The sequence below is a fragment of the Bacteroides sp. 51 genome (genome assembly GCF_010500965.1).
Classification (GTDB): Bacteria; Bacteroidota; Bacteroidia; order Bacteroidales; family Bacteroidaceae; genus Bacteroides.
In genome coordinates this window covers 1-115343 of sequence record NZ_QVMI01000018.1, presented here as the reverse complement: position 1 = coordinate 115343, position 115343 = coordinate 1, and the positions used below count along the sequence as shown (strand labels likewise).

The 115343-nt window shown below is 47.0% G+C and carries 82 protein-coding genes and 1 pseudogene (1 of these 83 running past the window's edge); 50 read left to right on the top strand and 33 right to left on the bottom strand.

Features of this window, described 5'->3' with window-relative positions; translation table 11 throughout:
- The 7 genes from D0T87_RS14570 to D0T87_RS14540 all read right to left on the bottom strand — a co-directional run.
- On the bottom strand, nt 1–797 hold the beginning of the coding sequence (locus tag D0T87_RS14570) for a TonB-dependent receptor (RefSeq protein ID WP_163175873.1). The gene continues 2320 nt to the left of window position 1, outside the view; only the first 797 of its 3117 coding nucleotides appear in the window; it begins with the start codon at nt 795–797; the stop codon falls past the left edge of the window.
- A 180-nt stretch (nt 798–977) separates the two neighbouring features.
- Nucleotides 978–1892, bottom strand: coding sequence for a ThuA domain-containing protein (locus D0T87_RS14565; protein WP_163175872.1), 915 nt, complete (start codon nt 1890–1892; stop codon nt 978–980).
- A gap of 117 nt (nt 1893–2009) precedes the next feature.
- Nucleotides 2010–2456, bottom strand: a complete 447-nt coding sequence (locus D0T87_RS14560; protein ID WP_163175871.1) for a hypothetical protein — start codon at nt 2454–2456, stop codon at nt 2010–2012.
- A 3-nt stretch (nt 2457–2459) separates the two neighbouring features.
- Nucleotides 2460–3785, bottom strand: a complete 1326-nt coding sequence (locus D0T87_RS14555; RefSeq protein ID WP_163175870.1) for an MFS transporter — start codon at nt 3783–3785, stop codon at nt 2460–2462.
- Nucleotides 3786–3889: 104 nt separating this feature from the next.
- The gene (locus D0T87_RS14550) at nt 3890–4621 is read right to left on the bottom strand and encodes a 6-phosphogluconolactonase (RefSeq protein WP_163175869.1); all 732 of its coding nucleotides are present in this window, start codon (nt 4619–4621) and stop codon (nt 3890–3892) included.
- 15 nt (nt 4622–4636) lie between these two features.
- Complete coding sequence (locus D0T87_RS14545; protein ID WP_163175868.1) at nt 4637–5578, bottom strand: ROK family protein; 942 nt, start codon at nt 5576–5578, stop codon at nt 4637–4639.
- Nucleotides 5579–5693: 115 nt separating this feature from the next.
- Nucleotides 5694–9671, bottom strand: a complete 3978-nt coding sequence (locus tag D0T87_RS14540; protein WP_163175867.1) for a response regulator — start codon at nt 9669–9671, stop codon at nt 5694–5696.
- A gap of 754 nt (nt 9672–10425) precedes the next feature.
- Between D0T87_RS14540 and D0T87_RS14535 the strand changes: the two genes are divergently transcribed.
- The 9 genes from D0T87_RS14535 to D0T87_RS14495 all read left to right on the top strand — a co-directional run bounded on the left by D0T87_RS14535 (nt 10426) and on the right by D0T87_RS14495 (nt 26182).
- A complete protein-coding gene (locus D0T87_RS14535; RefSeq protein WP_163175866.1) occupies nt 10426–13227 on the top strand; it encodes a glycosyl hydrolase in 2802 nt (933 codons plus the stop codon).
- Nucleotides 13228–13365: 138 nt separating this feature from the next.
- A complete protein-coding gene (rhaB, locus tag D0T87_RS14530) occupies nt 13366–14835 on the top strand; it encodes a rhamnulokinase (protein ID WP_163175865.1) in 1470 nt (489 codons plus the stop codon).
- Entirely contained in the window at nt 14832–16085 is a 1254-nt protein-coding gene (locus D0T87_RS14525; protein ID WP_163175864.1) for an L-rhamnose isomerase, read from the top strand. Before rhaB ends, D0T87_RS14525 begins: the two co-directional genes overlap by 4 nt.
- A gap of 4 nt (nt 16086–16089) precedes the next feature.
- Nucleotides 16090–17424 carry an MFS transporter gene (locus D0T87_RS14520; RefSeq protein WP_163175863.1) on the top strand — a complete coding sequence of 445 codons (1335 nt, stop codon included), beginning with the start codon at nt 16090–16092 and terminating at the stop codon, nt 17422–17424.
- A gap of 193 nt (nt 17425–17617) precedes the next feature.
- Complete coding sequence (rhaD, locus tag D0T87_RS14515; protein WP_163175862.1) at nt 17618–18427, top strand: rhamnulose-1-phosphate aldolase; 810 nt, start codon at nt 17618–17620, stop codon at nt 18425–18427.
- 39 nt (nt 18428–18466) lie between these two features.
- The gene (locus D0T87_RS14510) at nt 18467–19372 is read left to right on the top strand and encodes an AraC family transcriptional regulator (protein WP_163175861.1); all 906 of its coding nucleotides are present in this window, start codon (nt 18467–18469) and stop codon (nt 19370–19372) included.
- A gap of 110 nt (nt 19373–19482) precedes the next feature.
- Nucleotides 19483–20907 carry a hypothetical protein gene (locus D0T87_RS14505; protein WP_163175860.1) on the top strand — a complete coding sequence of 475 codons (1425 nt, stop codon included), beginning with the start codon at nt 19483–19485 and terminating at the stop codon, nt 20905–20907.
- Nucleotides 20856–22598 carry a DUF6298 domain-containing protein gene (locus D0T87_RS14500; protein WP_163175859.1) on the top strand — a complete coding sequence of 581 codons (1743 nt, stop codon included), beginning with the start codon at nt 20856–20858 and terminating at the stop codon, nt 22596–22598. Before D0T87_RS14505 ends, D0T87_RS14500 begins: the two co-directional genes overlap by 52 nt.
- A 338-nt stretch (nt 22599–22936) precedes the next feature.
- Nucleotides 22937–26182 carry a DUF4450 domain-containing protein gene (locus tag D0T87_RS14495; protein WP_163175858.1) on the top strand — a complete coding sequence of 1082 codons (3246 nt, stop codon included), beginning with the start codon at nt 22937–22939 and terminating at the stop codon, nt 26180–26182.
- Nucleotides 26183–26215: 33 nt separating this feature from the next.
- On the opposite strand, the gene D0T87_RS14490 is transcribed toward D0T87_RS14495, so the two are convergent.
- Both D0T87_RS14490 and D0T87_RS14485 read right to left on the bottom strand, forming a co-directional pair.
- Complete coding sequence (locus D0T87_RS14490) at nt 26216–26716, bottom strand: VOC family protein (RefSeq protein WP_163175857.1); 501 nt, start codon at nt 26714–26716, stop codon at nt 26216–26218.
- 178 nt (nt 26717–26894) lie between these two features.
- Nucleotides 26895–27356: an Lrp/AsnC family transcriptional regulator gene (locus D0T87_RS14485; RefSeq protein ID WP_163175856.1), complete on the bottom strand. Its 462-nt coding sequence runs from the start codon at nt 27354–27356 to the stop codon at nt 26895–26897.
- Between the two features lie 270 nt (nt 27357–27626).
- On the opposite strand from D0T87_RS14485, the gene D0T87_RS14480 reads away from it, so the two are divergent.
- Entirely contained in the window at nt 27627–28913 is a 1287-nt protein-coding gene (locus D0T87_RS14480; protein ID WP_163175855.1) for an O-acetylhomoserine aminocarboxypropyltransferase/cysteine synthase family protein, read from the top strand.
- Between the two features lie 145 nt (nt 28914–29058).
- Here the strand turns inward: D0T87_RS14480 and D0T87_RS14475 are convergent, their stop codons facing one another.
- The 3 genes from D0T87_RS14475 to D0T87_RS14465 form a co-directional block, all read right to left on the bottom strand.
- Nucleotides 29059–30795 (bottom strand): ABC transporter ATP-binding protein, encoded by a 1737-nt coding sequence (locus D0T87_RS14475; RefSeq protein WP_163175854.1) that lies wholly within the window; start codon nt 30793–30795, stop codon nt 29059–29061.
- Nucleotides 30788–32560, bottom strand: a complete 1773-nt coding sequence (locus D0T87_RS14470) for an ABC transporter ATP-binding protein (protein ID WP_163175853.1) — start codon at nt 32558–32560, stop codon at nt 30788–30790. Before D0T87_RS14470 ends, D0T87_RS14475 begins: the two co-directional genes overlap by 8 nt.
- Before the next feature lie 197 nt (nt 32561–32757).
- Complete coding sequence (locus tag D0T87_RS14465; RefSeq protein WP_163175852.1) at nt 32758–33366, bottom strand: TetR/AcrR family transcriptional regulator; 609 nt, start codon at nt 33364–33366, stop codon at nt 32758–32760.
- A 172-nt stretch (nt 33367–33538) separates the two neighbouring features.
- Between D0T87_RS14465 and D0T87_RS14460 the strand changes: the two genes are divergently transcribed.
- From D0T87_RS14460 to D0T87_RS14445, 4 genes are all read left to right on the top strand, one after another.
- Nucleotides 33539–34108, top strand: coding sequence for a 5'-methylthioadenosine/S-adenosylhomocysteine nucleosidase (locus D0T87_RS14460; protein WP_163175851.1), 570 nt, complete (start codon nt 33539–33541; stop codon nt 34106–34108).
- 108 nt (nt 34109–34216) lie between these two features.
- The gene (locus tag D0T87_RS14455; protein WP_370526852.1) at nt 34217–36907 is read left to right on the top strand and encodes a prolyl oligopeptidase family serine peptidase; all 2691 of its coding nucleotides are present in this window, start codon (nt 34217–34219) and stop codon (nt 36905–36907) included.
- Between the two features lie 54 nt (nt 36908–36961).
- Nucleotides 36962–38107 (top strand): PCMD domain-containing protein, encoded by a 1146-nt coding sequence (locus tag D0T87_RS14450; protein WP_163175850.1) that lies wholly within the window; start codon nt 36962–36964, stop codon nt 38105–38107.
- Entirely contained in the window at nt 38104–38853 is a 750-nt protein-coding gene (locus D0T87_RS14445; protein WP_163175849.1) for a porin family protein, read from the top strand. The genes D0T87_RS14450 and D0T87_RS14445 overlap by 4 nt, the downstream gene beginning before the upstream one ends.
- A gap of 100 nt (nt 38854–38953) precedes the next feature.
- Here the strand turns inward: D0T87_RS14445 and D0T87_RS14440 are convergent, their stop codons facing one another.
- The 5 genes from D0T87_RS14440 to D0T87_RS14420 all read right to left on the bottom strand — a co-directional run bounded on the left by D0T87_RS14440 (nt 38954) and on the right by D0T87_RS14420 (nt 48063).
- Nucleotides 38954–43897, bottom strand: coding sequence for a SusC/RagA family TonB-linked outer membrane protein (locus tag D0T87_RS14440; RefSeq protein ID WP_163175848.1), 4944 nt, complete (start codon nt 43895–43897; stop codon nt 38954–38956).
- Between the two features lie 57 nt (nt 43898–43954).
- Complete coding sequence (locus D0T87_RS14435; RefSeq protein ID WP_163175847.1) at nt 43955–44971, bottom strand: GldM family protein; 1017 nt, start codon at nt 44969–44971, stop codon at nt 43955–43957.
- A gap of 78 nt (nt 44972–45049) precedes the next feature.
- Nucleotides 45050–46261 carry a carboxypeptidase-like regulatory domain-containing protein gene (locus D0T87_RS14430; protein ID WP_163175846.1) on the bottom strand — a complete coding sequence of 404 codons (1212 nt, stop codon included), beginning with the start codon at nt 46259–46261 and terminating at the stop codon, nt 45050–45052.
- A 218-nt stretch (nt 46262–46479) separates the two neighbouring features.
- Entirely contained in the window at nt 46480–47379 is a 900-nt protein-coding gene (locus tag D0T87_RS14425) for a FecR family protein (RefSeq protein ID WP_163175845.1), read from the bottom strand.
- Between the two features lie 66 nt (nt 47380–47445).
- Entirely contained in the window at nt 47446–48063 is a 618-nt protein-coding gene (locus D0T87_RS14420; RefSeq protein WP_163175844.1) for an RNA polymerase sigma factor, read from the bottom strand.
- A gap of 674 nt (nt 48064–48737) precedes the next feature.
- Between D0T87_RS14420 and D0T87_RS14415 the strand changes: the two genes are divergently transcribed.
- Both D0T87_RS14415 and D0T87_RS14410 read left to right on the top strand, forming a co-directional pair.
- On the top strand, nt 48738–49673 hold the full coding sequence (locus D0T87_RS14415) for a YafY family protein (RefSeq protein WP_163175843.1): 936 nt from the start codon (nt 48738–48740) through the stop codon (nt 49671–49673).
- A 115-nt stretch (nt 49674–49788) separates the two neighbouring features.
- Nucleotides 49789–50256: an HU family DNA-binding protein gene (locus tag D0T87_RS14410; RefSeq protein WP_163175842.1), complete on the top strand. Its 468-nt coding sequence runs from the start codon at nt 49789–49791 to the stop codon at nt 50254–50256.
- A gap of 99 nt (nt 50257–50355) precedes the next feature.
- On the opposite strand, the gene ccsA is transcribed toward D0T87_RS14410, so the two are convergent.
- The 4 genes from ccsA to nrfH are packed head-to-tail and all read right to left on the bottom strand — an operon-like array spanning nt 50356 to nt 54510.
- The gene (gene ccsA, locus D0T87_RS14405) at nt 50356–51144 is read right to left on the bottom strand and encodes a cytochrome c biogenesis protein CcsA (RefSeq protein ID WP_163175890.1); all 789 of its coding nucleotides are present in this window, start codon (nt 51142–51144) and stop codon (nt 50356–50358) included.
- The gene (locus tag D0T87_RS14400; RefSeq protein ID WP_163175841.1) at nt 51141–52382 is read right to left on the bottom strand and encodes a cytochrome c biogenesis protein ResB; all 1242 of its coding nucleotides are present in this window, start codon (nt 52380–52382) and stop codon (nt 51141–51143) included. Before D0T87_RS14400 ends, ccsA begins: the two co-directional genes overlap by 4 nt.
- 13 nt (nt 52383–52395) lie before the next feature.
- Nucleotides 52396–53901: an ammonia-forming cytochrome c nitrite reductase gene (gene nrfA / locus D0T87_RS14395; RefSeq protein WP_163175840.1), complete on the bottom strand. Its 1506-nt coding sequence runs from the start codon at nt 53899–53901 to the stop codon at nt 52396–52398.
- Nucleotides 53902–53916: 15 nt separating this feature from the next.
- The gene (gene nrfH / locus D0T87_RS14390; protein ID WP_163175839.1) at nt 53917–54510 is read right to left on the bottom strand and encodes a cytochrome c nitrite reductase small subunit; all 594 of its coding nucleotides are present in this window, start codon (nt 54508–54510) and stop codon (nt 53917–53919) included.
- Between the two features lie 106 nt (nt 54511–54616).
- Here nrfH and D0T87_RS14385 point away from each other — a divergent pair, with 106 nt between their 5' ends.
- Nucleotides 54617–55309 (top strand): Crp/Fnr family transcriptional regulator, encoded by a 693-nt coding sequence (locus tag D0T87_RS14385; RefSeq protein ID WP_163175838.1) that lies wholly within the window; start codon nt 54617–54619, stop codon nt 55307–55309.
- Between the two features lie 72 nt (nt 55310–55381).
- On the opposite strand, the gene D0T87_RS14380 is transcribed toward D0T87_RS14385, so the two are convergent.
- Nucleotides 55382–55561, bottom strand: coding sequence for a LytTR family transcriptional regulator (locus D0T87_RS14380; protein ID WP_203558693.1), 180 nt, complete (start codon nt 55559–55561; stop codon nt 55382–55384).
- 133 nt (nt 55562–55694) lie between these two features.
- Here D0T87_RS14380 and D0T87_RS14375 point away from each other — a divergent pair, with 133 nt between their 5' ends.
- From D0T87_RS14375 to D0T87_RS14350, 6 genes are all read left to right on the top strand, one after another.
- On the top strand, nt 55695–56195 hold the full coding sequence (locus tag D0T87_RS14375) for a DUF937 domain-containing protein (RefSeq protein ID WP_163175837.1): 501 nt from the start codon (nt 55695–55697) through the stop codon (nt 56193–56195).
- Between the two features lie 56 nt (nt 56196–56251).
- Nucleotides 56252–57001, top strand: a complete 750-nt coding sequence (locus D0T87_RS14370; RefSeq protein ID WP_163175836.1) for an SDR family NAD(P)-dependent oxidoreductase — start codon at nt 56252–56254, stop codon at nt 56999–57001.
- A 198-nt stretch (nt 57002–57199) separates the two neighbouring features.
- Complete coding sequence (locus tag D0T87_RS14365; protein ID WP_163175835.1) at nt 57200–58450, top strand: carboxypeptidase-like regulatory domain-containing protein; 1251 nt, start codon at nt 57200–57202, stop codon at nt 58448–58450.
- A gap of 365 nt (nt 58451–58815) precedes the next feature.
- Complete coding sequence (locus D0T87_RS14360; RefSeq protein ID WP_163175834.1) at nt 58816–59358, top strand: RNA polymerase sigma-70 factor; 543 nt, start codon at nt 58816–58818, stop codon at nt 59356–59358.
- Between the two features lie 4 nt (nt 59359–59362).
- Nucleotides 59363–60223 (top strand): FecR family protein, encoded by an 861-nt coding sequence (locus D0T87_RS14355; RefSeq protein WP_163175833.1) that lies wholly within the window; start codon nt 59363–59365, stop codon nt 60221–60223.
- Between the two features lie 20 nt (nt 60224–60243).
- Entirely contained in the window at nt 60244–61806 is a 1563-nt protein-coding gene (locus D0T87_RS14350) for a carboxypeptidase-like regulatory domain-containing protein (RefSeq protein ID WP_163175832.1), read from the top strand.
- Between the two features lie 8 nt (nt 61807–61814).
- Here the strand turns inward: D0T87_RS14350 and D0T87_RS14345 are convergent, their stop codons facing one another.
- From D0T87_RS14345 to D0T87_RS14330, 4 genes are all read right to left on the bottom strand, one after another.
- Entirely contained in the window at nt 61815–63005 is a 1191-nt protein-coding gene (locus tag D0T87_RS14345) for an MFS transporter (protein WP_163175831.1), read from the bottom strand.
- Entirely contained in the window at nt 62995–63447 is a 453-nt protein-coding gene (locus tag D0T87_RS14340; protein ID WP_163175830.1) for a MarR family winged helix-turn-helix transcriptional regulator, read from the bottom strand. Before D0T87_RS14340 ends, D0T87_RS14345 begins: the two co-directional genes overlap by 11 nt.
- Nucleotides 63448–63860: 413 nt before the next feature.
- Nucleotides 63861–64664 (bottom strand): TerC family protein, encoded by an 804-nt coding sequence (locus D0T87_RS14335; protein WP_163175829.1) that lies wholly within the window; start codon nt 64662–64664, stop codon nt 63861–63863.
- A gap of 89 nt (nt 64665–64753) precedes the next feature.
- The gene (locus tag D0T87_RS14330; protein ID WP_163175828.1) at nt 64754–65629 is read right to left on the bottom strand and encodes an AraC family transcriptional regulator; all 876 of its coding nucleotides are present in this window, start codon (nt 65627–65629) and stop codon (nt 64754–64756) included.
- A 183-nt stretch (nt 65630–65812) separates the two neighbouring features.
- Between D0T87_RS14330 and fucI the strand changes: the two genes are divergently transcribed.
- The 3 genes from fucI to fucP all read left to right on the top strand — a co-directional run bounded on the left by fucI (nt 65813) and on the right by fucP (nt 69468).
- A complete protein-coding gene (fucI, locus tag D0T87_RS14325) occupies nt 65813–67600 on the top strand; it encodes an L-fucose isomerase (protein ID WP_163175827.1) in 1788 nt (595 codons plus the stop codon).
- Between the two features lie 148 nt (nt 67601–67748).
- Entirely contained in the window at nt 67749–68129 is a 381-nt protein-coding gene (locus tag D0T87_RS14320; protein ID WP_163175826.1) for an L-rhamnose mutarotase, read from the top strand.
- Between the two features lie 19 nt (nt 68130–68148).
- Nucleotides 68149–69468 (top strand): L-fucose:H+ symporter permease, encoded by a 1320-nt coding sequence (fucP, locus tag D0T87_RS14315; RefSeq protein ID WP_163175825.1) that lies wholly within the window; start codon nt 68149–68151, stop codon nt 69466–69468.
- On the opposite strand, the gene D0T87_RS14310 is transcribed toward fucP, so the two are convergent.
- Entirely contained in the window at nt 69452–70672 is a 1221-nt protein-coding gene (locus D0T87_RS14310; RefSeq protein WP_163175824.1) for a DUF763 domain-containing protein, read from the bottom strand. The genes fucP and D0T87_RS14310 overlap by 17 nt on opposite strands.
- A gap of 116 nt (nt 70673–70788) precedes the next feature.
- Between D0T87_RS14310 and D0T87_RS14305 the strand changes: the two genes are divergently transcribed.
- Entirely contained in the window at nt 70789–72573 is a 1785-nt protein-coding gene (locus D0T87_RS14305; RefSeq protein ID WP_163175823.1) for an ABC transporter ATP-binding protein, read from the top strand.
- Between the two features lie 132 nt (nt 72574–72705).
- On the opposite strand, the gene D0T87_RS14300 is transcribed toward D0T87_RS14305, so the two are convergent.
- Nucleotides 72706–73989: an OmpA family protein gene (locus D0T87_RS14300; RefSeq protein WP_163175822.1), complete on the bottom strand. Its 1284-nt coding sequence runs from the start codon at nt 73987–73989 to the stop codon at nt 72706–72708.
- A 690-nt stretch (nt 73990–74679) separates the two neighbouring features.
- Nucleotides 74680–75099, bottom strand: a complete 420-nt coding sequence (locus D0T87_RS14295; RefSeq protein WP_163175821.1) for an organic hydroperoxide resistance protein — start codon at nt 75097–75099, stop codon at nt 74680–74682.
- 146 nt (nt 75100–75245) lie between these two features.
- On the opposite strand from D0T87_RS14295, the gene D0T87_RS14290 reads away from it, so the two are divergent.
- From D0T87_RS14290 to D0T87_RS14265, 6 genes are all read left to right on the top strand, one after another.
- On the top strand, nt 75246–76082 hold the full coding sequence (locus D0T87_RS14290; protein ID WP_163175820.1) for a S1 RNA-binding domain-containing protein: 837 nt from the start codon (nt 75246–75248) through the stop codon (nt 76080–76082).
- Nucleotides 76083–76283: 201 nt separating this feature from the next.
- Nucleotides 76284–76871 (top strand): hypothetical protein, encoded by a 588-nt coding sequence (locus tag D0T87_RS14285; RefSeq protein ID WP_163175819.1) that lies wholly within the window; start codon nt 76284–76286, stop codon nt 76869–76871.
- A gap of 141 nt (nt 76872–77012) precedes the next feature.
- Nucleotides 77013–78044, top strand: a complete 1032-nt coding sequence (locus D0T87_RS14280) for a hypothetical protein (RefSeq protein WP_163175818.1) — start codon at nt 77013–77015, stop codon at nt 78042–78044.
- Between the two features lie 238 nt (nt 78045–78282).
- Nucleotides 78283–79662 (top strand): trehalase family glycosidase, encoded by a 1380-nt coding sequence (locus D0T87_RS14275; RefSeq protein WP_163175817.1) that lies wholly within the window; start codon nt 78283–78285, stop codon nt 79660–79662.
- 90 nt (nt 79663–79752) lie between these two features.
- Nucleotides 79753–80643 (top strand): AraC family transcriptional regulator, encoded by an 891-nt coding sequence (locus tag D0T87_RS14270; protein ID WP_163175816.1) that lies wholly within the window; start codon nt 79753–79755, stop codon nt 80641–80643.
- Nucleotides 80644–80921: 278 nt separating this feature from the next.
- On the top strand, nt 80922–82181 hold the full coding sequence (locus tag D0T87_RS14265) for a spondin domain-containing protein (RefSeq protein ID WP_163175815.1): 1260 nt from the start codon (nt 80922–80924) through the stop codon (nt 82179–82181).
- A gap of 338 nt (nt 82182–82519) precedes the next feature.
- Here the strand turns inward: D0T87_RS14265 and D0T87_RS24630 are convergent.
- Nucleotides 82520–83272: pseudogene (locus tag D0T87_RS24630) on the bottom strand (sensor histidine kinase); the annotation flags it as partial.
- 863 nt (nt 83273–84135) lie between these two features.
- Here D0T87_RS24630 and D0T87_RS25095 point away from each other — a divergent pair.
- Nucleotides 84136–84546, top strand: coding sequence for a DUF1761 domain-containing protein (locus tag D0T87_RS25095; protein WP_370526851.1), 411 nt, complete (start codon nt 84136–84138; stop codon nt 84544–84546).
- 33 nt (nt 84547–84579) lie between these two features.
- Here the strand turns inward: D0T87_RS25095 and D0T87_RS14250 are convergent, their stop codons facing one another.
- Both D0T87_RS14250 and D0T87_RS14245 read right to left on the bottom strand, forming a co-directional pair.
- The gene (locus tag D0T87_RS14250) at nt 84580–84963 is read right to left on the bottom strand and encodes a copper resistance protein NlpE (protein ID WP_163175812.1); all 384 of its coding nucleotides are present in this window, start codon (nt 84961–84963) and stop codon (nt 84580–84582) included.
- 145 nt (nt 84964–85108) lie between these two features.
- Complete coding sequence (locus D0T87_RS14245; protein ID WP_163175811.1) at nt 85109–86353, bottom strand: PepSY-like domain-containing protein; 1245 nt, start codon at nt 86351–86353, stop codon at nt 85109–85111.
- Nucleotides 86354–86536: 183 nt separating this feature from the next.
- Here D0T87_RS14245 and D0T87_RS14240 point away from each other — a divergent pair, with 183 nt between their 5' ends.
- From D0T87_RS14240 to D0T87_RS14170, 15 genes are all read left to right on the top strand, one after another.
- The gene (locus tag D0T87_RS14240) at nt 86537–87841 is read left to right on the top strand and encodes a beta-galactosidase (protein ID WP_163175810.1); all 1305 of its coding nucleotides are present in this window, start codon (nt 86537–86539) and stop codon (nt 87839–87841) included.
- A gap of 27 nt (nt 87842–87868) precedes the next feature.
- Nucleotides 87869–89083 (top strand): glycoside hydrolase family 27 protein, encoded by a 1215-nt coding sequence (locus D0T87_RS14235; protein WP_163175809.1) that lies wholly within the window; start codon nt 87869–87871, stop codon nt 89081–89083.
- Between the two features lie 47 nt (nt 89084–89130).
- A complete protein-coding gene (locus D0T87_RS14230) occupies nt 89131–90402 on the top strand; it encodes an acetylxylan esterase (protein WP_163175808.1) in 1272 nt (423 codons plus the stop codon).
- Between the two features lie 206 nt (nt 90403–90608).
- Nucleotides 90609–93776, top strand: coding sequence for a SusC/RagA family TonB-linked outer membrane protein (locus D0T87_RS14225; RefSeq protein WP_370526853.1), 3168 nt, complete (start codon nt 90609–90611; stop codon nt 93774–93776).
- 21 nt (nt 93777–93797) lie between these two features.
- A complete protein-coding gene (locus D0T87_RS14220) occupies nt 93798–95522 on the top strand; it encodes a RagB/SusD family nutrient uptake outer membrane protein (protein ID WP_163175806.1) in 1725 nt (574 codons plus the stop codon).
- A 17-nt stretch (nt 95523–95539) separates the two neighbouring features.
- Complete coding sequence (locus D0T87_RS14215; protein WP_163175889.1) at nt 95540–96865, top strand: glycan-binding surface protein; 1326 nt, start codon at nt 95540–95542, stop codon at nt 96863–96865.
- Between the two features lie 21 nt (nt 96866–96886).
- Nucleotides 96887–99247: a hypothetical protein gene (locus tag D0T87_RS14210; protein WP_163175805.1), complete on the top strand. Its 2361-nt coding sequence runs from the start codon at nt 96887–96889 to the stop codon at nt 99245–99247.
- A 313-nt stretch (nt 99248–99560) separates the two neighbouring features.
- The gene (locus tag D0T87_RS14205) at nt 99561–100892 is read left to right on the top strand and encodes a glycosyl hydrolase (RefSeq protein WP_370526850.1); all 1332 of its coding nucleotides are present in this window, start codon (nt 99561–99563) and stop codon (nt 100890–100892) included.
- Between the two features lie 127 nt (nt 100893–101019).
- On the top strand, nt 101020–103893 hold the full coding sequence (locus D0T87_RS14200; RefSeq protein ID WP_163175804.1) for a beta-glycosidase: 2874 nt from the start codon (nt 101020–101022) through the stop codon (nt 103891–103893).
- Between the two features lie 123 nt (nt 103894–104016).
- Nucleotides 104017–105153 (top strand): glycoside hydrolase family 26 protein, encoded by a 1137-nt coding sequence (locus D0T87_RS14195; RefSeq protein WP_163175803.1) that lies wholly within the window; start codon nt 104017–104019, stop codon nt 105151–105153.
- A gap of 12 nt (nt 105154–105165) precedes the next feature.
- Nucleotides 105166–106341 (top strand): glycosidase, encoded by a 1176-nt coding sequence (locus tag D0T87_RS14190; protein WP_163175802.1) that lies wholly within the window; start codon nt 105166–105168, stop codon nt 106339–106341.
- Between the two features lie 25 nt (nt 106342–106366).
- A complete protein-coding gene (locus D0T87_RS14185; protein WP_163175801.1) occupies nt 106367–107752 on the top strand; it encodes an MFS transporter in 1386 nt (461 codons plus the stop codon).
- Nucleotides 107749–108951 (top strand): AGE family epimerase/isomerase, encoded by a 1203-nt coding sequence (locus D0T87_RS14180; RefSeq protein WP_163175800.1) that lies wholly within the window; start codon nt 107749–107751, stop codon nt 108949–108951. Before D0T87_RS14185 ends, D0T87_RS14180 begins: the two co-directional genes overlap by 4 nt.
- A 163-nt stretch (nt 108952–109114) precedes the next feature.
- Nucleotides 109115–111415 carry a glycoside hydrolase family 3 N-terminal domain-containing protein gene (locus D0T87_RS14175; RefSeq protein ID WP_163175799.1) on the top strand — a complete coding sequence of 767 codons (2301 nt, stop codon included), beginning with the start codon at nt 109115–109117 and terminating at the stop codon, nt 111413–111415.
- A 445-nt stretch (nt 111416–111860) separates the two neighbouring features.
- On the top strand, nt 111861–113258 hold the full coding sequence (locus tag D0T87_RS14170) for an RtcB family protein (RefSeq protein ID WP_163175798.1): 1398 nt from the start codon (nt 111861–111863) through the stop codon (nt 113256–113258).
- Nucleotides 113259–113352: 94 nt separating this feature from the next.
- On the opposite strand, the gene D0T87_RS14165 is transcribed toward D0T87_RS14170, so the two are convergent.
- Nucleotides 113353–114261 (bottom strand): YeiH family protein, encoded by a 909-nt coding sequence (locus tag D0T87_RS14165; RefSeq protein WP_163175797.1) that lies wholly within the window; start codon nt 114259–114261, stop codon nt 113353–113355.
- A gap of 109 nt (nt 114262–114370) precedes the next feature.
- Here D0T87_RS14165 and D0T87_RS14160 point away from each other — a divergent pair, with 109 nt between their 5' ends.
- Nucleotides 114371–115225 carry a fructosamine kinase family protein gene (locus D0T87_RS14160; protein WP_163175796.1) on the top strand — a complete coding sequence of 285 codons (855 nt, stop codon included), beginning with the start codon at nt 114371–114373 and terminating at the stop codon, nt 115223–115225.
- Nucleotides 115226–115343 lie beyond the last annotated feature (118 nt).

The following is a 115343-nucleotide window of genomic DNA, read 5'->3' as shown; positions in this document are numbered from 1 at the left end:
ATCTGATAATCCGCACTACCCAGCAGGTCGATCTTCTTGGATGGATTCTGAATACCATACGTAAATTCATAGCTGAGGCTCGCTTTTCCTTTTGTTCCTTTTTTGGTAGTAACCAAAACTACACCGTTTGCACCACGTGCACCATAGATGGCAGCCGAAGCAGCATCTTTCAGAATTTCAATAGATTCAATGTCCGAAGGGTTGATGTGGTTGATTCCACTTTCGGATGGCATCCCGTCAATAATATATAGCGGGTCGGTGTTATTTACGGTACCCGTACCACGGATACGGATTTTGGAGTCAGATCCCGGCTGACCGGAATTAGATGTGATCTGTACACCGGAAACCTTACCTTTCAATGCATTCTGTACATTGGTTGGGTTTCCTCTGTCCAGTTCTTCAGTAGTAACACGGCTTACGGCAGAAGATATCACACTTTTCTTCTGTACCCCATATCCTACCACCACCACTTCGTCCAGGAATTCGGATGAATCTTTGAGGCGAATGCTGAGATTGGTGTCCGATGCGGTTACCTTGTGTTCAATGTTCTCGTAACCAATAAATGTAAAGACAAGCACATCGCCTACCGAGGCTTTCAGGCTGAAATTACCATCAATGTTGGTCACTGTACCCACAGAGGGATTATCTTTCACGAATACGTTAACACCAGGTACGGCGTCATTTAACTGATCATATACAGTTCCTTGTATATGGATCGGATTCTGTTGAGCAAAGAGTTGCGTGCAGTAAAGGCATACTGTGAGTAGCAACAAGAAGATTTTTCTTTGTTTCTTCATGAGTAAAAAGTATTAGTTTGTTTCAAGGTGTGTTTTCCTTTTGAGTGCAAGTTCGTTCTTATCTTTCAGGGCGAAGTTGAATATCTCTCAAGAAATGTTTATTCTCTAACAAACGGGTGTATAATGACTTTTTTTCAACCTGAAATGATAGGAAACGAACTTGCGGAAGTGAGGCGTCGATCAGTTATATGCGTTGAACGGAGCTTTAAATGCTTTTCTTAATGTAATGATACCTTTGGAAGGGAAGTCTTTGGGAGCCTGCTGGGTTACTTTTCCTGTTGCAACCCATTCGGCTCCGCGTAGAAGAGTTACCTGAAAACCTGTACATTCCATAGCGTAGCGCAATTCCGGATCATTTCCGGCATGACCCAGAAGCGTAACGAAAACATTACCTTTGCCGTACTTTACGGTCCACATCATGGGTTCGTCGCGACCATTGCCGTTCATCTCTTCGTAGGTTGTGGCCAGGATTTCCATGTTCTTTCCGGGACCTCTCAGGCGGGCATAGATTTCGTCTTTGAAGTGTTCCCATTCGGTGGGTAATCCTTGCAGAATAGGGTGTCCGGCACTTCTGTGTGTGATAGTGGAAGGATGTTGTAACCCGTGATATCCGGCCGGGCCGGGGGAGTAATCATAAACGATCTGGTCGTTTTTGTAATATACATACGGGCCGTCTTTCTCATTACGTCCGTTCCAGGCGCCTAAACCGATCATTTCGTTATATGCAGGCCAGTCGTCCATACCTACAACGGATGAGTGGATAACGACTACTCCACCGCCTTCGGCTACAAACTTCTCGAAGTTTTTGCGTGTAGGCTCTGCCCAGGTAGTTCCTCCGTAATTGATAATGACCAGCTCGTATTTGCTGAAATCGGGATTGAATTGGCTAATATCTTCTTTCCAGTCCGGGGTAATGTGGATGTCAACGGTGAACAGTTCACTGTTCTCCAATGTCATTTTGATGGCTTCGCTTCCTCCCCGCCACCAGTGGCTACCGTCTTGCCCGGTGACGATCATGGCTTTGATTTTCTTTTGGGCGTGGCATGGCTGGGATAGACCGAATGCCCAGATGAGGAGGGTGATTATTGTTTTCATGTTTTGTATAATTTAAAGCCTCACCCCAGCCCTCTCCAAAGGAGAGGGGGAAGGGGTTACACCCTGCGGCGCCGTACTCCCTCTCCTTTGGAGAGGGCTGGGGTGAGGCTGTTGTTTTTATTTCCACTCAATGCAATCATGCACCCAGGTTACTTTGAGATTGTTCCCGTATTCATCAACCGTAAACTTTCCATCCTGGAAATAGCGCCGGTATAGTTCGTATATCCCATCATTATTCCGGTCTTCAAGTACCAGATCACGTTCTGTTGAGATAACAATATCTGATTTGTACTTGATCTCTTTGGTGTAATAGTCTATAACAACATAATAGTTCCTGAACAAGTCAAAATAGGGATAATGCCCGTTGTGTGTACTGAAAAGAATAACCTCTTCCAGTGCCGGATCATCGTCCATCTGGACTAATTGTGAGGTGTGCGGACCAAATCCGCGCTCTTGTGCTTCGGGTGGGTATTTATCCCATTTCCGTGGAGTACTTACCTGAAATTGAGCCTGAGCCTGTATAAAACAAGCACCCAGAAGTAGAAGAATTAGAAAATGTTTCATGATTTATTCGGTTTCTGCGGATTGATGAACTCTGGAGCCTATCAAAGCATAGTACAACATATAGATTTCGCCAATGATAACAAGCAGCCATGACCATCGCCAGCCACCTAGTGCATCGGCCAGCATGCCTTGTGCTAAAGGAAGAATAGCTCCACCCACAACACCGATCATAAATACGCCGGATGCTACGGATGTATATTTACCAAGTTTGTTTACGGAAAGGGTAAATATTGCTCCCCACATAATGGAGTGGAACAAACCTACGGCGGTAAGTATCCACGGATTATTCATGCCCACGGCAAGTAAGGTGAGCGCTGCTGCCGATACGGTCGTTACGACAAGTTGTATACGGGGTGGAATGGTTCTTAGTGAACTGCCAACCAATCGGCCGATAAGCATGCCGCCCCAGTATAAGGTTGCCATCAATGCCGGAATAGCAAAATTGATGCCTAACAACGTAAGGGAGCTGTTACCGAAGAATGAGAATGGGCCGTTGGCTGCTTCCAGTTCAATGGCGTATAGATTGATGTTTGCACCGATACACACCTCTACGCCTACATAGAAGAAAATAGCAACTACACCCAAGGTAAGGTGGCGGAAGGACCATACGCTTTTTTCCAGTTTCTCTCCTTCTTCTACTCTTGTTCCCTGAATATCGGGTAAGGAAAGCCTCATCAGTGTAAAGACAACGATAGCAATGATGACCATCAGGGCAAGGAATGGAATCTTGAGTTGGCTAACCTGTACATCTTCCATAGCTACTCCGCCAAAGACAATACCGGTAACGAAGAAGGGGGCTATGGTAGTACCGATGGAATTAGCTGAACCTCCAATAGCCATACGCTGAATGGGTTGGGTGCCTTTAACATAACAGGCAGTCAGATAGGGGTTGATAACGACTTGCAGGATGGTGGCCGAGGCGCCGACAACAAAAGAACCCAACAGGAAAATGAAGAATCCGATGGGTACGGTGTTGCTTCCCATATTGATATTGGCATCGGGGTAGCGAACAGTGAACCAAGAGGAAAGGAAGAAGAAGCCTAGTCCGGCGATCATAACGAAAAGGGAGCGGACGAGTGTTCCTTTATATCCGTATTTGCTGATCCAGGATGAACCGATACCTCCGCAGATGGGGTAGGCCAGGAACCAGGAGAAGGTGATCAGGGTGGCGAATGTGTTTTTAAGATCGCCGACTCCGGTCAGGAAGGCTTCTTTCAGTGGGCCTTGGAATTGGGTGTTGGCGGTGGTCAGGAATCCTACGATGAGGAAGAGGAAGACCATGGTAATGAATGGTCCTACGTAACTTATTTGTTTTTCTTGCTGTGTCATTGGTAGTTAGGTTTGTAGGGGCGGTTCGCGAACCGCCCGATAATGGTTTGATATATGTTTTCTGTGTATTGGGCGGTTCGCGAACCGCCCCTACAGGATGTGGACTACTGTTTTAATTTACCCGCTGCTTCCTCATCAAATATAAACTCGCAATTCGGATGCAGTTGCAATATAGATGCGGGAATATCAGTAGTCACGGGGCCTTCGAGCATTTGTTTTACGATATCGGCTTTTCTTTCCCCTTTGGCCAGGAGTAGTATCTTGCGCGATTGCATGATGTTTTTTAGTCCTAGTGTTAGTCCGCCCAGTTCTTTATCAGAAGGGGTGTTGGTTTCTTTTCTGATGCGGGCTTCCAGCGCTTCATCCATACTTGTGACCCAGGTTTCCCCTTCAAAAGGTGAGCCGGGCTGATTGAAGCCAAGATGTCCGTTCTCGCCAAGCCCCAGGAGTTGGATATCGGCTCCGCCTCTGGTTTCGATTGCTTTCTGAAAGGTGCGGCAGGCGGCATTGAAATCATCCGATGTGGTTGGCGGCATAATGAATTGCTTTTCGGTTATGCCTAAAGCGTCGACCAATTCATTTTTAAGCATGGTATAACATGCCCCGGCATACTCTCTGGGCACGTTGGTGACTTCATCTACGCCAAATATCGTTACCTGCGATACATCAAATGGATACTGCTTGTAGATTCCGGCGATAATCTCATGCAGGTTCTTGGTTGTTCTTCCTGTTGACAAGCCAACCACTGCCTTTGGGTTATTCAGAATCTCGCCGATCACACGCCAGGCAGCCAGCGCATCGAATGCTTCTTCGTCTTTTACGATGGTTATTTTCATGGTTACTGTTGGGGGTTACATGTTCATGGCTACGGCTGCTGCTCCCAGCAATCCGATAAAGTCGGGGTTTAGTTTGGTAATCACAACGCCATTGTTTACAAAACGCATGGTGGTCGGACTGAGCTTTTCGAGTGTTTTGGTATGTATGTAACCATCGGAAACGATGCCGCCTCCAAGCACCACCGTGTCCGGATCGCTTACGCGTACAAGGTTCATAATGAGGTTGGCCAGGGCTTCCGAAGCATTCTCAACCAGTTGCACGCATAAGGGGTCACCCTTTTTGCTGAGTGTAAACACCTCGCTGGCCAGTACACGCTCTCCTTTATCTGCCGGGATGTGCAGTTTCGTTTCGTATCTGTCTGCCAATAGGCGGGCGCAACGGTCAATGCCAAGTCCGGAGGCGATAAGCTCTACGCAGTCCATTCGCCCGCATCCGCATTTGATGCCCACATTGACGCCGACACGCGTATGGCCCACTTCGCAAGCGTTGAAATGGCTGCCTCTGATTTGCCGGCCATTAACAACACAGCCGGCGGCAATACCTGTTCCTACATTTATATATATAAAGTTCTTGGAGATTTGCCCAAAGCCGAAAACCCGTTCGGCACGGGTGGCGCTTTTTACATCGTTATCAATGTGGCAGGGAATGCCGTAGATGTCGAATAACTCCTTTGCCAGGGCGATAGGTTGGGTCCGGCTGGGGTCGATTTGTAGCCAGACGCCTTCTTCCGGGTTTACCCGCCCGATGAGGCCGACACCCATTCCGATGGGCTTTTTGTCTGTCCATCCTACGGTCTTGATGTAGTCATCCAGAGATGCTTTGATGATCTCCGAAGCCGCTTGTTGATTGAAGTAACCTGAGTCGTATTTTTTGTACTTCAGAATGTTACCCCGGTTGTCTACCTCACCGATGAGTAACTTGGTACCTCCTAAATCTAGTCCTAAATATGTTTCCATTTGATTTATTTTATGGTTTTACTATGTAACTGTTTATAGTCACAATATTAGGAACAATCGGGTAGAGGAGGGTTGAATATCTGACAAAAAAGGTTCGTAGACTGTTTATATACAATTATACCTTACTCGGACTGACTCCGAATTGCTTCTTGAAGCTGGTACTAAAGTATTTCGGGTCGGAGAAGCCCACCATACAGGACACTTCCCCAATGGTATATCTGCGTGAGGCGAGAAGTTCTTTTGATTTATTGAGGCGTATAATCCGGATAAAGTCGTTGGGGCTTTGGTCGGTCAGTGTCTTTAGTTTATTGTAGACGGATGTGCGGCTCATGCCAAGCACCCGGCAGAAATCATTGATAGAGAACTCCGTGTTGGAAAGCTCATTGTTTATGATTTCCATTGCCTTATCCAGGAACTCTTTATCTAGTTGGTTGGTGTAATCAATACCTTCAAAGTCGGTGTCTGAAGATAAAACGGTTTCTCTTAATTGCTGACGGCTTTGCAGGATATTCCGCAACCTGACTTTGAGTACCGAGAAGTCGAAAGGCTTAATGATATAATCGTTGGCACCGGCTTCAAGTCCGGCAATGACGTATTCTCTTTCGCTTAGTGCGGTAAGGAGGATGATTGGGATGTGGCTGGTTTCCATCGAGGATTTTAGAATGCGGCACATTTCGTCGCCTTCGAGTTTGGGCATGATAACGTCGGAGATGATGATGTCCGGGTTGATCTCTTTTGCCACTTCGAGGGCTTTTTCGCCGTCGGATACGCTGACTACTTCGTATTCTTTGGATAGTTGCTCGGTGAGGTACTCGCGTATGTCGGGATCGTCTTCGGCCAGGAGGAGGACGTTTTTGCGGGTTTGGTTTTCGGTTACTTCCGGGATTTCTATTACTTCGTAGTTCTCGGATAGCTCTTCTTGGGGAAGGCTCCCACCACCTCCCCCCTTCGGGGTACTCCTCCTCAGGCAGGAGGAGAGTTCGATGCCGGATGGAAACTTGGCTGTCCCGCCTCGGGACCTGGCTGCGGCACCTTGCCGCGGGAAAGTAATGATAAAGGAGCTGCCCATGTTTTCGGCACTGGAAAAAGAAATCTGTCCGTGTAGTTGCTTTACGATTCGTTGTACAAGCAGCAAGCCGATGCCTGAGCCTGTTTCTTTGGAGCTGACGGCATTGTTGGCTCTGAAGAATTGATTGAAAAGGTGTTTCTGGTCTTTGGCAGGTATACCGATTCCGGTGTCCAGTATCTCGATAGACCATTTATGCTTGGTATGCCGCACGATAACGGAGATGGAACCATCTTCGGTATATTTCAGGGCGTTGGACAATAGGTTGTCCAGTATCTTGTTCATCTTGCCTTTGTCGAACCAAAGTTCCGGGAAGTCCGGTTCGATATCCAGTTTCAGGCTGATTCCTTTTTGGATGGCTGCCGTATGGAAGTCGGCTATCTTTTCTTCCATATAGCTGTATATGTTCTGTAGGCTGACAGAGATGCGCTCGGGGTTGAGGTCGGCCTTTTGCAGATCGAGCAGGTGGGTGACCATCTCGAACAGCTTCTCGGCGTTTTTGGTTGCTACGGACAGGGATTTGCGCGTATCTTCGGATAATCCCTCTTGCGATTCCAGTTCGCTCAACGGGGCTTTGATCAGGGTAATCGGGGTGCGTATGTCGTGTGCAATGCTGATAAAAGAGCGAATCTTCTCTTTCGAGTTGTATGCCTTTATTTTGTGGCGGGCAAACTGTACGGACAGGTAGGTGATGACACAGATAATCAGGAAGTAGAACAGAAATGCCCAGTAAGACGCCCAGAACGGCCTTCCGATAATGATTTCCAGTGAGCGTTCGCCCATCTCTTTCTGGCTGTATTTATCTATTGCTTTCAGTCGGAAGGTATACTTGCCGGGGGGCAGGTTCATGTAATCTACGCTGTGGGCTACATCGGCCGGTAGCCAATCTGTATTGAAATGATCCAGTTTATACTCGTAGTGTATCTTATGCGGGTAAACGAAATCAATAGCGGAGAAAGCTATCGAGAAGGAGTTCTGCGCATACTTCAGCCGGATGGACGACGTTTCGTTTATGGCTTGCTTCAGCAGCGATCCGCTTGCTGCGGCTTGCACGGATTGGTACAACAACTTGAAGTCGGTGAATATGAGTTCGATCGGCTCTTCTGCATCAAAGTCGAAGTGTGGCGAGAAGATGAGTGCCCCTTCGGCTGTTCCCAGTGCCAGATCTCCATTTCTAAGTTTGATGGAGGCGTTCGGGTTGTAGTATCCCCAACTGATGTCGAGGAACTCGTTCATGTTGATCACCTTTTTGTTCTTGAAGTCGAGGTAGTAGAGGTTCTTTTCGGTGTTGAACCATATTCCGCCGGAGTTATCTTCGAGCACATTGTTGATGGAGTTGGAGTCCAGCCCGTGGTCGGTGGTGAATACCTTCGACTCACCGGTTGCCGGGTCGAAATATACGAGTCCGTTGCCGTCGGTGCCTAACCATATGCCTCCCGAGGAGGATTTAACCAGGCAGCGAACGGGGTATTGCAGGGTACTGCCGCCGAATGTGTTGTACCAGGTGGTGTTGCCGTTGCGCTTGTCGAAAATGGCCAGACCGCCGCATCCCGCCATGAGTAGGGTATGGTCGTCATTGGGCTTGATGTCGCCGATACAGTCAATGGGATAGTAAGTGTAGGTATTGGCTTGGGTGTCGAGGCAGGTAAAGTCGCCCTCTATGCCTCCGAAATAAAGGCGGTCGCCGTCTTGGTGAATGGCATAAACGTAGTCGGTGGCTATACCATTACTGCCTGTTTTGATTCGTTCTACCCGGCGGCTTTGTTTGTTGATGCGGAAGATGCCGATCCCATATCCGCCTACCCAGATGTTCTTCCGGGTATCTTCGCAGAGGGCAAGAACAACGAAGGAGTGGCCGGCGTTGTCTTTCTTATCGTCCAGAAAGTGTGTCCATTGGTTGGTTGCGGGCTGGTAAAGGCTGATACCATCGTTGGTGCCGTACCAGAAGTCGCCGTCGGAGTCTTCCAACATTACGTTGATGTGACTGGATATAAGGGAGTTGCGGTTGTTGTGACCATGCCTCACCCAGTGCGTTTCGGGACTGTTCGGGTCGAGGTAGCTGATGCCGTTTGTGTAGGTGCTTACCCAGATGCAATGGCGTTCGTCGACGAATATATCGGAGACGGTGTTGCCTCCCAAGCTGCTGTCGTTGTCTTCGTCGGCAAGATAGCGGTTGATGAGTTGGCCATTTGCAGTATCTACCTGGTAAACGCCCGAGCCATCGGTACCTACCAGAACGGTTTGATCTGTTGTGGATGCGAAAGCACGGATCGGAACGGATGGGATAAAAGACTGAAACGAGGTGGTCTTTTCACTGGGGATATCTATCATAAATGCACCGTCGGAGAATGTGCCGACGAATAGCTTCTGATCAATCGTAAACAGGGATTCGGTTCTGGTTTCAATCGGGAAGTCTAAACGTTTGGTGGTGGAGAAGGTGTTGGCGTTCTCTTCTTTCCACAACCGGTAGAGGTGTTTGCCGGTTCCGGCTACGTAACTGCCGTCGTAAAGCTGGATGATGCGGTTTACCTGTTCGCCGGGCATTCCGGCCTGAGTCAGGCTTTTAGTTTCGGGGGTGTAGTGGTAAATGCCTGTTGACAAGCACAGCCAGAGGTTATTGTCTTTATCGAAATAGATGTCGTTTAGTGCTACGGCTTTGGATAATAGTTGGGTGAAGTCGGCTTCGAGGTTGAAGGCATCGGTTTGTTTATCGTACCGGTATAGTTTGCCGCTTTTCAGTGAAATCCAGACAGTTCCTGCCTGATCGCAGGTCATAATGGTGGAGGATATGATGTGGTCGCGGGCTTCGAGGGTTTTATCTAGTTTGTAGTGCCGGATCTCATTCCCGTCGTAACGGTCGACTCCCAGGTAGGTGAAGGCCCAGATAAAGCCCGAAGAGTCTTTGGTTAACCGGAAAACCTGACGACTGCTAAGCCCATCTTTTACTCCAATATGACGAAAGGAAGTAGAAGATGCGCTCGCAGACAACATAAAGAGTAAACATATGATGGATAGGATTCTACTCATACAGGTTAACCTAAACTCTGAAATTATAAATGTGCAATTATAAGGATAAAGGTCGGAAAAAGAGTTTGAATACTATCAAAATAGCTTTGTTTTTTATCCATTTTGATGGAAATGGTTTACTGTAGGGGCGGTTCGCGAACCGCCCGAAAATGGTTTTCTGTATATTCTGTACATTGGGCGGTTCGCGAACCGCCCCTACAGTAATCAATTCATTTCCGATCCCGTTTTGCGCTAAACCTTTAATAAAGACTCTGACAATTTAACAATTTGCCCCAATACCAGGATTGATCCATACATTCCTAAACGCTCTATAGCGGGATCAGATATGAACTAGAACTACTCTGTGTATACTTAACACGTAGCTTAGCAATACAGTAAGGCTAGCAAGTTTTTACTAAATCTATATACTGGATGAAGAATAGCGCTGTTTTTCTCGAAGAACAGCGCTATTCTTTGTGAAAAACAGCGCTATTCTTCATCCTTTGTAACGCTTGCGTGCCGACAGTTTATTCATTGCGTATAAACTCTTTATTCGTAGAGTGCAGATAGTGCATTAATATAGCATCTTATTCATTAGCCTTAAACGTCTGTTTTATCCTGTTTGGATAAAAAGAATATCCCATTATATCTATTTCAGACTCCGAAAAAACAAAAAGAATAAGATAACCATCAAAAAACAGAACGGCTATTTGGAATGGAACATATATATTTGTATCATAACAAATAATTCATTAATCTTAATCATCTGTAGTGCATGCGAAACACTTGGAAACCCTTACGAATAAACAGCAAACGGCACCTTGCCGTGCTTGTTGCACTCTCTTTTCTGTTCCTTTCTTTTCATACTGCTTTGGCACAGGACACCGCGTGGCCCGAAGTAAAAACAGAAGCCAAACCCGGCAGCCGCTGGTGGTGGATGGGAAGCGCCGTAGACAAAGAAAACCTGACGTATAACCTCGAAGAATACGCCAAAGCCGGTATCGGCGCCGTGGAAATAACCCCCATTTATGGCGTACAAGGTCTGGACGACCGGGAAATTACCTACCTGTCTCCCCAGTGGATGGATATGCTGAAACATACCGAAACCGAGGCAGCCCGCCTTGGGATGCAGATTGATATGAACAACGGCACCGGCTGGCCCTTCGGCGGTCCCGATGTGAGTATCGAAGATGCTGCCTCCAAACTGATCATCAGCGAATACCAACTCACCGGTGGCAAGAAGCAAACCCTCGAAATCGCAGTTCAGGACGAAAAACAAAAACCTTATGCCCGGCTAAACCGCCTGATGGCCTTCTCCCAAAAAGGACAATGCCTTGACCTCACAAGCATGGTTGCCGGTGGCTCACTCACCTGGAAAGCCCCGAAAGGCGAGTGGCGACTGATTGCCGCATTTTGTGGCAAAACCCTGCAAAAAGTGAAACGTGCTGCACCCGGTGGCGAAGGCTACGTCATGAACCACCTCTCGGCCAGTGCCGTAGAAAACTACCTGGGCAAGTTCGATAAAGCATTCTCCGGGTCCAATACAAGCTACCCGCACACCTTCTTCAACGACTCTTACGAAGTGTACCAGGCCGACTGGACGGAAGACTTCTTCGAGCAATTCGCCACCCGCCGCGGATACAAACTCGAAGAACATCTGCCCCAGTTCCTGTCCGAAGAACGTACCGAAACCACCGCCCGCATCATCTCCGATTACCGCGAGACGATGGGCGAGCTCCTGCTGGAAAACTTCACCCGGCAGTGGACCGACTGGGCACACACGCATGGCGCCATCACCCGCAACCAGGCGCACGGCTCGCCCGGCAACCTGATCGACCTGTATGCCACCGTTGACATCCCCGAGTCCGAAGGCTTCGGGCTGTCCAACTTCAATATTAAAGGACTGCGCAAAGACTCGCTCACCCGTCCCAACGACTCGGATATGTCTATGCTGAAATACGCCTCTTCCGGTGCACACCTGGCAGGCAAACCGTACACATCAACCGAAACATTTACCTGGCTGACGGAGCATTTCCGCACCTCCCTGTCGCAATGCAAACCAGATGCCGACCTCATGTTCGTTTCGGGCGTTAACCATATCTATTTCCACGGAACCACCTACTCGCCCAGGAAAGAAGCGTGGCCGGGATGGAAGTTCTACGCCTCCATTGATATGAGTCCCACGAATAGCATTTGGCGCGATGCCCCTGCCTTTTTCTCTTATATCACCCGCTGTCAGAGCTTCCTGCAAATGGGGCAGCCCGATAACGACTTCCTGGTTTACCTGCCCGTTTATGACATGTGGCAAGAGCAGAAGGGCCGCCTATTGATGTTCGACATCCACGGCATGGCCAAACGCGCTCCACGCTTCATTGAAGCCGTTCACCGCATCAGCAATGCCGGCTATGACATGGATTATATCTCCGATAACTTCATCCGCAACGCAACCTGCGCCGATGGTAAGATCGTGACCACAGGCGGAACCACCTACAACGCACTGGTAGTGCCCGGCGCCAAACTGATGCCCGATGATGTACTGGCCAAACTCTTCCAACTCGCCGACGAGGGCGCTACCATCGTATTCCTGGAGCAATACCCGGAAGATGTTCCCGGATATGCCAACCTCGATGCCCGCCGTACCGCCTTTAAAAAGATTATAGAAGAAGCAAAAACCAAAGAAACCACCCGCAAAGGACGCGTCATCTTCGGAACAGACTATGCTGCAACCCTGGCGCAGACCGGCATTAAGGCCGAAACCATGCGCACCGACCAGGGTTTAAGCATGATCCGCCGTATAAACAAAGATGGACATCATTATTTCATTAGCGCCCTGAAAGCAGAAGATACCGAAGCCTGGGTGCCCCTGGCAGTCGAGGCCAAATCGGCCATGATCTACAACCCGATGAATGGCGAAACCGGCAAGGCTCGCCTGCGTCAGAACAATGGTCGCACAGAAGTATATCTGCAACTGGCCTCCGGCGAATCTCTGATTCTGAAAACCTTTGCTTCCGCCGATGTAAAGGTAGCCGACTGGAAATATCTTAAACCCGTGGGTAAAGGCGATATCGAACTCCGGAATTGGTACTTCTTCTTCCTCGATAGCGAACCGCAGATCACCCACAAATTCGATCTCGATAAACTCGGCTCCTGGACGGACCTGAACTTCCCCGAAGCCAAAACCGCTATGGGAACCGGATATTACCGCGCATACTTCGATATCAACCCCAAAGACTGGGCAGCCGTCAAAGGTTGGACACTCGACTTGGGCGATGTGCGCGAAAGCGCCCGCGTAAAGATCAACGGCAACGAAGTGGCTACCCTGTGGGCCGTGCCCTTCCGTTGTGTAATCGACTCCAAAGACCTGCGCCCGGGCGAGAATATGATCGAAGTGGAAGTAACCAACCTGCCTGCCAATCGTATAGCTGAAATGGACAGGCAAGAGATTCCCTGGCGTAAGTTCAAAGAAATCAACCTGGTAGACCGTAACTATCAAAAAACCGGATACGGACATTGGACACCGGTTGAAAGCGGATTGCTGGGGCCGGTGGTTTTGAGAGTTATGAGTTTAGAGTTATGAGTTTTGAGTTGCGATGCCGCAGGAAAAACTCATAACTCATAACTCATAACCCTCAAAACCCTTACCCTTTCTATCAAAATCAATACAGAAAGAAAACCTATTAAACCATAAATTTGTATCATTCAGAATAAAGAAACCATGAAACACTCTTATTTTGCAGTAGACCTCGGTGCTACCAGTGGCCGTACCATCCTTGGCTCATTCGCCGGTGGAGAGCTTAAACTGGAAGAAGTGAACCGCTTTCCCAACCAATTAATCGAAGTACAAGGTCACTTCTACTGGGACATCTACGAACTATACCGTAATATAATAGAAGGACTGAAAATCGTTGCATCCCGTGGCGTGAAGATCACCTCCATCGGCATTGACACCTGGGGAGTAGACTTCGTTCTTGTAGGCAAAGACGGACATTTCCTCCGCCAACCTTACGCCTACCGCGACCCTCATACCGTAGGAGCACCCGGGAAATTCTTCGAACGCGTGCCAAGCAGTCGCGTTTATGAACTCACCGGACTACAAGTGATGAACTTTAATTCCCTGTTCCAACTCGATACCCTCCGCCGTAATAACGACAGCGCATTGGCCGCAGCAGATAAGATTCTCTTTACACCCGATGCCCTTTCCTACATGCTTACCGGCGAGATGGTTTGCGAATACACCATCGCAAGTACCTCGCAAATGGTGAATGCCAAGACCCGCAAACTCGAACCCGAAATGCTCGAAGCCATCGGCCTGACCGAAGACAACTTCGGCCGTTTTGTTTATCCGGGCGAGAAGGTAGGTGTATTAAGTAAAGGCGTACAACGCATCACCGGACTCGGAGAAGTCCCTGTCATCGCAGTAGCCGGTCACGATACCGGTTCCGCCGTAGCCGCCGTTCCTGCACTAGGCGAAAACTTCGCTTACCTGAGTAGCGGTACATGGTCGCTGATGGGCATAGAAACCCCGCAACCGGTGATCAATGCAGTAACCGAAGAACTCAACATTACCAACGAAGGGGGAGTAGAAGGAACCATCCGCCTGTTGAAAAACATCTGCGGTATGTGGTTGCTTGAACGCTGCCGTGCCGAATGGGGCGAAACCTCATACATGGAACTCATTAATGATGCACAGGCAGCCGAACCGTTCCGTAGCATCATAAACCCCGATGCACCGGTTTTTGCCAATCCATCTAATATGGAAGAAGCCATCCGGCAATATTGCAAAGATACGGATCAGCCTATCCCGGAAACCCGCGCCCAGATCGTAAGATGCATCTTCGAAAGCCTGGCTCTGCGCTACCGTGAGGTGTTGGACAGCCTCCGTAAACTGACTTCCCGCTCGCTTTCTTCCCTTCATGTAATTGGCGGAGGAAGCCGCAACAACCTGTTGAACCAGTTTACAGCTAACTCTACAGGGGCAGTGGTCTATGCAGGTCCATCCGAAGCTACCGGTATCGGTAATGTAATGATTCAGGCTATGGCTGCCGGAGCCGCTTCCGGCATCGCCGAAATGCGTAAGATCGTTAATGAATCAATCCCGTTAACCACTTTCGAACCTAAAGATAAAACGGAGTGGGACGAAGCCTATAAAGTATATCTAAATATATTAAAAACTCAAAAACCATGAAAGAAGAATTAGTTAAGAAAGCGTATGATATGGCAGTAGAACGCTATGCCGCAGTTGGAGTAGATGTAGAAAAAGCAATGGAGGCATTGCAGAAAATCTCTATCTCCCTGCATTGCTGGCAGGCAGACGATGTTGCAGGTTTTGAATCTACCGGTTCATTGAGCGGTGGTATCCAGGCTACAGGTAACTATCCCGGCAAAGCCCGCAATATCGACGAACTCAGACAAGACGTATTGAAAGCCGCTTCATACATCCCCGGTACTCACCGCTTGAACCTGCACGAAATCTATGGCGACTTCGGTGGTAAGTTCGTTGATCGCGACCAGGTTGGCCCCGAACATTTTGAAAGCTGGATGCAATGGTCGAAAGAGCACAATATGAAGCTGGACTTCAACTCTACTTCTTTCTCTCATGCTAAATCGGGCGACTTGTCTTTATCTAATCCCGATGATAATATCCGTAATTTCTGGATCGAACACACCAAACGTTGCCGTGCCATTGCCGAAGAAATGGGTAAACGCCAGGGCGATCCCTGTATCATGAACCTATGGGTGCATGACGGAAGCAAAGATACTACCGTAAACCGCATGAAGTATCGCGCATTGCTGAAAGACTCACTAGACCAGATCTTCGCAACCGAATACAAGAACATGAAAGACTGTGTGGAGTCTAAAGTATTCGGTATCGGTTTGGAAAGCTATACGGTAGGCTCTAACGATTTCTATATCGGTTATGGTGCAAGCCGCAATAAAATCGTGACTTTAGACATGGGACACTTCCACCCAACCGAAAGCGTGGCCGATAAAGTGTCTTCTCTGCTGCTCTTTACTCCTGAAATCATGTTGCACGTGAGCCGCCCCGTACGTTGGGACAGCGACCACGTAACCACCATGAACGACGATACATTGGATCTTTGCAAAGAGATTGTTCGTTGCGATGCTTTGGATAAAGTACACGTAGGTCTTGACTTCTTCGATGCAAGCATCAACCGTATCGGTGCATACGTTATCGGTAGCCGCGCTACACAAAAATGCTTGATACAAGCCTTGCTCGAACCGCTGACCAAACTGCGCGAGTATGAAGCAAACGGACAATACTTCGAACGTCTGGCACTGTTGGAAGAATCTAAATCACTTCCCTGGAATGCGGTATGGGATATGTTCTGCTTGAAGAACAATGTACCGGTAGGTGAGGAATTCATCGCTGAGATTCAGAACTACGAGAAGGAAGTAACAAGCAAAAGAGACTAAGACGATGGAGGTTAAAAAAGGAAGTTTAAAAAGTACCATTGCCGTCTCGCTGACCAACTATCTGGATGCGGGATCTATTGTGGCCGGAGCAAGCGGATTGACCCTCTGGCAGAACTATCTTGGCCTTACTGAGACGAATCTTGGTTGGCTGAACGCCATTAGTGCGAACTGTTTCGGAGCTGCTCTTGGTGCTATCATCGGAGGGTTCCTGGCCGACAAGTACGGTCGTAAAACGATCTATACTTACAACATGCTGGTTTACATGGTGGGGGTACTTATTATCATGCTCTCTACCACTTTCCCTATGCTGTTGCTCGGGTTCCTGATTACCGGTATCTCGGTAGGAGCGGGTGTGCCGGCTTCATGGACTTACATCTCTGAGAACTCTGAAATCAACAACCGGGGTCGGAATATCGGTATCTCTCAATTTGCCTGGGGGGTAGGTCCGGCTATTATCCTGCTGTTTGGAATGCTCGTTGCTCCGGATGGATTGTTGGGTAACTCGGTACGTCAGCTAGCTATCTTTTTCCACGGAGAAAGTGACCCTGCTGCGCTGGCTGTATTCGGCAATCGCATCATCTTCGGTACGCTGTTTATTGTTGCCTTCATTGCCTGGAACCTTCAACGCAAGCTCAACGAGTCGGAAGATTGGGAAGAGGCAAGAAAATCTGCTGTCAAACAACCAAGTGTATTCTCCTCTTTCGGTGCTCTCTTTACAAATAAGGTGAACGTTCGTACCCTGATCTTCCTGGTGACCATCTACGTTACCTGGAACTTCGTTGCGGGAGTGATGGGAATGTTCCAGCCGCACATCTTCGAAACCGCGGGCGGACTGACCAACGCGCAAGCCAATATGTTGCCTGCCATTCAGTGGCTGATCATTGTGGTAGTTACCTACTTTGGTTTTGCCATGCTGGTAGACAAAGTGAACCAACGTTGGCTGTACTTTATCGGAACTTCTATCGGGTTGATTGCCTGGGGAATCCTTGTCTTTGTCGGAATCAATAATCTATCAGCTCTCTGGACATTCACCATTCTATGGGGCATTCATGCCGGGGTCGGCGTACAGGCGTTCTATGCGCTTTGGGCATCGGAACTCTTTCCGGCCAAGTATCGCGCGGCTGCTCAGGGTGTGATGTTCTTCATTGTGCGGGGTGCAGCGGCCATCTGGAGTTTGGTATTCACCGGCATCTACGAGCATAGCGGCTTCGAAACATCAGGTTACATTATGATTGGCTGGCTGCTTATCGCCTTGGTAGTAGGAACGGTTTGGACACCTAAAACGCAAGGTAAATCGCTGAAGCAAATAACCGAGGAAAGGTATGGAAAAGACTTTTAATCGAAAATACACAAAATATATAAGTATGTTTTTATAATTAGCTTATATTTGCCTGAATTTGATTTTAACCGCAGAGTACGCAGAGTTACGCAAAGTTTTAAACACTAGATTTATATCTCTGCGTAACTTTGCGTAACTCTGCGGTTAAAATCAATATAAAGTAAATAACATTAGTACATAAAAATACAAATCAATGAAATCAATTCTAGAAAACCGTCCGGCACTGGCCCATGAGGTAAATCAGGTGGCTGAAGTGGCCGGATACCTTTGGCAAAAAGGGTGGGCCGAACGTAACGGTGGAAACATTACCGTTAATGTAACTGAGCATATTGATGATGAAATTCGCGGGTTGGCGCCTATTAGTGAAGTTCGCCAAATCGGTGCGGTGTTGCCACACCTGAAAGGTTGTTACTTCTTCTGTAAAGGTACCAATAAACGTATGCGCGACCTGGCTCGTTGGCCTATGGAAAACGGTTCGTTTATCCGCATCCTGGACGATTGTGCCAGCTATGTAATTATTGCCGACAATCCGGTTGCCCCAACTTCCGAACTTCCATCTCACCTGGGTGTGCATAACTACCTCATCAGTATCGGTTCGCCTTATAAAGCATCTGTGCACACGCATCCTATTGAATTGATAGCGATGACGCACAGTCCGAAGTTCCTGGAGAAAGACATAGCTACGCGGGTATTGTGGAGCATGATTCCTGAAACGAAGGCATTCTGTCCTCGTGGATTAGGTATTATTCCTTACGAGCTTCCAAGTTCGGTAGAGTTGGGTAATGCTACGATCAAGGAATTGGAAGACTATGATGTAGTGATGTGGGAAAAGCACGGTATCTTCTCTGTTGATGTAGATGTAATGGCCGCTTTCGATCAGATAGACGTATTGAATAAATCGGCTTTGATCTATATTGCAGCTAAATCTATGGGCTTCGAACCCGATGGAATGTCGGACGAGCAGATGAAAGAAATGTCGGTTGCTTTTAACCTTCCGAAATAATTTTTATCTTTGCCATGCGGAGTACCATGAAACACACGTATGGCAAAGAATTACAATGATTTGGGTGTAGAGTTTAAATACCTCATTGTTAATGATATGGATCGTAAATTCGGTCTGTGGGTTAACACTGTGGGGTTTCAGGCTATACAGCCCAATTCTCCCTATCCCGTCAAAGACCATCCTTCGGGCTATTACTTTAATATACAGAAGGGCAGGGTGCTCCACGAGTATCAGATTGTGTATATCACAAAGGGCCGTGGACTGTTCTCCTCCGACACTACTCCCGAAAAACAAGTATGTAAGGGCCGGCTAATGGTGTTGTTCCCTGGGCAATGGCATACGTATCAGCCCTTGCAACAAACCGGCTGGAACGAGTACTACATTGGTTTTGAAGGCCCGATGGTCGATAATCTGATAAAGAATGCTTTCCTGACGAAAGACAATCAAATTCTTGAGGTTGGACTGAATGAAGAATTGGTAACGCTCTTTTCGCGTGCCATTGAGATAGCCGAAAATGATAAGATCTCTGCCCAGCAGTATCTTTCGGGGATTGTGCTTCATATTATTGGCATGATACTGTCTATCTCTAAAAACAAGATATTCGAGATTGGTGATGTAGACCAGAAGATTGAGCAGGCTAAGATCATTATGAACGAAAATGTCTTTAAGAATATTGACCCGGAGGAGCTGGCAATGAAATTGAATATCAGTTACTCTTGGTTCCGTAAGGTCTTTAAAGACTATACCGGCTATGCTCCGGCCAAGTACTTCCAGGAGTTGAAACTCAGGAAGGCCAAGCAATTATTGGTTGAAACCTCGCATTCCGTGAAAGAGATTTCCTTTATGCTTGACTATAAATCGACTGAGCACTTCTTCTCGTTGTTTAAGAAGCGCACCGGATTTACACCGTTGGAATATCGTAGTTTTGGGCGGGGAACGGAATAAGCTAAACTAAGAATAACCTTAGTCAACACAATAAATTCAACCTAAACTCTTCTAATCCTTAAATAAAAGAATGAAAGCCTGAACGAATATTATTTAAAAACGTTGGGCCTATGTTTTATCGTTTATGTATGGTTGTTCTCTGTCTTTGTGCGGGGATCAAAACAAGTGGTCAGTCGTTAACGATTGCCCCTGATAGTCGTATTCAGTATCGCACCTTTGAGAATGGCGATCGGATTCCCGACTATTCGTATTGCGGGTATCAGGTATCTAATGTCCCTATTCCTTGGGTCGAGGCTAAGGTCAAAGTTTCATATTTCGAAGGAGATGCAACCGGGCGTATTCAGCAGGCAATAGATTATGTGAGTGCCCTGCCAATGAATGCCGAGGGCTTCCGTGGCGCTGTTCAACTCGAAAAGGGAATATATAGAGTAGACGGCAGTCTGCATATCACCCAATCGGGGGTTGTGCTGCGGGGGAGTGGCTATGATGAAGATGGAACGGTTCTTGTAGGTGCAGGGGTGGATCGCTCTACGTTGATCCGCATTGCCGGACAGGAGGACTGTGTGCTCTGGGATAGTATACCGGTGGCTTCGCAATACGTTCCGTTAAATGCAACCGTAATTCCTTTGAACGAAGGACACAACTTGAAAGCTGGTGATAAGATCCGGATTACGCGTCCTTCCACCACTGAATGGTTGCAATCTATCGGTGCCGATAAGATCGGGTTTTATGTCGACTATCAGCTTACGCATTGGGAAGCGGGAGATTTTGATCTTCGTTGGGAGCGTACAGTTGTTGAGGCTTCTTCCACATCTGTCACAATAGATGTGCCGCTGACGAATGCACTGGACCCTGCATATGGACAAAGTTATATTCACCGTTACCGATGGAACGGCCGATTGAAGAATGTGGGTGTTGAGAATCTACGCTGTGTGTCCGAATATAACCCCGCGAACCCAAAAGACGAAAATCATCGTTGGATGGCGATTACCGTGGAGAATGTTGAAGACGGTTGGGTACGGCGGGTGACGGGCAAGCATTTTGTGAGTAGCATTGTAGCACTCTGGGAAGGCGTTCGCCGGTTTACGGTGGAAGATTGTAAGAGCCTGCATCCGGTGGGAGAGATCGGTGGATATCGCCGGTATGCTTTCCAAACCCTGGGGCAACAAACATTATTCCAGCGGTGCTATGCCGAATATGGTTATCATGATTTCTCGGTTGGTCCTTCGGTGTCGGGGCCGAATGCCTTCGTGCAGTGTTATTCTTATCATCCGTATAGTTTTAGTGGGACGCTGGGAGGCTGGTCGAACGGAATTCTGTTTGACCGGGTAACTGTGGATGGTGGCGCATTGAAGATTTCCTTCCGCGATGTGGATGGGCAAGGCGGCGGATGGAGCGGGGTAAACTCGCTTTGTTGGGAGTGTCGTGTGCCTCAGTTGCATCTGGATGCTCCGCCGCAGGCGTATAACTGGGCTTTCGGTACATGGGGCAGGGTTACGGAAGCGGTAACCATGAAATGCCCCGCCGGTTTCTGACGCCAAAGAGTTTTTATTATGCGCAATGGGAGGCGCGGATCGGGAAGAAATCGGAAGAAACGAATGATGTTCTCTTTGTGCCGGGTCCGCCGTTAAGTGAAACCAACCCTGAGTATACGGCTTTAATGAATAAACGTTCGGCTTTTCCGGAGCTGGTTATGGATCAGTGGATTGATACAATCGTAGCCCGGCATCCGTTTACGCTGGATTATTCATCGACTGATATAGATGATATTCCGAAAAAGAAAGTGCGCAATGTTGCCCCCCGGCCGGTTGCTTTGCCTATTGAGGTTGTGAATGGCAGGATTGTGCAAAATGATATACCACTGCTGGGCAGAACCCAGCGTACGGCGTTGTGGCGTGGTAATCTGCGACCAAGTGTTGTAACAAAAGCGGGGGTGCACCTAACCCGTTTCGTTCCCGGCAGGGAGGGGCAGGGGTTGACGGATCAACTGGACTCGGTTGCTGTAACCTTGCGTCGTAGAGGGGCTGTGGCATTAAATCATTTTCCGGCACTGTGGTACGAGCGCCGTCGCGACGATCACGGGCGGTCGCGCCGGGTAGATGCCGATGTGTGGGCGCCATTCTATGAACAGCCTTTTAGCCGGAGCGGAGTGGGCGAGGCGTTCGACCGTTTGAGCAAATATGACCTGGATCAGTTTAATCCGTGGTATTGGTTGCGGCTTAAGCGGTTTGCCGGGATTGCCGACCGTGATGGGCTGTTATTCATTCAGGATCATTATCTGCAACATAATATCATAGAAGAGGGTGCCCATTGGGCCGATTATCCGTGGCGGTCGGCAAACAACATCAATGGCCTGAGTTTCCCGGAGAATACGTATTATGCCGGCGATAAGCGGGTGTTTATGGCCGATCAGTTTTATGATCTCTCGAATGAACGATTGGTGGGATATCATCTTCAGCACATCCGCAAGCATCTGGACGAGCTGGGCGATCACACCAATGTGGTTCATCATTTGGGATTGGAGTATACCGGTCCGCTGCATTTTGTGCAGTTCTGGCTCGATGTGATCCGTGAGTGGGAGCGGGAAACAAATAAGGATGTTAAGGTGATGCTTTCGGCTACTAAAGATGTAACCGACGCTGTATTGGCGGATGCTGCCTACGCCGCGATGGTAGATATTATAGATATCAGGCAATGGCACTACCGTGCAGATGGTTCGCTTTATGCTCCGCAGGGTGGTGTCAGTCTGGCTCAGCGGCAGTATGCCCGTTTAGAGGAAGTAGGAGATGATGGTCCCGATGCCGTTTACCGGGCGGTGAGTGAGTACCGCAGCGAATATCCGGATAAAGTGATTGTCTATAACTTTAAGAGTTCCAATACTCGGGATTGGGTGGCATATATTGCCGGCGGATCGCTCTGTGCCATCCCTAAAGTAGATAATTCTCGCTTCTATACGGATGCGGCGTTGATGCAACCTATGGCTGGTGCAACCTCGGAAGGGAAGTATTGGGGAATGGGCGAACCCTCAACAGGATATATCATTTATTGCCGACCGGGAACTGTATCGCTGGATTTGACAGGTGATAAAGGAAGTTATGCACTACGATGGCTCAATCCGCTGACCGGTAAACAAGAAGGCAAAACGCAAAAGGTATCTGCCGGGAAGATTGTGGAGTTGAACACACCTGCTTCTAAAGATGCGGTGCTTTGGTTATCGGGGAAGTAATCTTTGACAGTGTGCAGATTATTTACTTTGCAAAACCACCTCTTCGACAGTCCGTTTTGCGTTTGCTGCAAACGTGAGCTTGCGTTTGCTGCAAAGACAACATCGCGTTTGCTGCAAACGCAGGTTGATGTTTGCAGCAAACGCAAAAAATGCCTCTACAAGCGTCAGGGAGCCGGTGTTTTTGAAGGAATTATATGATTTCGCGACACTTGGCTGTTTAAATAAATGCAATAAATGTCATAAATAATAGCATTACAGTCAAAAAACAATATATTAAATTCTATTATTCTCCTTATTTTAGTCCCTTAATCCATTAGTCTTTTAAATCATATCAATACATGCGTCATTCTTTTACCATCCTCTTCTGGTTACTAATAACAACCACAACTATTGCCCAGCCACTGGCGTCGTTAAGTGAGGCCAAACACCGTTCGCCCCGTACCTTGCACTACACGCCCGATGGCGAAGACTTTGTTTGTGTTAATGGTTCCAATCGGTACACACGTGCGTTGTACGGCGGTCATACTGCTTTTCGTCTGGAAACGAGCGACCGTCCCGTATTTGCAGCCTATGATAAGAACTACAGTCAGAATATTAGTTTTCGAATAGTCATTCCCCACCACAGAGCTGTATTTCTTGATTCCATAGCACATTGCGAAGCTCGTTATACTCCGGGACGGCGAAGCTATCGCCTCACCGATCCTCTTTGGGGAAAAGGAGAACTGCACATCACTGCGTTAGCCCTCTACGAAGAAGAAGGTGCCATCTGGAAAATCGAAGCCTGGAATATGCCCCAAGGAACAGATCTTATTGCTTCTCAGGTAAGAATAAAAGGCGAAAGATTGAACCGCAACGGAGATATGGGCGTAGACCCGGCCGACAGTTTCGAAGCGCCACTCAATCCGGGATATACAAGAAGTTGCGGATGGGATGTAGACAGTGAACATGCAGTTGGCTATTTAGTGCTTCAAGATATGTGGCTAAATCTACTTCCTCCCGAAGTTGCCGAGAAGCTGTTTGAAGAGACTGAGGCCACCCGTGCCGCCCTTGCCGGACGGATTCAATTCCGCACCCCCGACCCTTATATCAATACCCTTGGTGGCGCATTGGCCGTTGCCGCCGATGGCATCTGGGATGGCGAGGTGTGGCTACACGGCGCTGTAGGCTGGCGTATGCCCTTAAGCGGTTGGCGCGCAGCATATACCGGCGATGCCCTCGGCTGGCACAACCGTGCCCGCACGCACTTCGATGCCTATGCCGCCAGTCAGGTGACCGAAGTACCGAACACCATTCCTCACCCCGCGCAAGACCCCGATATGAACCTCGCCCGCTCCATAAAACAGTGGGGCACTCCCCAATATAGCAACGGGTACATCTGCCGTAACCCTTACCGCAACGACCAGATGCATCATTACGATATGAACCTTTGCTACATGGACGAGCTGCTTTGGCATTTCAACTGGACGGGCGATCTGGCGTATGCCCGCAAGATGTGGCCTGTAATCACCCGTCACCTGGCTTGGGAAAAACGGAACTACGACCCCAACAACGACGGACTGTACGATGCCTATGCCTGTATCTGGGCAAGCGACGCGCTGTACTATAACTCCGGTGCCGTGACCCATTCTACCGCCTATAACTATCGTGCCAATAAAATGGCCGCCCTCATTGCCGAAAAGATAGGAGAAGATCCAACGCCCTATTGCAAAGAAGCCGGGAAAATACTCACTGCACTCAACTCCACCCTCTGGATGCCCGACAAAGGCTATTGGGCAGAGTATAAAGACTTTATGGGCAAACAACGCTTGCACGAAAGTGCCGGTTTGTGGACCATCTATCACGCGATGGATGGCGAAGTGGCCGATGCTTTCCAAGCCTATCAGGCCACCCGTTACGTAGATACCGAAATTCCCCACATCCCGGTGAAAGCTGCCGGTTTGCACGATGAAGGATACGAAACCATATCGACCACCAACTGGCTTCCTTATTCGTGGAGCATCAATAACGTAGCTTTTGCCGAGGTGATGCATACCGCATTAGCCTACTTCCAGGCCGGCCGCGGAGATGCCGGATTCAACCTGTTGAAAAGTTCGGTGCTCGACGGCATGTATCTGGGCGGTAGCCCCGGCAACTTCGGGCAGGTATCCTTCTACGATGCCGCCCGCGGCGAATGTTATCGCGACTTTGGCGACCCTATTGGCGTAGCATCCAGAGTCTTTATCCAAGGACTTTATGGCATTTTGCCCGATGCGCTGAACGGGAGGCTGGTCGTTAGCCCATCCTTCCCCAAGGCATGGCCCTTTGCAGAACTGAACACACCCGATATTACCTTCTCTTACATGCAAGAGGGAACAACAGACCGTTATAAAGTACTCCAAACATTTGAAACACCGCTTGCATTGGAACTGCGCGTGCGTGCACGCATGGACAAAATCTCCCGGGTAACCGTAAACGGGGCTCCGGTGAAATGGGAACTCTCCGATGCTGTGGTAGGATATCCGCTTCTTTCCATTCAGGCTCCGGCTACGGAATCTGCCGAAGTGCTGATAGAGTGGGGGGGCCAACCGTTGGAGACTGAAGATATAGTTCAGAAAGGCGCGTATAAACAAGGCGATTCTTTTGAAGCCGTGTTTACGCAGTCAATCTCGGAAGTCTCCGATCCGCAACACTTATTCGGTAACACTACGTTGAAAACCCCGGATAAGACTAACCGCATCGCCGGGAGTATCGCAGGTGTCCCCGGGCATCGTACTTTCTTTGTTAAACTCCATCAGGGAGACTTGTCCTGGTGGCAACCTGTATCTGTGGAAGTATTGGCGGAGGAAAAGGTGATTGAACCTGCATTTGTGAATGTTGACGCTAAACACTGTGAACCGGTTGTGATGGATAAACTCTTTAATTCGTCCGTAACCGATATCTTCCGCAATGAATACCTCACTCCCCGGTCGCCTTATACCACATTACAACTGCCCAAACAAGGCATTGGCGAGTGGTGCCACCCCAAAACAATGGCCGATATTGATGACAGCGGACTTCGTGCAAAAGTAGATAAAGGCTTATTGCAAACCTCGGTAGGTGTGCCTTTCCGCACGCCTGCCACAGGACGGAATATCTCTTTCACCTCCCTCTGGGACAACTACCCCAACGATCTGGAAATTCCTTTGTCAGGCAAAGCCTCCCGCGCCTATCTGTTAATGGCAGGAAGTACCAACCACATGCAATGCCATATCGCAAACGGCATTATTCGCATCTGTTACTCCGATGGAACATTTGAAGAGGTTGAACTCATCAACCCCGAAAACTGGTGCCCGATAGAGCAGGACTTCTTTGTTGATGATATTGCATTCAGACTGGATGCCCCCCGTCCATATCGTCTGCATCTTAAATCAGGATTAGTCAGCAACGATCTGGAACGCGATTTAGGCATTCAAGGTGTTTATGGTCGCCCGATTGATGGCGGGGCGGGCATCTTACTTGATCTCAAACTGAACCCAAAGAAGAAACTGGAACGGCTGACGCTCGAAACGCTCTCTAATGATGTGGTTATCGGAATTATGGGGGTGACGTTGCAGCGCTTAAGGTAGTTTGTAAGGGAATATTGTGAGCATATACCTACCTTATTTAATTCTTAATATGTTTTTGAGCATCTCGACTGGAGTAAACGTGCGCCTGGAAGTTGCTTCGATATCGAAGTTTTCTTCTTTATAAATACGGCGAAGGAAGATAGGCATAGCTTCTCCAACCTCAACCAGGTGGCCGTCGGGGTCATAAAAGCGAATTGTTTGCTGTCCCCACAATTCTGTGTTGATTTCGTGAAGGAATTTTGTACCATTGGCTTTTAATGCCGAATAAATAGTATCCAGATTATCCGTCTCAAAACAGAGCTCGAAGCGGCTGGCCAGGTTGCTGTTTGTTATATTCTCATTTCCTAGTTTCTGGGGGATGATATTCTCCTCCATGATTTGCCAAAGCGCGAAGCCTTCTTTGAAAGAGATATTCAGGTCGCCAAAATTGGAAACAACTTCCATTCCTAAAGTCTTTTCGTAGAAGTCGCGCGCTATTTTAGCGTCTTTTACAAATAGTACGGGGGTGCAATGTTTTAAATGCTTTTTATTCATGTTGGTATGTTTAAAGCGTTATCTCCGATTGTTGAATGTTGTAAAGATAGTCTTAATTCTATAAACCTTCGACTTTGGAGCTGGATTTGTTTTTTAGTTACAATAAAAGCAGATGCGGTAACAGGCATCTTCTTCGCGTTGTTTGGTTTTGTATGACCAAATGAATACGAAGCATTAGTTAGATGGAGATCCCATAACTCTGTTTAATCTCTGCCATAACAAATGTGCTGGTTAGTGAGCCCAGGCTATCAATGGTCCCTAATACATTGAGGATGAACTCCTGATAATATTTCATGTCCGGGGCGTGTATCTTTAACAGATAGTCGTATTCGCCGGATATATTGTAGCACTCGGTGACCTCGGGGATGTTTTGTATGATGTGGGTAAATTCGCGGGCGATATCGTGGTTTAGTCTTCTGAGTTTGACGCTGCAAAATACAACAAACCCACAGTTTAGCTTCTCGGCATCGAGTATGGCTACATACTTTTTGATATAGCCTTCGGATTCGAGCCTTTTGAGGCGCTCAAAGACGGGGGTTGTTGAGAGGTTGACTTGCGCTGCCAGCTCTTTTGTTGTCAGTTTGGAGTTGTTTTGCATGATCCGCATGATTTGCAGGTCGGTTTTGTCTAAAGTATCCATAGAATAGATTTCTTTAAAGGGGTTGTTTTATGATTGAAATCAGACGTATATGCTGATTGGCGGGGTGAATTTAGTAATATTTCCCATATTTTTAAAACATCTTGTTTGATATTTCTGTTCATTCTATATTTGCAAGAAAAGAATAATACTGATGCATTTGGGCTGATTTTGTAGGGGTGTTTCGCGAAACGCCCGGAAATGGCTTCCTGTGCATCGGGCGTTTCGCAAAACGCCCCTACGGTAAATCATTTACTTTAAAACAAGAATAATATGGAAAGAAAGAACCTACACTTTGAGACTTTGCAACTTCATGTTGGACAAGAACAACCCGATGCGGCTACCGGCGCACGGGCGGTACCTATTTATCAGACAACATCGTATGTTTTTCGTGATTCGGAGCATGCTGCCGCACGTTTCGGGTTGACGGATGCCGGAAATATATATGGTCGGTTGACCAATCCTACGCAGGGCGTTTTTGAGGAGCGGATTGCTGTATTGGAGGGTGGAGTAGCGGCTTTGGCTGTTGCTTCGGGTGCGGCTGCTATTACTTATGCGTTTCAGAATATTACCCGTGCGGGCGATCATATTGTATCTGCCAAGACAATTTATGGCGGTACGTATAATCTGTTGGCCAATACATTGCCTTCTTTTGGGGTGACGACCACGTTTGTTGATCCATCGGATTTGTCGAACTTTGAACGGGCAATTCAGGAGAATACCAAGGCTGTTTTTATTGAGACATTGGGCAATCCGAATGCGAATATCATCAACATTGAGGCGGTTTCGGCTATTGCCCACAGGCATGGCATACCGCTTATTATTGACAATACCTTCGGCACTCCGTTCCTGATTCGCCCCATTGAACATGGTGCTGATATTGTGGTGCACTCGGCTACGAAGTTCATCGGCGGGCATGGTACTTCTTTGGGTGGGGTAATTGTGGATTCCGGTAAGTTCGATTGGGTGGCCTCGGGCAAGTTTCCTCAGTTGACGGAGCCTGATCCGAGTTATCACGGCGTCCGTTTTGTCGATGCTGCCGGGCCTGCTGCTTATGTGACGCGCATCCGGGCGATTTTGCTTCGCGATACAGGGGCTACGCTTAGTCCCATCAATGCTTTCCTTTTGTTGCAAGGGTTGGAGACGCTTTCCTTGCGCGTGGAACGGCACGTAGAGAATGCTCTTAAAGTGGTGGCGTACCTGAAGAATCATCCGAAGGTAGCGAAGGTAAACCACCCGTCGCTGCCCGATCATCCCGACCATTTGTTGTATCAGGAGTATTTCCCGAATGGGGCCGGGTCTATTTTTACATTTGAGATTAAAGGTGGTAAGGCGGAGGCGCACCGCTTTATTGATAGCCTGAAGATATTTTCGCTATTGGCCAATGTGGCGGATGTGAAATCATTGGTTATCCATCCGGCCACCACTACCCACTCTCAACTCAGCGAACAGGAACTTGCCGAGCAGGGTATCACACCGGGCACGGTACGTTTGTCTGTCGGAACGGAACATATTGATGACTTGCTGGCGGATATAGACCAGGCTTTGCAAAACACTTGATGAGAGTCTGGAAAGTTACGGCGAATGATTTAACCGAAACTTGCACAGTGTAAAAATGCAAGTACCTTAACTGTTCTGACACCCGGGTCTCAATGCCTCTGACACCCGGGTGTGAAAGGGTCTGACACCCGGGTGTCAGAAGCCGTTAGTCTGTATGGTGGGTTTGCCGATCTATCATCCGTGCGAAAATCCCATTCTGCTTCCTTAGCTCTTCGGGTGTACCCATTTCGGCTACGCTACCATTGTCCAATACAACAATCTTGTCGGCATTGGCCACTGTGCGCATGCGGTGGGCGATGATAAGTACCGTTTTATTGCGTACCAGCTCCGAGATGCCTGCTTGTATTTTGGTTTCATTTTCCACATCGAGCGATGCGGTTGCCTCGTCCAGTAGTACAATCGGTGCATCCTTCAGCAGCGCCCGTGCTATGGATATACGCTGACGCTCGCCACCCGATAGCGTCTCGCCGTTCTCGCCGATAATCGTTTGATAGCCTTGCGGCATTTTGTCGATGAACTCGTTGCATTGGGCAAGTTCTGCGGCGCGCAGGACCTCCTCGTCGGTTGCGCTGCGTTTCCCGATGCGGATATTGTCGATGATGGAGGCATTGAACAACACTACATCCTGAAATACAACGGAGTAGTGGTTTAGCAACGTCTCAGGATCTACCTGGCTGATGTCTTCTCCGCCAAGCCTGATCTTTCCCGACTGGATATCCCAGAAACGTGCCGCTAGTTTGGCTGCCGTACTCTTTCCGCTGCCCGATGGTCCTACGAGTGCCGTGATTTCTCCCTGGCGGGCGGTGAATGTTACATCCTTCAATACCTGCTTACCCGATTCATAAGAGAAGTCCACCCGGTCGAATTCAACATCATACCCCGTGGGAGTAAACTCCGTTTTCCCTTGCTGGACGGGCAGCGCTTCCATCTCGTTCATGCGACTGATGCGCACGTCAAGATAGAACAGTGCGGCCAGGTTGTTCATTACTTCATTAACGGGACCGTAAATGCGGGAACCGATCACCATGAATATCAGGTAGATAAATAAATCGACCGTGCCGCTGGCTACCAGGTTGGCTCCTACTATGATTACACTGGCCAACCCGAGTTTCAGTATGCTTTGCGACCCGTTGACGAGTACCCCGGTCAGCAGTTCGCCACGTGTCAGCACCTTCTCGTAGTGATCGATCTTTGCATTCAGTACTTTCAGGTAATGCTCTTCCTGGTTGTATGATTTGATCTCCTGAATGGTTTCCAATCCCTCCTGAATATGTTCGCTCACGACACGTTTATTCTGGTAGTTCTTCCCGAAGTCCTTCCGTATTTTCTTCTTCGACAGCAGAATAAATGCCAGCGCCAGTGGAACCACCCAGAACAGCGCCAGCGCCAGTTGCCAGTTGTAGAAGAACATCCCGATGGCGATAAGTGCAATGCTGATAAGCGAAGCAAACAGTTGAGGCACCGCGTGCGAGAAGGTATGCTCCAGGTCGGTGCAATCGTCCATGATCGTAGCCGTTAGGTCCGACAGATTCTTCTCGCCGAAGAATGCCAACGGTAGTTTGCGTAGCTTCTCTGCCAGAGATATGCGGCGGTTGGCGCTCTCGTCATACACTGTGGTAAAGGTGCTGCGGTATTGCAGAACGGCTATGACGTACATCACGATCATAAACGCAACCCCCAATATAATATAGTAGGCGATGCCATGCACGATGGATGCCGATGGATTGAGAATCGGGCGAAGATAATCTTCGAGGAACAGGAACATGAATACTGCCGGCAACATAAGCGCAATATCGAGCAGCGTTGTAAAGAATACACCTTTACAGAAATCTTTGGCGCCCTTAGCCGAAAGGGCAAACCTTTGTTGAATCGTTTTAAGCATGAACAACCTCCTTTCCGATGGTCCAGCGAACGGATTGCTGGTATTCGTTCCACATATTACAGTAAATACCTTGTTTATTAATGAGTTCTTTATGTTTCCCCTGTTCGGCAATCCTGCCGTTGTCGATCACCAGAATCTGATCGGCATCAACAATGCTCGTCAGCCGGTGGGCGATCATCAATACCGTTTTGCCTTTGGTCAGTTCTTTCAGCGCCTTATGGATAAGGTGCTCGTTTTCCGGATCGGCAAAAGCGGTCGCTTCGTCCAGCACCACGATAGGCGCGTTTTTCAGGATGGCCCGCGCCAGCACGATGCGTTGTTGCTCCCCTCCCGACAGATACGTGCCGTCGGCACCGATCTTTGTTTCCAGTTGCAGCGGCTGCTTGTTGATTACATCGCGGCATTGCGCTATATCCACGGCACGCTCTACTTCGTCGAATGTAGCGTTGGGATTGCCATATTTAATGTTTTCTAGTAAGGTGGTTTTAAATAGCTTGGTGTTTTGGAATACAAAAGATACATGTTTCATCAACTCTTCCGGAGCAATATCTTTTACGTTTACGCCACCTATCCGGATCTGCCCTTTAGTGGCTTCCCAGAAACGGGGGACGAGGCGTGCGATGGTGGTCTTACCGCTTCCCGATGCTCCGACCAGCGCCACGGTGCTTCCCTGCGGAATGCTGAAACTGACTCCATCCACCGCATTCTTCTCCGTATCGGGGTAGTTGAAGAATACATCATCAAAAGTGATATCGAATGTTTCAATCTTTTGGGGAGTAGAAGAAGTCGATAAAGCACTGAATGCAGTGAGATCGTCAAGTCGCCCGATGGCCTCTTCGGCTTGTCCCAATGCCTGGTCCAGATACATGCTCTTCATAATGCTCTGCGAGAAGACAGGTGTAATGAGTATAAACAAAAAGAAATTGAGCAACACTTCGGTGTAATTCCCCGTATTGCCGATCAGAAGAATGGCCACCGGCGCCAGCAGAAACACAAAGCTATTGATAATCACTGTAAAGGCCGACATCGGTTTTTCCCACAAGCGGGTATAGCCGAATACCATCTTATTATAATTCATAATGCTTTTATGGAAGTTCTTGAAAGAGAAGATCGTTTGCTGGAACACCTTTACGACAGGAATCCCGCGGACGTATTCTACGGCTTCTGTGTTCATCTCTTCAAGCGAGGTCATATAGCTGGTCATAAACCTCCTCTCTTTTCCTCCCATCATAAGCATCATAACCCCCATGGCTGCAATGATGGGTACCATGCAGGCCAGCCCCAACTTCCAATCGAAGATGAAGATAAGGATAACGGCTACAACGGGGATGATGATAGTTGCCGCCAGATCGGGTAGTTGATGCGCCAGGAAGCTATGCGTAATTCCTGCATTGTCGTCAATGATCTTCCGGATTCGTCCGCTGGTGTTGTTGTCGAAGAAGCCGAGTGGCATACGTACAATTTTCTCCATCGCCATACGGCGTATGCTCGTTTCCACCCTGAAAGCGGCAAGGTGGGAGCACATCAAGGCGGCAAAATAAAGAATAACACTGGCAATGGCCGACCCTGCCGCCCACCAGGCGTAGGTGATAACCTCACCGGAAGAGGCTACACCTCCGTTTGCGAACAGGCTTTTTACAATGAGCCAGATCAGGATATACGGTAGCATGCCCGCCAATGCACTCAAGGCAGACAAGACCATGGATATGGGAAAAAGGACTTTCCGGTTTCCCATATACTGTTGGAATCTCTTTAATGTATTCATACTATAGGGTTTAATAATTGATGTTAGTATTTAAATATGTATTATATTATGCCTACCACCTCCCCCTTCGGGTACTCCTCCTTCCAGAAGGAGGAGAGTTTCCTGCGGCATCGAAACTTGGGTGCAGCGCCTCGCTGCCAATGGCGAACAATGTTCCATTTTGTTCAAAAAAAGAGGGAGGCTTGTTCTTGCCTCCCTTATATTCCGATTAATTCGCGCCATCCGGCTATCTGAAAGATAAAATACTCCCTGAAGAATTCCCGTATCTTTTGTTTATCCAGATCGTGCGTAATGATCTCTCCCACAATGCTCACCATAAATGCGCATAGTGTGTGCATAAAGAAAGGAGAAGCGTCGCGAACCTGCGGATAATGCCTGGCCACGATCCCCATGTGATGATTAGATACATCGGTGAGGTATTCCGTAAAAAGATCCCGGAAGTTCTTTATGGATGAGCCTTCCGAATGGTAAAGCAATAGCCGCAACTCCTCTTTATATTCTTCCAGCAAATGTATATACTCTTCTACCGTTTCTTCCTGATAAGCAAAGGTAGACATGAATTCAAAGTCAATATGCTTCTCCGTATGTTTCTCTTTCAGGAACGCAAACAAATGAGCTTTGGCTGGTTCTACGATAGCAAGGAATATCTCATCCTTGTTCGTGAAATAATTATAGATATTACTTAATCCCACGCCCGCTTCCCGTGCTATGGTACGCATAGACGCATCTTTGAAACCCTTATCGATAAACTCGTTACGGGCCGACTGTAGGATAGCATTGTATTTATCGTCTCTTAGTACTCTCATATCAGTAGAGAACATTGTTCTTTCGGATACAAAGGAATCGTTCTTTTTCGTTTCCTGCAATCCCTATTTCTTGGTATTTTACTATGCAGAATACAGTCTCCTATTGCTGATTTATTCAAACTTATTGCTTTACTTTGTAGCGGCAAGGTGCCGCTGCCAAGCTTTTATTTATATGAAGAAGATATTTGTTACTTATGCTGTAAAGGAGGAGTACTTTCCTTTGCAGATTGAAGGATATGATATACAACATATCCGTACCGGAGTAGGGAAAACACTTTCGGCTTTCCGCCTGACACGAGCAATTTGCCGGGAAACCCCTGATCTGGTTCTTAATATCGGTACAGCCGGAACGTTTGAACATCAGGTAGGCGATATATTCATTGCCAAACGGTTTATAGATCGTGATTATGAAGCGACAAAGTTGCCGGGACTTGAGTATGAAATTGATGCTAATGCGCTTTTACCCGACGACCGTTCATTAAAAGATTGGGTGCAACAGTATGATAAACTCGGTATTTGCAGCACAGGAGATACATTTGTGACTGAGTTGTCTTCCTTCGGTGCCGATATGGTCGATATGGAAGCTTATGCTCAGGCTTTTGTGTGCCGTGAGCTTAATGTTCCTTTTATATCCGTGAAATATATAACAGATATCATAGGACAGAATTCCGTTCAACATTGGGAAGATAAGTTAGCCGATGCCCGCCTGGGGCTTGCCGAATGGTTCAATAGATACGTGTAGGGGCGGTTCGTGAACCGCCCACAGCAGAAAATCACTAACTTATAACACTCGCTACAAGATTAATTCCGCGTTAATCTGCATAACTCTGTGGTTAAATAAACTGTAATTATGATGAAGAAAATTACATTAACAATCCTTTGTGCTTGTTTATCCCCCTTAAGTATATTTGCCCAAAGGGCGCTAACTGTCGATGATCTGGTTCAATGGAATAGGATCACCGATCGTGTAATCTCTCCTAATGGCAAGTGGATTGCTGCTACAATGGCTCCCTGGGAAGGAGATGCTGCCGTTTATCTTTATAATGCGAAGGGCGAAGAAACCGCTACTTATTTCCCTGCCCAGAAATCTGCGTTTTCTTTTTCTTCCCGATACCTGCTTGTCACAAAGACCCCACTTAAAGAAACATTAGATTCATTGAAAGTGGCTAAAGTAAAGAAAGACAAACTGCCATTGAATAGCCTCATCATTCGCTCCCTTTCCGGCGGTGAAGAAGTTCTTGACTCCATAAAATCATATCAATTAGCCGAACAAGCCGATTGGATTGCTTATAAAAGAGGGCAGAAAGATTCAACCCTTATTGTTCGTAGCCTGGATGGTAAATACGAACAACGTTATCCTGCCGTATCAAGTTTTAAGTTTGCCCGTAAGAGTGGGGCGTTGTATTGCGTTTCTAATGGAGATTCATTGAATACAAAACCGGGGATTTATCTCTTCCAACCCGAAAAACAGGTTTCTACCCTGATTAAAGAAGGAAAGGGTGTTTTCAAACAAGCTGCGTTAAGCGAACAGGGTGATGCCTTAGCCTTTTTGTATTGTGCAGAAAAAGATTCTACCTGGCATGCCCTGGACCTTTGGCTGTCGGAGAATGCAGAACCTGCAAATAAAATTGCTGATCGTAAGCATGCAGCTATCCCGAAGAATTGGGTCATCAGCGAGAATAGAACACTCCGTTTCTCCGAAGATGCCAAACGTTTATATTTCGGTACTGCTCCCGAACCCAGGCAAAAAGATACTACCCAACTAGCCGAATATCGTCCGAATGTACAGGTGTGGAGTTGGGATGAGCCGGTGCAGTACACTGTCCAGACCTTCGAACACGCGAAAGATATGAAGAAGAGTTATCAGGCTGTTTACAACATAAAAGAGAAGACATTGTTCCAACTGTCCACCGAAGAACTTCCTGATATTGCTCTCCCCGATAAAGGGGAACTTGCGCTGATCTCCACTGCGCGGCCTTATTCACTCTCATCTATGTGGGAAGGACATACACGGAGAGATGTGTACAGCATTTCTCTGGTCGATGGAAAGAAAGAACTTTTACTACAAGGACGATATGCAAATCCGCGCATCTCTCCCGAAGGTAAATATGCCTATTGGTACGAGCGGACCGACAGTTGTTGGTACACTATTGACCTGGCGATCGGAAAAGAATATCGCTTGACTAATCCAGAAACATTCACCGCATGGGATGAAGAGAATGATGTACCCGATTATCCGGATGCTTATGGTATTGCAGGTTGGACACATGGTGATGAATCCATCTTAATCTATGATCGTTATGACATCTGGCGGTTTGACCCGGATGGTGCTAAGTTGCCGGCGCTGTTGACGGCAGGTCGTGGACCTCAAATCCAGTATCGTTTAATTCGATTGGATAAAGAAGAAAAGTCAATTGATATTCGTAAGAAACAACTGCTCAGTGGATTCCAGGAATCAACCCGGAGGAGTGGATATTATAGCAAAAGTCTGGCCTCAATATGGTTACCTCAACTTTTAATCTCAGGTGATTATATGCTACGCGAACCCATAAAGGCCAAAGAGTCGGATGCCATATTATATACAATAGAAACCTTTGAGCGTTATCCCGATCTCTACCTGTCCAATCTCTCTTTCCGTAAATCCCTCCAACTGACTCATGGTCATAAACAACAAGAGGGTATCAAATGGGGAACTGCGGAACTTTTGTCCTGGACCTCCCTGGATGGAAAACCACTTGAAGGAGTGGTGTATAAACCTGCCGACTTTGATCCGGCAAAGAAATACCCGTTGATCGTGAACTTCTATGAACGTAACTCGGAAACATTGCATAACTATCGCATGCCCGACCCGCATCGTTCAACCGTAGATTACCACCTGTATAACAGTAATGACTATATCATCTTTAACCCTGATGTGGTATATGAAGACGGTCATCCGGGCGAGAGTTGTTATAATTGTGTAATGCCGGGCATCTCAAGTCTGATTTCCCAGGGTTACATCAATCAAAAGGCGATAGCGGCACAAGGACATAGTTGGGGTGGTTATCAGGTGGCTTATCTGGCAACCCGTACCGATCTTTTTGCTGCAATAGAGTCTGGCGCGCCGGTTGTAAATATGTTTAGTGCATACGGCGGTATCCGCTGGGGTTCGGGTTTGGCTCGTTCTTTTCAGTATGAACATGGGCAGAGCCGTATCGGTGGAACACCATGGACTGCCGGCGAGTTGTTCATAGAAAACTCTCCGTTATTCACCATGGATAAAGTACAAACCCCTATCCTGATTATGCATAACGATGCCGATGGCCATGTGCCCTGGTATCAGGGCATAGAATACTTTGTGGCCTTGAAGCGTTTACAGAAACCGGTATGGATGCTTAACTACACTGGCGAAATCCACTGGCCTATGCGAATGGCCAATCGGATTGACTTCCAGAAACGTATGTTCCAATTCTTTAATCATTATTTGAAAAACGAACCTATGCCACGCTGGATGAAGGATGGATTACCGGCGGTAGATAAAGATTTTGATCTGGGGTACTAGGCTACATTCAAAATAAAGGCTACCTTTGTAGCCTTTTTATAAACTTACTTAGCTATGAAGAAAAGACTTATACTATGGCTTTGCCTAGCCATTCCTATGCTTTCCTCTTGCATAAAAGATGAACCCTTGAGCCGTGAGGCCGATATAATTGAAATTATTGTTGATGATCCGACCTTTATCGACCGAAGCATTTCCGAAGACAACAGGATTGAATTGATCATGGCAGATACAGCCGATTTAACGAAAATTACTCCTATTCTTACCCTCACTCCCTACGCTACTGTGATTCCTGCGTCGGGAACCACATTCGACCTTTCTAATCAGAAAGAAGTGGAATATACGGTTACATCTCAGAACGGAGCTTTTCAAAAGAAGTACACCCTGAAGATAGGGGAGATGAGAAAGGTATATGATTTCGAAGAGTGGACGATGGCTGGTACTGGCAAGTATCCATTTCCTATTCTGACTGATCCCACATGGAGTAATGCCAACTCGGGTATTGTTACGGCACTGGTAATCGGAGCTCTTAAAGATTTTGAAAGATATCCAACAAAAGATACAACCCTTTGCGTTAGTGGTGAATATGCAGCCTCGTTACAAACGATAAAAGGAGGAAAGATAATCGGTAAATCCTATCCGATATTTGCAGGAAATCTATTCCGTGGTGACTTTTCGGCCAATATGACTAATCCTTTGAAATCGTTAAAGTTGGGTCGTAATCATCCCCAAGAAGCAGGGAAACCGATCGCCTTTAAAGGGTTCTATAAATATACACCAGGTCCGGTGATGACAGGGGCTGATGGGGAAGTAATACCTGATCGTACGGACGAAATGTCAATGTATGCAGCTATTTTTAGGGTTACGAAAGGAGCTTTACCAAGTGAGGAGTTTCTTGATGGTGAAACGATTCTGACTTCCAAACAGGTCGTTGCCCGTGCCGAATGGAGTCCTGAGGCAGAAGGTATGATTGAAAAAGAAGCGATTAACGGATTCACCGAATTTAGCATTCCATTTTTATATACGGACACTATTGATTACAAGAGATACGATTATAGATTGACCATTGTATGCTCATCCAGCAAAGACGGTAATTTGTACCAAGGTGCCGTAGGGAGTAACTTACTTGTCGATGATCTGGCGATTGCCTGTGAGCCTTATATAAAAACCGAAGAAGAAACTACAGAACAGAATTCATTATGAAATATACTATAATAGCTTTACTATTGCTGATATCGACATCAGTCTTGAATGCACAGGAGTACGTAAAAGAGTATTCGGATATTGAGATCAGCTTGCTTTTAGGAGCTAATATCGGAGCTACTGCACCTGTACCTCTTCCTGAAGAAGTCAGAAAAATAAAAAGTTATAATCCTAAATTTAATCCGCAGTTGGGTGTCAACCTGATATATAACCTGAATAAACGTTGGGGATTGGGAACAGGAGTAACGCTCGATTGGAAAGGTATGCGTGTGAAAGATGAAGTGAAATACATGTATACCAGTGTCACCGAAGATGGTGGTCAGTCATACCTGACCGGATATTTTGTTGGTAAGAATATGACCAACGTTAATATGTTGCATCTTACCATGCCTATTTATGGGACATATCGCTTCAACGATAAATGGCGTGTAAAATTGGGCATCTATGCATCAAGGGTATTGGATAATACTTTCGAGGGTGAGGTGAGCGATGGCTATATCAGAGTAGGTGACCCAACCGGACAGAAACAGGATATTGATGTAGCTACTTTCGATTTCAGTGATGATGCCCGCGATTACGACTTTGGTTTGCTGGCAGGTGGGCATTATTCAATAACCAACCGCATTGGTGTTTATGCCGATCTTACCTGGGGACTGGTTCCTTACTTTTATTCCAAGACCAATCCCATCCAGTTCAGGATGAATAATATCTATGGAACGCTTGGGGTGTCTTATAAATGGAAATAATATAACATCTACAGTTACCTCTTTACAGTATAATCCGCATAACAACCTAAGTATAGTGAGAGGGTGTAATGATTACGACACCCTCTCGCTGCCCTCGGGGCTAGAATTCCCAGTTTAATGATAACCCGAAGGTATGTACACCAGGGATGTTAAAGTAATCCAGTCCGTAGCCATTGGAAGCCCCCGTCAGGTTGGTTTCCGGATCAACACCTTTGTAGCGGCTGAACAGTAGGATGTTCGTTGCAAATAAAGACAGCTTAAGCTGTGTTCTGCGTTGGAATAGTTGTACGGGAAGGCGATAGCCAAGTGATATCTCACGTAGTTTGATATAACTGGCATCTTCGATTCCATCTTCACCCACTCCATATAGTCCGTAGCGCACCCAGCGATTATCGCCCAGGTTGTTTCCGTAGAAATTAACCGGAATGTCATTAACGCGTCCATCGGATAATACACCAGGGAAGACGTAGTTGGTGATGTTCCGATTGTCGGCAGAGTGGCGGGATGTACCGTAATAGTTCATCGTACTCTTTGTACCATTCCACATATCTCCACCCTTCTTGTATTCAAACATCATAGATAGGTTGAATCTTTTGTATTCCAGTGAGTTGCCCCAGCTTAGTCGCCAGTCGGGGTTTGGATCGCCTAATACTTTGGGTTCGTCGCTCTTGATGGGGAAACCATCATCGCCAATTACCATACGACCCTGTTCGTCACGTTCATAAGCTGTTCCGTAGAGTACGCCGAGAGGTTGGCCTTCGATGGCATAAGAACCGACAGCATCTTCAATCCCGGCTAGCATCAGCTTTCTGCCTCCCAGGTTTGTTACCTCGTTCCTTTCGCGGGAGAAGATAAACCGGGTGGTCCAGTTGAAATCGCGATTACGTATAAGTAAGGCTTCGGCTTCCGCTTCAAACCCGTGGGTTTTGAATGTTCCACAGTTTTCCAGGCGAACGGAAGAGGTAGATATTTGTGTAGGCAATAGCTGGTCTTTTCCTTTCTTCCAATACCAGGATGCCCCCAGGTTGAGGCGATTGTTCCACACCCCCATGTTTGTACCCACTTCGTAATGGCGGATGGTTTCCGGTTTCAGGTTATCGAGTATAATCTCCCTGCTTTCGAAATGACTTGAAGCATCATTCAGGTTATAAGTAGCCGAGTTGAAATATACCGGGTCCAGATACAGCGGACTTTCCTTATCTGCACGCGAAATATTGGCATACACTTTAAGTTGTGTAAACGGATCGCTACGGAACATATTATGCAGGTTGAAAGCTATACCAGCCGATGGCGAATACAACGTTGCATCGTTTATAGAACTCCATTCACTGCGCATGGCTGCTTCCAGTTGAATAATCTGGTCGTAGTCGAACCCTACCTTTCCAAATACTGCATTGGAGTGACGTTTAAACTCCTGGTTATAAGGTGAAAGCATAGTTGCGTTCTGCATATTATACTTGCCTGCCTCTACCAGTTCATAACCATCCATACGGTCAATGTTTCGTTTAGAATGCGTGTATTCATGGCCCAGAATTGCATTAAGGTTAACCTTGTTCCAACTCTTATCAAATTGTGCATAGAACTTAGATTGTAGCGACTTGAACTTTTCATCGCGATTCATAATATGTCCTTTCGGAGTATATACCGAACCGATATTTAGGGCTGTCTTTGCTTCGCCCGACAAGTAATCGCCATTCATTTGATATTTCAGAGACAAGTAATTCGTTAACTTATATCCCAGGTTTATATTCCCTGTAAACCGGTTGGCTTCATCACTAAACGGATTGTTATTCACTGTCCAGTATGGATTATCCACAGCATTCCCGGCCAGGCGTTGGCTACCATCGGCTAAGGTAGATACACGACTGTCGAATGTTGGTGGAGTAAGTAATATACCCTGCATAATACCCGACATATTATATCCGCGTTGCAAGCGGTTGCCTTCAGTCTTTTTATAGCTAATATCCAGGTCATAACTAAACTTATTGCTACTGTCAGTTCCTAATCTCAGCCCTACGGAGTAGCCGTTAAACTTGGATTTCGGAATAAAGCCATGTTGTGTGTTATGTCCTAACTTGAAACTATAATAATGCTTGCCTTCTTTGCCGGAAATATTAAGATGATTCTTAAACGAATAGCCGGTTTTAAAGATATCATACGCATCATAAGTAGGTGCTCCAACCGATTGTACATCCGGTCCCCAACTGAATGGTTCGTCTTCTGTATTCCATATTGGTGTTCCATTAACCGGGCGGCCTTGTGCGTACTGACGTTGAAGTTTGGGCAACTGATTAGGCATATCCACCGAGAAGGAAGACGACCAGTTTATGGTTTGTTTCTTATAGGCTGATTTCTTCGATGTGACGATTATTACGCCATTAGCTCCTCTGGAACCGTATACGGCGGTAGCCGAAGCATCTTTCAAAACTGTAATACTCTCAATATCGTTCGGATTTAACTGAGCCAGCGCTTCCTTTTCGCTGGGAACCCCATCGACTACAATTAATGGGCTACCGCTATCCATGATAGAACTTGCACCCCGGATGCGGATTCTGGTCGGATCGCCAGGCTCGCCGGATGTTTGTGATATCTGTACTCCGGCAACTTTACCCTGCAAGGATTGTGTTACTGAAATGGAACTTGATAAATCGCTACTTGAAACAGTGCTGACGCCACCGGTAACATGTGCTTTCTTCTGTGTACCATACCCAACTACAACAACTTCATCCAAGGCGGAAGCATCCTCTGTTAACTGAAAATTCGGTGCGCTTACACTCTGTGTCGATGAAGATGAAGAAGACGAAACAGGTTTATATTTATAAGATGAACTCTTTTTCGGTGATGATGAGTTTGTACTGGAAGAACCACTATCACCGAACGGAGTAGGTATAGTTTTAGGTTGCCTTACCTCATCATCTACAGCCAGAAATGAAGTGTATTGCGTCAGGAGATTATACTTCAATCCCAGATTCGTTACAGATTCTACTTGTTGCGCACTGCGTTGATGGCGACCGTAATAATCCGTCCATCCGTTATTTGCATTGCTTTCGTAATATTGGGCATAGTCGTCCTGATAGCGTATCTGGTTGCGTGCCCACAGATAACGTAATGCCTGGTTATACTCCTGGCGGGCTTTGGCTACATTAAACTTCTGCTCATAGGTTGTATTCCCGGCATTCCCGGTGACGGTGATTGTACCTCTGGGCGATCCTTTATACTTACCGTATATCAGGATGGGGCGTTCGGCAAATACATCCGGTACGGCAACGGGTTCCACGTCATACACTTCAAAGGCACCCCAATCTATCGAAATATCTGTCAATACAGGTTGGGAGATTTCTTTGATGGCCTTCTGACCGATGGTTTCGGCTTGTGAAAGGTTGGTTACGATATAAGGTGTTCCCATTCCGGCATGTGCCAATCCTTCGATGATATAGCGGTTTACGTTTGAACCGATTCCAAAAGGAAACAAGTTGGCCTCGTTCAGGTGGTCGCGTACATAATTATATGCTTCTCTCTCTACTGTTACAAATCCGTCTGTTATGATGATGAACGTGCGCGAGAAGCCTTCTGTTTCTTTGAAGTTCATAGCCTTTTCAATAGCTGGGTAGAGTCTCGTTCCACCACTTCCGCGTTGCTGATCAATCACAACCATTGCATTTTCAATGTTTTCTTTTGTAGCTGCTACGGATTCTTTATAGAGCATGGCATTGCCCGATTCGAACAGCATTACATTAAACTTATCGGTTGGTCGTAGACCGGATACCAGATTACGAATTAATTCCTTCGATACACTGATCGGGAAACCGTTCATTGAGCCGGATACGTCGATAATGAATACATATTCGCGTGGCGGAATCTGGTCCGATGTTGGCTTCTTGGGTGGTTGCACCATCAGGAGGAAGAAGCTCTCGTCGCCATGTTCATATCGCAACAGTCCCGACTCTACTTTTCCTCCTTGCAGGTCATATTGCAGGATATAATCGCGGTTGCCTTCATAATCTTTCGGGTTGGATAGCGAAACATTGGCCTGATCGGGCGAAGGCGATTCGATGGTCAAACTATGCGACGGACTGCTGATTTTCTGTATCGGCATACCGGCTTGTACGATGGTTTTAATAGAGAACCCGGGCGTTTTACCGCTTTCGAACATCGCAGTAGAACGTTCCACCCATTTCTCGGCTGTTTCCGTATAGCGTGGACCCACTACGGTAGGGTAAACAAATTCATACGTTCCGCTGATGTGTTCGAGTAGTTCGGTGTAGCGCATCTCTACGATAATGGTGTCGCCGGGCAGGATATTGGCTACATTCATCTGGAATACGTTGGGACGGTGTTGTTCCAACAGTGTGGTCGATTTGCCTTCTTCTTTTGCTTTTTCGTATTCCTGGCGTGCTTGTTCTTTCTTCTTGATTTTAGCTTCAATACGCCTTTCGCCTATGGTCATCGCCATACCGTACACTGCTGCGCGGGTAGATCCGGGGAAAACGTATATTGCTTCGAGTGTGTTCTTGCTCTCGTTGATATATATCTGTTTTACACAAACATCGGCAATGACCCCTGCGATGTTTACAGCAACATCGGTTTTCTTGAGGGGCATCTGTGCTTCTTCGGGAGCATCGCTCTTCACCTGGAAGTAAGGTGATAAGGATTGGTCTTCTCTTTTCGTTGCACGGGGTGCGGCATCTGTGTCCGGGTTGGCTTCTTTCTCTACTACTGGTGGAGGCGGAGCTTGTACAGATGGCGCGGGAGCAGTGTAATTTCCGCTTACTGGTTTGGAGTTCGAAGTGGTTACTACCATTTCCGAGGCTTTCATCCCGATATAGGAGAACTGTACTTTGCTTCCCAAGGGGACTATGATTCTGTACCATCCGTTGAAGTCGGTCATTGTACCGTTATTCGTTCCTTTTTGTAACACGCTGCAACCGATAACGGGTTCTCCGTTGCTGTCGCTGATTACGCCCGATACTTCGCGCATTTCCTGCGCAAGGGCTACTGTACAGATAAATAAGAATAGAATTGTATATAGGATTCTGGATTTCATATGCTTAGATTTTGTCATGAATAATAAGATTCAACTTTGATTTGTGATGGCAGTGGACTATTTGATTTCAAACTCTAACGGAGCAACGTCCATTACCACGTGGTCTGTTGTTCTCACCTGAATGTTCTTGATAAATAGCCGTGTACCCGATGGCAGGCCGTTTATCCAATCGCGTTGTGCTTTGGAAAGCTTGTTGGAGGTTGAACTGATTCCACTGATCAGGTCGTTCCTGTCGGACAGGGTAAACGAAATGATGCGGTAGTTGCATTTCATTCCTTCGGAGAACCAGAGGTCGATCCGTCCGGACTGGATGAGTTCTTCTTTACTGATCTGGTCGCCGATGATTCCACGGATGGAGGCATACGGTTTGTTCAGTTCCAGCACGGCGAACTTCTTTTGCTTAAACTCTTTCAGTGAGCCGTCGCGATAGAGCACACGTATGGTCAGCAGGGCAGTTCCGGGTTTATCGGGATGGATGATATAGTTAGCTCCTTCTACCCTCATTATCTTACCGTTGTCGATGGATACTTCGATTCTGGCAAACTCGTCCTCATCATCGAAAATCATCACCGGGTTATCGGCCGAGGCATAGATAATGTCTAGTTCTTCGTTTTCGGGTTCAGCTTCTGCCTTCTTCTCGGGAATCAGCGAGAGGATACCTACGGCACACCCCGGCTTGCCTTCATTGAAAGACATGACCACTTCATAGGTTGCGGTTTTATCGCAGGTAAGGTCAAAGCGCCCTATATCGGTCGAGGTTGGGGTATCGAACGTACTTCCTATCAACTTATCTTTTAAGTAGAGTTGCAATATTGCTTTTCCTGCAAATTCTTCTGCACTGCATACATTGAACCGATATGTGGTGTTCTTACTTAACAAGACTGGAAATTTGGCCGTGGGAATGGCTTTCCCCCGCTCCGAACCGTCGAACTTTACCTTAAACTCGCGCAGATACACAGCGTTGGCACCACTTTGCGAAGCCGCCTTTTCCACCAGTTCATTACCGCACTGGGCTTTCACCTGACTGTGACAGAGGCAGATGAGTAATAGGCATAGTAAATTAATCTGTTTCATAATTTCACGTTGTTTAGTAGTTAAAAGCTAGAAGTTAGAAGTCAGGTCTTATGAGGGTTCCATGCTCCTTACTTCTTACTACTGACTTTTAGCTACTGATTTAAATATTCCGATCTCTGCAGAAATCTTCACGTTATAATTGTGTCTCTCCATTTGGAACCATTGGTGAGACAAAGAATAATGCCATGTGTTCCGACCTTTTTTATCAGAATAGCTGATACGCTGTCCATAATGTATGGACTTGGGCATAAAGTCGTTGTTCTTTCCGGGCTGGCGTTTACCGATTTCAATAAAATCGGAATCGCCGGCATAGAAACTGTAATCGTTGGGGAATACGCCTTGCATGGCTACAAAGAAGCCATCCGAAGGAATGCGTATCCGGTATTCGGATAGGTCGACGTCGTACCATCCGTTTGTATCTTGGGGTGGTTGCGCCACCAGTATTTCGGGGATCAGGTCTTTATCGGGCGATTGCTTTTCGGGGTCGACACTCAATACGCGAACACGGAACGGGGCTTCTACATTGCCTTTATCCGAAAGGTGATAGCTTACTTTCTGGATGTATCCGTTTACGTGTTTATCGTTGTCGATGTATAGGGCAATCTGTTGTCCGTGTGTGTCAAGGTAGATGGAGCCTGCGGTGAACCAGTTACGGTTTCCGTAGTTTTTGTTCTTCTTTTGGAGTTTACTGGCGGTAACGGCTACGGTTTCGATGGCTACCGGTTTTTCTTTCAGCATGATGGTGACTTCGGGTGTTGAAGCCAGTGTTTTAGCGACGAATGAGCGGCGCTCGTAGCCCATGCAGGAGGCGGTGAGGCTGTCCGTTAGTTCCATTTCGGTGATGGTGAATTCGAAGAAGCCTTTATGGTCGGCTACTACACCTTTTGATTTTCCTTTGATTTGCAGGGTGGCGTAGGAGATGGGTTCTTCGGTGGCTTCATTGCAGATGCTCCCTTTGATGGTGTATTCTTTGATAACCATCGTTTTCTTTGGGAACAGGATGAGTTGCCCGGCGTGGACGGTATAGGCTATTTTATAAGGGGCGAATAGTTTATTTAATATGGTTAGTAAGGATTGGTTTTGTGCCTGGAGGGTGACGGGTGCACAACCAGCCAGCAAATCGCTTGAATAGGAAACGTGAACGTCTGCCGTTTCGGCTATCTTTTCGATGGCTTCTTCCATTGGGGTAGCATTCAGTGTCACGCTGATACGTTTCTCGAGAATCGTATTCTGCGCAAGGATAGGGAGGATTCCTATCCAAAGACATAGTATGAATGCTAGTATTTTCAATTTCGTTTTTCTTATAAGACAATGGCCAAATTGGATACCCCTAAAGGTTGAGTATTTATTTTAGTTATGAATGTAAATGATTAGCTGTAGGGGCGGTTCGCGAACCGCCCGAAAATGGTTTCCTGTGTATTCTGGGCATTGGGCGGTTCGCGAACCGCCCCTNCCGCCCCTACAGTAAATCACTCCTTTCCACTCCGTTATACGCTAAAACCAGCACCCTACGGAGTTAATAATATCCCTTTATCTCCGGTTTCAACTTGTACTTGCAAAGACATTCCAATAATCTGCATGACCTCTTCCAGACTTCGTTTCTCGAACGTGCTGGTCAGTTGAAGACTGGCGATTGAACCGTCTACTGATACATGGGTTTGGTATGTACTTTCAATCACCTTAGCAACTTCTGCCAGAGGTGTTTGTTTAAACACAAGTATTTTCGTTTTCCATGCCAACAGGTTAGGGTCTGGGTTTGCGTTCTTCTCCAATACCTTTTCTTTGGGTAAACATATCCCTTGCTCGCCTTTAGTGAGTTCGATATGTCCGGATTTTCCTTCGGCCGATAGATTAACGATTCCGGTAGATACGGTAACTACTACTTCGTCGGTTTCCTTAATGGCTCTAACGCCAAAAGATGTGCCTACTACTTTTGTCTGCGTATGATTGGCATGAATAATAAAAGGTTTTTCGGCATCGGGGGCTATATCAAAGAACGCCTCGCCTTCCAGGTAAACCTCGCGAGTATCACTGTTAAATGCTTCGGGGTAGCGGAGAGAAGAAGAGTGGTTCAGAGATACCCTGCTACCGTCGGGTAATTCATATTCCAGTGTTTCACCGATTCCGGTTTCCAAAGCAAGTAAGGTTCCGGTAAAGCCTTCCTGTGTTGCTTCGCGGTATTGGATGCCGATGATACTTATTAATAAGAGAACCACAGCCGCTGCGCTGCCAATTAGCATATATAGCTTTTGGGGTTGGGTCTTCTTCTTAATATCCATCTTCTCCTTTGCATCTATACGGTGGTGTACCTTTTGCAATGCTTGTTCCACATCTGGTTCGAACTCGCTAGTCGAGGCTTTTTGCCAGATTTTGATATGTTCCTCTATATGGTCTTTTGGTTCTTCCATAACTCATAACTTAAAACTCATAACTCATAACTCATAACTTAATGACAATTCTCCATTCGTTTTCCCCTAAGTGAATAGGAATAAAAATACAATCGCCAGTATTTTTTGCAGTTTCGGACGGAGATACTCCCGTAGTTTGCGCAAGGCGATACGCATTTGGTTGTCTACGGTTTTTCCCGAAACGTTGAGGTAAGTGGCTATTTCATCGTACGTAAGCCCTTCCTGTTTGCAAAGGACAAATATCTCCCTGCACTTTTCGGGCAGAAGCTCTACGCCGGATTGTATAAGACGTGCAATCTCTGCCTCCGAAGCGGAGCCCCCAGCTTCCCATTCCGGCTCACCGCCTGCATAGAAACCCGGCTCCGGCGCCTCGCCGGACTCGCCGGATTCGCCAGTGCCGGATTCGATGTGGCACAACTCTGTTTGCCGTTTCCGAATGGCATTCAGTGTGTGATTTCGTACCGAGGTGTATAGATAAGCTTTTATTGAAGCTGTGACCTCAAGGGTTGGCGCCTTCTCCCAAAGGTGGACGAACATGTCCTGTACGTTCTCTTCGGCATCTTCTTTCGAGAGGCATGTAGCAAAAGAAAAGCGGCACAGCGGCGTATAGTATTTCCGAAAGAGGGTATCGAAAGCGGCTCTGTCTCGTAGTTTTATTCTGTTGAATAATTCAAAATCGTCCAAGATGCGCAAGAGTTAAATGAGTAACTTTAATGTAATTGCATCGCAAATATAACGATTATTCAGTGTAAACCTGTACTTTTACATATTTGCAATGAACATGAAACTCCGATTCGCAACCATCAAAACCTGGAACTCCAAATTCAAAGCCTCCGCAACGACAGAGTAGCGAATGGTAAAAACTACAGACGCTCTTAGATACGTAATATCCTCCCCCTGCTTCGCGATATTGCGAAATGGGTACAAAATACCGGCCTCAGAGATGCTTCTGGGGCCGGTATTTGCGTTTGCAGCAAACATCAATCTGCGTTTGCAGCAAACGTAATGTTGTCTTTGCAGCAAACGCAAACCGACGTTTGCAGCAAACGTAAAACGGGGTTTCGAAGGAATAATTTGGAGTGGTAAGGAATCCATACACTATACCCCCGCCGTGAACCGTTTCCTATCATAATGGATTGGAAATGATGGGATTTTAATCTGCGTAACTCTGCGGTTAAAAATTAATTCATTAACCCAACGAAATAGCACGAATAAAAATATTCATTCTGTAAACTCCTGCAAATCAAATTCTTGCAAACTAAATTGCAAAATCTTATAAAATTCTTTTCCGCTACGTCGCGTTATGACGGTGTCCCCCTTTACCTTTGTAATATCAATTAGCAAACAAAGAATATAATATGGCAAAGAATAAGAAAATAGGTTTCCTGCAACGCTGGATGTTCATTATAGATAAAATCAACTCCTATCCCTATATAAATAAGGAGGAACTGATAGCGGCTATCGAAAACGAGTTCTCCACCTATGATGGAGCAGAAAGTGTCGGCATAAAATCGCGAACGATAGAACGCGATATATACGAAATCCGCAATTCGTCCTACATGGACATTAGCATCGAATACTGCCGCGAGCGCAACGGATACTACATCCCCCGGAACGAGAAATCGCTCTCCAAACTCGACCGCCTGTTCGAACTAAGCTCACTGCTCTCGTTCAGCAGTCTGAAAGACATCGTTTTCTGCGAAAACCGCAAATCGCGCGGACTTGAACACCGTTTTTCTCTCATCAGCGCCATCCGCAACGAAGTGGAGATTAGCGTGGAGTACCGCAAATACACCCCGTCGTCGCCCAAAGAAGTGCGCCGCCTCCGACCCTATGCCCTGAAAGAATTTAAGAATCGGTGGTACCTGCTCGCCATGGATGCCAACGCCTGCGGCGCGGCAGCCGATAACCTGAAAACATGGGGTTTAGACCGCATCGAACGGCTCACCCTGACCAACCGGAAGTTCAAAAGAAATACCCATATAAACCTTAACTATGAATTTGAGCATTGTTTCGGTATTTACAGAAACAATGACCTGAAACCGGAGAGAGTAGTTCTGTCGTTCTCGCCTCTGAGCGGAAAGTACACCGACTCGTGCCCACTGCACGAATCGCAACGGACACTGGTGCACGACGAAAATGAATTCCGGGTGGAACTGATGATTAAGATCACACCCGATTTCATTACCGAACTACTCTCTCAAAGCCGGGGCCTGCGGGTGATAGAACCCGCCAGCCTGCGGGAATCGCTGATCGAAATTCACCGGCAGGCCATTCAAATGCTGGTGCAGTGATCTGGAAAACAACACAGCAATATGGAGAAGCGCGCACTCCGTACGATCGTGTTCAATTCAATAAAACGAAAGCCCGGGAAATAGTTCCCCGGCTAACCTAAACCAATTTTTAGATATGGCAATCATTTGCGAGAAAAGAGAAAAGATCCTCAACTTCTTAGAGGACAAACCCAAAGTGTATGTAATCGCTCCGGTAAAGGCACAACAAGTGCCCTTCGATAAACTACTGGACGAAGTGTCGAGATCCTGCGGCGTAGGCCGGGCTCAGGTAAAAGCGAGCGTAGAGGCTTTGCTGGATCGTATGGAACTGTTTATGGACTACGGAATGTCGGTCAAACTGGGCGACTTCGGAAGCTTCAAACCTACCATCAGCGCCAAGGCGCAAGAAAACGCCGAAGATGTAGACGCAAGCACCGTACGAAGAAAAAAGATTGTATTCACTCCCGGCAAACGCTTCAGGGATATGCTTAGCGATCTGTCTATTGCTACAATGAGCGATAACGTAGCCGAAGCAAAACTCCCCGAAGACGGAGGAGGCACCGGAGGAGATGACGACGACGAAGTTATAGACCCAGGGTTTTAATCTTTTAAACTAACATCGAGGAAATATTTCATGACTGAGGCTGGTGTACCGGAAAGAGGTACATCGGCCTCTTTATTTTGTTAGGGCGGACACACCCTCCTACAGGTTATACGTATGCACACTTACTCCCTGTGCCGATGGCAGATAATTAATTCCGTACCAGCACATTTGCAGAAGCACGAAAGCAACAAGCATTACCCATAATGCCTTCCTGTACTCTTGCGGCCTGCCCAGCCGGAAGTGTATATATACCAGATAGCCAATCCATGTAGCCGCTGCCCACGTCTCCTTTGGGTCCCACGCCCAATAATGCCCCCAGGCCTCTTTGGCCCAGAGCGCCCCGAACAACATGCCGAAAGTCATAAAAGCCAGACCTACACAAGCCAGATTATCGGATAACTCCATTTCTTGTTTCTCTATCGGCTTCTTCTTGAACCACAACAGGTAAATCGCCAGAATGGTGGCTGCCCCGAGCATGGCATACGCAAACATATATACAATGACATGCGGTGCAAACCAGGGACTTTGCAACGCAGGCATCAGCGTTTTATTATGTATCTCCGGTTTAAAGATGTTGATGCAGCAGAATACCAATGCCAGGATAAAACTGAAGCTGAGTATCCATTTGTATTTCCACCGGCTATACGTAATCAATCCCGCCAATGGTAAGAAGAAGGCATACCACAAACGCGTTTCACCCATCGTTCGCATTGGCGGACGCTCCAGGGAAATCCACATGCCCAGTATAAAGGCAAAGAAGATAAGTAGCCCAATTCCGGTGGATGCATATACCCATCCGGGTTTCTTTCCTTTCCAGGCGGCTGCGGCTCCTAATCCCCAAAAGAGTAGGGCGGCAATGGCAAATATGCTAAAGTAATCCCAACTCATGCGGCATCCTCCTTTCTCTTTCCGGCGGTGACGAACATGCAAACCGCTCCGGCAATCATCATCCATAATCCGGCGTAAACAATAGGTAGCCAAGGATCGCGTACCAGTTCGAATATGCTGATATCGCTCCATCTGCCTTTGCTCTCATCGTAGCTTACCTGGTATATCTTCCACCCATCTACTTCATAAGGCTTGTTCACCTCGATGGTGCTTTCCAGGCTTTTTCCGCTTTCGGTGTACACCGTCACTTCCGAAGCATAACGGCGTGGCTCCCGTTCGGGCATAATCAAACTCATGTTCTCATCCAGGCGTATGGCTTTGTAGGGGAACATGAAACTGCCGCTGCTTACCCATCCTTCTTTACTGACCCCACTCTGTTTGTTGGAAGCCTTGATGTATACAGCATAAGTAGACCCCATGGAATGAAACTCTACGAATTTCAGTGTGTCTTCCGTAGCCATGCTGGCAGCTTCGGGGATGTGGTTTACAACCTCAATCTCCCAATCGAGCAGTTTGCCTTTATATAAATCTTCTTCCAATAGCAGGTTGACGGGCTTGCCCTCGGGTAAAGCTTTTCCGGTTTCATTGTCTATCAACATCAGTTTGGGAGGATACTCGTCTATGGTAAAGTGCTTCAGCTCAATGGCGATAGGCAACTCTTTCATTTGGCGTTGCTGGTCGTATGCTCTCCATTCGGGTTTGCTTACTTGCGTGGTCATTTCGAGGCGCTCCATATCTGCATTGCCGAACACGGCTCCGGTCAGTGCAATGAACAATCCGAGGTGGTTTAGTACAAAAGGGATGTCTTTCCAGCGGAAGCGGGCCAGGCGGCGTACAGTCACCACCCCCAATAACGTAGTGAACCAGGCATAAAGCAGTATAAACGGCCATGCGGATAACATCTGCGAGAAACCCAACCAAGCCTCAAACCCACTGACGGCTACGTGTGATGGCTTTTGGCGGATCAACCCCATGACCACAGTAATGGCGACTACTCCGATCATTGCGGTAACAGCAGCCGGGTAGCGGCTCATCCACCCGAAAAGATAGACCTTGCGGGAGCTTGCGTACATGGCAGCGATCCCGGCAAGGTATATCGCCAGTATGATAATATTTACAGGAAAGGCTAGTAAATCCCAGTTAACACCTCCAACGGTGAGTTGGAGGATAACACCGGTAAGGAATAAACCGCCGCAAATGGCGAATCCTTCTTTAAAGCCCCAAGGTTTTTTCCACATCGTTTTAACGTTTTTATGCCGCAGGAGAATCTGGCTCCGGCATCTTGCCGGCAATCTTATTGTTCGATTTCGCTTTTTCCAGCCATTGCGGAATAATAGTGTCCATAAACTTCTCTTTGTCCTGGCGTTCCTTTTCAATATCCAGTCCAATATAACGTTGTGCCTTATCCTTTGTAGAAACATCGGGCATCGGAACCTCGTCTACCCCATATTTAGCCAACACTTTAGATACTGCCAAACGCGCTTGAAGCGCCTTATCCAGTCCATGCGAGAGGATACGTTGCGTCTCCTGCGGAGCGTGGAAAGATGCACCATGCGATGCTACCCCAAAATCCCACCTCCATTGCGCCTGACGAATCAGTTTCAGCGTTTCCTTCATTTGATCTTCGGTAGCCCCTTTCTTCCAGGCATATTCCGCTTCCAAATGAGCACTTGCAAGTTCTGTTTCCAAACGTGTACGGGTTTCGTTTGCCTTACGTTGACGGTCGTAAACATTGTTGCGCAATGTTTCCTCACTTTCGCGATGGCACACCTGGCAAGTACGGTCGATCATAGCCAGCGGACTTTGAATATGATGGTCGCTGTATTTAATACCACCTTCACTCTTGTATGGCATGTGGCAATCGGCACACGATACACCCCGTTGTCCGTGGATGCCCATTTGTGCAATCTCATAATCCGGATGCTGCGCTTTCAGAATCGGCGCTTTGCTCAACTTGTGAATATAGTCATAATAATCGGCTTCATCATAATACGCCTCCATATCTTCCACCGTGAAACCTTTCTCCCACGGGAAAGTCAGGTACTTGCCATCGCCCTTGAAGAAATACTCTACATGGCACTGTGCACAAACCAATGAACGCATCTCCTGTGGGGTGGCTTTGGTAATATCTTTACCCATAGCGGCAAAAGCCTCAATCAATGCCGGGCGACTGATATGCAGGTTCATGTTTTCCGGTTCGTGGCAATCGGCGCAACCAATCGGGTTTACAATTTCATCGCCAAAGGCAGCCCACTTATTATTATAGAACACATCTACACCCAACGCTTCCATCATACGCGGCACGTCCGGACTCTTACAGGTCCAGCAAGTGGCCGGTTGAGGTCCTTCTTCGGCTGTCATCGGCGAACCTACGCGCAGCGTCTGGCGAATATCTTCAATCGCATGCATGTGTCCGCGGGGCGATGAATAGTCTTTGGAGAAAGCATAACCCGCCCAAAGAATAACCATGTCGGGACGTTCTTCCAATACATCGACGGCAATGTTACCATTGAACTCGCTCTTGAAATCGGTCTTTGCCGTCTCCGTCCAGGTTTGATACTCGTGTGGATAGTTGTCTTTGAATATTTCATTACGCGATTCGATACCGGTGATTTCCACCCGCTTGTTGTTGAAGATACTGGCCACTTCCGCACGTCTTTCCATCAAAGAAGATACGAACAGTCCCAATACAAACACAACGACCATTGTTCCCCCGAACAACAGCCATCCTTGCCATGACTTAAGTTTCTTTTCCATAATATGATTGATTCGTTATTTATTCTTTCTTACTTTCTGTAGCCACTCCGGTACCGGCGATTCGGGATAAGGTACCAACGCATTGGGGCTGGACGACAGGCTTCTACCTTGCCCGTGCGGAATATCGCGATGGCAATCCCAACAGGCTTTGCCTTCGCCTACCTGTGTCATCATATAATCTATCTTGCCGGTCTGTACAAATTCCGTGTTCAACTGTGTATGGCAGCGAATACAGTTATTCATAATTACCTGCGAACTTTGCGAGTGTGCTTGTATGGCATCCCGTTCGCTCCGGCTGAGGAATGCCATCACATGCCCGATGCCATCCATTCCTTTGAAAGCCCACTTCTTTGCGAAGTTATCATGCGGTACATGGCAGTCGTTGCAAGTGGCAACGTTGCTGTGCGAGCTATGAAACCATGTGGCGTAGTAGGGTGCCATGATGTGGCAGTTGACACATGCCGCCGGGTCGTCGCCCAGATACGTATGTGCCCGAAGCATGTAGAGAAATAAACCTCCTCCACCTATGATGATCCCGGACATGACAATGGCGAAGATTTTCCATTTCCGCGAGGGCAAGATGAAGTTTATTAGCTTTTGTATCTTCATAGATATGGGATTTTTATACAAAAATAAGAAGTAGAGAACTGTAAAGGTGTAATCTAAATTACATCTTTTGATTATCTTTGCATTGTTAAGCTTTTAATTGTGCGCTATGAATAAGTTGAGTTTTGAGGACGAACATCTTAAATTGCTTTTTAGTATCCCTTTGTTCAGGGATCTACCGTCGAATGTGAAGTCTACTTTGCTCGAACGGCTGGACTATACTTTGTATGAAATCGGCAAGAAAGATATTATCGCCCGTCAAAATACACCTTGCCGACACTTGTTTGTTTTGTTGAAAGGCAAACTGCGTGTCGATATAATTGATGCACTGGGCAATAGTGTAATGATAGAACATATCGTGGCGCCCCGGGCTTTTGCTACTCCCCATTTGTTCAGTACGGATAATACCCTGCCGGCTACTTTTACGGTGGTGGAAGATGGTATTTGGTTTACGGCAACAAAAGAATCTCTATTCAAACTGATCAGCGAAGAGCCTACCATACTGAAAAGCTTTCTTTGTATAACCGGGAATTGTAACAGATGTACGGTAATGCGCTTGCGTGCGCTGTCTCATAAGAATATACGCAGTCGTTTTGTGCAGTATCTATTCGAACAGGTCAAGCCAGGGAAGAGTATTGTCCGCATGGAGCATAACCAGGTTCAGCTGGCAGAGTACCTTTGTGTGACGCGACCCGCGCTGTCTAAAGAGATAAACCGGTTGGTAAAAGAAAACCTGATACGGGTGGATGGGCAGGAGGTCCAACTGCTGAACGTGAATGAACTGAGGCAGTATATTGCATAAGCGAAGGGTTCTGTAAACCTACGGAGTGCCCTCGGCTATCTATGTTCTATTTACTGATCAGTTTCTTTAGTACTACATTATTGAGTAACTCATCTTTTCGATGCTTAGACAGGGGTAGTTCTTTTCGAGTGAGGACATCGTTTGATGTATCACAAATGATTTGTCTTTGAAATGCAGCTTTAGGTAGTTCTGCATGGACTCTACGAACAAAGGGTAGGAAAAACAGGACAAAATATCGGTGTTAGTATCCATTAATACGCCTGTTTTAACATAAGTATGTGCAAATTTGATTAAATCTTGTTATTTGACAATTTTGCCATGCAACCAATCCTGTTTCTCTGCGTTTTATATTATATTGGAGTATTAATTAATAAAACCGAAAACTATGGAACAAATCTACAAATCATTAAGGAGTTTGATAACCGACGACATGACCTCAGAAATTGCTAAACGGCTAAATGCTAAAGAACCTGTCATCTCTCAGGCCATATCCGCTACTTTTGCGGGCTTCCTGGTGTTGACACAAATGAATGGCGATACCCCGCAACTTCGTAATATATTCGAGGAGGCAGGCAGTTTGGATGTTCTTGGGAAAATAGAATCAGTGTGTCGTGAACCATTGACTCCTGAAACGATTAGTATCGGAGATAATTTCCTGCAACATGTTCTGGGCGATCGCGCGGCTGGCTTTACTACCTGGATATCTCTGGCAAACGGTTTGCCTAAAGTCACCATAAATACGCTGGTCGCTATTCTGGCGCCTGTCTTTGTGGGGTATGTAGGCGATAAACTGCTTAGCAACCGATGGAGTATGCGTAAACTCCTGGGACTAATCAGCAGCCAAAAAGGAACATACAAGAAGTTTATTCCCGAACCCGTATCCTGAGAACCGTATAATTGATTATATTTGCTTCTGTCTCAAACCTGAATAACTAAACGTTTATGAATATAGACTTTAAGCATAAGATTTGTTTTGTGACAGGAGCAGCACAAGGTATAGGGAGAGCCGTGGTTACGGCTTTCCATCGTGCCGGGGCCAGCGTAGCTTTCTGTGACATAGATGCTGCCGGAGGAGAAGAACTCAGTGCCTCCCTGCCCGGAACACGGTTCTACCCGGTAGATGTAAAAAAGGAGAAAGCGCTTCTGGCCGTAATGGATGATATCTATAAAACATGGGGCGACGTAGATATCATTGTTAATAATGTAGGGGTAAGCCTGTTCTCGCCTTTGGTTGAAACCAGCATCGACGATTTTGACTCTATTCTTGCCATTAACCTGCGCCCTGTGTTTATTACTTCCCGCGAAATGGCTATCCGCCGCAATACTCCTGAAGGAAAGAAGCGGTTCGGGCGGATCATAAATATGTCTTCTACCCGTTATTTGCAGAGCGAATCCGGTACGGAAGGGTATTCGGCTTCCAAGGGCGGAATTGCTTCGCTGACTCATGCGCTATCTATTTCTCTCTCCGATTACAATATTACGGTAAATGCGATCAGTCCCGGCTGGATTGATACAGGGCATTATGGAGCCTTGCGTCCGGAAGATCATACCCAACATCCGTCGGGTAGGGTAGGACGGGTGGAAGATATTGCCAATGCCTGTTTGTTTCTGGCTTCACCCGAAAATGACTTCATCAACGGGCAAAATATCGTGATAGATGGTGGTATGACGAAGAAAATGATTTATGAGTAGTTAGAAGCTAGAAGTTAGTAGTTAGAAGTCAGGTTTATGAAACGGCTTTGTATGGCAAAAACAAAACCTAGCTTCTAACTACTTTTTCTAAAAAAAAGCATAGGGTTTTTCTTCGCTGACCGATCTTAGTAATGTAACCGACCGGCAAGGCGCCGGTGTCAGGTATTTTCTGGTATTAACATTAAAACAATATGCGATATGAAGGCGAGATTAAAAACAACAGGATTATTTTTGATGGCTCTGCTGCTTTGCGCAGGTTTATCGGCACAAGCAACAAAGGGGCCTGGATTCGTTACCATCAGCGGAGTAGTGAAAGATCAATCTTCGAAGAAGAACTTGGAGTACGTTAATATCAGCGTGGCGGGAACAAGTATCGGAACCGTAACCAATGCCGATGGCGGATTTTCTATTAAGGTAAATGATAGCATACAGGCTTCTGCCCTGGAAATCTCTTATCTGGGTTATCGCAATCAGCGCTACCCGATTAAGGGGGAAGATGTTGAGAATGCCGTGATTCTATTGGTGCCTCACACCAATACGCTACCCGAGGTTGTGGTACGGGCAATGGACCCATTGAAACTGGTCGAGAATGCTGTCGGCAAGATTAAGGATAATAACAGTATTAACCATACCATGCTGACGGGGTTTTATCGTGAAACGATCAGAAAACGCCGCAACTACATCAACGTGACCGAAGCGATAGTGAATATATATAAAACACCTTATACCGATAATGTAGACCGTGACCGCGTGCAGGTATTCAAAGGACGCCAGTTGCTTAGCCCGAAAGCAGGCGATACATTGGTGGTGAAACTGCAAGGTGGTCCGAATTATTCTATCTATCTGGACGCGGTGAAGAATCGTGAGTTGTTGCTTGACGAACAGTCACTCCGAGAATATAAGTTTAAAATGGAAACTCCTGTGATGCTCGACAAGCGATTGCATTATGTCGTAAGCTTCGAACCCCAGGTGGTGCAGCCATACCCTTTGTTTTACGGAACCATGTATATTGATGAGGAAACATTAACCTTCACGCAGATTGAGTTTAGTTTCAATATGAAGGATCGGAATAAGATAACGAATACGATTTTAAAGAAGAAACCGTTCAACCTTCGCTTCAAACCAGAGGAGATAACTTATCTGGTGACATACAAGCAGGAAAACGGAGTGAGCTATCTGAATTATATCCAGAACTCCATACGGTTCAAATGCGACTGGAAACGACGTTTGTTCTCGACCAATTATACCGTCGTGTCGGAGATGGTGGTGACAGATAAACAACTGAATAATGTAACGGCTATCCCTCATAAACTGGCGTTCAACTACAAGAATGTGCTGTCTGATAAGGTAAGCAACTTCTACGATGACGACTTTTGGGAAGGGTATAACATCATAGCGCCAACGGAGTCGTTGGAGTCGGCGGTAAATAAACTGAAAAAGAAATATTAGGCATGTAGGGGGGCATAAGTCAGTAAATCCACTTCGTCATTGCGAGTTGCCACTATATTAAAATATAGAACTATTTGATAATGACAATATCCACCCCCTGCCCCCGCCAGCGGGGGATACCTGCGGCATCGTATCCCCCGCTGGCGGGGGCAGGGGGTGGATATTGTCATTGGTAACGTAGTGAAGCAATCCAGTTTGTACGATTTGTGAGCTGGATTGCTTCGGGTAACCCCTCGCAATGACGTGACAAAATAGAGTTATGACACACCCTCCCGATACAGGAATCACGATACCGGGAATGAGACGCACACCGTGCGTCTCTACAAGGGAAAAGGGATTCTTTCTATAATAAAGGCAAATTGTAAATGTTAGACGATCTGTTTATAGTTAAAAAGATAAAGGAAGGAGATATTAAGGCTTTTGAGCAGTTGTTCAGAGCCTACCATGCTCCTTTATGTCTTTACGCTATCGGCATAACAGGTCGTAAGGAAGTGGCAGAAGAAATTGTTCAGGAATTGTTCTATAAACTTTGGAAGGAGCGTGCCGATCTGAACATCTTCCGTTCGTTGAAATCGTACCTGTATGGTGCAGTCCGTAACCAGTCTCTTCAGTATTGCGAGCAGCATTTGGTGCGCGAGCGGCATCGGCAGCATGTGCAGTCTGCTCCGGAAGAATCACCGGCTACTACACCGCACGATCAGCTTGAATATCAGGAACTGAAAGAGATCATCGACCATACACTGGCCAAGCTTCCCGACCGTCGCCGCCGTATCTTTATGATGCATCGCTTTGAAGGATTGAAATACAAAGAGATAGCCGATCGCCTCTCGCTATCCATAAAGACCATTGAGGCGGAAATGACCAAAGCCTATCAGCTATTACGAAAGGAAGTAGAGAAATATACATAGTAAGATGAATAGAAGAGAAGAAATAGAAAAGAATACAGACCGGGCCTGGAACGACCTGTACAACCGCTTGGAACAGGATGGACTATTGACCTTGGATGATACCCGGTACGGACGCACCACCCAACGGCAAGCCACCATGAAATGGGTGGCAGGTATTGCTGCCCTCTTTATTGGTGTGGTTTCGGTATTTGTATGGCTCAACCAGAGTGCCCCATCTGCGACGGATACGTTGGTGCTTCATAATGCTAAAGGTGAACCTACGCTGGTCACCACTTTTGAAGACGGTTCCATTATTTACCTGGGCGAACAGGCTTCTGTGGAGTATCCTGTTCATTTTGCGGAGAACAAACGTGAGGTGAGTCTACAGGGTGATGCTTTCTTCGAGGTGAGTAAGAATCAGGAACGCCCCTTTATCATTCATACCCAAACGGCAATGATAGAAGTTTTGGGAACATCGTTCAATGTAAAGAGCAAGGATAGTGATGCGTTTTCTCTTTCCGTTCGTACGGGTAAGGTGAAGGTTACATCAAAGATAAATAATCAGAGCGTATATGTTAATGCCGGTGAGACGGCTTTGCTTCAGGCTGCCGGTTTGCGTACGTTGCAGACCAGTGATATGGAGCAGTTCAATTCTTATCTTCGATATATTCATTTCAAGGATCAGAAGCTGGCGGATATCATCCGGATTATTAATGAAAACACCGATTCGGTTCAGTTGAAGATTGCTCCTGAAGTCGGAGACAGGCGGGTAACTATTGACTTCAAGGATAATACGGCCGAGGATATGGCTCAGATTATTAGTCTTGCATTCGGTCTTGAACTAACTAAACAACAGAATATTCTGTATCTTAACCAACAGAATTAAATTCCAACAGGAAGCTTTCTATGAAACAAGCGGCTGGTTATATCGTTTATCGCGCTTTGCTTTGTTCTTTTCTGCTTTTAGCCGCAGCGAAGGTGCAGGCACAGGATAACGAATGGCTCAATCGCAAGGTACAAATCGCCGAAACACGGGGTACTCGCTATCAGTTGTTGCGCCATGTGTCCGAGCAGACCGGATATTTGTTTGTGTATGATAGCCAGACGTTGAATAACGATGCGCAGGTAGAGATTCGCAAAGGAGAATATACCTTGCACGATGCGATAGTTGCCATAACCGGCAATCGTAATCTTCAGATCAGTTTAATAGGTAACAATCATATTGCTTTACGCCTTCCCGGGCGGAAGAGCATCTCTCATGCTGTGGCGGAAGCGCTGCCCGGGAATAAATACTTCACGGTGTCCGGCGCTGTGTACGATTTGTTTTCTAAAGAACCCGTATCCTCGGCTACGGTGGGTGTGGTTGAGGCTTCCATTGGTACGGTGACCAACCGCGACGGGCGTTTCCGTATCTCCTTACCCGATTCGATGATGCATGTCACCCTTCGTATTTCCCACGTGGGGTACGAAAGTCTGGAATTGAAAGCGGCTTCGCGAATGGGTACGCCATCTGATTTTATGCTTGAGCCGAAGGTGGTATCCTTGCAGGAGGTGGTGGTGCGCGTGGTTAATCCCCGTAATCTTTTGCAGCAAATGCTGGATGCCCGTCCGCAGAATTATTCTTCTTCACCGATATCTTTAACGGCATTTTACCGTGAAGGTGTGGAGCATAAGAAACGGAATGTCGACTTGACTGAGGCTGTACTTAAAGTATATAAGCCCGGCTTTGACCAGACATATGCGGCGGATCAGGTAAAGCTGGTTAAGATGCGCCGGATACTTGATAAGCAGGAGCGCGACACGATTATCACTAAAGTCAAGTCGGGTATTCACTCCACTCTGTTATTGGATGTGATAAAGAGCGAACCGGATTTTCTTGATTCTCCGGATGCTGCTGAGAGTTTGTATGACTACACTCATTCGGATATTGCGGTGATTGATAACCGCTTGGCGAATGTGATTTCTTTCGAACAGCGCAAGGCAGTGAAGGAACCTCTTTACCGGGGCGAGTTGTTTATTGATACCGAGAATAATGCCCTGTTGGAGGCCCGCTTCGAAGTGAATCCGGCTTATGTGGAAAAGGCCACAAATTTATTTATAGAGAAGCGGAGCAAGAACTATAAGTTGACACTGCGTGATGCCCGGTATACGGTATCTTACAAGCCGTTGCCCAACGGGAAGTATTACATGAATCATGTGAGGGGAGAGCTGGAGTTCCGTGTCCGCCGGAAACGCCAGTGGTTTAGTTCTTCATTAAGGATTTGGTTTGAGCTTGTGACTTGTAAGGTTGATACGGAACAAGTACAGTCTATTCCCCGCTCCGAACGCCTTTCTCCACGAACGGTCTTTTCCGAAACCCAGCATCCGTATGATGTTGATTTCTGGGAGAACTTTAATGTAATCCTTCCTGAGGATGAGCTGAGGGATTTAATTATAAATAACCTGACGGAGGTTATGGAAACACCGTGATTAAATTACTACCGTAACTTATTCCTGTTAAAATACCCTGCCGAAACAGTGGCAAAGTAAATCAAAGCCAAAACAAGCGCTGCGCCACAAATAGCGTATAGCCATTCAAAGTTGAGCCGGGCAATGATGATACCGCCAACGGCAGTTCCCAGTCCGATGCCCAGGTCCCAGAAAGTGAAATACGTAGCGTTTGCCGTTCCGCGTTGGTCGTGCCGGGCAAGGTTGATGAGCATGCTCTGGAAAGCAGGGTTGATATATCCCAGTCCGGCACCCAGCAGAAAAGCGATCAGGTAAAGCATCCACGCACTCGAACATATTGTAAACAGTCCGAATGCAACCAACAGCATTACGGTTCCGATGTAGATCATCTGGTTTATCTTTCCTTTATTTATATAGCGTGCCGACAGGAGGCGGGCCAGAATCACCCCGGCAGAGAGTGCGACGAAGAATGCTCCGGCACTGTTGGCAAAGGATGCGGTTTCGCTGTACAATCCGATATAATTCAAGACCGATCCGTAGCCTAATCCCACAATAAAGAGCAGGGCAACACAGGGAAGGGCTTTTAGCAGGATAAACCTGTCAAGCGAGAGTGGTGGTTTGCTTTCCGCAGGTACGTGTTCTTTCCTGATCGGTTTTATCAGCGTAATGGTCAGGAACCCGATGAGGCTGGAACAGAAAGCGGCGAGGAACAGTGCCTCGAAACCGTAGGTCTTGTGTACCCACAGTCCGGCTACGGGACCAACGGCCATAGCGATGTTAGCGGCCATCCCGAAGTAGCCGATGCCTTCGCCCCGGCGCTCCGACGGCATGACGTCTACCGCTACCGTACTTCCGCTGACGGTACTGATGCCAAAAGCAAATCCGTGCAGGACACGCATGACGATAAACAGAAAGAGGGTGGTTCCCACCACATATCCGGCAAATATCACGCAAAAGAATCCGTAGCAGACCAGGTACAAGGGCTTACGGCTGAATGCATCGACCAGATATCCCGAAAAAGGGCGGATAACCAATGCCGCTATTGTATAAAGTGATAGGATTACTCCTGCCTGCGATTCGCCTGCTCCGAGATTGTTCAATACATAGAACGGCAGCACCGGAATGAGCATATAAAAGGAGTAGAACAGCAGCAGGTTGGAAGTGAAGGCCAGAATGAAATCTCTTGTCCACAGTGCCGGACGGTTATTATTATTCTCCATGGTTGCCTGTTTCGTTTTTAAGTAATTGTTTCAGCGACTCGCGGAACGCTTCGTGGTCAATGTGTGCAAAGAACGTATGGTCTACTTTCCGGGCAATGTCTTTTCCCTGCATGGCTTTCTCTTCTCCTGCCGGGGTGAGCCTCAGGGTGAAAGCACGTTTATCTTCGGGATGTTCCTGACGGGTTAAGAAACCCTTTTCAATTAGTGTTTTGACTACGTTCGATACCATAGCCTTGTCTAGTCGCCGTTCCGAAGCGATGGATTGTTGGGTAACGATGCCACCGTCTGCCCCTAATTCCAGCGTTCCGGCCAGGATGATGAATTGCACGTAAGTGATATCGAGTTCTTTCAACGCCGCATTGGTGATGCGTTGTTTAAGGAAAGAAACCTGGGTCAATAAATAGCCTAATTGCTCGTTGGGTATCTCTGTTTTCTTCTTCATTCTCTCTAATTTCTTGCAAAATTAGTTTATGTATAAACTAAATCCAAACATTTTAGGAGTTTTAAACAAAAGAATAAAAACACCCTCTCACCTAAGAGGCTGTGTAAAAACTCCCAAGAAGAATATTCAAAGGGGAGGGGTGTGGGAGATCTCTTGTCCATCCAGAAAACACTGATTGCAGCTTTACTGCATATACTTAACAGTTGGCTTAACTGCACGGTAAAGGTCGGAAGTTTTCACTTATTCCCTATACTAAATGAAGAATAGCGCTGTTTTTTGCGAAGAATAGCGCTATTCTTCATGAAAAACAGCGCTATTCTTCATACATTGTACTGCTTGCGTGTTGACAGGCAAAGCGGTGTGTGCAAACTCTCTATTCGCACAGTGCAAAGAATAGACCTGTTCTTATGTGATTATTGTTCTTTCGATATCTTTCTCCTACTCAGCTTCATATTCAGCATCTCTACCCCCAGCGAGAATGCAATCGCGAAGTAAATGTATCCCTTCGGAATTTCATGCACCTCCGTTCCGAAGATCACCAGATTGGAAAGATGCGCAGCTTCTACCAGCAACATTACCCCGATAAGAATCAGGAAAGACAGTGCAAGCATCTGTATCGTAGGATGCGTATTCACAAACTTGCTGATTGGGCCGGAGAAAAACATCATCATAGCCACCGCCACCACAACCGCCGTAATCATAATGGCCATAGCGCCGCCGTAACCAAAATCGCGGAAGCTTACCATGCCCACCGCAGTAAGTACGCTATCGAAAGAAAAGATAATATCCAATGCCACGATCTGAGCCATAATTCCCCAGAAACTACTACGTTTGGAGGTAACGTTAACGTTCTCATCCGCTCCCTCCAGTTTATGATGTACTTCGGTAACGCTCTTATAAAGCAAAAACAATCCCCCAAGCAAAATGATGATACTTTGCCCTGTAATACTTGCCGAAATCCAGGAAGTTTCAAAAGAAAACCAAGGCTTGGTGAGTTGCATAAGCAGAGATATACCAAACAGCAAGCCGATACGGGCAAGCATAGCAAGTCCCAAACCAACAAACCGTCCGTGGGGTTGCTCTTTCTCGGGCAACTTGGATGTCATGATGGAGAGGAATACAATGTTATCTATTCCCAGAACGACTTCCAGAAACGCCAGCGTAAGCAGTGCAATCCACGCACTGGGAAGTAGAAAAGTATGTAGAATTTCTGCCATGTATAACAAACGTTTCCGGCAGCGATTTGTTCAAGATATTCTCTATGTACGTCAGGCAATTGTTAAATACTGGAAACCAACCTCAATCCCTAAACCGTAGCGCCTCCCTGCTTAGCCTGTTCCCTGTACTCGGTGGGAGTCTTCCCCATATACGATTTAAATATCCGGTTAAAGTAAGATGTATTATCCATAGAAAGCTCGAGTGCAATATCGCGAACAGGTATTTCTGTGGTGAGGAGTAGCAACTGCGCTTTCTCCATCTTCTTTGTATGAATATACTTCAGTGGAGTAGAATGAGTTTCCTTCTTGAAAATCCGTATCAGATGATCCTCCGTTATACAAGCAATATCTGCTAACTGTTTTATGGAGATATCCTTATCTGTATTCTCATGAATGAATTGCAAACACTTTGTGACGCGTGCATCCGTATGGCGCGATTTGATCTTTGCCACCTCAAAAAACTTAGAAATCAATTGAAGTAAGATACCCTCTGTTTCTATCGTTGCGTGTAATGGCATCCGGTTATTATCGGCAATATACTGCGAGAAAGTCGGCATGTTGTCGTAAAGACTAGGGTCGAGCTGTTGCAACTGGCGGTTAGGGTTGATTTCGAGCAGGCGTTGAGACAGGTGCAAGTCTAACACGCTTGCGTTTAACTCTATAGGGAAATCGTATTTGTCGAAAATAGATTCTTTATGAAGCGCCGTTTCGTAAAAGTGTATATAATAATGTGAGAAATGTCCGCTACACTCATTGGTATGCAATACGAAAGGAGGCGTCAGGTATAAGTGGTTGGGTCTGAGAATATATGTCCGGTTGCCGATATGCGTTTTGGCTTCCCCTCCGGTCACGTAATAAATGCGGGCGAAAGGACTGTACACATCTTTCCAGTTCCAGTTGGCATTCATCTCAAGGTAGCCTATATTAAGAAGGAGTAGTTGGATGTGTTCGGGTATATTCGCCATTGGTTGTATCGCTTTTATGTTAAGATGAAGAACGGATAAAGTTACTCGTTATTAGTCGTTAAAACAAATAAATGACGAATGGATATCGAAAATGTACTATTGCTACGCCGAAATAATGCAAGACTTTTGATATCATAAACTCTATCTTTGGTTTTTAGTAACTAAATTCTAAATAAACATATCATGAAAACAAAAAGATTTCAGGGAGAATGGCCAAAGATCGGTATTCGTCCGACCATTGATGGCCGTCAGGGAGGTGTCCGCGAAGGGCTGGAAGAAAAAACAATGAACCTGGCACGTGCCGTGGCCGAGTTAATTAGCAGTAACCTTAAGAACGGCGACGGAAGTCCCGTGGAATGTGTTATCGCCGATGGTACCATCGGTCGTGTAGCAGAGAGCGCAGCTTGTGCGGCTAAATTCGAACGCGAAGGCGTGGGCAGTACCATTACCGTAACCTCTTGTTGGTGCTATGGTGCAGAAACCATGGACATGAACCCTCACTACCCGAAAGCTGTTTGGGGATTCAACGGAACAGAACGTCCGGGAGCTGTGTATCTGGCCGCTGTTCTTGCCGCCCATGCACAAAAAGGATTGCCGGCATTCGGAATCTACGGACACGATGTTCAGGATATTACAGACAATACCATCCCTGCCGATGCCGCAGAGAAACTATTGCGTTTTGCACGTGCCGCACAAGCCGTTGCTGTAATGCGTGGTAAGTCTTACCTGTCTGTCGGTAGCGTATCTATGGGTATTGCCGGTTCTATCGTTAACCCTGAATTCTTCCAGGAATATCTGGGCATGCGCAATGAAGTGGTCGACTCCATGGAGGTACTTCGCCGTATCGAACAAAAGATATACGATGAAGAAGAATTCAACAAGGCGATGGAATGGACCAAGAAGTACTGCAAACCCAATGAAGGTACAGACTACAACCGTTCGGAGAAACAAAAGAGCCGTGAAGAAAAAGATAGTGACTGGGAGTTTGTAGTGAAGATGACCCTCATCATCCGCGACCTGATGCAAGGCAACCCTAAACTATTGGAAAAAGGTTTTAAAGAAGAATCATTGGGACATAACGCTATTGTTTCCGGTTTCCAGGGCCAACGCCAGTGGACAGACTTCTTGCCAAACGGTGACTTCTCTGAAGCACTGCTAAACACTTCTTTCGACTGGAACGGTATCCGTCAGGCGTATGTAGTAGCTACCGAAAACGATGCTTGCAATGGCGTAGCCATGTTGTTCGGTCACTTGCTGACGAACACTGCCCAGATCTTCTCCGATGTACGTACGTACTGGAGTCCGGAAGCCGTAGAACGCGTAACCGGTAAAAAACTAACAGGCCGCGCAGCCAACGGTATCATCCACCTGATCAACTCCGGAGCAACAACCCTGGACGGTACAGGTCAACAAACCAAAGATGGCGAACCAGCCATGAAACCATTCTGGGAAATCAACGAGCAAGAAGTAGAAGCTTGCCTCAAAGCAACGACCTGGTTCCCTGCCGACCGTGACTATTTCCGTGGCGGAGGCTTCTCGTCTAACTTCTTGTCGAAAGGTGGAATGCCTGTAACTATGTCACGTCTCAACCTCGTGAAAGGTCTTGGCCCCGTATTGCAAATCGCCGAAGGATGGACAGTGGAAATTGATCCTGAAGTTCACCATACACTAAATGTCCGTACCGACAAAACCTGGCCAACCACCTGGTTCGTACCCCGCTTGAATGACAAGCCGGCATTTAAAGATGTATATTCCGTAATGAATAACTGGGGAGCTAACCACGGAGCAATCAGCTACGGCCACATCGGACAAGACCTGATTACCCTGGCTTCTATCCTCCGTATCCCTGTATGTATGCATAATGTAGAAGAAGATGAAATCTTCCGCCCATCGGCATGGAATGCATTCGGCATGGATAAAGAAGGCTCAGACTACAGAGCTTGCCAGAACTACGGTCCGATTTATAAGTAAGTTGAAAATTGAAAGTTGAAAATTGAAAGTTGCCATGCGGCTATGGTGCTTTCAGTTTTCGACTTTCAATTTCAATGCTTAAACGAGCCTAAATATTCTATGTTGATCTTCAACACGTATTTAACTTTCAATTTTCAACTTTCAACTTATGAAAGGCTACGCCGTAAAACAATACCCCGGGCCGGTTAAGCGTTATTGCCAGACGCTTGACCTTAAAGATGACCCCAAACTGATTGAAGAATACAAAAAACGTCACTCCAAAGAAGATTTCTGGCCCGAGATTAAGGCCGGAATGAAAGAAGTCGGTATATTAGAGATGGAAATCTATATTCTGGGTACCCGCCTGTTTATGATTGTAGAAACTCCCCTGGATTTTGACTGGGATACGGCTTTTGCCAAGCTCGATACCCTTCCCCGTCAGAAGGAGTGGGAAGAATACATGTCCGTATTTCAGGTAGCCCCTCCGGGAGCAAGCTCGGCCGAGAAATGGAGAATGATGGAGCGAATGTTCCATTTGTACGACGATTAAATCTATTAACCCAATAATCATGAAGGACACAAAACAATCACTTTTATCTAAAGATGGCGTAAGCTATCTTATTCCTTTTATACTCATTACCTCTTGCTTTGCACTATGGGGATTTGCCAATGACATTACCAACCCCATGGTAAAAGCCTTTTCTAAAATATTCCGCATGAGTGTAACCGACGGTGCACTCGTACAAGTGGCTTTCTATGGCGGCTACTTTGCCATGGCATTTCCCGCTGCCATATTTATCCGTAAGTATTCCTACAAAGCAGGCATCATACTGGGATTAGGTTTGTATGCCCTGGGAGCATTCCTGTTCCTTCCTGCCAAAGAGATCGGAGAATACTATCCGTTCCTGCTGGCTTACTTTATCCTGACCTGCGGACTTTCTTTCCTTGAAACAAGTGCAAATCCATATATCCTTTCCATGGGTGACGAGAAGACGGCCACACGCCGTTTGAATCTGGCACAGTCTTTTAATCCGATGGGCTCCCTGCTGGGTATGTATGTGGCCATGAATTTTATTCAGGCCAAATTGCATCCGATGGAGACGGCAGAACGCGCTACTTTGAGTGATGCCGAATTTGAAGCGATCAAAGGTTATGACCTCGGGGTGCTCATTACTCCTTATGTCATTATAGGTGTGGTAATCCTGGCGATGCTGCTTCTGATTACGTTTACCAAGATGCCGAAGAATGCAGATCAATCGAAGAAAATAGATTTTCTGCCCACATTAAAACGGATATTCTCTTTACCTCGTTACCGTGAAGGTGTTATTGCTCAGTTCTTCTATGTGGGGGCACAGATTATGTGCTGGACATTTATTATTCAATACGGTACACGTCTTTTTATGGATGGTGGAATGGAGGAAAAAGCTGCCGAAGTTCTTTCGCAACAGTATAACATTGTTGCCATGATTATTTTCTGTTCCAGTAGGTTTATTTGTACCTTCTTGTTGCGCTATCTCAATGCCGGACGGTTATTGATGATCCTGGCCATTGCCGCCGGTGCTTTCACGGTGGGCACAATTGCCTTGCAAAACATCTATGGATTGTATTGCCTGGTAGGTATCTCTGCCTGTATGTCGCTCATGTTCCCAACAATCTATGGAATTGCCCTTGAAGGCTTGGGCGATGATGCGAAGTTTGGAGCAGCCGGACTTATCATGGCTATTCTCGGAGGATCGATATTACCACCGTTGCAGGCGTCGATCATCGATCAGCATACTGTTCTGGGAATGCCTGCGGTGAACATATCCTTTATCCTGCCATTTATCTGCTTTGTAGTAGTGGCGATATATGGGTATAGGTCGTATAAACAGCTTAGTCCCACAGACTAAGCTGCTTGTTTTCGTTCTTCTTGTCTTCATCTTTGGGTGGTTCGGCATCTCCGAAAACAGTCTTCCCGCCGTATAAGTACGAAGTATTGCGCTCATGTTCTACCCATTCGTCAAAGAAGTTGCGGGGCGTATATCCCTTTTCGATCTCCTGTGATATCTTGGAAAGGTTTTTCAGCGCTTCCGATTTATCCTTATCGCCAAGTTTGGCCTGGTGAATGGCTTTGTCGAACACCTCTATCGTTTCATCGTACACCCGCGTAGGAACAGGGAACGGGTGACCGTCTTTCCCACCGTGGGAGAAAGAAAAACGTGCCGGATCGGAAAAGCGGGAAGGAGTACCATGTATAACCTCGCTGACCAGCGTAAGCGATTGTAACGTCCGTGGTCCCACTCCTTCGAGCAGAAGGAGTGACTCGATATCTTTAACTTCTGTTTCGTGTGCCAGTATAAGTGCGGCTCCCAGGCGTTTGAGGTTCACATCTTGTACACGTACATCATGGCGCCGGGGCATAATCAGGGGAACTTCTTTGATCAGTTTATCGGGCGATTCTTTCGTTAGCTCCAGTATTCCCGATTTGGTGGGTGCAGCCTGCTTATCCGTCAGGTTCAGGATGAGTCCCTGGTTCTTGCCACATACCGAAGTGTGTGGTTCTTCCATAAATGATTTCAGCGAAGAAGAGAGCCAGTGATAACGGCGTGCCATGCAGCTGTTGCCGTTCATACCTTGCTGGATAACCGCCCAATCGCCATCCTCGGTAACGATAAAAGAATGGAGGTAGAGCTGGAAACCATCTTGCACGGCCGTATTATCTACTTTCGCCGAGAGACGGCTACTTCTAACTAATTCATCGCCATTCAATCCGGTTTTATAGGCTATGTCCAATAGTTCGGCGGGCGTTTGCCGGGAAGACTTTCCCCGTCCGCCACAAACGTAGATGCCCAATTCGGCCGAACGCTTGTTGATTGCTTTCTTTAATGCGTTCATTACCGAGGTGGTAATGCCCGAAGAGTGCCAGTCCATTCCCAATACACAACCCAATGATTGAAACCAGAACGGATCACTTAAACGTTGCAGCAATGCTGGGCGACCATATTCCATTACGATAGCTTCTGCAATAGCGCCCCCAAGTAGCATCATTCGTTGAGCCAACCAGGGAGGAACTGTTCCGTAATGTAAGGGTAAATCTGCCGAACCTCTTTTCATATATGCGAAGTTAGCTAAAAATCATGGTCTGCATTTAGTACAGCCATAAAAAGATAAGTTAAAAAATGAACTGAAAGGTTTCCTGAACTGTTTCCTAACAAGTAAACAAGATTATTATGTCTCTTTCCCAATTGTTCAGGAATATATTTCCGTATGTAAAGCCTTACCGTTGGCTGGTGATCTTTACTCTGTTATTAACTTTACTTGGATCGTTCACGGCCCAGGTAAATGCTTGGGTACTAAGATATACCGTTGATGAGATCAGTGAAATGCTGACCAATCATCAGGGTTTGCAGGAAGGTATTACTATATTAATTGTTATATCGGCTATCCTTGTCGGCAAGGAGGTATTGAACTCTTTTATTACGTTCGGGCAGAAGTTCTATGGCGAGAAACTGAGGATATACGTCTCCCGCGACCTGGCTCAAACCGTGATAGAGAAGGTGCTGACTTATAAGCTGGCCTTTTTTAGCTCCGGCGGCAATCAACCCGGAAAACTCCAAACGCGCATTGACAGGGGAATCGAGAGCTTAACCCGGTTGGTACAGAACTTCTTTATTGATATTCTTCCGTTGTTTGCCAATTCAATCGTGGCATTGATTATGATGTTCAATGCCAATTTCTACGTCGGTCTGGTGGGGCTGTGTATTGTTCCGGTCTATTTTTATGTGAGCATGAAACAGGCCGATAAACTGAGCGGTTCCCGCCGGCAGATAAAAGAATTAAGAGAGAATAAGAGCCAGGGAATATTGGGGATACTTGAATCGATCACTGTGATCAAATCCTTTATCCGCGAAGATATAGAAGGTAATAAGCAGATGGGGTTGCAGAATGATCTGACAGCGACTCAGATGAAGACCCGTAAGATCAGTTTTATTTTCGATGGACTGAAAAGCTTTATCGAACAGATCGGTGTGGTGCTTATCATTATACTTACGGCCTACTTTGTATTGTCGGGACAAATGACTATCGGTGCAATTATGTTCCATATTCTGCTGTTCAACAATGTTTCCGCACCTATCCGCCAGTTGCACCGCATCTACGACCAGATGAATGATGCGCTGATCTATTCCGAAGCCTTCTTTGATATCCTGAAAGCGGACGAACAGAAGGAGCAATCGGGCGATTACAAACCAGCTGTGATTAAAGGCCGGTTTGAGATCAAACATGTAGACTTTACTTATCCGGACAATGAAGAGCCCACGCTTTTTGATATTAATATGATTATCGAACCGGGAGAAAGTACGGCGTTGGTTGGTTTGTCGGGGGCAGGGAAGAGCACTCTGATTAATCTATTGGATAAATTCTATCATCCGGATTCGGGCGAGATTTTATTGGATGGTGTACCTCTTGAAGAGTACGATACCGCCTATCTGCGCGATAATATCGGACTTGTTTTACAGAAGAACCATATTTTCAATGGAAGTATAGATGAGAATATACGCTATGGAAATCCTGATGCAACGCATGAAGAGGTGGTCGAGGCGGCTAAGAAGTCATATATACATGATCAGATTATGGCTTTACCGCAGAAGTATGAAACGTCTGCTTTGGCACTGTCCGGTGGGCAGCAGCAGAAAATTGCGATTGCACGTATGTTCCTGAAGAATCCGCCGATTATATTTCTTGATGAACCGACAGCCAGTCTGGATGCTGTTTCCACGGAGCAGATAAAGAATAGCTTGGATGCTATTAAGAAAGACCGGACGGTGGTGATTATTTCGCATAGCATATCCCAGATCATCGATTCCAGTTGTATTTATGTGATGAAGGATGGACGAGTGGTAGAATCGGGAACGCATGAGGAAATTTATCATCAGAACGGAACGTATACCAGTATATTCAATGCTATGGCAAGAAGCTTGAATATAGACAAGATATCAAAGACGTTGGAAGAATAAGAACTGCACCCAGCTTTCCAACCGCATGGAAACCTGGGTGCAGCGCCTCGCTGCCGACTCGCTGCCGACTCGCTGCTGCTACAGTATAGGAAAACCGTGCATTAATAGCACTGTTTTCCCACTATGTGATGTTCATTTAACGAAGCGTAGAGCGATGTCGCGGTCTTTTTGTCGATCGCTTTCCGGAGCATCGGCACTATATCTGGCGTGTGTGTCACCAAAACCTTCGGTTTTCACGACTTGCGAACCTACGCCGGCTTTTTCAAGCATCTTTTCAATGTTCTGTGCTCTTTCTTTGGATACCCTCATGTTGGCTGTTTCGGTTCCCTTTTTATCGGCAAATGCAGCTACCATAATTTTGGCATCTTTGTGCGCTTTCAGAATAGCGATGATGTTATCCAGTTGTGGTTTCGATCCTTCTTTCAGATTGGTTGTGCTACCAAATTCAAAGTCGATGTTGTCGAACTCGAACCATTTGCTTTCCAGGTCTTTGGCGGAAGCCTTCTTGTATTCATCAGAATTGAGGAAGTTGACCATCTTTTCTTCGATACCATCTTTATATGCTTCTACTTGCTCGCCGTTAGGCAGGACGATTTCGGTAATGGCCAATACTTCGGCAACTTCGGCCGGAGCGTTGGATACCGTTGGGTTGGCTTCGGCAATTACCGTTGTAGAATCGACCATGTATTCGTTTCCGGTGTAAGCAACGTTATCATTGTTGGTGTTGCACGATCTCCACCAGAAGAAAAGAAGCAACAAGGCGATCAGCGCAAATAACCAGGTGATCCAGCTGTTTTTATTCTTCTTTTGAGGTGTGGGTTCCGGTGTGGTTGTTTTTGTTGAGGCGGTACTGTTGCTTACTGCTTGTGCTGTTGTGTGTGGCTTAGTGGCGTTCAGCACTGTTCCCAAACCGAAAGCCTTGATCAGATCGGCCGGAAGCTTAGCTTCGAAACTTCTTTCCTGAGCTTTGATGTCGTCAATAATACTCTGGAAGCTTACTTTATCTTTCACCAGCTTCTTTCCGAAGAAAGCGGGGAAGCTTGGGGCAATGACAGATATCAACCGGTTGGTTGCTACTTCCGATATGCCGGATGCTTTACTGATCGGGGTTGTGAAATCTTCCGCCTTATCGCCCAGCAAGTGTTGCAGGAAGTTGTCTCCTATTTCTTGTTGTGGGTGTGTGAGGTATTCGTCGAACATACCTATGTCTGAGATCAGGTTTATGTTACCGGCTTCTTCAAAAATGTTTTTGATTTTCTGGGTATGTCCTTTCTTGGCGGTAACAGCCAGCAAACCTGCAATGATTTGTGATGCAGCTTTGCTTATATTGGATTCCTTCTCTTCGAGGACTTCCGCAATCTTTTTAGTCATCTCCGGATTAAAAAGATCTTTAAGTGATTCATAAAATGATGCCATAATTTAAATAATTAAGATTTGGTTAATAATTCGTTCTTTATATATTTCAAATAACAAACAACCAGGGGTTTAGTTTCGGAAAGGGGGAATAATTTGTATATATAAAGGGCAGAGGCTTACCTGATGTAACTAAGTTAAAGTGAATTCGATATAAGAAATGAAATAAAGAGATGTATCTGTAAGGATGGGATCTTATATATATTGAACCCACATTTAATTACTGAATTCACTTTTAATTATCGAACTCACGTTTAATTAAAATTTCTGGGATTGATTGCACTACCAAAACAAGCAGTATAACCAGTAGCAAATATGTGTATAACGGGAACACATGGAATGGATTTTGCTGAAAATGTATTACACACTTCCAGTCCCCGCAAAAACCATTCTGCGTTTGCCGCAAACATCAACTTGCGTTTGCTGCAAAGACAAGATTGCATTTGCAGCAAACGCAAGTTGATGTTTGCTGCAAACGTAAAAAACCTATCCAGAAGGCTTGTAGTGCATGCCTTTTTGTTGCTTTTTGTTATTTCTGAGGTTTTAAGGCAATGAACCGGGTAGAGAATAATGCTTACAAAAACAACGAGCCACTACACCCGGCCTACTATTCGACATCGAATCAAAAGATCGACATCAGTCAAACCTGGGTGCAGCGACTCGTCGCTAATCAAGAAAAAAACTATAAAGGCTCTATTTTGTGGTGACTTTCAGTGTAACTTCAACATTATTCCGAGTCGCGTTAGAGTAAGGACAAACCTGGTGGGCTTCTTTTACCAGCTCTTCGGCGTCTTTCTGATCTATTTGCGGGATGTTTACATCCATTTCCACAGCCAGTTTGAAACCTCCACCTTCTTTATTGCCAATGCTTACTCTAGCGGTTACGGTTGACTCAATCCTTAATCTCTTTTGTAAAGCTACATGGTTAATCGCACTACCAAAACAAGCAGCATAACCGGCAGCAAACAGTTGCTCGGGATTTGTATACGCTCCACCCTTTCCACCCATTTCTTTGGGAGGTCTTACCTCAAAATCCAACACGCCATCCGAAGATTTTACCTGTCCGTTTCTTCCTCCAACCGAGGTTGCTACTGCTGTATATAATGCTTCCATATATTCTTTACTGTTTAATTAATTATCAATCTTTAGTATATAAAACAAGCTGTGTCCCGGTTTGTTCAGGCCGCGAATGCAAATTTATTCTAAATCGTTATGTACCTGAATCGGGAACTCGTATCTTTGCCGCAAATCAATTGTATATGAGCATCGAATTAGGCAAATTCAATACCCTTGAGGTAGTTAAAGAAGTAGATTTCGGAATGTATCTGGATGGCGGCGAGCAGGGCGAGATACTCTTACCCACCCGTTACGTGCCCGAAGATTGCAAAGTGGGCGACTGGCTGACCGTCTTTCTCTACCTGGATATTGAAGAACGCCTCATTGCTACAACCCTGACACCCCTTGTGCAGGTCGGAGAATTTGCCTGCCTCGAAGTGAACTGGGTCAATGAATATGGTGCATTCCTGAACTGGGGATTGATGAAAGACCTCTTCGTACCCTTCCGTGAGCAGAAAATGAAAATGCAGGTAGGCCGCGAATATGTGGTTTATGCCTATGTAGACGATGACAGCTATCGCATAGTAGCCTCCGCTAAAGTCGATCGCTACCTGTCGAAAGAAACTCCCTCTTATGAACCGGGCGATGAAGTCGATATCCTGATCTGGCAAAAGACCGATCTCGGATTCAAAGCCATCATAGATAATGAGTTCAGCGGCTTACTGTACGATGGGCAGATATTCCGCGAAATATATACCGGCGACAGAATGAAAGCCTACGTCAAACAAGTGCGTCCGGATGGAAAGATCGACCTGATGCTCCAAAAGACCGGAGTTGAACATGTCGGCGACTTCTCGGGCACCCTCTTGCAGTACATCAAAGATAACGGAGGCGCAACCCCCCTCCATGATAAAAGTGATGCGGCAGACATCTATGATACCTTTGGCGTAAGTAAAAAGACATTCAAAAAAGCCGTAGGCGATTTATATAAAAAACGCTTGATCATCATTACCGGCGAAGGATTGAAACTGGCCGATTGAACCGGTTTTTAATCTTTCCTCTACAGATAAATTGAACACAGAGGCACAGGGACACAGAGTTTTTATTCTTTCTCTGTGTCCCTGTGCCTCTGTGTTCATTAATTATTTCTATTCTACTCGCTTATAAATCATTCTTTTTATGTAAGTTTGCATCAGATAAAAAACAAAACATATATATATTTAGTCTAACACTATCAAACCATGAAGCAGAAAATAATGCTCCTGTTTACTATTGCTCTGTTGTCGATGAGCAATACCAGTTTTGCAATAACCGATAAAGAACTTCACGAAGAAGCTCGTTTTATTGCCGATAAAATAGCATACCAGTTTGGTTTTAACAGAGATCAGCTTAACGATGCCTATGAAATCAACTACGACTTTCTTAAAGGTGTTTATGCCATTCAAGACGAACTCATAGCCGGCAATGATAAAGCCATAGCCAAATATTACGCCCTGCTCGATGCACGTAACTCAGATATGCTTTGGCTCATGGATCATAAACGCTATGCAAGTTATGTAAGATCGGAAGCCTTATTCCGCCCTGTGTATGTAAAAGACGGACAACTAAAACTGCGCGTTTATGACATTTACGATGAAGGCAAACTGCTCGCAGGAAAAATTAAGAGATTTGGCAAATACAAAGGAGAGCATAGCCGCGAGAAGAACGATAATGAAAGCTACTACCAGGGAAAGCACCGGTTTGTTTTCTACGGTGAACAGCCACGCTTGCTCGATCTGCGCAATAGAGGCAAACTCGAAGCAGCGCGTAGGGTAGACTTTGGTAAATAATCATACGGAGAGAGTTCCGTAAACCCTCATACGCATAGGGGAAACCCTATGAACGAATAGAGAGAATCATTAGGGCGGGGAGTTTCCTCGTCCTATTTTTGTTGCATAGAAGAAGAATACTAACAACTAAAATATTCTGTTATGAAACGATTGATGATTATACTATTCGCCATTGGGATGACTACCATGAGTAGCACAAGTATGGCAAGCATGAGCAAAAGTAAAGTGCGGAAAGAAGCTCGTTTCCTTACCGATAAAATGTCTTATGAATTAGGACTCAATGCCGGACAACGCAACGATACATACGAAATCAACTACGACTTTATCTACTCTGTTCGGGATCTGATGGACGACGTATTAAGTGGCGAAGAATGGGCAATGGACCGCTATTACTACCTGCTCGATATCCGTAATGATGATCTGCGTTGGGTGTTAAATGACAGCCAGTACCGCAGGTTCGTACAAGTAGATTATTTCTACCGCCCGATCTATGCCAGTGGTAACAAATGGAGTTTCCGTATCTATTTTACGTACACCAACCATAACCATTTCTACTTTGGAAGGCCATATCATTACACATCATATCATTACGACCACTACCGCCATCACTATGATCATGTAAGTTATTATCGCAATAGATATAACCATAAGGTTTATGTGAACTTCCATAGCGTAAGAGATCGTAGGGTTTACAACACTCATCGTTCTTCGGACTTTAGTTCGGTAAGAATCCGCCCGAACACAAGCAAACCGAGAGTATCTGTAAATTCGGATCGTCGCCCGAATGCTCCAAGAGTAAGTACCGGAAGCAGTTCAAGCAATAGGAATCCTTCTACAACTGTACGACCTTCAAGTTCTACCAGCAGCAGCCGCCCGAGTAGTAGCGTTACCACTAGACCATCTGCTTCTACCAGCAGCAACCGTCCGGCTAGCAACTCTGGCTCTTCTGTTAGTAAACCAAGTAGTTCAAGCTCTGGCAGTTCCTCTAGCAGTCGTCCGAGTAGTAGTAGTGTTAGAAACTCAGGTTCCAGCAGCAGTAAAAGCTCCAGTTCATCTGTAGGGCGTAGTTCCTCCAGTAGTAGCAGCAACCGTAGCTCAGTGAGTTCCTCTTCCAGTCGGAGTAGCTCTTCAAGTTCAAGCAGTAGCTCCGGCAGAGGTAGCTCAAGACGATAAGTTTTCTCTTTCCATGACGCATCCGGATGGGTGCCTATAAAAATCCCCGGCAGATCCCCTCTGCCGGGGTACATTGTTTTAATACATGCAAAGTTTACGGAATTAAGGAATATTCTTGTTATATTTGTAACAACCTCATTCTATCCTACCAGCCTGAACCTTAGTAAACTGTTGAGTACGTTTTACACGTTTACTCTGTCCTTTTAGTATACGTTTCATTTATCTCAAATATACTTATATGAAGAAAATTGTTCTTTTTGCTTTAGGCATTGCCTTTAGCATGAGCATATTGGCTCAAATGCCCGAACGTACACCCGAGAATGTTCAGAAGTACAAGGAAATCTGCCGTAAATATATCTATAAAGATATGAAAGGCATGTATCGGGAAGCTGGTGGAGCTTTAAAATATCCGTTTCTTGCCCCCGGAAGTAGCCAATATCTGGATATGCTTTGGGACTGGGATTCGTGGTTGAGTAATGTTGCCCTCCGTCAGATTCTTCTGGAGAACGGAACAGACAAAGACCGCGAACAAGCATTGAAATATGAACAAGGATGCGTACTCAACTCTCTTCACTATGGCGGTATGGATGGTTGGATTCCCATCTGGATCGAAAGAGACGCACCGAGCCGGGAAGAGATGCTTAAAACCCGCAATCCCTGGAAGAGCAATATGCATAAGCCCACTCTGGCACAACATGCTGCATTTATAGTTAAGAATATGAATGGCGATGCCGAATGGCTGCGCGATCACTTCTATGTGCTTCAGGCATTTGTAAGCAAGTACCTGAATTTCCACCGGCATAAAGCTACCGGACTGATGTATTGGGAAACCGATGAGGCTATTGGTGTAGACAATGACCCGAGCACATTCTACCGTCCCCATGCAAGTTCCGGATCAATCTATCTGAATGCCCTGATGTATAAAGAACTACAGGCCATGAGTTATCTGGCTGCTTGCCTGAACCTGCCCGACATTTCCCGGTTTTTTGAAGAAGAAGCTGGGGTGTTGAAAAAGAATGTACAGGAGCATTGCTGGGATCAGCGCGACGGATTTTATTATAGTGTAGACTTGAATCTCCTGCCGGTTGAGAAACCCAATATTGATGCTTTGTTGCCAGGTAAGCTGTATCTGCATGTAGGCCAGCCCCGCGATTACGACTGCCTGATTCAGCGTTTCAGCGTATGGAGTGGTTTCATGGCGATGTGGGCCAAAATCTGTACGCCGGAACAAGCAAAAGAAATTGTTGAGCGGCATTTCCATGACACCCGTTCTTTCAATTCGGCGGCAGGCATACGCACGCTTTCTCCCCAGGAGAAGATGTATAATGTTCGTGCAAGCGGTAATCCATCTTCCTGGCAAGGCCCTATATGGATTAATGTGAATTACTTGGTGTTCAGGGGCTTGGTCGAATATGGATTTGTAGAAGAGGCCCGCGAACTGGCCGGGAAAACCATTCTTTTATTAGGCAAGGATTATGAACGGTTCGGTGCATTGCATGAATATTATTTACCCGACAATGGCGAACCGGTCTTAAATAAGGGCTTCCAGAACTGGAATCTTCTAGTGTTGAATATGGCTGCCTGGTTGGATGGCAAGCCGGTTATAGCTGAGTTTTAGTGTATTATAATTGGTTGAAAAAGTATCATTCCGGGGTGGTGGTTTTGCTTAATTGGCTTATATTTGTATTCAAATATACAGATGCTTACTATGAATACACCTTCGCCTAATATTATTCGTGAGATCACCCCGCTTTCCGATAAAGATTGTTTTTATATCGCCGAACGACATAAAACGGAGTTTACGTATCCCATGCACAGTCATTTGGAGTATGAACTTAATTTTACCGAGAAAGCTACCGGTGTGCGCCGTATTGTTGGCGATTCGGTAGAGGTGATTGGCGACTATGACCTGGTACTGATTACCGGAGAGCAGTTGGAGCATGTGTGGGAGCAGCACGAATGCACTTCGAAGGAAATCCGCGAAATCACCATCCAGTTTTCGTCCGATTTGTTTTTCAAGAGCTTTATTAATAAGAATCAGTTCGATACCATTCACCGGATGCTCGAACGGGCAAAGAAGGGATTGTGTTTCCCGATGTCGGCCATCCTGAAAGTATACTCAAAGCTTGATACGCTGGCGTCCGAGAAAGAGGGCTTTTATGCAGTGATAAAATTCCTGACCATCCTGTACGAACTCTCATTGTGCGAGGATGCCTATACACTATCCAGTTCTTCATTTGCCAAGATTGGTGTTCATTCGGATAGCCGGCGGGTTCAGAAAGTTCAGGAATATATCAATGCGCATTATAAAGAAGAAATACGCCTGAACTACCTGGCCGATATGGTGGGGATGACCCCGGTTTCTTTTAGCCGTTTCTTTAAGCTACGTACCGGAAAGAGTCTTTCCGATTACATTATTGATATCCGTTTAGGATTTGCCGCCCGTCTGTTGGTGGACTCTACCATGTCTATTGCAGAAATCTGCTATGATTGTGGCTTCAATAACCTTTCTAACTTTAACCGCATCTTCAAGAAGAAGAAAGAGTGTTCGCCCAAGGAGTTCAGGGAGAATTATCGAAAAAAGAAGAAGCTGATATGATGCTTTATTTATAACTAAAAACACCTATATGGAAAAGATACTTCTTATAAATCTGTTATTTTAATTAAATCTAAACCACGACTACTACCTTTTAACTACTCTTAAAATAAGTGTAAAAAAGATTTCCTGTACTAAAACTGGAGCTTAAATCTGAAATTACTTTATCTAAAGTTAATTTTACCGGATGTTTATTGTCTGTTTGAAACCTTTTAAGGGAAGCGCTTGTTCCAAGTGAATTAATCTAAACTGACAATATTGTAAAATTAAAATTGTGAATTATGTACAAGAAATCTTTTTTGGTTGCTTTCATAGCAGCAATGGCAGTCGTAGGATTTGCCTTTACTTCATGTAGTGACGATGACGACACACCTTATGATGTAGACTCTGTTATCTCTTTCGAGAACGTTATGTCAATGAAGGAATTTGTTCAAAGCGGAACATTTAAAGGAACTGATGGGGCTATTGCACCCGGCGAGTCGGTTAGCATTCAGTTTAATGCAGGTACCGGACAGCGTTTGATGTTCGCTACCATGTATGGTTACTCTAACGATATCTTTTTTGCTCCCGAAAACCCTGGTCTTGAGTTATTCAATGAACACGGAGTGGCTTATACGGGCGATGTATCTTCCAAAATCCATATGTGGGATAATGGTACGCGTGTAAATGTACAACCCGGTGCAGGTATCGCGCACCCCGGAACGGCAGAAGATGGAACAATTAAGAAGGTTGAGCAGGAAGATGCTCAGGGTAACTTATATCGGCCTGCATCCGAACTGGTCAAACTTAATTTAGCTTTTGATGCTACTACTTCTACGTTTACATTGACTATTAAGAATAATAGTACGGGTACAATTAATGAAACTCCGTTGTCGCCTGGAGTATGGGCGGTTTCAAACTTCCTGGATGGTAAACTCGTGAAGTCTGAACCATTCTTTAAAGAAGGTTCTAAGTCGTCTGCTCAGTTAACTACTCTTGCCGAAACGGGTAACAACGAACCACTGGGTACGCTTTCATCAGAAATGACAGGTATAATAACAAGTCTTTCTCCTGTACTGGTTGTTGTTTATAGTGGCGATGTCAATCCAATCTATCAGTTGGGGCAGAAGCAAACGAATATCGGTTTGAAAGAACTTGCACAGACTGGTGATGCTTCTAAGCTGAAGTCTTCTCTTGAAGGTATGGCCAATGTGAGAAACGTTTATATTGCAAATAGCAAGTCTCTTCTTCCCGGTGATAAAGCTGAAACCCAGTTTAAAGCGTGGGAAAATGATAAAATAGCATTTGCTACAATGTTTGAGTCTTCTAATGACTGGTTCTATGCAAATGGCGAAGCTGTTCTGGCTACGTATACAGGTGATCTTACAGGCAAAACCGTTTTATTGGATAGTGGAACAGGTATTAATCAATACCCGGGTGCCGGTAATAATCAGGCATTATTTGATGGTGTTCCTCAAGCGGAAGATAATGTGGTTTCGGCCGTTGGTACTACATATCCGGTTCCTTCGGTGGCAAATGTGATTAAGGTAAGTATCAGATAAACGTTGTCTTTTCATACGTAGTTATGAGTTGTGGCTCGTCACGCTCATGTCTATAAGAGGGGACATAGGTCTATCTCGGTGCGTCATTGCGAGTCGCCACTATATTAAAATATAGAACTATTTGTAATGACAATATCCACCCCCCCTGCCCCCGCCAGCGGGGGATACCTGCGGCATCGTATCCCCCGCTGGCGGGGGCAGGGGGTGGATATTGTCATTGGTAGGATTTATCCGAAGCAATCCAGTTCACAAAGTGTGAAATCTGGATTGCTTCACTATGTTCACAATGACGTGATGAGATAGACTTATGACACCCCTTTTTTATAATGTAAGGCATATCATTTACCCGGAATATTCTTCTCCTTTATCTGAGGATGCCTTGGGTGGGTAAACACGAATCTTGCTCCTTGCGTATAGTTCTCGTCCACCCAAATATCTCCGCCCAATAAGTTGATGGTGATTTTGCAAATGGCCAAGCCTAGCCCGGTGCCCTGGGCATACTCGTCGAGTTTTTCAAAACGTTCAAATACTTTCTTTTGTTTCTCGGGCGGAATACCGCAGCCTGTATCGGTGACACTGAAAATGACCTGATCGTTTGGCTCATCTTCGCGGATGCTGAGTGTAATCGTTCCCTCGGAGGTGAATTTTACTGCGTTGGACATCAGGTTGATCAGCACTTGTTGCAGTCGTTGTACGTCGGTGATTAACTCGTAGGAAGTGAACGGTGCATCGAGAACGAAAGATAGATTACTCTGGCGGGCATACCGGGTGGTAGAAATGACATTGTTGGACAATGTTATGAGTTCGCAGGGAACGAGGTTGAAGGTTACCCGGTCGGTTTCCAGGCGCGAGATATCAAGAATATCGCCAATCAATCGCAGCAACAAGTCGGAGTTGGCACGGATGATTTCGGAGTAGGACTTACGTTCTTCTTCTGATATTTCCGATGTGTCTTCGTTAAGTAGGATACTGGAAAACCCGACGATTGCGTTGAGTGGTGTGCGTATTTCGTGGCTCATGTTGGCCAGGAATGATGATTTAAGACGGTCGGATTCTTCGGCTTTCTCTTTGGCGGTACGCAAATCCTGCTCCCGTTCTTTGTCCTTGGTTACATCTTCTACGCGGACCACTACGCCGGTTAGTTTGTTTTCGTTGTCAAACACCGGGGTGGCCAGCATCGAAGTGAAGCGGTGGTCGGGCGACTCGATGGTAGTCTCGGCACTCTTTCCGGTGGCAATCGCTTCTTTGGCGGGACAGAAGTCGCACACATGGTCGAGGCCGTAAAATGCCCGGTAGCATTCCATGTTTTGTTTTAGATCCGAATGGCGGCGAAGGCTCCCGCCCATTTCGTTATACCATTTGACTTTATAGTCGGGTGTGATGAACCGGATGTCGGCTCTTAGGTTGTTGAGAATAAGAATGTTATTTGCTTCGGACTCTTCCAATGCTTCTTTGAGCTTTTTTACCCCGAAGAAGTAATAGAAAACCACCAGATAGCCCAACAATAGCAGTGCCAATAGCGAGACGATCGCAATTAACGGGTACTTCGATCGCTCTGCACGTGGCTTGGGTTGAGGCAATTCCGGAATTTCCGGGGTTGGGGATTCGCTTAAAGTGGCGGTCTGGATGGAATCCGGTAGGGGAGACTGGGCATAGCTACTACTTGTTGGGAAAAACACCATAGACAAAAGTAATAACCCGGTCGAAATATAAAAATGCTTAAAGTTGAAGTGTCGAATGAATTTGCCCATCTCTCTTAAATGATAATTGCTGTTCTGTTACTCTGGCTCGCCGTAAAAATGGCAAAGATATTACAATAGTTCGTTAAATGGAACGATTTATATCGTAAAATATATAATTTACTTTATTGATTATTAAATAAGTAGCGTATCAATACATTTTGTTTTTGTATCTTTGCCTCTTGAATATATTGAGTTGGAAAATTTGTATTGTTATGGAGTCTTCTTACTTTTCTATGGTTATTTCCCAAATTGACTGGGTTTGGTTCGCGTTTTCGGTTGTTGCGGCGTTTGCAGTGGGTGCCATCTGGTATTCGCTGATCTTTTTCAATACCTGGAGAGCGGTTTTTAAGGTCGATATGCCCGACCAGAATTCACCGCTAGGTTGGATTCGCTCTTTTATTGTCCAGTTCGTTACGGGTACGATGCTCGGCTTGGTATGTTTTGTATTGGCTTCCGTATCGATAGGATTTGCGGCATTCACCGTAGTCACAATCGCCGGATGGCAGATGTGTACCATCACTTTCAAGTACGGCGATTGGAAACGGTTTCTTCAAGCTGTGATGATCGAATCGGGATATACGCTTGCGTGCGGGGTAATTTATATCCTTTTTTCGCAGATTTAATTCTAAACTTTAAGTTGTTTTATTGGTTCCCCTTTATTTTCGTTTCAGCACGTACAAATCGGCTAAATCTCCGGTTACCTCTTTCCCATCCTGATCGAGTGCAACCAGTGTATTTCCTCTTACTAAATACTGTTGTTCCGGGTCGTTGTCGAAAGTGAGTATGCTTTTTCCTCCATCCCATTTGTAGACTCCGCTTTCGACAAAAGTGCTCTGCTCCATATTGTCCTCGCCCAGATAGATACGTTTAATTACATACTTGCCATCGTTAATTGTTATTTCCGTGTCGATTCCTGAGCAGTCGGCACATGGCATTGTTCCTGTGTAGGTACCTTCGTATTTCGTGCTGTTACAGCCAACGAAGATGAATGCAGTGATAATTGTTATCCATGCAATGTTAAAGATTTGTTTGGCTTTCATATTGTTATTCTTCTAATTTTAGATATAACAAATAAAGTTCTCCAGTTGTTTACGGAAATTAATTCTTGAGAGAAAAAGCGGAATCTTTTTAATATTAAATTGTTGATTCCGCTTGCTTTGTGTTAATTTGTTGTATTCGACGAACTTATGCAACCAGATTCCCCTCCGTGTCGAAGGTAAGTAGATCGGCATTTTCCACCCGGATGTTATATCCTTTCTGATGGCGTTTGATGTAATACACTTTACTGTGTCCATTCTCTTTCAGATAGGCAACGATCTTGGCCGGTAGCTCGTTCTCAATAAAAGCCGTTGGGATTTCTACATTAGGTAGATTGGCATTGTTGATTGAACGTATAGCCGCCCATTGACGTGTGGTGGTGTCAATATATAAACGTACTATTTTATTGTTGTTTCTATACGTATATAAATAGTAGCACTCAAAAGGTGAGGATATTTCAGGTGTAAGCTCCCTAAGTGTCCAGGTTTCCGAAGGATAATAAAGTTTCATCAGTGCTTCGGCTTCCTTGTCACTATTCAGAATTTCTCCATTTGCGGAGATGAGGGCAGAATATGTACTATATATAAAACCACATATACCACTTTCGTAACAAGAAATGTTCAACGGGAAGGCTTTACCCTTTGGATCGGCGTTCAATGCTTCTACGACTTTTTCGGGCATCTCGTTCTTGATTACATCATGTAGAATGCTGTTACTCACAGCAGAACTTTTTGCCTGAATCCATTTGCCACCTTCGTCGAATATAATGTTGTAACTGGCATAGTTATAGAAACGATAATATGTATGCCCATTCTCACTGGCGCGCATCAAACTGTGCTCATAAATCTCGTCCTGAAGATTGTATCTCTCTAAAAATGCGATTGCTTGTGATGGGAATTCATCTCTGGTCAGTAACTCTGCCAAGAGAGAACGATCATCCGAGCCTGTGGTTATTCTGTAGCTTTTCTGGTCGGTAGTTTTTACCATTTTCTCCAGTCCGTGTTCGTTAAGAGTTCGGATAAGAGTGACTTTAACTTGCGGATTGCGATCCAATAGTTTGATCAGCGTCTTCGAGTTTAACAACTTATTTGCTGTTTCGGGCATTCCACTGGGTGCGGTGATTCGATAATCGCCCCTTGTACCGTAGTGAATACTTATCCCGCCACTAAGGGTAAGGTCGTACTGTTTGCCTACATATCCTTGATATTCAGTACTTATTTTAGCGTTATCTATGGTGTTTTCCGGGAAATATTGCATCACGAAGCCTTGTACCGCTTCGGGCAAATCGTCTACACCAAACTGGTGTTTGTCGTCATCATGACACGAGTAAAAGATAGTCGATAGAATAGCGCACAGTAATAGAAGCAAGATTTGGTTAAGTTTAGTTTTCATATTAGTCTGTATTTGATTTGTTAATGCGAATATACTAATAAATGCGTTTATTTGCGATTTACTGCATGCACAAACAAAAATGTTTGATAACAGAAAATAGTATCACTAATGGATAAAATAATACTGGATATATTATATATATTACACTAATTTTGCATCATCACTTCAATATATCTGATAACCATGTATAAACACATTCCCGCTTTAGCGCTTCTGGCGCTCTGTCTGTGCCTTTTTGCCTGTTCAGAAAAACAGCCACCCGCTTCTTTTATTCATATTGAGAATGGTCAGTTCATCAAGAACAACCAGCCTTATTATTACGTTGGTGCCAACTTTTGGTATGGTGCAATCCTTGGTTCGGAAGGTGAGGGTGGTAATCGCGACCGTCTGCATAAAGAGCTCGACTTCCTGAAAAGTATCGGCGTCGACAATCTCCGCGTGCTTGTCGGTTCCGACGGCAACCGGGGTATTACCGCAAAAGTAGAACCCACTTTGCAGACTGCTCCCGGCGTATATAATGATACTATTTTAGCCGGACTTGACTATCTTCTGGTCGAAATGTCCCGGCGAGATATGTCCGCCATTCTTTACCTCAACAACTCCTGGGAGTGGAGTGGGGGATATTCGCAATACCTTGAGTGGGCCGGCTATGGCAAGGCTCCTGTTCCCGCAGTCGACGGATGGCCGGCTTATATGGAATTTGTGCAACAGTATGCAACTTCCGACAGCGCACAGAAGCTTTTCACAAACTATGTGAATAATATGGTTACCCGTACCAACCGTTTTACCGGGGTGAAGTACACGGAAGACCCTACTATTATGTCCTGGCAAATAGGCAATGAACCGCGCGCTTTCTCCGACGAGAACAAAGAACCGTTTGCCCGCTGGATGGCTCAGGTGGCGGCACAAATCAGAACGTTAGATAAAAACCACCTTATTTCTACCGGCAGCGAAGGCAAACACGGTTGCGAACAGGATATAGACCTCTTCGAACGCATTCATGCCGATGCAAATATTGACTATATGAATATTCATATATGGCCGTACAACTGGGGATGGGCGCCCAAAGATAGTCTGCAAGAAAGCCTGCCGCGTGCCATTGAAAATACAAAGAAGTACATCGACGAGCATCTCACTGTGGCTGCTAAATACAAGAAACCCGTAGTACTGGAAGAATTCGGCTTCCCGAGAGACGGTTTCCAGTTCTCCAAAACATCACCCACCCGTGCGCGCGATGCTTATTATACCTACGTGTTCGAATATATTGCCGATGAAGCAACAAGAGGCGGACTGCTTGCCGGATGCAACTTCTGGGCGTGGGGAGGCTTTGCCGAACCTTCAACAGAGCATGTCTTCTGGCAGAAAGGGGATGATTATACGGGCGACCCTGCACAGGAAGAACAGGGACTGAACTCTATTTTTGCCTCGGATAGCACGATTGGGATTATTCGTGCAACGAACGAGAAGTTGCGCCCTATTACAAAATAAACATAATAACATATACATATACTGACAATGAAAAAACTCACTGCATTAATCACACTTTTGCTCCTGTTCACCCTATCTGGCCTCCGTGCTCAGAAATTCGAAGGCCTTGCCGAGACTCCTCCTATGGGCTGGAACAGCTGGAACAAATTCGCCTGTAATATCGACGAAAACCTGATACGCACCATTGCCGATGCAATGGTTGAAACCGGACTGCGTGATGCCGGATACATCTACCTCAATCTCGACGATTGTTGGCATGGCGAGCGTGATAGCCTCGGTTTCATCCAGCCCGACCCTGCGAAATTCCCCTCCGGTATGAAAGCCCTGGCCGACTATGTACATTCCAAAGGACTTAAAATCGGTATCTACTCCGATGCCGGACGGAAAACCTGTGGCGGTCGCCCCGGAAGTTTCGGCCACGAATACCAGGACGCTTTGCAATATGCCAAGTGGGGTATTGACTATCTTAAATACGACTGGTGCGAAACCGAAGACATCAACCCGGTAGGTGCTTACAACCTTATGCGCGACGCTATCCATGCCGCCGGTCGCCCCATCTTATTCAGTATGTGCGAGTGGGGGACGAGCAAGCCCTGGCTTTGGGCAAAAGACACCGGACACATGTGGCGTACCACAGGCGATATCTACAACTGCTTCGATTGCATCGACCAGCATCCCGGTTGGGCTGCCTTCGGTGTGCTTCAAATCCTTGATATGCAAAACGGGCTTCGCCAATATGCCGGCCCCGGTCATTGGAACGATCCTGATATGCTGGAAGTCGGCAACGGGCAATCAGTAAATCAAGACCGTGCCCATTTTACGATGTGGAGTATGCTTGCCGCTCCGCTTATTCTTGGTAATGATATACGCAATATGACTCAGGAAACGAAAGATATCCTGATGAATGCGGAAGTTATTGCGGTAAATCAGGATAAGCTAGGTATCCAGGGCTTCCGCCATTTGGTAGAGGATGGACTGGAAATTTGGTTCAAGCCTCTCGAAAATGATGACTGGGCGTTTACTGTACTTAATCGAACTACCGAACCGAAGTCTTATACCATTAATTGGGAAAAGCTCGATCTTTATGATGATGTAGCGAAACGTTTTACGAATTTCGATTCCAACGTTTATAGTATTCGCAACCTGTGGACGAAACAAAATGAAGGGGATACGCGTAAGGTGAAAGAAGTTACTGTTCCCGGACATGATGTGGTGCTTTACCGTTTGAGTAAGAAGAAATAAATAAACGGGTACCCATTTCATGCAAAACAAACAAAAACAACAAAAAAATGAAAAGATACATGGTGATTGGTTTGTTTTTAGGTATTTCGCTCTCCTTGCTTGCCCAGGCAGGCAAGGAGCAGGCGAAATTCGACTACCGCGTATTACTAACCAACAACTGGGTGTTCTATGCACCCCAAACGCCGACTGTTCAAGTCGTGGCAAAGAATACCTCCAACGCAACAGAGGTTGCCACCCTTCAACTCGAAGTAACCACCGACCAGTACCGGCCGATAACCACCCTCGGACAAACCATCAACCTGGCAAAGAACGATTCCACGCAAATTGATTTCTCCTTCATCCTTCCCACCCCCGGTTTCTACCGCTGTCAGCTAATAGAGAAAACCGCCAACGGACAATCCACCGAAGTCAAGAAATTCAATATCGGCTACGAACCTACGGCAATCGTTTCCCTGCCCGATGCACAGCCCGATCTAAAAGAATTTTGGGACACGACAAAAGCAGAACTAGCCAAAGTAGCCCCTGAGTATAAACTCACCCTTATCCCCGATTCGTCCGATAATCGCCGGAAGCTTTACCGCTTGACCATGAAATCCTTTGGAGGAGTTGAAATCTCCGGTTATTATTCCACTCCAACGAAAAAGGGTAAATACCCTGCCATCATCTCCTATATGGGGTATGGCTCTAAGCCTTGGGCACCGGGTGGCACTCCCGGTTACGTAGAGTTTGTGTTATCTGTTCGCGGTCAGGCATTGCAAGAATCTGTCAATACCTACGGCGATTGGATTACCTACGGACTCGATGCGAAAGAAAACTACTACTACCGCGGTGCATTTATGGACCTCATTCGTGCTATTGATTTCGTTGCCTCCCGTCCCGAAGTCAACACCGGCCAGATATTCGCCGAAGGCGGGAGCCAGGGCGGAGCCTTCTCGCTGGCTGCCTGTGCCCTTGATAGCCGTATTCGTGCGGCCGCACCAACCATCCCTTTCCTTTCCGACTATCCCGACTATTTTAAAATAGTACATTGGCCCGCCCAACCGATACTAAATAAACAGCGGGAGATGGGATTGAGCGATGCGCATTTATACAAACTCCTTTCCTATTTCGATATTAAAAACCTGGCCGGCTGGATACAATGCCCTGTGCTTATGGGCGTCGGACTGCAGGATGAAGTTTGTCCGCCGCATACCAACTTCGCTGGGTTTAACCGGATTACCTCCGAGAAAAAGTATTATATCTACCCGCTTAACGGCCACAATACACCGGATAGTTGGTGGAATACGAAGATGGAATTCTTCGGAACCATGTTAAAATGAGAATCGTACCACTTAATGATAAAATTGTACTTGTTTTAACACACCATCACCCTCTATCTTTGCCAACAGAAAAGTTATAAAAATGGCCAGTCCGCTGCGAGGCCTTTAGCAAAACTTCGCAGCGGCACGTTGCCGCTAAATCTATTGAATACATTATGAAGAACATTATGTTGTTTCTACTGGCGCTCGCCATGAGCTGCCATGTAATGGCCCAACAGACAACAGTTACCGGTACGGTTACCGATGGTACCGATAACTCGCCCATGATTGGAGCCAGCGTACTCGTGAAAGGTACCGCTACAGGTACCATAACCGACATCAATGGAAAGTTCAGTATCAGTCTCCCTGCCGGGAAAACCGTACTTACTTTCTCCTCCATCGGTTATCAGCCACAGGAAATTACACTTAAATCCGGCCAGACTACCGTCAGCGTCGTGATGAAAGAAGATTCCAAACTGCTCGACGAAGTCGTTGTAGTAGGTTACGGAACCATGAAGAAAAGCGACCTTTCGGGAGCGTCCGTTTCTATGGGCGAAGACAAGATCAAAGGTTCTATTATTACCAATCTCGACCAGTCGCTGCAAGGGCGTGCTGCCGGTGTAACGGCGGTGTCTACTTCCGGTGCTCCGGGTTCATCCTCTTCTATCCGCGTACGTGGGCAAGCTACCATTAATGCGGGCGCCGAACCCTTGTATGTTATCGACGGTGTTATCGTGCAAGGTGGCGGTAACAGCGGTTCCGACTTCGGTTTGGGCGATGCGCTGGGTAACGGTAAGGTTTCTACCATCTCTCCGCTTTCCACCATCAACCCGGCGGATATTGTGAGTATGGAGATTCTGAAAGATGCTTCGGCCACTGCCATCTACGGTGCCCAGGGCGCCAACGGTGTAGTGCTGATTACTACCAAACGCGGTAAGGTCGGCGAAGCAAAGTTTACGTATGACGGCATGATGGCCGTGCAACGCCAAACCAAACGCCTGGATATGTTGAACCTGCGCGAATATGCCGAGTTCTACAACGATCTGGCTTCTACAGGTCAGGTAAAAGAGAGCAACTACTATGCCGACCCTTCTTTACTGGGTGTGGGTACGAACTGGCAGGATGCTATCTTCCAGACGGCCTTGCAACACCAACATCAGGTGTCTGCACAGGGTGGAAGCGAGAAAGTTCAGTACTATGTGTCGTCTTCTTATATGGATCAGGATGGTACGATTATCGGTTCTAACTTCAATCGTTTCTCTGTCCGCACCAACCTGGACGCTCAGTTGAAGAGATGGTTGAAACTAGGATTAAGCGCCACTTACTCTACCACCAACGACGACTTGAAGCTGGCCGATAGCGACGAGGGTTTGATTAATTACTCCTTGACCACTCTGCCCGATATACCTATTTATAATGTAGATGGCAGCTATGCAACCGTTGTTCGGGAAGGATATACCAATCCCAATCCGGTGGCATTGGCGCTGATGGATGATATCCTGTTGAAGCGTCAGAAACTAACAGGTAACATCTTCTTTGAAGTAACCCCTATCAAAAACCTGGTATGGCATGCCGAATTAGGCTATGACATCAGCAGCTCCAAGGCCGACCGCTATCAACCGATGGTCGACCTGGGCGGATGGTCGCGCGCTTCTAACTTTAGCAGCATTCAGAAGAACAGCAGCACCTTCTGGCAACTTAAGAACTATGTGACCTACAATGGCGCTATTGATAAACATTACTATACTGTGATGGTGGGTCAGGAGTGCTGGGAATCAGAATACGACTTTACCAGCGTTTCCAATACCGCATTGCCTTCGGACGAAGTGCATAACCCATCACTGGGAACAGGAACTCCGTCTATCAACTCCGGTTTCGGTAGTGCAGCCATGGCCTCTGTCTTTACCCGCCTGAACTATAACTACGACGATCGCTACCTGGCTACCTATACCTATCGTTACGACGGTTCTTCTAACTTTGGACCGGACAACCGTTGGGCGGGCTTCCACTCGGTAGCTGCTTCGTGGCGTTTCTCTAACGAGAAGTTCTTCGAACCGTTTAAGGATATAATCGACAACGGTAAACTCCGCCTGGGCTGGGGGCAAACCGGTAACTCTAACATCGGCTCTTATGCATGGGGTTCTTCCATTAGCCGCATGCCTTCGGGACTGGGTACCGGATATCGTCCTGCCAACATAGCCAACTCTTCCATTCGCTGGGAATCGCAAGAACAGTTCAACGTAGGTTTGGACGTTAGCTTCCTGAATAGCCGCATCAACCTGACGATAGATTGGTACAAGAAGACTTCCAACGACATGTTGATGCAACTTCAGTTACCTTCCTACATGGGTACGCAAGGTAACGGCTCTTCTGCATTGGCAGCTCCTAAGGGTAACTATGGTAGCATTGAGAACAAAGGGGTTGAATTCACCCTGAACACTCGTCCGCTGATAGGAAACTTTGAGTGGGACTCTGACTTCCAACTATCCATCAACAGGAATAAACTGAAATCCCTTTCGGGAACTTCCAACGTTCAAATCCCAGGTTACGGACAGTGGGGCGACGTAATCAGCGTATCCGAAATTGGTAAATCGCTGTACAACTTCTACGGTTATGTTTGCGATGGTGTTTACACAGACCTTGAAGACATTCAGACTTCTGCGAAGCCTTCTAAATATCCCAGTGACGGTAACTTCAACCGGGGTAACACCGTTTGGGTGGGCGATATTAAATACAAAGACCTAAGTGGTCCTGATGGTGTGCCCGATGGTGTTATTGACGAATACGACCGCACCAACATCGGTTCGCCCATGCCCGACTTTACCTTTGGCTGGACAAATACCTTCCGTTATAAGAACTTCGACCTCTCAATCTTTATCAACGGTTCTTACGGAAACAAGGTAATGAACTACATGAGCATGAAGCTAACGCACATGAACTCGGCCTGGACCAATCAGTTGACTTCTATTAAAGATCGTGCAGTGCTTGTGCCTATTGATGCCAGCATTGTGTATGCAGATGGTTCCCAGTGGTACGACCATATAGAAAACATTAAGGTAGCCAACCCCGGAACTTCTATTCCACGTGCTTCGCTATCCGACCCTAACGATAATGACCGTGTGAGTGACCGTTACATAGAGGATGGTTCTTACATTCGCTTGAAGAACATTGCATTGGGATACACATTCCCCAAGAAGATGGTAAAGAAGATCGGTCTGGAGAACCTACGGCTTTATGCCAACATTCAGAACCTGCTGACGATTACCGGTTATGACGGCTACGACCCTGAAATAGGTGCCAGCACAGCCGACTCGCAAGGGTATACATACGGAGTGGATAACGGACGTTATCCGTCGCCTACCGTTTATTCATTTGGAGTGAATCTCTCATTCTAACAGTTTAAAAACAGAAGATATATGAAAGTAAAGAATATAAAATATTGGGCGTTTGCAGCAGTGCTGAACATGGGATTCACCTCTTGTGATGATTTCCTGGATCGCCCCACAGAAGATAACTACAACGTAGATAACTTCTACCAGAACGATACCCAGTGCATTCAGGGTGTAAACTACCTGTACAACTCTCCCTGGTATGATTTCCAACGCGGATTCATCAAGGTGGGCGAGGTGTTTTCCGGCAACTATTACATGGGAAGCAGTCCTTATCTGGACTTTAGCGTGAACGGTACGGATGCCGATTTGATTAACATGTCTTACTCTTTGTGGGCAGTGAATGCACATGCCAATACGGTGTACTCCAACCTGCAATCGGCCAACGCTTCCGAAGCGGTAATCAATCAGTGTATGGGCGAGTGTCTGGCATGGAAAGGCATGGCATACTTCTACCTGGTTCGTACGTTTGGCGATGTGCCCATCATACATGATAACAATGCGGAATTGGCAGCCGGTACGTACAACGAAAAGTACAAAGTGAAGAGAGAAGATGTGTACGAGTACATTGTAATGACGCTAGAGAAAGCGATCGAGTTGCTTCCTGCCGCCACCAAATTCGACGGTCGCATTGATCAATATGCCGCTAAGGCTCTGCTGGCTAAAGTGTACCTGACCAAAGCGGGTGTGAGCGGTACGCTCAACAGCAGCGATTTGGCTAAGGCTGCCGAACTGGCGAAAGATGTGATTGATAACTCCGGTCGCCAACTGTTGGATAACTACTCGGATGTGTTCCGTTTGGTGAACAATACAAACGAAGAATGTCTCATCTCCTGGTTGTGGTATCCTACCCGTGACCCATGGACCGCGCAGAATACATTGCAAAGTGACTTGGGTATTGTGGGCTTCAGCGAGTTTGGCGACTGTTGGGGCGGTTACGCCGGTATGTCGGTTGACTTGCAGGATGCGTTCGGAGCCAACGCCCTGGACGATCCAAGCTCGCGCATTGATACGGATGTTCGCCGCAAGGCTACGCTGATGCTTCCGGGAGATAAATACGAATACTTCTGGACAGATAAAGGTGGCTTCGATTACCTGAAGTTCCTGTACGATGTGGATAACTATGGCAAGGGAGGTCCGGGTAGTTTGCAATCGGCTACCGGTTCAAACACCGTGAAACACCTCTTTGGCAATGGTTACGACCACCAACAAGCCTTGGGGCTCTCGGCTGGTAATATGTGCAGCGGTTTGGCTACGCACCTGCTGCGCCTGTCGGATGTTTATTTGGTTTATGCCGAGGCTATGATGGGTACCAATTCTTCTACAAGCGATGCCAGTGCTATTGATGCGTATTATAAGGTGCGCAGTCGTTCGGTGGCTGCTGCTACCCGTCCCACTACCATTACGTGGGATGATGTATGGAAAGAGCGCCGTTTGGAACTGGCTATGGAAGGCGACCGTTGGTACGATTACGTACGATTGTCGTACCACAATCCGCAGAGGGCTATTAATGAGTTGAAGGGCCAACGCCGCAACGAAATCTACAGCCTGGACAGTGCGTATGAAAACTATTACGAAACAGGAAAGTGGTCGTATGACGCAAGCGAGGTAAGATACAACACCGATACCCCAGCTCCCAACGTGACGGAAAGCAGCTTTACGTTGCCCTTCCCGACAGAGGACGTGGTGTTCAACCCGAATCTGATGAAAGACCCGATCTCGGTGGATGTTCGTACCGAATTTAGTTATTAACTCTAATATCTTGAATGATGAAATCGAATAAAATAGTTCTAAACTGGTTCTTTGCGGCAGCTGTTGTCGTAATGGGCTTCTCAATGACGGCTTGCGAGGACGAACCGGATAAATACGAAGTGGCGGGTGGCATACCTACCGTGAAATATGTTCGGGTTCCCAACCCGGCCGCAGCCGACTCGCTGCTGGTGGGCGCTTACATGGACAATACCATTTGCCTGGTGGGGGAAAACCTGCGTAGCATTTACGAACTTTACTTCAATGACCAAAAGGCTGTTCTGAATACCAGCTACATGACCGATTATACGGTATTGGTTGATGTACCGGGCGGCATCCCTACGGATGTGACCGATAAAATCTACATGATTACGAAGGATAACCAAACTGTAGCGTACGACTTTAAAGTGATTGTTCCCGCTCCGCAGGTAGCGTCTATGTCTTGCGAATATGCACACCCGGGCACGGAGGTAACGATTTATGGCGATTACCTGTTGGATGATCCGAATGTGCCGCTTACCATTACCATGGCGGGCAATGTGCCTGTAGCCAATATAAGCAAAATCACGAAGACGGCTGTTAGCTTTATTCTTCCGGATAATGCTCCCGAGGGTTACATAACAGTAAGCACAATCTATGGCTCTTCCCGTTCTGCTTTCCAGTATCACGATACACGCAATATACTGTTCGATTGGGATGGTTCTCATGGTGGTATGGCAATCGGTCACGGTTGGCGTGACGGTGTGGTGCGGGATGATGAACTGGGTATTGACGGTGCTTACCTCTACTTTGGTGGCATGGAGATGCTTGGCGAGATTGGTGCCACATGGGCGGAAGATAACTTTGGTTTCAACTACTGGCCCGAAACGCCTGAAAATCCTAAAAATCCTGAACTAGCAAGGGACTACCCCGAGCTTTCATCTTTGCCGGAGTTTGCCGCTATGATTGAAGAATATGGCGTTTCCGGTTTGCAGTTGAAGTTCGAACTCTTGGTTCCTTCTTCCAACCCTTGGCAATCGGCTGCTTTGCAGATGATGTTTACTTCGAATGCAAATGTAACTATGCCAACCGAGAACAATGCTTTCTACTCCGATACAAATTTGCCTCGCGGCTTGTGGATGCCTTGGAGTGCAACCGGTTCTTATGATACGGCCGACAAATGGGTAACTATTTCGTTCCGGCTATCCGACTTTACCAAAACGCACGAAGGGGCAGCTTGCGGAACGGCATTCTCTGCCGATTACCTCACCGGATTGACCTTCTTCGTATGGCACGGTGGTGTAGCGGGTGCCGATTGTAATCCGGTATTGTGTATCGACAATATTCGCGTAGTACCTATTGAGTAACCTTTAATAATGAATACTGATATGAATAAAACATATAAATTGCCGGCACTTTGGATGATGTGCCTGATGCTCTTCAGTGGTTTGTCGTTTACGGCTTGCTGCAATGGGGAAGACGAAGATACGAACCAATTCCTGGGTGGCGTTAACCTGAATGTCTTCGGACCTTGTCCGGTGGCACGCGGCGGCGAACTCCGCTTCATCGGTAGCGGTATGGATAAGATCACCTCTGTTGAGATTCCCGGTAGTGGCGATGTCACAGAGATTAAGGTAATCAGCAACGAAGAGATTCGGGTGACGGTTCCGCAGACTGCAACGCAGGGCTTAATTGTCCTGAACTGGGCGAACGGAACGATTACCACAAAGACCGAAATCACCTTTACAGAACCTATCGAGTTGGAGGCTGTTACCCCGGCTACCATCAAAGCGGGCGAGGTGTTGACCATTACGGGCGACTACCTGAATCTGATCGGCGAGGTGATCTTTGTGGATGATGTAACCGTACTTGCCGAAGACTTTATCAGTCAGTCGCGCAAGGAAATCAAACTGACGGTTCCTGCCGAGGCGCAAACCGGTAAGATCATCATCTCGGATGGTGCCGAAATTCCTAACTGGATTTACTCTGCCGATGAACTGATCGTGACCCTGCCTGCCGTCGAAGAAGCACTCGACCTGACGGGCAAGAAGCCGGGCGAAACCATCATCATCACAGGTAAAGACCTTGACCTGGTGAAAGCCATCCGGATGCCGAACGGCGACGAAGTGGAATTTGTCTTTGAAACGAAAGAGGCCGGTCAAACCATCAGCTTTGTGCTGCCGGATAATATGACGGACGGTGAAATTGTGATGATCCCCGCTTCGGGTGTGGCGGTAGTTATTGCCCGGATCGGTATGGCGCTGCCTACGGATGTAGTGGCAACTCCTGCAACCGAACTTCGCGGTGGTGCGGTTATCACGCTGACGGGTAAGAGCATGGAACTGATCACAGATATCACCTTCCCTGGTGTGGAGGCGGCTGTGGCGCCCGATGCGCAGAGCGCAACGGAGGTCAAAGTAACTATGCCGGATGCGGCTATCAGCGGAAATCTATTGCTCAACACGGGTAGCGGTGCTTCGGTAGAAGTGGCCATCGAAACGCAGAAACCTGAGTTCGGCTCTTATGTAAATGATGCGGTTTCTCTGGGTAACGAGATTGGTATCCTGGGTAAGAACCTCGACCTGGTGGCGAAAGTAATCTTTACCGGTGGCGCTGAAATGGAAGTGACCGCCCAGTCGCCCACTTCGCTGACGTTTACCATGCCTACCATGAACGTGGAAACCGGTGTGCTTACGCTGGTAATGGCAAATGGTGAAACGGTAGAGACAAGCAAACTAACCATCGAATCGCCTGAGTTCTGCTTCATCCCTGTATTGCCGGGCGAAGACGAGGAGTTGAGAGGCGGCGAGGTACTTGATATTCAGGTGGAGAACGGCGATAAGCTGACTGGTGTTCAGGTGAACGGACAAACCGTGCAGTTCATCATCAACGGCAGCAAGCTTTATATCAGCGTGCCGCAGGTGTCGGGTAAGGGTAGTAAGGTGACGTTGATTTCTTCCAACGGTTCTATCGATTACACCATCGACTTTATTCCTGCTACGGAGATTGAGAATATAATCATGAACGAAATGACCGACCTCGGTTCTTGGGGTAAATCGTTCAGTCTCACTAAAACAGACTTGGTGAACGCAGGCTTTGCAGCAGGTGCTAAATTGCGCTTCTTTGTGAAGACTTATGGGTACACGCAAATCCAGATTAACCATGCGAACTGGGGATCATTCACAACGATTGCATACAATGCCGATGATTGTCCGCCTGTGATCGAGTTTGATGTAACGCAGGAGTTCTACGACTTTGTGATGAATACGGATGATGGCTGGGGCGATACCGGTATCATTATACAAGGCGAAGGATGTATTGTGGATAAAGTGAGCGTGTGGTATGAGATTTCTCTGGAAACCACCGTGTGGAGCGGCCCGGTAACGCTTACCTGGGGTGAAGGCGGACGGGTTGTAGTTCCGGCAGCTGTGTTTAACGGCGTAAAAGCGAATGCCAAGCTACGTTTCTACTTTGGTCAGATAACAGATGTATGGGCACAGGCTCAAATCAATGATGGATCTTGGGGTGGTTTGGTCTTTGAAGAAGTTGGAAGCAACACACTGGTACCAACCAACGACGAGTGGTTTGGATGGACATTCGACACCAACCGCGTAGTCGAGTTGAAACTCACCCGGGATATTCTGGATCAGATTGCAGCTAATGCAGGGGCAGCCGATAGCGACTATCCCGGTGCAGGTCTTATTATCCAGGGCAGCGACTTGATCTTTAATAAAGTTACGATAGAATAGATAAAGCTGTAAGAGGGTGTATTATAAGTCAAATCCTGTCATCTGGAGAATACTATATTAAATGTAGAACAATTCGGTTATGATAACATTCCTCCTCCGCCCGCAAGCGGGCACCTCCCCCAAGGGAGGACACGATGCCGCATGGCAACCTGGGTGCAGCGCCTCGCTGTCCGCATGGTTGTCTCCCTTTGGAGGGAGTACCCGGCTTGCCGGGGGAGGGAGGACTGGCAGAGATATACGAAGGGCAGCGGAGGATGGTAATTGGCAGTGACGATGCACTTATCACTCTTACAAATAATTATTTAAATAAACCATGATGAAAAAGTTAACTATAAAATGTATCCTCCCCCTTGTCGCGGCGCTTGCTTTCGCAGCTTGCGACACGGACGTTGAGCACGACATCCCGCAGGTAAATGCGCCGGTATTTGTATCTTCCGTACCGGCGGATGGCGCAACCGACGTAAAGCACGGCAGCACCACCATTACCGTGAAGTATGATAAGAACGTCTTCTTTGCCACAAGCAATCTATCCGCAATCACTTTGACGGGCGACGGTGGCACCATCGTTGGCGCCAATGTGTACGGCTCAAATACCGATCTGGTGATTGATGTTCGGTTAGAGCGTGGAAAGACGTACTCAATTAATATCCCCGAGGGCGTAGTGCTGGGCCCGAACAAGATGCCGGCGGCTGCCGTGAACCTTCAGTTTGCCACAGCGAATATAGTCCCCTCGTTGGTTAACGCTTCGGCGACGGCTGTAACGCAGAAAGTCTACAACTACCTGGTAGAGGCCTACGGCGGAAAAATGCTGTCGGGTGCTATGGCAAACGTGAACTGGAACACCGAAGAGGCCGACCGTGTACATACATTGACCGGAAAATATCCGGCTATCAATACCTTCGACTATGTGCACCTGCCTTTCTCGCCCGCCAACTGGATTGACTACAGCGATATTTCGCCTGTAAAGAACTGGTGGACGGCCGGTGGATTGGTATCCATCATGTGGCACTGGAACGTGCCGGCCGAGGAGGGTAGCGACGAATACGCCTTTTACAAAGAAGAAACCACCTTCGATGCCGCCAACGCCACCGCCAGCGGCACCTGGGAGAACGAAGTCTTTACTGCCGACCTGGCCAAAGTTGCCACCTCGCTGAAACAGCTACAGAGCGAAAACATCGCTGTAATCTGGCGTCCGTTCCATGAAGCCGCAGGCGGCTGGTTCTGGTGGGGCAAAGATGCCGACTCGCAGAAGGAACTCTGGGTGGCCATGTTCGATTACTTCAAGGCCGAGGGCGTAAACAACCTGATCTGGGTGTGGACCACCGAGACCGGCGACGCCGATTGGTATCCGGGCGATAGCTATGTCGATATCATCGGGCGCGACCTGTACGACAAGGATGCTGCGACCGCAGCCGGTCAGTATCAGACCATCGACGATGTGTATTCGACCAAGCTCATCGGCTTGACCGAGTGCGGAACAGTCGGCCTGATCTCCGAACAATGGACGGCCGGGGCGCGCTGGTCATGGTTTATGCCCTGGTATGACAATGCCAATGCCGAAACCCCGCACGCTTCCGATGCCTGGTGGACGGATGCCATGAGCCAGAGCTTTGTGGTTACCCGCGACCAGCTTCCGGGCTTCTAATACAACATAAGTTCATACCTTTTTCATGGCAGAGGTACTAGAATTGATCACTTTTAGTACCTCCCGCAGGTAAAGGGTATGATAAACGATCCAATTTCCCACAAACCCACAAAAAGAGCTAGTACAAATGAAAAAAGTTACCATCTCTCTCCTCCTCTTAGCCTCGGTCATTGCCCTGTCCGCACAGCCCGCCATGCGAATAGACCTAAGCGGATACTGGAAGCTCTTTGTCGACCAGCAGCAAGGGTTCCCCGTCGGACAATTTGCCATCATTCCTTACGACGATGCCATCGTGCTGCCCGCCACGCTCGACGAAGCGCGGAAAGGGGAGCCGCTAACCTCGTTCGAAACCACCCGCCTGTCGCGCAAATATGCCTTTGCCGGCCGCGCCTGGTACCAAAAAGAAATCAACATTCCTGCCTCCTGGGCGGGCGCCCCCGTGGTACTGCATCTTGAGCGTACTAAACCCACCCACGTATGGGTCGACGGACGATATATAGGCAATTCACTTGTCATCGCCTCCTCCCAAACCTACAACCTGCCCACCGATCTATCCCCCGGCAAGCACCTACTCACCATCCTTGTCGACAATGGCGACGGCTGCGGCTTACCCGAAGTTATCTGTTCCTCCCACCAATGGAGCGACGATACGCAGACTAACTGGAACGGCATTCTGGGGCAAATGTACCTCCAAGCCCTGCCGACGGTACATATCCAGCGGATTCAGGCCTACCCCGACGTAGTCCGGCGGATGGTGACGCTAAAGGCACACATTAAAAACTGTTCCGATAGCGATGTCCACGCTATGCTCCGCATAAACAGCTACCTGTTTAATTCCACCGGGGCCGATGTCCATGCTCCGGCACCCAAAGACATTGAAATCACGGCCCTCGCGGGCGAACACGAATACACAGTCGAATACCCACTCGGCGCCGACGCTCGCCTGTGGAGCGAATACGCGCCCAATTTATACCGGCTGAACCTGACGCTCTCGGCTGCCGGAACCCCTTCCGACTCAAAAGAAATTACCATCGGCCTGCGCGAATTCCGCGCCGAAGGACGAACCCTCACTATCAACGGAACGCCCACCTTTCTGCGTGGTAAGCACGACGGCTGCGTATTTCCCCTCACCGGTTATGCACCCATGAATCGGGCCGATTGGATGCGCTACTTCGATATCCTCCAATCCTACGGCTTCAACCATGTTCGCTTCCATTCGTGGTGCCCGCCGGCCGCCGCTTTTGAGGCCGCCGACCTGAAAGGTTTCTATCTGCAACCCGAACTCCCCATCTGGGGTGGGGTAGACGAAGAAATGGACGGCCCTGTCAACGCGTTCCTCATTCGTGAAGGTCGCGGCGTGATGGACGATTTCGGAAACCATCCCTCTTTCGTGTGCTTCTCCACCGGTAACGAACTTTGGGGCAGCGTCGACGGCATGAAAGGAATTACCCGCTCCCTTCGCTGGTACGACCCCCGCCACCTCTACGCCCTCGGTTCAAACTTCAACCTCGGCTGGCTTGGCGAGCAAGGCACTGAAGATATCATTGTAGCCTGCCGCGTAGGCGGACAAAACGACGAGGCCTACGAACCACACGTTCGCAGCTCCTTCTCGTTTGCCGATGCCATCGACGGCGGACTCCTGAACGCTACTTACCCCAACACCACGATGAACTTCGATGCGGGAGTGGCGAAGACCCGGAAACCCGTCATTGCGCACGAAACCGGACAATTCCAGATATACCCCAACGCCGGCGAACTCAAAAAATACACCGGCGTATTGGCTCCCCATAACCTCGAACGCTTCTGCACCCTCACCCACGACAAATACGGCATCGACAAAGTAGAACGCTTCTTCCGCGCCAGCGGCGCCCTGAGCCTGCTCTGCTACAAAGCCGATATGGAGATGAGCCTGCGCACCTCCACCCTAGCCGGGTTCCAGATGCTCGATATCCAGGACTTCCCCGGACAAGGCACTGCCCTGGTCGGCCTGCTCGATGCCTTTATGGACAGCAAAGGTATCACCACCCCGGAAGAATTCTCGCAATTCAACGCCCCGATCGTACCCCTTTGGGAGAGCGAATCCTACACCTGGAACAACAATGAAATGCTGCGAGGCACCGTCAAGCTATTCAATTATGCCGAACGTCCCTTACAGCACATCGCCATAGACTGGGCGTTGACCGACCCTGCCACCGGCAGCCACCTCAGAACCGGTTCGCTTATGCAAAACGAAATCTCCCGTGGACTGGCAGAGATCGGGGAAGTAGAAATCCCCCTCTCGGATATAAAGGAGGCCCGTGCCCTTCGCCTGACCCTCGCCTTGCGTGGCACCCGGTACATGAACAGCTACAACCTCTGGGTATATCCGGTCGCGAGCGTAAAGAAACCAGCATCGGTCGAGGTCTTTACCCAGGCGAACGATGAACTGCTGCGCGCATTAGCTAAAGGCAAAAAAGTATTACTCATGCCCGCTGCCGACGCCTACCCCCAGCAAACCGTAGGCGGATTGTTTACCAACGATTACTGGAACTACTCGATGTTCAAATCCATATCCGAGAACAACAAAAAGCCCGTATCCCCCGGAACCCTCGGCTACTTGATCGAAGACGAGCACCCGCTATTCGCCGGCTTTCCCACCTCCTCACATAGCGATTGGCAATGGTGGGCGGTGGCAAAGAACGCCCGCCCGCTCATCATGGATCAGCTTGCCTCCGAAACCGGGATGATTGTCGAAGCCATCGACAATATGGAACGCAACCATAAACTTGGTGTCATCTTCGAGTGCTGGGTGGGCAAAGGCAAACTATTTGTTTGCATGGCCGACCTTCTGAAGGGCAGCGAGTATGCGGCGTGCAAACAACTGCTGCAATCCATATATCGCTACATGGATTCCCGCGTCTTTGCCCCGCAATACTCCCTCAGTCCCGACGAATTATCCGCGCTGTTCAATGCCAGCGCGGCCGGACTGGTGATCGAAGGCGTGATAAACGTATCCTATTAACAAGGAAAAGAGATGAGGAAGTACGATTGCTAAAATCGTATTAGGATTAGATAAAACAGTATAATTAAGTGCCAATATCAGTTCGTACATTTGTAACTCAGTTAAACAGAAAAAGAATAGACTATGCTTAGAAGAATAAACCCATACCTGGCCGGGGCATTGCTCATCGCAAGCCTGGCATCATGCAACCCCGCAGGCAAAAAAGAGAAACAAACCGAAGGCTTCGCCCGCACCGCCGAGACAGAAACTCTGCTCACAAGCCTAAAGACCATGCACCAACACGGCATCCTATTCGGCCACCACGACGCCCCCCTCTACGGCATCGGCTGGGAAGGTGACGAAGGTCGAAGCGACGTGAAAAGTGTCTGCGGCGATTATCCCGCTGTGATGTCCTTCGATCTGGGACGCATTGAACTCGGTCGCGACCAAAGCCTCGATAAGATCAGCTTCGAAAAGATACGTGAAGAAATTATCGCCCAATACAACCGCGGCGGAATGAGTACCATCAGCTGGCACCTCGATAACCCCGTAACCGGTGGCGATTCGTGGGATGTAAGCGATACCACCATAGTTGCCTCCGTACTGCCCGGCGGTGCAAACCACGAAACCTTCCTCACCTGGCTGGATCATGTCGCCAATTTCATGCACTCCCTGACAACAGAGAACGGCGTCAAAATCCCTATCCTCTTCCGCCCCTGGCACGAACATACCGGAAGCTGGTTCTGGTGGGGACAAAACCTCTGCACGGCCGAACAGTACAAAGCCCTTTGGCGGCTCACCTACGACCGCCTGTGCGAAAAGAAAGTCAACAACCTGCTCTACGCATACTCGCCCGGCTCCGAACCCAACACCCCGGAGGAGTACCTGGAACGCTACCCCGGCGATGATATCATCGACCTTATCGGCTTCGATTGCTACCAGTTCGATGAAGCGGTCTACGAAGCGGATATGCACAAGTCGCTACGCCTCATTACCGAAATAGCGAAGTCGCACAACAAAGCCTTGGCCGTAACAGAGACCGGCTACGAAGCCATCCCCGACCCGGTATGGTGGACGGAAACCTTGTTGCCCATCCTGGCCGAATACCCCGTGAGCTATGTAGTGGTATGGCGCAATGCCCGCGAACGTGAGACGCATTACTATGCTCCATACCCGGGCCAAACCTCCGCAGCCGATTTCGTGAAGTTCTACAACGACCCGAAAACCTTGTTTGCCAACGACGCAAGAGAACTAAATATATATAGTGAAACCGTAAGATAAGTGACTAAGATTATGAACTCCTTTAAAGAAAAGATCAGCAAACTAACCGCTGAACACCATACCCTGATCACTCGCAAGAATGAAATGTTAGCCAAAAGCAACGGCGTGTACAACCGCTACAAATACCCTGTGCTCACAGCAGAACATACCCCGCTGTTCTGGCGCTATGATTTCGACGAGAAGTCCAACCCTTACCTCATGGAACGCATCGGCATGAATGCTACCATGAACTCGGGCGCAATGAAGTGGAACGGTAAGTACCTCATGGTGGTACGTGTGGAGGGGGTAGACCGTAAATCGTTCTTCGCCATCGCCGAGAGTCCCAACGGTATTGATAACTTCCAGTTCTGGGATTACCCGGTAACTATGCCCGAGGACATCATCCCGGCCACCAACATTTACGATATGCGGCTCACCGCCCACGAAGACGGCTGGATTTACGGCATCTTCTGTGCCGAACGCCACGACGATACAGCGCCCGCCGGCAACCTGTCGGCAGCAACGGCAACCGCAGCCATTGCCCGTACCCAAGACCTTAAAACCTGGGAGCGTTTGCCCGACCTGCAAACCAAAAGTCAGCAGCGCAACGTTGTCCTCCACCCCGAGTTTGTGGACGGGAAGTACGCCTTGTACACCCGCCCGCAGGATGGTTTCATCGACACAGGAAAAGGCGGCGGCATCGGCTGGACCCTGGTAGACGATATGACCCACGCCATCGTAACCGAAGAGACCATCATCGACCATCGCTACTACCACACCATTAAGGAAGTGAAGAACGGCGAAGGTCCGCACCCTATAAAGACCGAGAAAGGCTGGTTGCACCTGGCGCATGGTGTGCGCAACTGCGCGGCTGGTCTGCGTTACGTGCTTTACATGTACATGACCTCGCTGGAAGACCCTACCCAACTCATCGCTTCTCCCGCCGGGCACTTTATGGCCCCCGAAGGCGAGGAACGCGTGGGCGATGTATCCAACGTGCTCTTTACCAATGGTTGGATAGCCGATGAAGACGGCACCGTGTACATCTACTACGCTTCCTGCGATACCCGCATGCATGTGGCTACATCGACCATCGACAAACTGGTGGATTACTGCATGAACACCCCGCAAGACGGGCTGACTTCTTCGGCTTCGGTAGAAACATTGAAAAAACTAATTACCAGCAATCTCGAATTACTGAAAAAGTAACTACATTGCAATCCAATTCCCTACTATGGCAACACTAAAAGAAAAGATCGGTTACGGGTTCGGAGACATGTCGTCGTCCATGTTTTGGAAGATATTCTCTTACTACCTCCCCATATTCTACTCCAACATCTACGGGCTTACGCTGGAAGACACCGCGCTTCTGCTTTTGGTAACCCGCGTGTGGGATGCCGTCTCCGACCCGATGATGGGTATCATCGCCGACCGCACCCATACCCGCTGGGGTAAGTATCGCCCCTATTTGCTTTGGGTGGCGCTACCGTTTGCCATTTGCGGCGTATTGCTCTTCACCACCCCCGACGTGGGGCAGACCGGTAAACTGGTGTGGGCATACATCACCTACATCCTGATGATGACCGTCTACACCGGTATCAACGTACCTTACGGTGCCATGCTCGGCGTAATGACCGACGATTCGGATACGAAAACTGTTTTCTCCTCCTACCGTATGTTCTTTGCTTACAGCGGTAGCTTTATTGCGCTGTTTGCCTGGGAACCGTTGTGTAACTGCTTCCGGGAGCATACCGGGTCGCAACCGGCAAGTTGGCAGTACGCCATGATTGTGGTTGCTTTTATATCCATGCTTGGCTTCCTGCTTAGTTTCACGATGACGCGCGAGCGGATAAAAAGCGTCTCCACCGTTTCGATAGGAAAGGATTTCCGGTCACTGTTGTCCAATACCCCTTGGTGGATATTGATCGGTGCGGCATTGTGTTCCAACCTTTTCAATACCGTGCGTGGTGCAACGGCTGCGTATTTCTTTAAGGACTATATAGGTGATGGCATGTTCCTGAACCTGGGCGATCTCTCCATCCTGTTCTATGCTGGGCTTTTCCTCGGAGTGGGCGAGGTGGCGAATATGGTAGGCGTGGTGTTGACTGTTCCCCTGTCGCGAAGGCTGGGCAAGAAGTCGACCTATATTTCGACAATGGTTGCGTTGGCATTCCTGAGTATCCTTTTCTTCTATCTGCCTCTTTCTCCGCTTGGGCTTTGGCTGATGCTTATCATGCAAGTGATTATTTCTGTCTGCACGGGCATCGTCTCCCCATTGATATGGAGTATGTATGCCGATGTATCTGATTACGCCGAACTAAGAGACGGAACGGCTTCTACCGGACTGATCTTTTCCTCTTCCTCCATGGCCCAGAAGTTTGGCGGCGCCTTTGGTGGTGCCGCGGTAATGTGGATACTCGCCACCTTTGGCTACAACACAGAAATGGGAGCTGTACAAACGCCCGAAGCATTGACCGGCCTAAACCTGCTCATGAGTTGGATACCCGCCGCGGTCGCCATACTGGCTGTGACCGTCGTTTACTTCTATCCATTAACAAAGGACAAGGTGGCCGAGATTGACAAACAACTGAAAGTGATCCGTAAAGACCAACAAGAATGAATAAAATAATCTCCTTACTAAAGGAAGAACCCCACCGCGTACTGACCACCAACATCCTGCCTTACTGGATGAACAATATGGTCGACCAGGAACACGGCGGTTTCTACGGCCGCATCACCGGAACGGAGCAGCCCATGCCCGAAGCCGATAAAGGGGCTATCCTGAATTGCCGCATCCTCTGGACGTTCTCGGCTGCTTACCGCCTGTTGAAAAAGGCGGAGTACCTGGACGTCGCTACCCGTGCCAAACGCTACATCATCGACCATTTTTATGATCAGGAGTTTGGTGGCTTGTATTGGTCGCTCGATTATAAAGGCCGTCCATCGAGTACCAAGAAACAAATCTATGCCCTGGGCTTCGCCATCTACGGATTGAGCGAATATTACCGTGCCACCCGAGATGAAGAGGCGCTGGCTTATGCTATCCGCCTATTCGAAAGCATCGAAATCCACAGTTTCGATACCCTGAAGAATGGATATTACGAAGCATTCGACCGCCAGTGGAACGAGATTGCCGATATGCGTTTGAGCGACAAAGATGCCAACGAGCGCAAAACCATGAATACGCATTTGCACATCCTCGAACCTTACACCAACCTGTACCGGGTGTGGAAGGACGAGCGGCTAAAGAAACAGTTGTATAATCTCGTTCATCTTTTTACGGATCAGATTTGGAACCCGTCCAACGGGCATCTGCAACTCTTCTTCAATAACGATTGGGAAAGCAAATATAACCTGTATTCTTACGGCCATGATATCGAAGCCTCCTGGCTCATCCATGAAGCCGCCCTGGAACTGGACGATAAGCCTCTCTTAGCAAAGGTGGAGCCCATTATCGTACAAATAGCGCGTGCCGCCGCCGAAGGTTTACTGCCCGATGGTAGCATGATCTATGAACGCAACCTCGACACCGGGCATCTTTACAAAGATCGTCACTGGTGGGTGCAGGCCGAGGCGGTGGTTGGCTATCTGAACCTTTATCAGCACTTCGGCGACGAAGATGCACTCGATAAAGCGCTAAACTGCTGGCTGTTTACCCGGGATCATTTGGTAGATAACACCCACGGCGAATGGTTTTGGAGCATCGCCGAAGCCGGTGCCGTAAACCATACCGACGATAAAGCCGGGTTCTGGAAATGCCCCTATCACAACGGCCGGATGTGCATGGAAATAATAGAAAGATTCAAAAAAAACGGTTGATTTCAATCTTGCCAAGGGCTCGGATTTATTGTTTTTTGAAATTTTATCAAAACATTCTCTGGCGGGGCAGTTAACAAATCAACCCCTAAACAGAAAGAAAAGGTACACCACAAAGAAACCCCGAAAACGGGCTGTTTCATTGTATATATTTAATTTTGTAACCATGAAAAAACAAATTATAGCCATGGCATTAGCAACGTCTTTACTGTCTTTCGACGGAAGCGCGAAGGAGCGCTACAAAGACCCCCAAGTACCCGTGAAAGACCGGGTGGAAGACCTGATCGGTCGGATGACTTTGGAAGAAAAAGTTGGTCAGATGAACCAATTTGTCGGTATTGAACACATCAAGGCCAACAGCGCAAGCATGACCGAAGATGAGCTGAAGAACAACACGGCCAACGCATTCTATCCGGGCGTGACCGTAAAAGATGTGGAACGGTGGACGGAACAAGGATTGATCGGCTCATTCCTACATGTACTCACCATCGAAGAGGCCAACTACCTGCAGTCTCTGGCCATGAAGAGCCGCCTGAAAATTCCGATTATCTTCGGGATTGATGCCATTCATGGCAATGCTAATGCACCTGATAACACGGTTTACCCTACAAATATCGGACTAGCGTGCTCGTTCGACACGGACATGGCCTACAAAATAGCACGGCAGACGGCCAAAGAAATGCGTGCCATGAATATGCATTGGACGTTCAATCCGAATGTAGAAGTCGCCCGCGACCCACGCTGGGGGCGGGTAGGCGAAACCTTTGGCGAAGACCCTTATCTGGTTACACAGATGGGAGTAGAATCCGTGAAAGGGTATCAGGGAGGGCTGAATGGCTCGGAAGATGTACTGGCGTGCATCAAACATTTTGTAGGAGGCAGTCAACCGATTAATGGAACCAACGGCTCGCCCACCGACTTATCCGAACGTACTATCCGCGAAGTCTTCTTCCCGCCCTTCAAGGCAGGAGTTGAAGCCGGTGCCCTGTCGCTCATGACCGCCCATAACGAGTTGAACGGCATTCCGTGTCATAGCAATGAATGGCTGATGCAGGATGTACTCCGTGGCGAATGGAAATTCCCCGGATTTGTAGTGAGCGACTGGATGGATATTGAACACATCCACGATCTGCATGCCACGGCCGAGAACCTTAAAGAAGCCTTTTACCAATCTATTGATGCCGGAATGGATATGCACATGCACGGCGTACACTGGAACGAAATGGTGGTGGAACTTGTAAAAGAAGGTCGCCTGTCCGAGGAACGGATAGACGAATCTGTGCGTCGCATACTCGATGTCAAGTTCCGCCTGGGATTGTTCGAACAACCTTTTGCCGATGAACAAAAGAGCATGCAAATCCGCCTGAGCGATGAACATCGCGCCACCGCCTTGGAGGCTGCAAGAAACAGTATCGTGCTTCTGAAAAATGACGGCGTATTGCCGTTGGATGCTTCTAAATACAAACGCGTACTCGTAACCGGTATCAATGCCGATGATATGAACGTGCTGGGCGACTGGAGCGCCGTACAAAAAGAAGAGAATGTTTCGACCATCCTGAGAGGATTGCGCCAAATAGCCCCCGGTACGCAATTCGACTTCGTAGATCAGGGCTGGGATCCACGTAATATGGACCCGCAGAAGGTGGCCGAAGCAGCTACCCGCGCCAAAGATGCCGACCTGAATATTGTTGTGGCCGGAGAATATATGATGCGTTTCCGTTGGCATGATCGTACAGACGGTGAAGATACCGACCGCTCGGACATTGATCTGGTGGGATTACAAAACGAACTTATCGAGAAAGTTGCCGCTTCCGGTAAGCCAACCATCCTGATCCTGGTAAACGGTCGTCCGTTAGGGGTAGAATGGGCGGCAGAGCATCTTCCTGCCATCATCGAAGCATGGGCACCCGGTATGTATGCCGGACAAGCAGTTGCCGAGATCCTGTACGGTAAGGTTAACCCAACGGCAAAACTGGCTGTAACCATTCCGCGTAGCGTAGGCCAGACACAGATGATTTATAACCATAAACCCTCGCAATACTTCCATCCGTATGCCGTGAAACCAAGCACTCCACTTTGGCCGTTTGGACACGGACTGTCTTACACTACATATAAATATAGTGATCTACAACTTTCCGCCAATGAAATAGCCAAAGATGGCACAGTAAATGTGAGTGTAAAGATCACCAATACAGGAAAACATGATGGCGTGGAAATTGCCCAGCTTTATCTGCGCGATACATTTAGTAGCGTAACCCGTCCGGTGAAAGAACTGAAAGACTTTGCCCGAGTGTCGTTGAAGGCCGGAGAGACTAAGGAAGTCGTATTTAAGATTACCCCCGATAAACTAGGCTTTTACGACAAGAAAATGAACTGGATCGTAGAACCGGGAGAGTTTGTAGTAATGGTGGGGGCTTCTTCTGAGGATGGTGCATTGCTGAAAGGAACATTTATGGTAAAAAAGTAAGCCCTGTTTATAGGACTTCGTTTTGGTAGTTTAAATATCTACTTTCTTCTATAAATAGAATGAGCACAGAGTCGCAGAGAAACAGAGAAAGAATAAAAACTCTGTGTGTCTGCGACTCTGTGTTTATTAATTTTTTTATTCGATTCGCTTTTAAATCATTCTTTTTATGTAAATTTGTCCCCGGAAATGAATATTAACCCTTTAAATATACAGGAAAGGGAACGAATTATGTTGGAGATAAAATAAACATCGCAAGTGGGGGAACGGCACCTATTCTGGTCTGCCGGTTAATCAACCCCTGAATTTCATTATTACATTTTTAATTTATCATGTCGATTCGTTGACAGGGTTTGCTGTATGGCTACTCCTGGCATCGTGTCGCAGGGGAGCAGTGTATATATAATCACTACTGTTTTCCCTCTATATCTATGTATAAAAAACTATTATGGGAATACGACCTAAAGAATTAAGTAAACTGGGGTATACCAACAATGTGGCTCGTAGTCTGGCTATTAATATCGTGAACAAACATTGCAAACACGATAATAAGCAACAGATTGAGACTACGTTAGCCGATTTGTTGCAATACCCTGAGAAATATAAGAATAACGAAATCTGGCACAAACTGGCCGAGCACTTTGCTCCCACAGTGACAGATAAACATTTTACTGTATACGAGTTATACAACGAACCGTTGGCATACAAAACGTATGGCAATAAATACATCGAAAGCCTGGCCAAACAGCAAATGCAGCTCGCTATGCGATTGCCTGTAACAGTGGCCGGAGCATTGATGCCCGATGCACACGCCGGATACGGGCTACCGATAGGTGGTGTACTGGCTACAGAAAATGCAGTGCTTCCTTACGCTGTCGGCTTGGACATTGGCTGCCGGATGAGTTTAACCGTGTTCGATGCCCATGTGAATTTCCTGCAACGCTATTCACATCAGATAAAGGTGGCGCTTAAAGAATACACGCATTTTGGCATGGATGGCGGATTGCGCTTTGTCCAGGAACATGAAATCTTGGAGCGGGAAGAATTCGGACTGACTCCTTTGTTGAAAATGTTGCATGGCAAAGCCGGTCGTCAGTTGGGGACTTCCGGTGGCGGCAATCATTTTGTGGAGTTTGGAGAGATTGAACTAATTGATGGCAATGTATTAGGCTTGCCGTCCGGCAGTTATACAGCGTTGCTTTCTCACTCCGGTTCACGCGGTATGGGGGCTGCCATTGCGAAACATTACTGTGATATTGCAAGGGAAGTCTGCAAACTTCCGCGCGAAGCGCAGCATTTTGCCTGGTTGGATTTGAATACCGAAGCCGGACAGGAGTATTGGATGAGTATGAACCTGGCGGGTGATTTTGCCCAGGCTTGCCATGAGCGGATTGCGATCAATCTGTCTAAGGCGTTGGAGTTGAGGGTGATAGCCAATATCAGCAATCATCACAATTTTGCCTGGCGGGAGGAAATCACTCCCGGGCGTTATGCTATTGTTCACCGTAAAGGGGCTACGCCGGCAGGCAAGGGACAACCAGGGCTGATTCCGGGTAGTATGGCTACTCCCGGTTATCTTGTATGTGGAAAAGGCGTAGCCGAATCACTGAACTCCGCTTCGCATGGTTCCGGAAGAGCTATGTCGCGGCAAAAAGCCAAAGAACAGTTTACCCAATCGGCCTTGAAGAAGATGCTTACACAAGCTGGGGTTACGCTTATTGGCGGAAGTGTAGAAGAGGTTCCACTGGCCTATAAAGATATTGATCGTATCATGTCGGCTCAGGAAGCTTTGGTAGATGTGCATGGCAAGTTTATGCCAAGAATAGTAAGAATGAATAAAGAGTAAAAAGGTTATAAGCTTGTAGGGGCGGTTCGCGAACCGCCCAATGCACAGGAAGCCATTTTCGGGCGGTTCGCGAACCGCCCCTACGGCGTTATGTTTACCAAGTGATTACCAAAAGCGATGTGATAGAAATAATGATCCATAGAATAACCCCTAATACAATAGGCTTTACACCCACTTTACGGATGGCTTCAATGGAAAGTGAAGAACCTATCAGAAAGAGAGTTACCGATAAAAGACTGTGCGATAATATGGAAATACCTTTTAGTATAACAGAAGGTATAGGTACGAAAGTGCTGAATATCATTGCTCCGATAAAGAAGAATATAAACCAGGGAATACTGATCTTATTCCCTTTTTTCTTTTTATATATCAGAATAGAAACCAACGACAGCGGAATAATCCAAAGTGCACGGGTTAGTTTTACGGTTGTGGCTACCATTAGTGCTTCCGGACCATACGCTTTTCCCGCTCCAACTACCGAACTGGTGTCGTGTATAGCTATGGCAGCCCATAATCCGAATTCCTTTTGAGCAAGATGCAAATACTCGCCAATTAGCGGAAAGATGAAAAGCGCCAAGGCGTTCAATAAGAAAATAACAGCAAGCGATACGGTGGTTTCGTTTTCATCCGCATCAATTACAGGGGCAACGGCAGCAATGGCGCTTCCTCCACAGATTGCCGTTCCCGAAGAGATGAGATATGACATCTTGGGAGATACTTTCAGTTGGCGTCCAATCAGCCAGCCGATAACCATAACGCCGACTACAGATACAATAGTGAAGGTAATCCCCTCACGTCCGGCTTGCAGAGAATCATATAAGTTCATTCCAAATCCTAATCCTACAACCGAAACTTGCAGTAAATATTTAGATGACTTTTTGCTCTGACGTGGATATGGATGTGTAAAGACAAGGGCAAAGACAATTCCTGCAAGCAATGCGAGTGCTGGCGACAGGAAAGCGGTGCAAATGACGAGAATAATGAATAATATACGGGTTCGCATGAAGCTCTGTTTTTTATGCAAAAGTATATTGTTTTTGCTTACTATGCTAATTAAACGATAGCTGTCTTCAAAAGATTTCACTATATTTGTTGGTATACGGCAGCTGGATATGACGAAGCAAATCAAAAATAGTGTAGAAGGTTTACTGGGTGAGGAGATAAAAGACATTCCTTATCGTACCGGGCGTGTACAAACAGCCTCCGGGAAGATATATTTCCTGAAGCAGGGAATACCTTCTACCGCCTACCAATGCGAAGCAAACGGACTGAATGAATTGGCAAAAGCCAGAGTCAAAGGTTTGGGCGTAGCCAAAGTGGTAGGTGCGTGCGAAGATTTTATTTTGACCGAATATATCACTCCCGGTCGTGCCGACGTTCATTTCTTTGAAGAGTTCGGGTGTGCCTTTGCCCGGTTGCATCGTTTTGAAGGCTGCGAATATGGATTTTATGAAGATAACTTCATAGGAATGAACCCGCAATTGAACATTGCTACCGGAGAGGAAAGAACCGACTGGACTACGTTCTTTTTTAATAAACGATTGCTCTTTCAATATCAACTGGCAGAGAAGAACGGCTTTGTTTCAGCCAAGCTACGGCATGATTTTAAGATTCTGGAAAGGCTTTTGCCTGCTCTATTGGAAGGAAGTATAGAGGCCCCTACATTACTTCATGGTGATTTATGGTCGGGGAATTTCCTGTGCGATACTTCCGGGCGGGCTATGTTGATTGATCCGGCTGTTTATTATGGGCATCGGGAGGCCGACCTGGCTATGACGAGGCTTTTTGGTGGATTCTCTCCCGAATTCTACCGGGCATATCAAAAGGAATATCCATTAAACGAAGGTTGGCAGCAAAGAGAGCATGTGTATAAATTGTATCATGTTCTGAATCATCTGAATCTGTTTGGCCGGAATTATCTTTCTGAGGCCGAACATCTGATTTCTCTTTCCATTGCCGGAATCTGAGGGTTAGTATCTCATATTTAACATCATTGCTGGGCACTTATTCCCAGCTGATTTTCAATTGTTTATAATTTAGTTCTTTGACATTTTTGTAATCGTGTTCAGTAAGTATCTCATTTAC

What these genes read in the sequence shown, in the direction of transcription:
- D0T87_RS14190 (WP_163175802.1), top strand. Translation starts at nt 105,166, where the DNA reads ATGAACTCCTTTAAAGAAAAGATCAGCAAACTAACCGCTGAACACCAT.
- D0T87_RS14400 (WP_163175841.1), bottom strand. Translation starts at nt 52,382, where the DNA reads ATGTGGAAAAAACCTTGGGGCTTTAAAGAAGGATTCGCCATTTGCGGC.
- D0T87_RS14235 (WP_163175809.1), top strand. Translation starts at nt 87,869, where the DNA reads ATGAAAAAACTCACTGCATTAATCACACTTTTGCTCCTGTTCACCCTA.
- D0T87_RS14375 (WP_163175837.1), top strand. Translation starts at nt 55,695, where the DNA reads ATGGAACAAATCTACAAATCATTAAGGAGTTTGATAACCGACGACATG.
- D0T87_RS14445 (WP_163175849.1), top strand. Translation starts at nt 38,104, where the DNA reads ATGAAATATACTATAATAGCTTTACTATTGCTGATATCGACATCAGTC.
- D0T87_RS14565 (WP_163175872.1), bottom strand. Translation starts at nt 1,892, where the DNA reads ATGAAAACAATAATCACCCTCCTCATCTGGGCATTCGGTCTATCCCAG.
- D0T87_RS14245 (WP_163175811.1), bottom strand. Translation starts at nt 86,353, where the DNA reads ATGAAAACTAAACTTAACCAAATCTTGCTTCTATTACTGTGCGCTATT.
- D0T87_RS14295 (WP_163175821.1), bottom strand. Translation starts at nt 75,099, where the DNA reads ATGGAAGCATTATATACAGCAGTAGCAACCTCGGTTGGAGGAAGAAAC.
- D0T87_RS14160 (WP_163175796.1), top strand. Translation starts at nt 114,371, where the DNA reads ATGACGAAGCAAATCAAAAATAGTGTAGAAGGTTTACTGGGTGAGGAG.
- D0T87_RS14185 (WP_163175801.1), top strand. Translation starts at nt 106,367, where the DNA reads ATGGCAACACTAAAAGAAAAGATCGGTTACGGGTTCGGAGACATGTCG.
- rhaD (WP_163175862.1), top strand. Translation starts at nt 17,618, where the DNA reads ATGAAATCAATTCTAGAAAACCGTCCGGCACTGGCCCATGAGGTAAAT.
- D0T87_RS14300 (WP_163175822.1), bottom strand. Translation starts at nt 73,989, where the DNA reads ATGGCATCATTTTATGAATCACTTAAAGATCTTTTTAATCCGGAGATG.
- fucI (WP_163175827.1), top strand. Translation starts at nt 65,813, where the DNA reads ATGAAAACAAAAAGATTTCAGGGAGAATGGCCAAAGATCGGTATTCGT.
- D0T87_RS14225 (WP_370526853.1), top strand. Translation starts at nt 90,609, where the DNA reads ATGGCCCAACAGACAACAGTTACCGGTACGGTTACCGATGGTACCGAT.
- D0T87_RS14330 (WP_163175828.1), bottom strand. Translation starts at nt 65,629, where the DNA reads ATGGCGAATATACCCGAACACATCCAACTACTCCTTCTTAATATAGGC.
- D0T87_RS14555 (WP_163175870.1), bottom strand. Translation starts at nt 3,785, where the DNA reads ATGACACAGCAAGAAAAACAAATAAGTTACGTAGGACCATTCATTACC.
- D0T87_RS14270 (WP_163175816.1), top strand. Translation starts at nt 79,753, where the DNA reads ATGAATACACCTTCGCCTAATATTATTCGTGAGATCACCCCGCTTTCC.
- D0T87_RS14450 (WP_163175850.1), top strand. Translation starts at nt 36,962, where the DNA reads ATGAAGAAAAGACTTATACTATGGCTTTGCCTAGCCATTCCTATGCTT.
- D0T87_RS14165 (WP_163175797.1), bottom strand. Translation starts at nt 114,261, where the DNA reads ATGCGAACCCGTATATTATTCATTATTCTCGTCATTTGCACCGCTTTC.
- D0T87_RS14340 (WP_163175830.1), bottom strand. Translation starts at nt 63,447, where the DNA reads ATGAAGAAGAAAACAGAGATACCCAACGAGCAATTAGGCTATTTATTG.
- D0T87_RS14560 (WP_163175871.1), bottom strand. Translation starts at nt 2,456, where the DNA reads ATGAAACATTTTCTAATTCTTCTACTTCTGGGTGCTTGTTTTATACAG.
- D0T87_RS14240 (WP_163175810.1), top strand. Translation starts at nt 86,537, where the DNA reads ATGTATAAACACATTCCCGCTTTAGCGCTTCTGGCGCTCTGTCTGTGC.
- D0T87_RS14380 (WP_203558693.1), bottom strand. Translation starts at nt 55,561, where the DNA reads ATGGATACTAACACCGATATTTTGTCCTGTTTTTCCTACCCTTTGTTC.
- fucP (WP_163175825.1), top strand. Translation starts at nt 68,149, where the DNA reads ATGAAGGACACAAAACAATCACTTTTATCTAAAGATGGCGTAAGCTAT.
- D0T87_RS14220 (WP_163175806.1), top strand. Translation starts at nt 93,798, where the DNA reads ATGAAAGTAAAGAATATAAAATATTGGGCGTTTGCAGCAGTGCTGAAC.
- D0T87_RS14230 (WP_163175808.1), top strand. Translation starts at nt 89,131, where the DNA reads ATGAAAAGATACATGGTGATTGGTTTGTTTTTAGGTATTTCGCTCTCC.
- D0T87_RS14280 (WP_163175818.1), top strand. Translation starts at nt 77,013, where the DNA reads ATGAAACGATTGATGATTATACTATTCGCCATTGGGATGACTACCATG.
- D0T87_RS14500 (WP_163175859.1), top strand. Translation starts at nt 20,856, where the DNA reads ATGGGGCAGGGTTACGGAAGCGGTAACCATGAAATGCCCCGCCGGTTT.
- D0T87_RS14425 (WP_163175845.1), bottom strand. Translation starts at nt 47,379, where the DNA reads ATGGAAGAACCAAAAGACCATATAGAGGAACATATCAAAATCTGGCAA.
- ccsA (WP_163175890.1), bottom strand. Translation starts at nt 51,144, where the DNA reads ATGAGTTGGGATTACTTTAGCATATTTGCCATTGCCGCCCTACTCTTT.
- D0T87_RS14535 (WP_163175866.1), top strand. Translation starts at nt 10,426, where the DNA reads ATGCGAAACACTTGGAAACCCTTACGAATAAACAGCAAACGGCACCTT.
- D0T87_RS14385 (WP_163175838.1), top strand. Translation starts at nt 54,617, where the DNA reads ATGAATAAGTTGAGTTTTGAGGACGAACATCTTAAATTGCTTTTTAGT.
- D0T87_RS14335 (WP_163175829.1), bottom strand. Translation starts at nt 64,664, where the DNA reads ATGGCAGAAATTCTACATACTTTTCTACTTCCCAGTGCGTGGATTGCA.
- D0T87_RS14540 (WP_163175867.1), bottom strand. Translation starts at nt 9,671, where the DNA reads ATGAGTAGAATCCTATCCATCATATGTTTACTCTTTATGTTGTCTGCG.
- D0T87_RS14275 (WP_163175817.1), top strand. Translation starts at nt 78,283, where the DNA reads ATGAAGAAAATTGTTCTTTTTGCTTTAGGCATTGCCTTTAGCATGAGC.
- D0T87_RS14505 (WP_163175860.1), top strand. Translation starts at nt 19,483, where the DNA reads ATGTTTTATCGTTTATGTATGGTTGTTCTCTGTCTTTGTGCGGGGATC.
- D0T87_RS14265 (WP_163175815.1), top strand. Translation starts at nt 80,922, where the DNA reads ATGTACAAGAAATCTTTTTTGGTTGCTTTCATAGCAGCAATGGCAGTC.
- rhaB (WP_163175865.1), top strand. Translation starts at nt 13,366, where the DNA reads ATGAAACACTCTTATTTTGCAGTAGACCTCGGTGCTACCAGTGGCCGT.
- D0T87_RS14305 (WP_163175823.1), top strand. Translation starts at nt 70,789, where the DNA reads ATGTCTCTTTCCCAATTGTTCAGGAATATATTTCCGTATGTAAAGCCT.
- D0T87_RS14355 (WP_163175833.1), top strand. Translation starts at nt 59,363, where the DNA reads ATGAATAGAAGAGAAGAAATAGAAAAGAATACAGACCGGGCCTGGAAC.
- D0T87_RS14175 (WP_163175799.1), top strand. Translation starts at nt 109,115, where the DNA reads ATGAAAAAACAAATTATAGCCATGGCATTAGCAACGTCTTTACTGTCT.
- D0T87_RS14495 (WP_163175858.1), top strand. Translation starts at nt 22,937, where the DNA reads ATGCGTCATTCTTTTACCATCCTCTTCTGGTTACTAATAACAACCACA.
- D0T87_RS14480 (WP_163175855.1), top strand. Translation starts at nt 27,627, where the DNA reads ATGGAAAGAAAGAACCTACACTTTGAGACTTTGCAACTTCATGTTGGA.
- nrfA (WP_163175840.1), bottom strand. Translation starts at nt 53,901, where the DNA reads ATGGAAAAGAAACTTAAGTCATGGCAAGGATGGCTGTTGTTCGGGGGA.
- D0T87_RS14525 (WP_163175864.1), top strand. Translation starts at nt 14,832, where the DNA reads ATGAAAGAAGAATTAGTTAAGAAAGCGTATGATATGGCAGTAGAACGC.
- D0T87_RS14350 (WP_163175832.1), top strand. Translation starts at nt 60,244, where the DNA reads ATGAAACAAGCGGCTGGTTATATCGTTTATCGCGCTTTGCTTTGTTCT.
- D0T87_RS14205 (WP_370526850.1), top strand. Translation starts at nt 99,561, where the DNA reads ATGATGAAAAAGTTAACTATAAAATGTATCCTCCCCCTTGTCGCGGCG.
- D0T87_RS14490 (WP_163175857.1), bottom strand. Translation starts at nt 26,716, where the DNA reads ATGAATAAAAAGCATTTAAAACATTGCACCCCCGTACTATTTGTAAAA.
- D0T87_RS14200 (WP_163175804.1), top strand. Translation starts at nt 101,020, where the DNA reads ATGAAAAAAGTTACCATCTCTCTCCTCCTCTTAGCCTCGGTCATTGCC.
- D0T87_RS14360 (WP_163175834.1), top strand. Translation starts at nt 58,816, where the DNA reads ATGTTAGACGATCTGTTTATAGTTAAAAAGATAAAGGAAGGAGATATT.
- D0T87_RS14520 (WP_163175863.1), top strand. Translation starts at nt 16,090, where the DNA reads ATGGAGGTTAAAAAAGGAAGTTTAAAAAGTACCATTGCCGTCTCGCTG.
- D0T87_RS14475 (WP_163175854.1), bottom strand. Translation starts at nt 30,795, where the DNA reads ATGCTTAAAACGATTCAACAAAGGTTTGCCCTTTCGGCTAAGGGCGCC.
- D0T87_RS14410 (WP_163175842.1), top strand. Translation starts at nt 49,789, where the DNA reads ATGGCAATCATTTGCGAGAAAAGAGAAAAGATCCTCAACTTCTTAGAG.
- D0T87_RS14290 (WP_163175820.1), top strand. Translation starts at nt 75,246, where the DNA reads ATGAGCATCGAATTAGGCAAATTCAATACCCTTGAGGTAGTTAAAGAA.
- nrfH (WP_163175839.1), bottom strand. Translation starts at nt 54,510, where the DNA reads ATGAAGATACAAAAGCTAATAAACTTCATCTTGCCCTCGCGGAAATGG.
- D0T87_RS14310 (WP_163175824.1), bottom strand. Translation starts at nt 70,672, where the DNA reads ATGAAAAGAGGTTCGGCAGATTTACCCTTACATTACGGAACAGTTCCT.
- D0T87_RS14250 (WP_163175812.1), bottom strand. Translation starts at nt 84,963, where the DNA reads ATGAAAGCCAAACAAATCTTTAACATTGCATGGATAACAATTATCACT.
- D0T87_RS14550 (WP_163175869.1), bottom strand. Translation starts at nt 4,621, where the DNA reads ATGAAAATAACCATCGTAAAAGACGAAGAAGCATTCGATGCGCTGGCT.
- D0T87_RS14460 (WP_163175851.1), top strand. Translation starts at nt 33,539, where the DNA reads ATGAAGAAGATATTTGTTACTTATGCTGTAAAGGAGGAGTACTTTCCT.
- D0T87_RS14435 (WP_163175847.1), bottom strand. Translation starts at nt 44,971, where the DNA reads ATGAAACAGATTAATTTACTATGCCTATTACTCATCTGCCTCTGTCAC.
- D0T87_RS14210 (WP_163175805.1), top strand. Translation starts at nt 96,887, where the DNA reads ATGAATAAAACATATAAATTGCCGGCACTTTGGATGATGTGCCTGATG.
- D0T87_RS14285 (WP_163175819.1), top strand. Translation starts at nt 76,284, where the DNA reads ATGAAGCAGAAAATAATGCTCCTGTTTACTATTGCTCTGTTGTCGATG.
- D0T87_RS14365 (WP_163175835.1), top strand. Translation starts at nt 57,200, where the DNA reads ATGAAGGCGAGATTAAAAACAACAGGATTATTTTTGATGGCTCTGCTG.
- D0T87_RS14195 (WP_163175803.1), top strand. Translation starts at nt 104,017, where the DNA reads ATGCTTAGAAGAATAAACCCATACCTGGCCGGGGCATTGCTCATCGCA.
- D0T87_RS14485 (WP_163175856.1), bottom strand. Translation starts at nt 27,356, where the DNA reads ATGGATACTTTAGACAAAACCGACCTGCAAATCATGCGGATCATGCAA.
- D0T87_RS14215 (WP_163175889.1), top strand. Translation starts at nt 95,540, where the DNA reads ATGAAATCGAATAAAATAGTTCTAAACTGGTTCTTTGCGGCAGCTGTT.
- D0T87_RS14470 (WP_163175853.1), bottom strand. Translation starts at nt 32,560, where the DNA reads ATGAATACATTAAAGAGATTCCAACAGTATATGGGAAACCGGAAAGTC.
- D0T87_RS14370 (WP_163175836.1), top strand. Translation starts at nt 56,252, where the DNA reads ATGAATATAGACTTTAAGCATAAGATTTGTTTTGTGACAGGAGCAGCA.
- D0T87_RS14510 (WP_163175861.1), top strand. Translation starts at nt 18,467, where the DNA reads ATGGCAAAGAATTACAATGATTTGGGTGTAGAGTTTAAATACCTCATT.
- D0T87_RS14415 (WP_163175843.1), top strand. Translation starts at nt 48,738, where the DNA reads ATGGCAAAGAATAAGAAAATAGGTTTCCTGCAACGCTGGATGTTCATT.
- D0T87_RS14180 (WP_163175800.1), top strand. Translation starts at nt 107,749, where the DNA reads ATGAATAAAATAATCTCCTTACTAAAGGAAGAACCCCACCGCGTACTG.
- D0T87_RS14345 (WP_163175831.1), bottom strand. Translation starts at nt 63,005, where the DNA reads ATGGAGAATAATAATAACCGTCCGGCACTGTGGACAAGAGATTTCATT.
- D0T87_RS14320 (WP_163175826.1), top strand. Translation starts at nt 67,749, where the DNA reads ATGAAAGGCTACGCCGTAAAACAATACCCCGGGCCGGTTAAGCGTTAT.
- D0T87_RS25095 (WP_370526851.1), top strand. Translation starts at nt 84,136, where the DNA reads ATGGAGTCTTCTTACTTTTCTATGGTTATTTCCCAAATTGACTGGGTT.
- D0T87_RS14545 (WP_163175868.1), bottom strand. Translation starts at nt 5,578, where the DNA reads ATGGAAACATATTTAGGACTAGATTTAGGAGGTACCAAGTTACTCATC.
- D0T87_RS14170 (WP_163175798.1), top strand. Translation starts at nt 111,861, where the DNA reads ATGGGAATACGACCTAAAGAATTAAGTAAACTGGGGTATACCAACAAT.
- D0T87_RS14440 (WP_163175848.1), bottom strand. Translation starts at nt 43,897, where the DNA reads ATGAAATCCAGAATCCTATATACAATTCTATTCTTATTTATCTGTACA.
- D0T87_RS14465 (WP_163175852.1), bottom strand. Translation starts at nt 33,366, where the DNA reads ATGAGAGTACTAAGAGACGATAAATACAATGCTATCCTACAGTCGGCC.
- D0T87_RS14455 (WP_370526852.1), top strand. Translation starts at nt 34,217, where the DNA reads ATGATGAAGAAAATTACATTAACAATCCTTTGTGCTTGTTTATCCCCC.